Source organism: Streptomyces sp. RLA131, from assembly GCF_056270125.1.
In genome coordinates, this window is the sequence record NZ_JBWDOQ010000002.1 from 4,397,668 (window position 1) to 4,511,138 (window position 113,471).

The window sequence follows — 113,471 nt, forward strand, 5'->3', positions numbered from 1 at the left end:
CGCTGGTCGACGGCATCTCCGCCAGCGGCGGCACCCCCCTGGTCGTCGGGGAGCTGGTACGGAGCGGTGGCGTATCCACCGCCCGGGTGCTGGGTGTCATCCACCTCAAGGACGTCGTCAAGCAGGGCATGCGTGAGCGGTTCGACGAACTGCGCCGCATGGGCATCAAGACCATCATGATCACGGGTGACAACCCGCTGACCGCCAAGGCGATCGCCGAAGAGGCCGGCGTGGACGACTTCCTCGCGGAGGCCACTCCCGAGGACAAGATGGCGCTGATCAAGAAGGAGCAGGCGGGCGGCAAGCTCGTCGCCATGACCGGCGACGGCACCAACGACGCCCCGGCGCTGGCGCAGGCGGATGTCGGCGTGGCCATGAACACCGGTACCTCGGCCGCCAAGGAGGCCGGGAACATGGTGGACCTGGACTCCAACCCGACGAAGCTGATCGAGATCGTGGAGATCGGCAAGCAGCTGCTGATCACACGGGGTGCGTTGACGACCTTCTCGATCGCCAACGACGTCGCGAAGTACTTCGCGATCATCCCCGCGATGTTCGCCACCGCCTACCCGGGCCTGGACAAGCTCAACATCATGGGCCTGCACAGCCCGACCTCGGCGATCTCCTCGGCGATCATCTTCAACGCGCTGATCATCGTCGCCCTGATCCCGCTCGCCCTGCGCGGCGTCCGCTACCGGCCCATGAGCGCCGACAAGCTGCTCAGCCGCAACATTCTGGTCTACGGCCTGGGCGGACTGGTCCTGCCGTTCGTCGGCATCAAGGCGATCGACCTGATCATCCAGTTCATCCCCGGCCTGAGCTGACCGAGAAGACAGAAGGCAATCATCATGTCCAGCCCCCTTTCCACGGTGGTCCGAAACCACCTGGCGGCCCTGCGGATGCTGCTGGTCTTCACCGTGATCACCGGCATTGCCTACCCGCTGCTGGTCACAGGCGTCGCCCAGGCCGCGTTCTCCGACCAGGCCAACGGCTCACTGGTGACCAAAAACGGCAAGACCGTCGGCTCCAGCCTGCTCGGCCAGAACTTCAACCTCCCCAAGAAGAACCCGAACGACGCCGACGAGGTGGCCAAACCCGATCCCAAGTGGTTCCAGCCCCGGCCCTCGGCTGGCGGCTATGACCCAACGGTCTCGGGCGCGTCCAACCTAGGTCCCAACAACACCGACCTGATCAAGACCATCAAGGAACGCAAGGCCGCCGTGGCCGCATTCGACGGAGTCAGCGTCAACGACGTCCCCGCCGACGCCGTCACCGCCTCCGGCTCGGGCCTCGACCCGGCGATCTCGAAGGCGTACGCGGACGAACAGATCGCCCGCGTCGCCAAGACCCGTGGCCTGGACCAGGCCACCGTCAAGAAGCTCGTCGCCGACAACACCCACAGCCGCGTGCTCGGCTTCCTCGGCGAGGAGTACGTGAACGTGGTCGAGCTCAACCTGGCCCTGGCCAACCTCAAGTAACGACGACACATGACCCGCCCCCATCACGCTGCCCGCTCGCCCAGGAACGCCCTGCGCGGGCGGGCAGCGCGGCACTTACGCAAGGAGGGTTCCCGGTGACGCGAACCGTCACAGCGGCGGCAACCGACACCCCGGACGGCGGACGGCCTGGCAACCTCAAGGTCTTCCTCGGGGCGGCGCGCGGGGTCGGCAAGACCTACCGGATGCTGGACGAGGGCCGACGCAGAGCCGCGCGGGGGACCGATGTCGTGGTGGCGTTCGCCGAGTGCCACAAGCGCCGGAACACCGAGGCGATGCTCGACGGCCTGGAGACGGTTCCCCGGGCCGAACGCGAGTACCGGGGCACCGTCTTCACCGAGATGGACCTCGACGCGGTCCTCGCCCGCGCCCCACAGGTGGCCCTCGTCGACGAGCTGCCGCACACCAACATCCCCGGCGGCCGCAATGCCAAGCGCTGGCAGGACATCGACGAGCTGCTCAGGGCCGGCATCGATGTCGTCACCACCGTCAATATCCAGCACCTGGAATCGCTCAACGACGTCGTCCAGAAGATCACCGGCGTCCCGCAACGCGAGACCGTCCCCGACGACATCGTCCGCCGAGCCCACCAGATCGAGCTGGTCGACATGCCCGCCGAGGCCCTGCGTCGCCGCATGGCGCACGGCAACGTCTACGCCCCCGAAAAGGTCGACGCCGCCCTCTCCCACTACTTCCGGGTCGGCAACCTCACCGCGCTGCGCGAACTGGCCCTGCTGTGGGTCGCCGGCCGGGTGGACGAGGCCCTCCAGCGCTACCGCTCGGAGCACAGCATCGCCGGGGTGTGGGAGACCCGGGAGCGGGTCGTGGTGGCCCTGACCGGCGGCCCGGAGGGCAAGACCCTGATCCGGCGGGCGGCCAGGATCGCCGACCGCTCCGCCGGCGGCGACCTGCTCGCCGTCCATGTCGCCCGCAGCGACGGCCTCGCCGACGCGTCGCCCGGCGCCCTGGCCAGACAACGCGCACTCATCGAGAGCCTCGGCGGCACCTATCACTCGGTCGTGGGCGACCACATCCCTACCGCCCTGCTGGACTTCGCCCGCGCCGAGAGCGCCACCCAGCTGGTCATGGGCACCAGCCGCCGCGGACAGGTGATGCGCTTCCTCACCGGACCGGGCGTCGGCGAGATCACCACCGAGCTCTCCGGCGACATCGATGTCCACCGGGTCACCCACGAACGCTCCGGCCGCGGCCGCCTCCTCCCCGCGTCCGCCAACCCCCTGCCACGGTCCCGCCGAGTCGCCGGACCGGTCGCCGGATTCGTCCTCCCCGTCCTGCTGACGACCGTGCTCGCCAACACCCGGGGCCATCTCAACCTCACCAGCGAGGCCCTGCTCTTCCTGCTCACCGTGGTCGGCGTCGCCTGCATCGGCGGCGTGCTCTCCGCCCTGCTGGCCGCGGTCACCGCTTCCTGCCTGCTCATCTACTTCTTCATCCCGCCCATCGACCAGTTCGCCATCGGCGATCCCAACAACGTCCTCGCCCTCGCGGTCTTCGCCGTGGTCGCGGCCACGGTCGCCGCCGTGGTGGACCGGTCCCTGAGGTTGTCCCGGCGGGCGGCGAAAGCCACCACCGAAGCCGAGACGCTCTCCTCCCTGGCCGGCAGCATCCTGCGCGGCGACCAGGCGGTACCGGCGCTGCTGGAGCGTACGAGAGAAGCCTTCGGCATGGAATCCGCCGACCTGGTGGCCCAGGACACCGTGGTCCAGGACACCGGGGACGAGCCTGCCGCCGCTCTCGCCACCGTGACCATCCCCTTGGGACAGGAGAGCCTGCTCGTCCTGCGGGGCCGCACCCTGGCGGCGTCCGAGCGCCGCGTCCTCACCGCCTTCGCCGCCCATGTCGCCGCCGCCCTGGAACGCGCCCGCCTCGCCGAGGCCGCCGCCGAGGTCGAGCCCGTCAAGGCCGCCGACCGGATGCGCACGGCGCTGCTCGCCGCTGTCGGCCACGACCTGCGTACTCCACTGGCCGGGGCCTGGGCCGCCGTCACCAGCCTGCGCAGCCGTGACGTCGATTTTTCCGACGAGGACCGCGACGAACTCCTGGCCACCGCCGAGGAGTCGCTGTCCAAGCTCAACCGCCTGGTCGACAACCTGCTCGACATGAGCCGCCTCCAGGCCGGCGCCCTCACCCTGCACCTGGAGCCCACCGGTCTCGACGACGTACTCCCACTAGCCCTGGACACCCTCCCCGAGACCCCGGTTCGCGTCCTCACGCGGGGGCTCGAGGAGAGCGGCGACGTCGTCGCGGACCCTCCGCTGCTGGAACGGGTCGTCGCGAACCTGGTGGCCAACGCCGTACGGCACACTCCGGACGGCAAGAACGTGCTGATCAGTGCCAGCGCCCACGCCGACCGCATCGAGCTCCGCGTCGTTGACCAGGGCCCCGGCCTGCCGCCGGAGGACCGGGACCGGGTCTTCGAGCCTTTCCAGCGCATGGGCGACACCGACAACACCACCGGCCTGGGCCTCGGTCTCGCCCTCTCCCGCGGCCTCACCGAAGCCATGGGCGGCACCCTCACCCCCGAGGACACCCCCGGCGGCGGCCTGACCATGGTCGTCTCCCTCCCCGCCGCCCCGACCGCCGAGATCACGGAAACCATCGAGACCGCCGAGGAGGGGGCACGGGCATGAGCCGCATCTTGATCATTGACGACGAACCGCAGATGGCGCGGGCACTGAACATCAACCTCAAGGCCCGTCACTACGACGTCGCCACCGCCCCCGATGGCGCCACCGCACTGCAACTGGCCTCCCGCAACCCGCCCGACGCCGTCGTCCTCGACCTCGGTCTGCCCGACATGCCCGGCATCGACGTCATCCACGGCCTGCGGGTCTGGACCCCCCTGCCGATCATCGTGGTCTCCGGCCGAACCGACCTCGCCGCCAAGGTCACGGCCCTCGACGCCGGAGCCGACGACTACCTCACCAAGCCCTTCCTGATGGAGGAATTCCTCGCCCGGCTCAGGGCCGTGCTGCGCCGCCCCCCTGCCCTCGACGAACCGGCAACGGTGAACATCGCGCGCTGGCGGGTCGACCTCACCGCCTACACCGCCGTCCCCCGGTCGGGAAAGGGCCAGGCCCTGCACCTCACCCCCACCGAATGGCGCCTCATCACCCCGCTGCTGCGCAACCCCCGCCGCCTGGTGACCGGCCGCCAGCTCCTACAGGCCGTATGGGGCCCCGGGCACGAGCACAGCACCAACTACCTGCGCGTCTACATCGCCACGCTGCGCCGCAAGTTCGAACCGGACCCTCCAAACCCCCGCCATCTGATCACCGAACCCGGCATCGGCTACCGCTTCGAACCGTGAGCCGTGAGCCGTGAACCGTGAGCCCGGTCTTAACGACATCCTGATCCCGGGCCCGGAACCCCTGTCGAGTCCTTGACACTGCGCGACGGCTGGGCTGGGACAGACTGACCGGACAGCCCACGCACCCCCTGTTCCCCCTGTACCGCGAGGTTCTCCATGACGTTCGGCCTGGCCCGCCGCGAAGTGCGGCCGAAAGTTCCACTACGTCCCGGTGAGGGCGACAAACACCACCTGACCAGCATCGAGGGGCTCGCTGCGCTGTCGCTGGACGCGCTCAGCTCGGTCGCGTATGGCCCCGAATCGATCGTCCTCGTCCTGGTGGCCGCCGGCACCGGCGCGCTCACCGCGACACTGCCGATCACCCTGGTCATCACCGCCCTGCTCGTGGTGCTGGTCATCTCCTACGGCCAGGTGATCGCCGTACACCCGGACGGCGGCGGAGCCTACGCGGTGGCCAAGAAGGACCTCGGGCCACGCAGCAGCCTGCTGGCCGCGGCCAGCCTGGTCGTCGACTACGTCCTCACGGTCGCCGTCAGCCTGGCCGCCGGCGCGGCAGCCCTCGCCTCGGCCTTCCCCGCCCTCGGGTCGCACCTGCTCGCCGTCTGTCTGGCCGGACTCGCCCTGCTCACCGCGGTGAACCTGCGTGGCATCACCGAGAGCGCCCGGGCGCTCATGCTCCCGACCGTGCTGTTCATCGTGAGCATCCTCGGCATCATCGTCATCGGGCTGCTGCGCTCCCACCCCGCGGCCGTCGTCGGCACCGCCCAACCCGTGCACGGCACGGAGGCGCTGGGCATCCTGCTGATCCTCAAGGCGTTCTCGGCCGGCTGCTCCGCCCTGACCGGCGTCGAGGCCATCGCCAACGGCGTACCGACCTTCCGCGAACCGCGCGTCAAGCGCGCCCAGCGCACCGAGCTGATGCTGGGCGCACTGCTCGGCCTGATGCTGGTCGGCCTCGCGGTCCTGATCCGCCGCGACCACGTAGCCCCGCGCGGCGGCGTCACCGTCCTGGCCCAGCTCACCGCCGGATCGTACGGAACCGGCTGGGCCTTCTACGCCACCAACATCGTTGTCACCCTCGTCCTGCTCTTCGCCGCCAACACCAGCTTCGGCGGCCTCCCCGTCCTGATGAGTCTGCTGGCCCGCGACCACCGCCTGCCCCACCTGTTCGGGCTCCGCGCGGAACGCCCGGTGTACCGCTACGGCGTGGTCGCCCTGGCCCTGCTGTCCGCCGTGCTGCTCATCGCCGTCGAGGCCGACACCCAGAAGCTGATCCCGCTGTTCGCCATCGGCGTCTTCATCGGCTTCAGCATCAGCCAGATCGGACTCGTACGGCACTGGGCGACCCAGCGCCCGCCCGGCTGGCTGCGCCGCGCGACCGTCAACGGCATCGGCGCCCTGCTGACCACCCTGGCCGGACTGGTCCTGCTCACCACCAAATTCCTCGAAGGCGCCTGGGTGGTCGTCGTCGCGGTGCCGCTGCTGATGCTGCTCTTCGCCCGCGTCCAGCGCTACTACACCGCCGTCGGCGCCGAACTCGGCCTCGGCCGGATCCCGCCCCCGCCACAACGCGGCACCGCCAGCCTGGTCATCGTCCCCATCGGCGAGGTCAGCAAGCTCGCCCAGCACGCCCTCACCGCCGCCCTCGCCCTCGGCGACGAGGTCGTCGCCGTCGCCGTACACGCCGACCCCGACAAGGCCCAGGCCCTGCGGGAGACCTGGGACCGCTGGAACCCCGGCGTGCGTCTGGACATCATCGACAGCCCGCACCGCTCCCTGGTGGAGCCCGTCGTCGAATACGTCCAGCAGGCGGCGGCCGGCGGCCGGCAGATCGCCGTCCTCATCCCCGAGGTCGAGCCCAAGCACCGCCGCTACGAGATCCTCCAGAACCAGCGCGGCATCCTCCTGGCCACCGTCCTGCGCGCCCGCACCGACGTCGCCGTCTGCATGCTGCCGTACCGGCTCAAGCTCTGAGTCTGGCACTTCGGCGGCCGTCCGCTGCTGCCGAAGGCCGTCCGTCAGACCACATGGTCCTGTACCGGCACGGCTGGTCGGGGAAAACCTGGACGACCTACAGGCGCATACCCGCCGTCACAGCAGACGCGAACGGTTCAGTCCCGGCGGATCGTATCCTCCCGTCTCGGCGACCGGCTCGACTCGTGGGCCGCCATGTTCTGTCGCGCGTGTCTGCCGACGTAGCCACGGGTGCCTCGGCGGTGTGCTGGTCCTGGATGACTGCGGCCGATCTACCTGCCCCGCTCGCCGACGAGCAGTGCGCCGTGCCGGTGTCTTCGGGGTGACGCTGGCCTGCCAGGGCTACTCATCCGCCTCATTCGGCCATGGTTTTCATCGAACTGAACCACGAGTGCAAGTTTTTGTAGATCAACTAAAGCTTGGGTGTATGATCTGAGTCCAGGTGTAGGAGTGGATGGGAGTGGTGCGTGGACAGCTCTATGCCGGCCTGGGGCCGCAGACGCTTCGGAGACGACGCCGCAGCGATTCAAGGGGCGGTGTGGGAGGCGCTGAAGGACACCGAGGAGGCGACTCTGGACGTGCAGGCGGTGGCTCGCTCGAACAAGCGGTTCGCAGCTGGCGGCGCTCGCATGACGAACCAGTTCGAGCGACTCGTGGAACGCATCGTCGACCTGGGCATCGAAGGCACCGAAGTCGTCAAGACCGGCACTTGGTACGATCTGGCTCTTGTCCATAACACCCTCCTGTATCCCGTGCGCGCCGAAGTGGACGGTGATGAACCCGACGATCAGTGGCCGCTGAAGCAGGTCTCTCACCTGGTCCAGGAGCTGTTCGCAGCTACGGACTCCTCGTCCCGTCGGTGGGTCGAGGACACCCTGTCCGGTCTGGAAATGCCAGAGCTGGAGCTGCGCCCGTCCTTGGCGGAACTGGCCAGCCGGGATCCGCATCCGCGTCTGGTGCTGATCGTCTTCGAGATGGACTCGTCAGGCCTCAAGCGCGTCTGGTGGGGCCAGGCAGATCTGCTGGACGGCACGGGGACTCTGCGCTGGGTGACCGAGCGTTCGCTGCTTACCGGCCCGCTCGGCACCCCCCTGTTCCTGGCGGGTTCCGGTATCGAGGATGATCGCTTCGACTCCGGTGCTCTGCCGGAGGTTCCGATGGCTGGTCGCAGTGACGCGGAACGCAAGCAGGACGTACCGCCGAAGACCGAGAAGGCCGACGAGATCGAGGATGACGCTGCTGAGAGTGATGAAAGCTGACCATCCAACGCTCCCCGGGCTTGGCCTGGACGAGACTTCACCGAAAGCCGTCTGGGATGGGTTCTACGCGCCCCGGCTCACACAAGCCCGCCATCTGGCGGGGATGACGAAGAAAGAGGTGGCGCAGAAGATCGGAGTCTCGCCAGCGGCCATAGGACAGTACGAGACGGGCAGCAACAAGCCACGGCCCGAACTGATCCCTCGTCTGGCGGACGTACTGAACGTGCCCGCACAGTTCTTCCTGGCAGGGCGGCCCATGGGCGAGCTGGACACCGCCATGGCCCACTTCCGAGCGTTGCGCTCCACGAGCGGGGCGCAGCGCAATAAGGCCCTCGGTTTCACTGGCCAGGTCTGGGAGCTGACCTACGCGCTCGAAAAGCGCGTGCAGCTCCCTCTCGTGGATCTGCCGGGGTTCGCTGGTGGGGAAGTCCACCCAGGCGTCGACCTGCCGGCGGAACCGGCGGCAGCCGCACGTGAACTGCGCCGGTACTGGGGGCTGGGCAAGGGCCCCGCTCGTCACCTGGTCAGACAGATGGAGGCGCATGGCATCGTTGTCGTCTCCCCACCCGAAGCTGACGAGGGCACGGTCAAGATCGATGCCTTCGCCGCCTCCGGCCTGCCTCGACCGCTCGTTGTTCTGACTCCCAACCGTGCTGACGATGTGTACCGGCACCGCTTCAGCGCCGCCCACGAACTGGGACACCTGGTCCTGCATACCGAGTCGACCGGCGACAGCCAGCAGGAAAGAGAGGCTGATGCGTTCGCGGCCGAGTTCCTCACCCCTCGTGCGAGCATCCTGCCGCTGCTTCCCCGGCGAATGAACCTTGCCCAACTCGCTGATCTTTCGCGGACTTGGGGTGTATCGGTGAAGTCGCTGATCTACCGCTGCCGCGAACTCGGCCTCATCTCAGATGCCACGGCCAGCCGGGCGTACAAGCGGTTGCACGCTCTCGCGGAACAACCAGGCTTCCGCCCCGAGCCGGTTACCGGATTCCCCGGCGAGCAGCCGGTGATGCTCCGGCAAGCCTTCGAACTTGCCGAAAGGGAGCAGGGGCTAACCATCCGAGAACTTGCGCACCAGTTGGCATGGAAGCCAGTCCGGGCACGAGAACTGCTTGGTATGCCGGATAACCGACCAGTTCTCCGACTCGTCTGAGCTGGTTGCAGAGGAGGGCGGGTCTCGGCGCAGAGCTGAGGCTCGCCCTCAGTTCTGCGATAGATCTCCAGGTCTGGTCCTAACAGCGACATCTCCCGGCACCGGACTGGCTATCCGATGGCCAGTTGGCAGAAGCCGTTGCGGACAGCGGTGAGCGGGCCGCGGTCGCGACTGTAGTAGAGCTTGTTGGTCAGGAGGACGGCCCAGCGGTTCTGCTTGGGGGAGATCCACAGGGCAGTGCCCGTGAAGCCGTAGTGGACGTAGATGCCGTCGCCCGGGTCGGTGCTTGCGGCGGGGTGCCAGAAGAGGCCGCGGGCGGGGGCGAGGTCGCCAGTGTGGATCTGGAGGGATTCTTCGACCCAGGCAGGGCCAAAGCCGGATGGGGTTGGCCTGGTGGTGGGGCCCAGAAGGTAGCGGGCGAAGCGGATGAAGTCGCGGAGAGTAGAGAAGGTGCCGGCGATGCCGCAGACGCCGCCGAGGAGGCGTGCGGAGAAGTCGTGGGCGGTGCCTTTGAGGTGCTGGCCCGTGCCGTCGTCGTACTCGGTGGGGGCGCAGCGGGTGGCCTGGTCGGCGGGGAGGGGGGCGAAGCGCGTTTCGGTCATGCCGAGGGGTTGCCAGATGCGGGTGGTGGCGAGCTGGTTGAGGGACAGGCCAGTGAGGTGTTCGGCGAGGTAGCCGAGGATGAGGGCGGCGCGGTCGGTGTATTCGACGGCTTGGCCGGGTGGACGGTGACCTCGCCCAGGGGGTACGCGGCGAGGTTGGGGATGAGGGTGGCGAGCTTGTCAGCGAGGGTCAGAGTGCCGTCTTCCCAGAGGGTGCCGATGACGGACCAGACGGCGAGGATCTTGGTGAGGCTGGCGATGTCGAAGACTGTGTTGAGCTGCATCGGCTGGGTCGGGTCGGCCGGGTCCAGGAGCCCGCAGGTTCCGCTGTGGTGGGTGCCGTCGGCGTCTCCGAGGGCCCAGACGGCTCCGGGGTAGATCTTCTGGTCGACGCCTTCGAGCAGTAGCTGCTCGATGCGGTCGGAGGTGGCACTCATGGTCTCCCTGTTCGCCGTCGTCTCCCGTCCGTCAGGGTAGCGACCGCGCTGTGTCGCGGCGGGGCAAGGCACAGCCGGAGGGGACAACTATCTGGCCGCCGAGGACGGTCCGCGCTGTGGGCCCACGTCTGCATGGCTACTCTCCGAGGATTGTCTCCCGCGCTGCTCGTGCCCAGATGGCTTGCTGGCGTGTGGTGAAGCCCATGCGATTCCAGTGGAAGATGACATGTCGGGCCAGGATGCTGCGTGTTCCTATGCCAAGTCGCCCTTCGCGTCCTGCTTGGCCGAGGGCCTGGCCACCCTGCTTCATCGTGTCAGTCCATGCGGCAAGGGGCGCCAGAGGCGTGCTGGCCGCGAGGGAGGCGGCCGCGGTGTCGATCGTCAGGAGCGTGCGGAGCGAGCCGGTCATGGCGGTCACGCGTTCTGTCGGAACGTCTTCCGGTAGGGGCCTTGCTGCTGCGACGCGTGCCCACACGTCGCCTTGTTCGCTCCATTCCTGGCCGGCGGCGCGTAGGAAGAGGCTGATGACGAGGAGCGAGGTCGCTTTGGGATCGAGGAGTCCGCTGCGGTTTGTGCCCGTGCGCTGCAAGTAATCGAGCGCGCCGACGCTGTCCGCGTGGAACAGCTCGTGGGCGATGCCCATGCCGTCCGGGCCGCCGAACGCCGTCGTCTCGGGCTCGTACGGTGATGGCAACCAGGTCTTGACGACGCCCCGTGAGATCGCGCCGTCGAGGGCCTCGGCCATCGGCTTTGGCATGCCTTCGGCCATCGTTCGCGGACCGGGAGTGAGGCGGAGGCGCCAGCAGGGGTACTTACGGACGAACCACCAGGACTCGACGCTCCCGCTGTCCTCTGCCTGTCGCAGGGGCTGCAGGAGGTAGGTGAGGAAGACGCGTTCGGCGTTCGGGTAGTCGGCGAATTCGATGTTTGCCTGCTGCCAGCCGGAGGGGTCGGGCCGTGCGTGGAGTGTGGCGCGTCCCGCGTCGCGGTACAGCTCGACGGCTTCCGCAAGGCGTACGGGAGAGGTGTGCACCCGGCGAGCGGCCTCCGTGATCGGCGTGCCGGTGAGGACGGCCAGGATGGCCTGCTCGGTGGCGCTGCTGTCCAGGTCCATCAGGTCTCTTCTCCGGGCGTGGTCAGACGAGGAGCAGGCAGGCGTCCCAGTCGTTGGCAGGCGCCGTGCCCGCTTCGGCGTCCTGGAAGGCGAGGACCGCTCCGGCCGTGCCTTCGAGGAATCCGGTCTCTGTCGGGGGCCCTGCGGTGAGGAAGCGTTCGCGGAGTTGCGTGAGGTGGTTGGTGAAGGTGTCGGGTTTGTCGGCGTCTTCGGCGATGCGTTGGACGACGCGGAGCAGGCCGCCGACGCCGTGGCACAGGCCGCGGTCGGTGAGCTGGTCGAGTTGGAGGGGGTCGGCCAGGCAGTACAGGAGTGCCCGTTCGGCCATGCGCTTACGGTGGGCGTCTCCGAGGGCCAGTGCAGCGAGCTGCTGGGCACGGGCGAGGCCGGGGGTGCCATAGCACCAGGACGGCGCCTCCGGGTGCGTGGGGATCGAGGTGGTCTTGGTGACCCAGGGCGGCCAGCGGGTTCCGCGGTGGTCGCTGTGGCGTATCCGGTCCAGCCAGCGGCAGATCCGTAGCATCGCCTCCTGGTGGCCGGGCACGGTGATGCCGCGCAGTTTGGCGAGCGCGAGCAGGGCCAGGGGACCGGTGATGCCGTGGGCCAGGCCGGCGTTGGCGTGGCCGCCGGGGGTGGGTGCGTCGAGGTTCACCGGGCTGTGCCGCACCCACCATCCTGGGAGCGTCTGTCCGTTGGGCTGGGGCAGCGGCTCGGTCAACCGCACCAGGTAGTTCAGGACCCTTTTCAGCTCTGCGCTTTCCGGGGTGCGGCGTAGGAGGAGTGCGCCGAGGCCGGTCAGGCCGCGCAGCAGGTCGTACTCGGCGAAGGTGGTCGGCTCGCCGCTTTCGATGCGGGCGTGGGCGGCGTCCAGACGGCGGCGGGTGTGTGCGGCCACGATGCGGTCGAGGGCGTGCAGGGCGCCTGCGTACCGGCCGGTGTCGGCGGCGGCCAGGTGCAGGACGTACGCCATCGCGGGTGCGCCGAGGAACAGGCTCGCCTCGCCTGTATCGATCAAGGGGCCGATGGCGGCGAGTTGGCGGTGGACCGCCTGCCACGATCCGGTGCATCGGTGGGCGCGTTCGATGTGGAGCAGGGCGGTCCCGAGGGGACCGTGGGCCAGGGACTGCCGCATGGCGGCATCCGTATCGAGGAGCGGCGGGGCGGCCGTCACCGCGGTGCTCCTTCGGCGCGTGCGGTCCAGGACAGGGCGGCGGCACGGGCCAGGCGGCGGCAGATGGCTTCGCCGTCGGGGTCGATGCCGGCGGCCCGGTTGTGGTGCATGTGCAGCAAGGACGGCAGGACCGTGGCTGGGTCTGCGCCGTGGTCGGTGAGTGCGGTCCGGTAGGTGTGCAGGGTGTCGCGGCGGTGGGCCCAGGCGGCGGCGACCTGCTCGCCTCCGGGCAGGGAGCGCAGGGCGGAGAGGCCGCTGTCCAGGGAGGACAGACGTACGGCCTGCGCTTGGACGTCGCGTGGCGGTGCCGTGCCCTCGGCCTTGAGTAGGTGCTCGACCAGCCAGCGGCGTCCGGTTGCTGGGCTGCCGGTGAAGGCGGCGGCGATGTCCACGTAACTGGCCGCGATCACGGCCGGACACAAGTGGGTCGGAGGGCCGAGTGTCATCTGGGCGGTGGCGGCGGTGGAGTCGGCGGCGAAGTACTGTTCCGCGGCTTCCAGCAGGTGGCCGGTACCGTAGCGGCCGGTCTCGGGCTCGTCGGTGTCCCACTGGATGTGGCTGACCAGTCCGGCGTTGCGGAGTCCCGCCGCCCACGCCCCGACTTGCTGCGCGGTGCCGCCGAAGGCGTGCGGCCCTGGCAGCCGGAGACGTAGGCGGAGATGGGTTTCGGTGTCGCGGTACCGCGTGAACCACCACTGGGGTGTGCTGCCTTCCCATTCCTGGAACAGGGCGGGCAGACGCGCGGTCAGGATTTCGGGGACGCGCTGGGGGTGGCAGTAGACCTTGAGGTACGCCCACGGGGATGTGCCGGGCAGGCGCCGGTGGTCGCGGCGTATGACCGCCGATGGCCAGTTGCCGTGGGCCACTGGCGGCAAGGTGGAGACGAACGGCATGGTGATTTCGTGCGTGCGTCCCAGCCAGCCATACGCGTCTTCCTCGGGCGCGTGGTGCAGGGTTACCGTGCCGGTGCGCTTCAGCTCCATGCGGAGCAGTTGCAGATGGGTGGGGTTGTCGAGGCCGAGCCGGAGGCGCTGGTCGTCGGAGCCGATGAAGACGGCGGAGGATACGCCGTAGCGGCAGCGCCAGTTGGTGAAGTCCCGCAGCCAGCCAGGCCCGTCCTCGTGGCCGATGTCGCGCGGCCGGAGTCGCCAGCAGGCGGGCGAGAGGATCGTGCGGCCGACGCGGACTTCGGGCAGGAACGGCAGCCGGGCGGCGGCGCCCCAGACGAAGGGGGCCAGCACGGCGGTGTGCGAGCGGTGCACCTCGGTGACAAAGCGGACCAGGGGGTTGGTGGCGTTGGTGAGTTCGACGGCGTTCATCACCGACGGCTCGATCAGCTTGCCCGTGGACAGTGAGGCCAGGTAGAGGCGCTGGGAGTCCGCGGTCACGGCGAGGTCGTCCAGGTCGAGGGTGGCGGCAGGGTGGTGCTCGCCCAGCGCGAGCAGGTGCGGCACGACGGCGGGGGCACGGCTGACGTTCTGGGTGCGCAGGCGGAGCGGCGGGGCGGAGACCTGCGCGCGCTCCGCGTTGTCGGTGAGGGTGGGCAGGGCGGCGTATGCGGCCGTCATGCGGTCGCGGTCGGGCTGCTCCAGCATCTCCAGGAACCGGCCGGTCGTGGTGCCGGCTGACTGGGAAAGGCCCGCGATGCTCAGTGCGAATTGGCTTTGTTGCAGGGCGTCCAGGGAGGTGGCGAACACGGTGAAGCACAGTTCGACGTGGGCGGGGCCCCGGGTGACGTCACCGGCATTGAGGTCGGCAAGGTCCTCTTCCGTCAGGACGATCTCTCGGACGTGGTTCGCGGCAGCGTCCTGGGCGAGGGCGAGGAGGTGTTCGTCCCGGCGACTGGTGGCCTGGACGGGACGTTTGAGGACGGAGCCGCGGTAGCCGGCCGGGAAGCCAAGACCGATGTCGGAATCGGTGAGATCGCCGAGCGGCACCAGGGCGCCCATGCTGTAGCGCTCCAGGAAGCGGGCGCGGTAGTCCTGCCAGGCCGGAGGCCCGGCCGGGTACGGCGTGATCCGGGCCATGACCTCCAGAGCCCGTTCTGCTTCCTCGGCGACGGCGGCGGGCAGGACGACATCGCAGTCGGGCCGCAGATTCACCACCAGAGTGCGCCCGGCCACGCCGGTCATGGCCGTCATCCGCCGGGTGGCCTCCGCGCGGAAGGTCCGCTGCTCAGCGACGGGGGCAGAGCCGTGCCGGAGAAGAAGCTGCTGGATCTGCCGGAGCTGCGCGAGGGTAGCTGCCACTGAGGGGACGGTCTGGGCGTCGGCGGCGTCGAGCTGGGCCACGACGTGCCCCAGAGCATCGTCGGTGGTCATGGGCGCACGCAGGCTGGTGATCAGGATCCGGTGTGCGACGAGGCCGTGCACCATGGCCTCGATCACGGCGGCAGGGGCGTCGGGGTAGTCGATGCGCAGTTTGGACACGATGTCCTCGACCGTGATCGCGGAGCGAGCGATCTCAAGGACCGTCTCGACTGCGCGGGTGCGCCGCAGGGTGACCTCGGCAGGACCGTCCTTGCCCGGCTGATGCGGTACGACGACTGTGCCGCCTCGGACGAAGCAGGTGGAGTCGGCGATCACGGGCAGGCGCCGCAGCAGATCGGGATTCTGCTCCAGGGTGGTGACGATCCCGGCGAGCCACTCGGCGTCCGCTCGGGTGAAAGCCCGATGCCTGGTGCCCCAGTGGGCTTGGGCCTGGGGTCCGAGGCGTACGGGCGCGGGGCCGGCGAACAGGCCGAACGGCGTGGCGCGGTGCTGCATCCGCAGCAGGTAGCGCACCAGGGAGATGACGGTGTGCCGGACTGTCCGGGGTCGCTGTGCATGTCCGTCCAGCACGCCCTGCACGGCCTCGACCAGCAGGGGGCTGGCGATCTCGATCGCCGCCGCTGTGGCGTCGTCTGCCCAGACCTTGCCGATCCACGCTTGCCAGCGTTCCACGTCGTCAGAGGTGTTGCCGTCCAGGTCCGGACAGGGAGGCAGTTGGGCCGTCAGCGGCCGTGCGGCGGCTCTGATCAGAGCCGCGTCAACGGCGTGGTACATCGCAGTGCCTCCTTCGTCGCCTCGGTTTCGGTGGGGTGGGGCCGGGCGGAGGAATCCGGCCCGGCCCCACAGGTGGGTCAGCCGCCGATGCAGGTGCTGTTGGAGCAGGCGGACTGGCAGGTCGAGCCGCAGCCGTCGCCGGTGTCGTTCAGCAGCCCGGCCACGACCGGGGCGGACGCGATGATCTCGATGTTGAGGTCGAAGTCCGAGTCGGAGCCGGCCGCGAAGTCCGTGGCGGCCTTGAGCGTGATGCTGCCCTGCGGTGCCATCTCGATGTCCTCCTGTGCAGGTGGTGGGATGTGCCTTACTGCCCGGTCCACAGCGCTCTCGGCGCTACGGCCAGGTGATCAGGACCCGCGTGTGCGGCCGGTCGACAATGCGGCCCGCGGGAAGCTGCTCGTCCGGCGTGCCCGCCGGGTGGATCTCGACCTGGGCCCGGTCGCCGCGGTGTTCGCGGTCCCAGACCTGGATCTCCTCGACCAGCCGTTCGGCGACTTTCTGGCCCTGCGGACCGTGGCCGATGGCACCGAGCTCGAACCGCTCCGGGTCGTCGGTGCGGCGTACCGTGCGGTAGGCGAAGCTGTCCCCGTCGACGAGCGTGGGCACGCCGAGCGGCGACACGGATGCGATCAGGCCGCGCTCGCGGGCGGCAGGTGTCCCAGCCATCAGCGGCAGGTTGTCCAGCGCGGTCGCAAGCCATAGATCCAGGTGCTCGTTCGACTCGTTGCCGGCGAGCGTCACCCTTGACCAGGCTTCGACGCGGGGGCTGCGCAGGGCGGCCCGCAGCCCGTCGACGTCCGGATCCGGGTGCCCGTCCAGGCGCAGGCCGACCTCCTCGCCCTTGATGTCGTGGAGCAGGACAAGGCGGACGCGGTTCTCCCCGGCGCCCTGCATCGGCACGAAGCCGCACAGCTCGACGCTGTCACTCACGAGGCGTTCGCCGTGCCTGACGAGCGAGACGGTGCGGGTCATACCGCGCATCCGCAGCGGCACGACGAGCCGACCGCCTTCGACGAGCTGCTCGACCCAGGCCGGTGGGATGTCGGCAGCCTGCACAGTAACCACGATGCGGTCATACGGGGCGTGCTCGGTCATGCCGTACTCGCCGTCGGCGGTGACGACCAGCACCCGCCGGTCATATCCGGTTTCCGCCAGGAACCGTTCGGCGCACGCGGTGACGTCGCGGTCGATGTCCACAGTGACGACCAGGCCCTGCGGGCCGACGATCTCAGCGAGGTAGGCGGCGTTGACACCGCCGGAGCCGATCTCCAGCACCCGCGTTCCTGGCTGGACGTCCGCCTGCTCGATCTGCATGGCCTGGATGCGGCCGGCAGACACCGAGCTGATGGCCACCCCGTCAGCGTCCTTCTTGGTGATCGCGGCGTATTCCGCCTGGTACGCCTTGCCCATATCCTCGCCGGGACTGGCCAGGTGCCGGGGAATCCGGCGGAACGCAGCTACGACGTGCGGGCTCCGGGCGGCACCCAGTTCGATCAGTTCCTCGACCATCGCGTCGCGCAACTGCTGTTCGGACATGGGGGACTTCGAGCTGTCAGTCGTCATGTCAGGGACGATATTCACGGACTTTCTCCTTCTCAGCGGTGCGCGCCCAACGGTGGCGTCAGATCAGAACGAGGCCCGCCGCGCACGGCCACGGGTTGTCGCTCCCTTGGGTGCGCGACGGGGTAGTGCCGGCCTGCCCGCTGTCAGGGCCCAGGCCCACCGCCCCCAGAGAGGCGGCGTGGTGCACTGTCCCCGGCAACCCGAGGTAGGGGGCCCGGGCGGCCGGGGACAGCGGTCTATGCGGCGACTGTCGCGACAGCAGGTGAGCGCGCTCACCGGGGTGGCGTCAGATTTCATGCGGCCCTCCTGAGGGGGAGGGGCAGAGTGGCCCAGACGGTTGTGCCGCCCTGGCCATTGGTCCGCCACCCGCAGTCCTCGGCGAGCGCGCGGACGATCAGCAGCCCCCGGCCGTCTTCGTCCTCGTCTTCGGGCTCGCGGTGGGTCGGCTCCTCCCTGGTGCCGTCGGTGACCTCCAGCAGGGCGAGACCGTCCTGTGCGACCAGCAGTACGCCTACGCCGATCCCCGATCCGTGCCGGATTGCGTTGCCGACGAGTTCACTGACGATCAACTCCATGTCCTCGGCCAGCTCCGCCACACCCCAGTCCCTTAACGCGCCTCGCAGCGCGCGGCGTACGCGGGCGACGAGGGCGGGGTCCGCAGCGATGTGCAGGCACATCGGCCGCAGGCCAGGGCTGGGAGGCGTGGCAGTCATGACGTCAGGTCAACTCCGGTGCATCGGCGTGCTGGTGGATACGTAGAGCGAACCGCGATCGGGGCATGCTGGGTATGGGGTCGAGGGCTTCGGAGTGGTCAAAGTGGTCAAAGATCATTGGTGATTACGGCCGCTGAGCAGGGTGGTTTCCGGCTGTTCCCCTGAAGGGCGTCGGCGTCGGCGGCTACGTTGGCCTGCACGGCGCGGCAACGGGGCATACCGCCAGGACAGCTCGGCAAAAGTGGTCAAAGATCGTTCGGCGTTTCGGGGGTGCCGCATGGCGCGTGAGCGAAATGAGCGGCTCGCCGCGCTCCTGGAGGAAGCTGGCTGGTCACGGGCCCAGGCCGCAAGTGCGTTCAACCGGGTCGCGCAGGAAAGCAAGCTGCTGGAGTTCGCGAGCATCGGCCGCTCCCACATCAGCATGTGGGTGGGCGGGACGAAGCCCTCGGGAGCAGCGCCCCTAATCTTGAGCCAGGCACTGTCCCGTCGTCTGAAGCGCGGTGTGACACCGGACGATCTCGGGTTCGCAGTTCCCGAAGCAGCAGCGCAGTGGGCGCTGGAATGGCGCGTGGATCCACTGATCGCGCTGACCGACCTGGGGAGAACGGACTTGGACGCGGACCGCAGGAGCCTGCTGGCCGGCGCGGTGTACTCGGTGGCCTCGCTCGCGCTGCCCGGCGAGGAGTGGTGGACCGCAATGGCCGAGACGCCGCAGCCATCAGCATCGCGTCACCGGCAGCACGTCGGGCGCGGTGATGTGGCCACCGTCCAGGAGCTCACCGTGGCCTTCTCCCGGATGGATCAGCAGCGTGGCGGCGGCCACGGCCGCAAAGCCCTGGTCCAGTACCTGCAATCGGATGTCGCGGCCTTCTTGCGTGGGACGTTCCCCAACGAGCAGGTGCGGCGCGACATGTTCTCCGCAGCCGGCGAGCTGGCCTACCTCTCGGGCTGGATGGCGTTCGACAACGCAGAACACGCCATCGCGCAGCGCTACTTCGTCTTGGCCGTGAAACTGGCCGCCCGCGCCGGCAACCCGCCCCTGACCGGCCACGTCCTGCGCGCCATGGCCCACCAGGCCATCGACCTCGGGTTTTACGAGCAGGCCCTCGACTTGTCGACGGCATCCATAGCGGGCCAGCGCTACGCGACGGCCACGCCCCGCGAACGCGCCCTGCTCGGCGTCGTACACGCCCGCGGCCTGGCGGCGAACGGGCGGAAGCAGGCGGCGGCGAAGGCACTGATCAGAGCTGAGGACGACCTCGCCTCGGCCAGCGAGGGCATCGTCGAGCCGAACCGTACGTTCTTCTTCGCCGAGGCGTCCCTCGCGCACGAGACCGCCTGCACCCTGCGGGACTGCGGAGACCGCCAAGGCGCCATCCGCCAGTTCCGGCACAGCGTCCGCACCCGCCGAGCCGACTTCCGCCGCACGCACGCGGTGACACTCGGCTACCTCGGCGCGACACAGATCGCCGGCGGCAGCGTGGAGGAAGCGTGCGCCACCTGGAGTGGCGTACTGGACGCCACGGAAGAGGGCATCTACTCAGGCCGGGCCCGGCAGGCGGTCGTCGACATGCGCCGGCTGGTCTCCCCGTACCGGCATCGCGGCATCCTAGCCGTCACTGCCCTGGACACTCGGGCCGCCGCGTATCTCGCCCGAGTAGATTGACCCCCGTCGCCACGCAGGTCGAAGGGGAGCGCAGATCGCAATGTCGAAGTCGCTGGAGATCAAGCCCATCGCCACCGTGATCGGTGGACGCACCGAGCCCACCGACGACCACTGGACCGGCACGGCCATCATCCGCCTGAACCCCGACTTCCCCGCCGAGGTCGTCCAGGGCCTGGAGGAGTTCTCCCACCTCCTCGTCGTCTGGCACTTCCACAAGGCCTCCCCCGACGACGTCGCCCTGCACGCCCGCAGCCCCCGCAACAACCCCCAATGGCCAACCACCGGCACCTTCGTCCACCGCAACCACCGCCGGCCCAACCAGCTCGCCCAGTCCTTCCCCCGACTGCTCAAGGTCGACGGCCTGGACCTCCACGTCACCGACCTTGACGCCATCGACGGAAGCCCGGTCTACGACCTCGCCCCGTACTTCCGGGAGATGGGCCCACGCGGCGAGATCCGCGAGCCTGCTTGGCCAAGCGAGATGCTCGCGGACTACTGGGACACCCCACAGAGCTGAGGCCCCGCCGCGAAGTACGGACGAGGCCATCAGCGCTGGGTTCAGCGGCGTCGGCCGGGACCTGCCGCCGGATCAGGGCGGGGCGACGGGACCGGTTCGGCGTGGACAGGCCCTGACGTCCGCGTCATCACCGTTGTGCGGGCCTGCGCGGCGAGGGCCCGGGCACTGGGGGCGGGCCGCTGGGCGAGTCGGTGGATGCGCCAGGTGAGGACTTGTGCGGGCGAGCGGGCGTCGTCCAGGGCTCGCTCGTCCGCGGCTTGCTGGAGGAGGCGTTCGGGGTCGTGGCCTGCGGCTTCGGCGCTGGTCAGGGCAGCGGCGAGTGCCCTCCAGTTGGGGTCGTCGAGGACCTGTTCGGCGTGCGCAGGCACGTAAGCACGTAGGTGCTGGGCGTGGCGTTCGATCGCGTGGGCCGGCGGTGTGCGCTGAGCCAGGATGGCCAGGGGTGCTGCTGCGGCCTGCTGGTAGGCGGTCTGCAGGTGGGCCAAGGTCTGGCGGGTGGCGGCCACTTGTTGGTCGTGGTGTCGGAGGTGGTGCCAGCGGGTGGCGGCGATGACGATGAGGACGGCTGCATCGAGGAACATCGCGAGGCCGGTGCCGTCTGGGGTGGTGGTTTCGCGGAGCATGGCGCGGACGGCGCCGCGTAGGGCGCGGGCGTGGTGGTGTTCGGCGTGGATGCGGGAGCGGGTGGCGCGTTCGAAGGCGGTGGCGGCCTGGCGGAGCTGGGGTCGGACGCCTGTGGGGGCGATGAGGGGGAGGGCGTCGAGGGCTTCGCCGAAGGCGGCGAGGTGGGCCTGGGCGGCTTGGTCGTCGTCTCGGTCGAGGAGGGTGGGGATGCGTTCGGCGGCGGCTGTGGCCTGGTGCCAGGGATCTGGCCTGCGCCGACTGCCGGGTTGCTGGGTGGTGAGCTGGGGTTCGGTGGCGGCCAGGCGTTCGTGGATCTTGGGGTAGGACAGGTCGGGGGCGAGGGTGGAGCCGGAGAACCAGATGGGCCGGCCTGCGGCGTTGATGTCGTCTTCGAGGGCGACCTTGTAGCCGCGTACATCGCCGGAAGGGAAGTGCTGGACCTCGACCAGCACACCCTCGGTCCGGGAGAGGAGGTCGACGAACTCTTCCGGGGTGGTGGCGATGGCGACCATGGTGCGGACGGTGGTGCGCAGGTGTTCGCGCGCGGTGCGCTGGCGGCCGGTGCGGTGGGCTTTCTCGGTCTCAGCGCGGGTGGCGCGATGTGCGGCTGTGCCGTCGCCGGGGTTGAGCTGGGTGAGGCCGTAGTCCTTTTCGATCTTGCGGCATTCGGCCTGGGAGCGATTGAAGTCCCAGGCGCTGCGAGGTTGGCGCAGATCGCCTCGGACGGCGGTGGCCAGGATATGGATGTGGTCGTCGGCGTGACGGACGGCGACCCAGCGGCAGCCGTCCGGGTCGCCTTCGGGCGCGATGCCGGTGGCGTGCAGGACGCGGCGGGCGATGTCGCCCCATTCGGCGTCGGTGAGGTGCCGGTCTTCGGGGGCGGTGCGGACCGAGCAGTGCCAGACGTGTTTCTTGGGGGCGCGGTCGCCGAGTTGGTTGACGCGCAGGTCCAGGGCGCGGGTGAGCTGGGCGATACCGGTGGTGAGGTCGAGGTCTCGGTCGCGTCCGGGGGCGGCGGCGAAGCCGTCCCAGGAGGCGACCAGGTGGGGGTCGATGTGGTCGGGGTTGCGGGTGTCGTAGAGGTAGTGGAGCAGGCCTCGGGTGCGTGAGCCGCGTCGGATGTTGGGGATCATCGGGCTCGCTTGCGTACGAGGGCGTGGGCGGCGTCGTCGATGCGGGTCAGGGTGCGGACCAGGTAGGCGAGGGCCTGGTCGAGTTCGCCGGGGCGGGGCTGGCCGTCGGTGTTGTAGACGCGGGCGATCTGGTTGATGTTGTTGCCGACGCGGGAGACCTGGCTGCGCAGGGCCGTGAGTTCGTCGATCGCCTGGTCCAGCTGGTCGTTGGCGCGGAAGGCGGGCAGGTGGCCGCGTGCGGCGGCCAGGCCGGCGTCGGCGAGGAACCCTGCGGGGAAGACGTTGGCCGCCTTCGCGGCGTCGGTGACTTCGGCCTTCTCCTGCGGTGTGTAGCGGGCGGTGATGCTGTCCTTGCGTTGCTTGGGCTGGTAGGGGCGGCGGCGTGGCCGACGGCCGGGGAAGGCGGGCTCGGGTTCGTGCTCGCCGGGGTGTCCTGCCTGTGGCGCCCCCTGGCGCCGCAGGTCCGGCTGGTTCCCGCGCGCCCTCGTGCGGGAACCAGCCGGCCCCTCGTCCCCCTGGGCGAGGGCATGCGCGGTGGACATCCCATTGGGATGTCCACCGCAGTAGCTTGCTCCGCCAAGGGTGGTGGGGGGATGGGCAGATGGGGCGAGCTGAGGATGGTTCACGGCTGTTCCTTGTGCGGTGGGACGCGCAGACGGGTGGGTTCTGCTGACCTGGCTGGTGATGGGGGTGGCCTTGGACGTTGTAGTGGTTGACGGGTTGGGGTGCCCGGCGAAGTGATGGCCGGTTCTCCGGGCACCCCGTGCGGTTGGCCGGTTCAGTCGGTGTGGGGGTGCGGCCGGGCCGCGTCACCGGGCTGGAGTTGCCGGAGGGCTTCGGCGATGCGCTCGTTGCCCGCCGATAGACCGTGGGCTTCGATGGCGCGGCGGGCCATGGCGCGGGTCAGCGGGCCGGAATCAGGGTGGGCCTGGGCGATGATCTCGGCGAGCTGTTCGATGGTCGCCTCCGCCCGGCGACCGCCCCGTACGGCCTGATCGCGGTGGCCGGAATCACCACCCTCGTGCTGACCAGGGCTGTCGTCGAGGACCACAGGCTCCTGGCTGTCCGTGTGGGGCTCGGCCGCCGCGTGCGGTTCGCTCTTCACGATGGATTCGGCGCATTCGGTAGTCGGCTCGCGGAGAGCGTTCGACAACTCCGGTCGCGTGTCCGTCTGGGTCGCGTCGGGGCGTGCGGCCGGAATCGCTGCTGGCTCGGCCGGAATCATGGACGGAGTTCCGGCCGACGCAATGTCGGTGGGTGTGGGGGGCTCGACGGGTCGGCTGTGGTGGGTGGCGTGGCGGGTGACGAGGATGTGGAGGTGGGTGGCTCCGCCGAGGGCCAGGGGTGCGATGGCGGAGAGGACGGCGACGGTGTGGTTGCCGAGGGTCAGGACGTGGATGCCGGGGGCGTTGAGGCGGACGGCGTGCAGGGCGTTGGCCCACAGGCTGGCGGCGGTGGCGGCGCCGAACAGGGCCCAGACGTAGAGCCTGGCGCCCAGGGACGCCTCGCGCAGGAGGAGGAGTGCGCGGATCCCGTATGCGATGAAGCCGTCTATGACGATCGGGAACAGGAAGCTCAGGGCCGGGGCGGTGTGGATGGCGACGGCGACTTGGCGCAGGGAATTGAAGGACAGGACGAACGCGGAGGTGCCGAGGGCGATGACGATGAGCCGGTCGAACCACAGGGGCCGACGCCATCGGCTCCCACTCAGACTCGGTGTGGTGGACGGCGGGGCGGTGGAGGGCATGCGAACTCCGAAAGCAGGTGGGGCGGCCGAGCGCGGGCAGGGCGGTTCCGCCGCTCGGCGCAGGGACGCGGCGGTGTCCGGGCGAAGGACCCGCGTGGTGCCGGGGTTAACCGCGGCTAAGGGGTGTGACGGGCCGGTTAGGCGGTGGTGTGCCGTCTGCGGTCGGTGCCGGTGAGGGTGACCCGCTCGGTCATCTCCGCGAGGCGGGAGGTGATGCGGTCGCCGAGGCCGGCGCGCAGGTCCCGGATGGGCAGGTTGGTGGTGAGCAGGGTCGGCAGCAATTGCTCGTAGCGGTGGTTGATGAGCCGGCAGGTCAGCTCTTCGGTCCACTCGGATGCCTTGGCCGCGCCGATGTCGTCCAGGACCAGCAGCGGGCAGCGCATCAGGGCCTGCAGGTCGCGTTCGGCGTCGTGGCCTTGGCGGGGGCGCTGGTTGGCGTATAGGTCGGCGGCGGTGGTGGCGTGCCAGCGCAGCCGGACCCCGGCGGTCAGCAGGGCGCGGATCGCGCCGTAGGCCTGGTGTGTCTTGCCGGTGCCGGTGGGCCCGGCCAGCAGGAGCGAGCCGCCCCGGGCGATACCCGAGGTCCCGTCAGGCCCGGGCCGGGCGGCACGGATGAGCTGCTGGATCCACGCTTGGACCTGGGGATGGTCGGCGAGGGCCGCCTGATAGCGGGGCGGGATGCGCACCTCCGCCGCCTGCAGGGCCGCGACGTGCCCACCAGCCGGTGCGACGGGGGCGAGGTGGGCCGACGGGTCGGTGGTGATGCCTCGGGCGGTGAGGATGCCGGACAGGCGGGTGGCCAGGGCTGTGGTGGCGAGGGGCTGTGGGTCGGGCATGGTCACAGCTCCTCGTCGTAGGCGGCCGGGTCCGTGGGGTTGGTCCACGGGGTGTGGCCGTGCACGGTAGCCGAGAATCCCGGCCGCGCTTTTTCGGCGGCCGCGGCGGGTGCGTTCATGACCTCGTTGACCAGGCTGGGCAGCACGCTGGGGCTGAGCCCTTTGGTGCGCAGGCGGTCCAGGGCGGTGCGGATGTGGGCGGGGTCGATGCGTTCGGCGAGGAGTTGGTTGATCTCGCGGCCGAGGTGGCCGAGGAACTTCTCGGGCGGCCGGTGGGCGCACGCGGTGACGTATTCGCGGATGAGCTGCTGGGCCGAGGCGATCTCGGGCGCGGGGGCGCTTGCGCCCCCCGAAGGAACAGATCCTAGGTCCAAGATCCTAGGTCCTAGATCCGGACCCTGAGGGCTCGGTGCGGACTCATAGAGGCCTCGGCGAGTATTCGTCGAATGCTCGTCGTATGCCTTTTGACCTGCTGATTCTTGATTCGATGCATTCTCGCGTTTCTCTCGCGAGCCCTCGGTGAGGACTCCGCGAGGGCTCGGTGACGCCTCAGCGAGCGCTCCGCGAGCCTTCGGCGAGGGCTCCGCGATTCGCTCGCCGTCGTGGACCGGGCAGGCGGGATTACGGGAGGCGCTGGGGCGGTCGATCTTCTGGTGGAGACGCCAGGTGACGAAGTGGAGGTACGCCTTGCTGCCGTCGGCGGTGTAGCGGCAGATGAGCCCCGCGTCGGCGAGCTGCTGCAGGTCGTCCTCGACGTCCATCGCCGTGTGCTCCGGCCGCAGGGGCCAGATCAGCCCGGCGATGATCGCGGCGTGGTCGCGGTGCCGGCCTCGGTCGTCGGCCTGGGTGAGCAGCCCGAAGAAGGTCCGTTCGGCGGACAGGGAGACCGAGGCGAGGGATTCGGAGATGAAGGCTTCGGGCTTGATGGTGCGAATGCGGGCCATGGGTCAGCACCACCCCTCGGCATGGAGGGGTGCGGGGTACGGCCCGTGGGCCGTAGGGTTGGGCATGGAACTTCCTCACCCGGTGGATTAAGGGGACTGCAACCCCGCCACCGTTGATCGTTCAGGGATGGGCGGTCGTAACGTCAGGGAGTCGTATCGGCCTCCGGTGCTCCAACACCGGGGGCCGATTTGTTGTCTGCGCGCGTGGCTGGCTACCACTGGCGGGACGGGAAACAGTACCCGATAGGTGCTCCGTCATGGAGCAGTTGCTCTAGCTATCCGTACAACTCTCCTTCTCGCTGGAGGCGTGCCGGACGCGTTATACACCCGAATCCCCGGTTCGCCCAACCGGGGATTCCCTGGACCATTGATCCTCACGTATCAGCACGTCGGAGGAGTAGTGGTGTGGTGGATTAGGCAACACGGAATGGTGAGCCCGTGGACGGGGCGGTACGGGGTGGCATGAATTTCGGAAGTGACTTGACGCGGCCGGGAACCTCGATCAACATCGCCGTCATGGCTACACGTCCCGTCGAGATCGACGCCACCGGCAAGCAGACCGCCGCCAATATCGAGCGGCTGCGCAGCACGCTGGGCATCAGCCAGCGGCAGCTCGCCGCACGGCTGACCGAGCTGGGCCGGCCTATCCCCGGCACCGCGCTCAGCAAGATCGAGCGCGGCGAGCGGCGGGTGGACGTCGACGACCTGGCGGCGTTCGCGATCGCGCTCGGCGTAGGCCCGGCCACACTGCTGCTGCCGCCGGTGGCCGACGACAGCGAGGTCAAGGTCACCGGCGCGGGCACGGTCACCGCCAAGGCTGCCTGGGACTGGGCCGACGGCGTCAGCCCCCTCCTGCCGCCGCCCGGCGAAGGTGAGGACGAAGGCGCGCTCGCGCACGCGATGCGAGCCCGCCCCGAGGGCAGACGGGCCGATTGCCTGACGGACGCCGACAGCTCCCAGCCCCTGGCGCGGCTCACCAAGACCGAGCTGATCCAGCTCCTGGACAACCTGAAGGATGCGCTGAGCACTTCATGACGAACGTGTCGTACGAGCAGAACCGGCGGAGACGCCAGGCCCTGGCCTGACCCCGCCGTTTGCGGTCTGCGGTGTTGGAGCACCGACGGCCGGACGACCCCTGAACGACGTAACGACCGCCCATCCCTGAACGATCAACCACGGCACGCCCGGAGTTTGCAGCTCCATACCGGCTGCCGGATGAGGACTTTTCCTTGCCCCGAATACCGATTTGCCCTGCCCTCTTCGCCTGCGCCGACGTGGCCGAGGGGGTGATGGACCATGGCTGAGCGCTACCTGTCGCTGCCCGAGGTCGCCGAGCGGCTGGGCACCGGCCCGCGCTTCGCTCGCCGCCTTGTCGAAGAACGCCGCATCGCGTACGCCAAGTTCGGCAAACACGTCCGGATCGCCGAGACCGTGCTGGAGGCCTATATCGAGGCCCGTACCGTCCAGCCGCCCGCAGCCCGCCGCACCCGGTCCAACTACCGGAAGGCGGCCTGATGGCGAAGCGGAAGAGCGCGAAGCGCCGGTTCGGCGCGGTGCGGCAGTACACCTCCGGTCGCTGGACCGCCAGCTACGTGGATCCGACCGGACTGCGCCGCCGAGCACCGGAGACCTTCGAGACGAAGACCGACGCCGACATCTGGCTCTCCCAGATCGAGGCCGACCTCACCCGTGGCGACTGGACGGACCCGGACACCGGCGCGGTGAACTTCGAGGAGTACGCCCTGCGCTGGATCGACGAGCGCAAGCTCGCCGCCACCACCGACGAGCTGTACCGGCGGTTGATGCGCCTCCACCTCCTTCCCACCTTCCGAGGCCTCGACCTCGACGAGATCATGCCGCCCCGCGTCCGGGCCTGGCGGGCTGAACGACTGGAGGCCACCGGCGCGACGACGGTCGCCAAGTCCTACCGCCTGTTGAAGGCGATCATGGAGACGGCGACCGACGACGAGTTGATCCGCCGCAACCCGTGCCGGATCAAGGGCGCGGGCCGGGAGGAGGCCGACGAGCGTCCTGTCGCCACCGTCGAGCAGGTGGACGACGTCGCTGACGCCATGGGCCCACGCTGGCGCCTGATGGTCTACTTCGCCGCGTACGCCAGCCTCCGCCCGGAGGAGCAGGCCGAGCTGCGGCGGACCGACGTGATCCTGCCCGAGGAGCCCGACTCGCGGCAGCGGAGGCAGGACGCCGAACGCGACCCCATCCTCTTGCTGATCACCCGCGCCTCGCCCGAGCTGGCCACCGGCCGCAGGGTTACCGGTGACCCGAAGTCCCGGGCAGGGAAGCGGACCGTCGTCCTGCCCGACTTCCTGCACATCGACGTGAAGCGGCACCTCGACTGGTTCGCGTCCAAGGATCCCGACGGGCTGCTCTTCGTCGGAGAGCGGGGAGCCCCTTTCCGCCGGTCCACGTTCGGACGGAAGTGGCGCAAGGCCCGAGCCAAGGCGGGGCTGCCCGAGGGCTTTCGCTTCTACGACCTGCGCCACACCGGCAACACCCTGGTGACGCAGTCGGGCGGCACGCTCAAGGACGTCATGGTGCGCGCTGGCCAGTCCTCGGAGAAGGCTGCGCTGATCTATCAGCACTCTCCGCTGGCGCGGCAGAAGGAGGTTGCCTCCGGGCTCGACAGCCTCGTACGGGCCGGCCGGGAGGCCGTCGCGGAGAAGCGGAGCGACGAGGGCTCCGACGCGGCGCACCACTCAAGTGGTGCGCGAGTGGTGCGCCGCGCCTGATCCGCGTTCAGGAGGCGTCGGTGAGGTTGCCCCGAGATGGAGGATTACGCCGAGACATTCCATCCAACCTCCCTGGTCAGTAACGGAGTTGGCGGCCACGGCGTGGCCGGGGAACTCGGCGCGGCAGGCGAGAAACCGACGGCTTCCATGTGGTGCAGGTCACAGGAAGGGGGTCTCGTGATTCGAGATGGCATTCGAGTAATTGTTCGACATGGCTGGGAAGGGTGTGCGCTGAGGCTCTATTTGAGCCCCAAGTGGTGCGCAAGTGGTGCGGAGGCCCTAAAGAGGTCTAGACAACAAACAAGCCCCAGGCCTCTGACCTGGGGCTCAAGCGTGGAGCGGGTGACGGGAATCGAACCCGCGCTCTGAGCTTGGGAAGCTCATGTTCTACCATTAAACTACACCCGCGAAGATCGCCGTCAGGCGGTTCATCGTCGCACACTGTACCTCATGGCGGGCCCCGGACGCATGCGTTCAGGGGCCTTCTTGGTGTGGTGAAGCGGGGTGCGGGGAGGGTGGGGCGGGGCGTAGGTTGGGGGTGCTTGCTGGTGCGGGTGGGGGCGGAGTGCCGCGTGTGGGTGGGGTGGTTGATCCCCTAATGTGGCTTTCGTCGTTGGCGTCCCGGGGAGAAGGGGAGCGATGGATCGCACCGTCGTTCGTTGTGCCGAGGGGCACGTGTTCAGCACCACCGCGTTTCCGATGCAGAATCTCGGGGCCGACCGGCTGGGGCCGGGGCGGTTGATCCGGTGTCCGAGGTGTGCGCGGCTGAGGAGCGCGGTGCCGGTGGATGTGCGGGAGTTGCAGAAGTAGCAGCCACGCGGTCCGGGGCGGGTGGATTCGGCTGGGCCGCGTGGTCCGCGTAACCTTCGATGCGTGCTTCTCTCTGACAAGGACATCCGGGCCGAGATCGACAACGGACGGGTGCGGGTGGACCCGTACGAGCCGTCGATGGTGCAGCCGTCGAGTATTGACGTCCGGCTGGACCGGTTCTTCAGGGTGTTCGAGAACCACCGGTATCCGCACATCGATCCCGCGGTCGAGCAGTCCGATCTGACGCGGCTGGTGGAGCCGGAGGGGGATGACGCGTTCATCCTGCATCCGGGTGAGTTCGTGCTGGCGTCGACGTACGAGGTCATCACGCTGCCGGACGATGTCGCGTCGCGGCTGGAGGGGAAGTCGAGCCTGGGGCGGCTGGGGCTGCTGACGCACTCCACGGCGGGGTTCATCGACCCGGGGTTCTCGGGGCATGTGACGCTGGAGCTGTCGAACGTGGCGACGTTGCCGATCAAGCTGTGGCCGGGGATGAAGATCGGGCAGCTGTGTCTGTTCCGGCTGACGTCGGCGGCGGAGTTCCCGTACGGGTCGGACAAGTACGGCTCGCGTTACCAGGGGCAGCGGGGGCCGACGGCGTCGCGGTCGTATCTGAACTTCCACCGGACGCAGGTCTGAGGCATGGGGGCTGACGTGCGGGAGAACCTGACGTACGAGGGCTTCGGGCGGGCCGTGCGCGAGCTGGCGCAGACGATCGCTGACGACGGCTACGAGCCGGACGTGGTGCTGTCGATCGCGCGGGGCGGGGTCTTCGTGGCGGGCGGGCTGGCTTACGCGCTGGACTGCAAGAACATCCACCTGGTGAATGTGGAGTTCTACACGGGGGTCGGGACGACGCTGGAGATGCCGGTGATGCTGGCGCCGGTGCCGAACGCGATCGACTTCTCGCGGAAGAAGGTCCTCATCGCCGACGATGTGGCCGACACCGGCAAGACGCTGAAGCTGGTGCGGGACTTCTGTGTGGATCATGTCGCGGAGGTGCGCAGCGCGGTGATCTACGAGAAGACGCAGTCGCTGGTGAAGTGCGAGTACGTGTGGAAGCGGACCGACGAGTGGATCAACTTCCCGTGGAGTGTCGAGCCGCCGGTGGTGCGGCGGGCGGGGCAGGTGCTGGACTCGTAGGTCCGCGGGAATGCGGGAATGCGGGAATGCGGGAATGCGGGAATGCGGGAATGCGGGATACGTAGATACGTGGGTAAGGGGCGCTCTTCCTTGAGGGCGCCCCTTACACGTGCGGTCAGATGACCGGGAGCTTGAAGAGCACCAGCAGGGCGATGAGCTGGATCGAGGCGGCGCCGAGGGCCTTGGCCCAGGGGAGGTCGTGGGACTTGCTGACCATGGAGGTGAGCAGGGCCGCGCAGGCGAGCCAGGTGATCCAGCCGAGGACCTGGACGAAGCTGTTGGCGCCGCCGAGGAAGATCGCGAAGAGCAGGCGAGGGGCATCGGTGAGGGCGGTGATGAGCATCGCCAGGCCGATGGTGGGGGCCCACGCGCCGTCGCCGCCGAACTGGCGGGCGAGGGCGTTGGTGACCGCGCCGAGCATCAGGCCGGAGAGGATGACCGCGATGGCGGTGCTGAGCATCCAGGGGATGCTGGTGGAGAGGGTGGCGTTGAGTACGTCCTCGCGGGCGGCGTCGAAGCCGAAGACGGCGAGCAGGCCGTAGAGGAACGTGACGATCAGGGCCGGGGCCCAGACCTGGCGGTCGCGCATCTGCCAGAAGGTGGCGGCCGGGCGCAGCACGATGCCGCTGATCAGCTGCTTCCAGGGCAGGCGGGGGCCGGACGGGGGGCCGGTGGTCTGGCCGGCGCGGTAGGTGGCGACGTGGTCCTGGTCGCCGTGGTCCTGGTCGCCGTGCGGGTCGTAGGCGTCCGGGCCACCGTCGATGGAGAAGGCGCGGGTGTGGCCGGGGTTGTCGTCGTACGACGGCGCGGCGGGGCCGTAGCCCGGCTGCGGGGTGCCGAAGTACTCGGGCTCGCCCTCGGAGGCAGCGGGGGTGTAGCCGTACTGCTGCTGCCCGTGGGGGGTGTTCTGCTGTCCGTGTGTGTTCCTGAATCCAGCCACGTCTTCGAAATTACCCGGTCCGGGCGGGCGGGGGGATGGGCCCCCGCCCGCCCGGCGGCATTGCTGCCAAGCTGTGACAGATGACAGATCGTGCCGTGTCTCAGTTGGCGAAGTTGGCGCCCAGGAGGGGCGAGCCGGTGGTGGAGACGCCGAGGGCGCTGGGGGCGAGGCCAACGGCGCCGGTGGTGGTGATCCCGGTGCCGTTGGAGCGCAGGCCGGTGACGGATCCGTTGCCGCTGTTCTCGCCGAGGGCGCCGATGGTGAGGTCGGCGGCGCCGTCGCCGTTGACGTCGTCGAGGTGGACGTCGGAGCCGAAGTAGTCGTAGTCCTCGTTGGAGCCGGGGACGCCGGCGGTGTCCTGGGTGAGGTACTGGATGCCGCTGGTGGTGTCGATGCCGGAGGTGGAGCCGTACAGGACGGTCACGGCGCCGGTGTCGGTGTCGGAGCCGATGTCCTCGGCCCAGGTGCCGACGGCGAGGTCCTGGTAGCCGTCGGCGTTGACGTCACCGAGGACGAGTTCGCCGCCGAAGCCGTCGCCGGTCTCGGAGGAGCCGGGGATGGAGCCGGAGTCCTGGGTGAAGGTGGTGCTGGTGGCCGGGCCGGAGGCGGAGCCGGAGGTGATCTTCACCTTGCCGCCCTTGGAGGCGCCCGGGACACCGCTGTCGGCGTCCCACTCGATACCGATGACGATGTCGCCGTAGCCGTCGCCGTTGACGTCACCGATGGCGGTGATGATGCCGGCGGAGAGCTTGACCGCGTTGGTGGTGCTCAGGCCGGAGGCGGAGCCGGGGAGGTAGTAGTTGGCGTTCCACCCGGCTTCGCTGGTGGTCTCGTAGCCGTTGACGACCAGGTCGGCGCGGCCGTCGTCGTTGACGTCGCCCGCGGTGAGGTTGAGCGGGCCGGCGCTGCCGGAGGCGATGTCGGGCTTGACGGTGTAGCGGCCGCCGGGGGTGCCGCTGCTGTTGATGCCGCCCTTGTAGACGTAGATGGTGCTGACGGTGGAGCCGATGGCCAGGTCGTCGGTGCCGTCGCCGTCGTAGTCGGCGGCGGCCAGCGACTGGCCCCACTTGTCGTGGCTGCCGGCCGCCGGGTCGGCGATGGTGGTGCCGCCGGTGAGGCCGCTCGCGGAGCCCCAGAGCAGGACGACGGTGCCGCCGTCGGTGTCGGATCCGACGTCCTCGTACTTGGCGGAGACGGCGAGGTCGCTGAAACCGTCCTTGTTGAAGTCGCCGATGGCGCTGACCCCGCCGAAGCCGTCGCCGGTCTCGGCGGTGCCGGGGACACCGGAGGTGTTCTGGCTGATGGTCTTGCGCTTGGCGGAGGTGAGGCCGTTCGCGGAGCCGTAGAGCGCGACGATCTGGCCGGCGCCCTTCTTGCCGGAGACGTACGCGCTGCTGGCGGAGATGGCGACATCGGCGTAACCGTCGCCGTTGAAGTCGACCTTGGCGCCGGTGACGGTCGCGGAGGCGGTGCTCGCGGCGACCGCCAGCAGGCTGCCGGTGAGGGCGGCCGCGGCGGTCGTCGCGAGGGTGAGACGTATGCGCTTGTGCATGCTGGTGCTTCTCCTGTGCATGCGGGGGATGCGTGCGGAGCATCCAATGCCGTTTAGGGGTGCCGTTCGGCCGCTTTTGCCCGGAATTCATGAGGGCGTAAGCCGGCGTTGGCGTATCCCAGACCATTGGAAGGGCACAGGGGTTGTACAGGAGAGGCCAAATATTTTTCCGGGGCTACTGGGACAGGGCGGCTCCGAAGCGGGCCTGGGCGGTGGGGGCGGACAGGGCGGCGCCGTCGAAGGTCCATACCGGGGTGCGGGTGAGGACCCAGGCGAAGCCGTTGCCGTAGTTCTCGCCGGGGGCGGTGGCGACCAGGACGCCGCCGATGACGCGCACCGCGCCGCCGAAGAGGTCGGCGGCCTCGGCGGTGCCGGGGACCGAGGCGGTGTTCTGGTTGTACGTCCGCACCGAGGCGGCGGTCAGGCCGCCGGCGGAGCCGCGCAGCAGCCAGACGGCGCCCGCGTCGGCCGTGCCGCCGATGTCCTCGCCGTCGGAGCCCACGGCCAGGTCGGCGTAACCGTCGCCGTTGATGTCGCCGAGGGACAGGGCGGAGCCGAAGCGGTCGCCGAGTTCGGCGGTGCCGGGGACGCCGGGGGAGTCCTGGTTCCAGATCGTGGCGGATCCCGAGGCGCCGCCGGGGCCGTCGGGGCCGCCGTAGAGGACGGCGACATTGCCGGGGGAGTCGTCGTAGCCGTCGTGGTCGATGTAGCTGGGCTCGCCGGTGACCAGGTCGTCGTAGCTGTCGCCGTTGATGTCGCCGGAGGCGCCGGTGGAGCCGCCGGCGACGTCACGGATGTACGTCAGCCCGTCCGGGCCACCGCGCAGGTACGCGGACCAGCCGGACTGCTCGCCGTCGAGGTCGAACTGGATGCCCAGGACGGTGAGGTCGTCGGCGCCGTCGTGGTCGTAGTCGCCGGCGGTGAGGCCGCCGGCCTGGACGGCGCCGGTGTCCGCCGCGGAGCGGGCCGCACGGGCCACGCGGGTGGTGTGGGTGGTGTGGGCGGTGCGGGCGGTGCGGGCGGTGCGGGCCGTCGACCTGGCGGTGGCCGCGGAGAAGGAGTACGTCAGGAGGCTGTCCCCGGAGAGCACGGCGAGCTGCTGGCTGCCCTCGGCGTCGAAGTCACCGGCGGCGAGGGCGAGTCCGTGGCGGTTGCCGGCGGTGGGGGTGTCGTCCTGGAGCCAGGTGCCGGCGCCCGCGAGGCCCGACGCGGAGCCCCACAGCACGGTGACGCCGCCCGCGTCGGCGACGGTCCCGATGTCCTCGCCCGGTACGCCGACGGCCAGGTCGGCGTAGCCGTCGTGGTCGAAGTCGCCGGAGGCGGTCGTGGTGCCGAAGCCGTCCCCGGACTCGGGGGTGCCGGGCACGCCGCTCGAACTCTGGTTGACGACACGGCGGTTGGTGGTCCTGAAGCCGCCGGCGGAGCCGTAGAGCACGGCGACGTAACCCGCCTTGGGCTTGCCGCCCACGGTCGCGGCGGGGGCGGAGACGACGAGATCGGCGTAGCCGTCGCGGTTGAAGTCGTCGTGCGACGCGGCGGGGGCGGCGGCTGCGCCTGCCGGGCCGGTGGCCAGCAGCAGGGACGCCCCGAGGGCCGCGGTGACGGTGGCGGCGACGGTGGCGGTGCGGACAGTCGGACGGATTCTGCGGTTCGTGCGACGCATGGAGCGCTCCAGACGGTGGTGGTGGCGCAGGCCGGGCACCGAGCGCGGGGGTCACGGCAGCGGGCCCGTTCCTCTGCCGTCGTCTGGTTGGACGGAGGAACGGGCCCGAAGGTTGTACGGTTTATGATCTTTTGGAAGGTATTGCGGTCAACTGCGGTGGTGTGGGGGTCTCGTTACTGCTCCGGGTCAGCCGAGTACGGAGCCGAACTTGCGGTCCTTGAAGGTGAAGCCGAAGGCCGGGGCGCTGAACGACAGTGCGCCGGCGGACGAGATCCCGCCGGACGAGCCGCGCAGTACCCAGTCGGCGCCGTCCTCGTAGCCACCGCCGCCCGCGATGCCCTCGCCGGGGCCGGACACGGCCAGGTCGGCCATGCCGTTGCCGTCGAGGTCGGCGAGGGCGAGGCCGCCGCCGAAGTGGTCGCCGGCCTCGTTGGCGCCGGGGATGCCGCTGGTGCCCTGGTGGACGGTCTGGGCACCGGTGGTGGTCAGGCCGTGCGAGGTGCCCTTGAACAGCACGACGTCACCGGCGTAGTTGTGGCCGGGGAGACCCTCGTACGGGGCGCCCACCACCACGTCGGCCCGGCCGTCGCCGGTGACGTCGCCGACGGCGACGGCGGCCGCGAAGCTGTCGGCCTTCTCGTCGCTGCCCGGGACGCCGGGGGTGCCCTGGTGGTACAGGACCCTGGCGCGGGTCGCTCCGGGCCCGGAGGGGCCGCCGTAGCGGACGGTGAAGCTGCCGGAGCCGCCGGAGGGGTCCTCGACGCCGCTCACATAGACGTCGGGGGCGCCGACGACCAGGTCCGCGTACCCGTCGCCGTCCAGGTCGCCGACGGCCAGGTCGGTGGCGAGGTCGGCGACCGAAGTGCCGTTGCCGAGGGCGCCCTTGGGGGTGAGGCCGTCGGCGCTGCCCGCGTACCAGTTCAGGACGCCGCCGCTGCCGTCGTTCGCGGCCAGGTCGTCCCTGCCGTCGCCGTTGAGGTCGCCGGCGACGATGCGGCCGGCGGTGGTGGCGGTGGTCAGGACGCGCGGGGCGGCGGCCGGTCCGGTCCGGGTGAAGCCGCCCTCGTAGAGGAAGAGCCGCTGCCCGCCGCCCGCGGCGAGGTCGGCGGTGCCGTCGCCGTCGAAGTCGCCCACGGCGAGGGTCTTGCCGAGGCCGGAGACGCCGACGCCGGTGTAGTGGAGCGCGATGCCGCCGTACGCCAGGCCCGTGGGGCCGCCCCAGGCGATGGTGACCATGCCGGTACGGGTGCCGCCGATGTCTTCCAGCGGGGTGCCGACGACCAGGTCCGCGTACCCGTCGCCGTCCAGGTCGCCGCTGGTCAGGGCGGTGCCGAAGGCGTCGGAGACCTCGGCGGAGCCGGGTATGCCCGCCGTGTTCTGGCTGAGGACGGTGCGGCGGGTGGTGGCCACGCCGCCCGGGGAGCCGTACAGCGCCAGCACGTTGCCCGCCCGCGCCTTGCCGTCGACGTCGGCCTTGGGGGTGGCGACGGCCAGGTCGCGGTATCCGTCGCCGTTGAAGTCGTACGGCTTCGCCGCCGGGGCCGCCGGGGCCGCGTGCGCGGTGGCGGCCGGCACCGCCAGGCAGGCGGCGGCCATGGCGGCGGTCACGGTGGTGGCGAGAGCGAGGGAGCGTACGCGCACGGTGTCTCCAGATCTCCGGCTTCGGTCTCGGCAACTGCGGCTCGGCAACTGCGGCTCGGCAACTGCGGGTCGGGAACTGCGGCTCGGCGGGCCGCAGGCCCGCAGCTTTGTGACCTGTGTGGCGTACCAAAGGTTGTGCGGGGACGAGCGGCCGGTGAGCGTGACAGCTTCGCCGCCCTCGTCGTCAACTTCCCCCGGTGAACAGGCTGGTGGCGAAGGAGAGCGTGGGCCCGGTGGTGAGGCCGTCGGCGGTACCGGGGAAGACCGCCACCTGGTCGGTGGTGCCGTCCCGGGAGGCCCGTACGACCAGGTCGTCGTGGCCGTCGCCGTCGAGGTCGGCGAAGGCCAGGACCACGCGGTAGCCGGGGCTGTGCCCCGCGCTCTTCTCCGGCGGCAGGGTGAAGGCGGGTACCTGGTGGGCGCGGGCCCCGCCGAGGCCGGTGACCGCGCAGTCGGGGGTGGCCGAGGAGGCCGGGGAGCCGCTGGTGCCGAACGGCCCGCGCAGATAGTGCACCCGGGAGGCGGAGGTGGCGGTCATCATGACCAGGTCCTGGTCGCCGTCGCCGTCGAAGTTCCCGCAGACGACGGGTGACACGAAGCCGATGATGTTCGGGCCGCCGGTGCGGGGCGGGTCGGCGGGCACCCGCAGCGGCACCCGCTTCGTGCCGGGGCCCTCGGGGCCGCCGCGCAGTATCTCGTAGCGGGCGTCCGTGGCGGAGGCGGCGTTGTGGGAGTACTGCGGCGCGGTGATGAGGACCAGGTCGGTGTAGCCGTCGTCGTCCAGGTCGAAGGCCGGGCCGGCGCTGACCCGGGCCGCGGCCGAGGCCGGGGCCGGGGCCGCCGTGGCGCCGGCCGTGGTCGTGCCGGTGCCGGTGGCGGTGCCGGTGCCGGTGTTGGCGGTGGTGGCGGACATGCCCGTGACCAGCTGCCGGGTGGCGGGCCGCAGCCCGTGCGCCGAGCCGTAGACGACGCCGATGCCGGTGGTCTCGCCGCCGATGCCGCCGCTCGCGGGTCGCAACCGGTCGAGGAGCAGGTCGCGGTGGCCGTCGCCGTTGAAGTCGTCGGCGGTGTCGCTGCCGTCGCCGCGCGGTATCTCCTCGGCCGGCGTCGGGCTCGCGGCGGCCGTGGAGGCCGTGGCGCTCGCGGCGTTCGCGCCGGGCGCCGGGCCCGTGCCGCAGCCGGTGAGTAGCAGCGCGGCGGCCGCCGCGTACACGGCGGCCGCGGGCGCCGTACGGACGGAAGTCATCACGGGCATGACGGGTTGGACTCCGGCCGCCCGGAGGTGGTTGTTCCGCGTTACCCAATCGTGCCCGCGAGCCCCTAGCGTTCGGGGCAACGAGTAACCGGAAGGGACCAATTGATGAGTGTCACGGCTGTACGAACCGCCGGGCGCGCCGCGGCCGCCGCTGCCGCCGCCGTGCTGGTCGCGGTGTCGCTGACGGCGTGCGATCCGCTGGGTGCGGTGACGACCGACTCCGACTCCAAGGCCTCGCCGTCCTCGACGGCCTCCGCCACCGGCGGCCCCGAGCTGTCCGACCCCGCTGTCCTCGCCTCGATACCGGCGAAGCTCGGCGCGGACGGCACCACGATCACCGTCGGCGACGCGTCCGCGAAGAACACCGTCCAGGTCTACGAGGATCTGCGCTGCCCGATCTGCAAGAGCTTCGAGACCGCCTCCGGCACCACCCTGGTCGCCCTCGCCAAGTCCGGCAAGGTCAAGATCCAGTACACCCTGGCCTCGTTCCTGGACGGCAACCTCGGCGGCAACGGCTCCAAGCGGGCCGCCAACGCGCTGCGGGCGTCGGTGGAGCAGGGCAAGTTCGTCGCGTACCACGAGGCGCTCTACGCCAACCAGCCCGAGGAGACCAAGGACGGCTTCACCGCCGACTTCCTGCTCTCCATCGCGGACAAGATCGACGGCCTGCGCGGCACGGCCTTCGACGCCGCCGTGAAGAAGGGCACGTACGACAGCTTCGTGCGCAAGTCCGAGAAGGCCTTCGAGAGCAGCGGTGCGGCGGGCACCCCGTATGTGAAGGTCAACGGCAAGGAGGTGGCCGCGGCGGACGCCGCGAAGCTGCACGACCCGGACCAGTTCGCGCAGTTGCTGAAGGACTACGGGGTCAAGTGAGCCCGCGTGGCGGCCCGCCCGCCCGCGCGGGCCGGGCCGGCCGCCACGACGACCTCGGCCGGTGACGACCTCGGCCGGTGACGGCGTCAGCCGGTGACGGCGTCAGCCGGTGACGGGCGCGCCGAGCTCGGGGTAGGCGTCCTCGCCGGTGGCCAGTCCGAGCGTCCCCGCGGCGAAGCCCACGGCGCCGGTCGTGACGATCCCGCCGGCGGAGCCGCGCAGCGAGGTGATGGCCCCGTACCCGCCGTTCTCGCCGGGGGCGCCGACGGCGAGGTCGGCCCGGCCGTCGTGGTTGGTGTCGGAGAGGGCGACCGCCTGGCCGAAGTAGTCCTGGCTCTCGGCGGCGCCCGGGACGCCCGCGGTGTCCTGCTGGAAGCTGTACGAGCGGGAGCCCGAGCCGGCGGCCAGGCCCTCGGCGCTTCCGTGGAGCACGGTGACCGCGCCGGTGTACGTGCCGCGGCCGGCGGTCTCGCCGTTCGCGCCGACGGCGAGGTCGGCATGGCCGTCGCGGTTGATGTCCCCGAGGGCGACGGAGTACCCGAACGCGTCGTACTCCTCGGAGACCCCCGGCACGCCCGGGGTGCTCTGGGTGATGGTGACCGCGGGGCGCGAGCTGTCGACGCCCTTCGCCGAGCCGTACGTCAGGGTGACCTTGCCGCCGGTGACCCCGCCCGGCACCTCGGCGTATTCGTACGGCTGGCCGGTCACGATGTCGTCGTAGCCGTCGCCGTCCACGTCGCCCAGCGCCACCGAGCGGGCGCGGCCCGGCTCGCCGGCGGCGGTGCGTTCGGCGGGGACGCCGGGGGACAGGTACAGGGCGGTTCCGCCGTCGTTCCTGGGGTCGGCGCCCACCACGAGGTCGTCGGTGCCGTCGCCGTTCACGTCACCGGAGGCGAGCGACACGATGCCGGAGGGGGTTTCGGGCAGCGCGGAGGCGTCGAAGGTGCTGATGCCGAAGGACGGGGCCGTTGTGGTGCCGCCGCTGCGGTAGAGCCACACGTCCGTGCCGCCCGCCTCGCTCACCGCGAGGTCGTCGTCACCGTCGCCGTCGAAGTCCCCGGCGGCCAGGGCCATGCCGATGCTCTGCAGAAAGGCGGAGGACGGCTGGCTCAGCACGGTGCCGCCGTGCAGCCCGTTCGTACCGCCCCACAGCACCGTCACCGTGCCCCGGTCCGGCCCGCCGCTGGTGGTGTCCTCCCACGGGCTGCTGACGGCGAGGTCGGTGTAGCCGTCCCGGTCGAAGTCCCCGGCGGCGGTCGCGGAGCCGAAGCCGTCGTAGTCCTCGGAGGCGCCCGGCACACCGCTGGTGCTCTGGCTGATGACCTTGGTCCTCGACGCCTTGGGGCCGGTCGCGGAGCCGTAACCGACGGCCACCGCCCCGGCTCCGTGGTGGCCGCCGATGACCGACCCCGGTGCCGACACGGCGAGGTCGCCGTACCCGTCCCCGTTGAAGTCGGCGGTGGGTTCGGGGACGGCCGCGGTGGCGGTGGCCGCGCTCAGCGGCACCAGGCCGGTGGCGGCGAGTACGACGAGCAGGGCTGTGCCGGGCACGGTTTGTCTGCGCATGGCTGTAAGACGTCCGCGGTGGCCGAAACGTTGTAGGTGAAGGGACGGGCGGCCGTTGCCCCGTGTGGCAACGGCCGCCCGGCGTCGGACGGTGCTCTGGGCGCCGCCGGTCGCCGCGCCGAACTCCGCATGGTCGTACTTCACCGTGATTCCGGCCTTCGTGCCGACCACGTCGGCCCTGCGTGGCCGAAGCGGTCCCCGGTCTTGGCCGTGCCCGGCAGTGCGGTGGTGTGCCGGCTGTACGCCTTGGCGCCGCTGCCGGTCAGTCCGGCGGACGAGCCGCGCAGCAGGACGGCGTCGCCGGCGTACGTCCGCGTGCCGATGGCCTCGCCGTACGCGCCGACCAGCACGTCGACGTAGCCGTCGCCGTTGACGTCGCCGGCCCCACCGGCCGGTGCGGCCGGTCGAAGCCGGAAGGCCGGTTCCCGCCCGGTGAGGGGCGGGAACCGGCCTTCGCGTGCTGCCGTGCTGCCGTGCTGCCGTACTTCGGGATTCGCGCTTCGGGACTGGCGCTTCGCGGGCGCTACTTCACCGGCTCGGGCTCGGCCTCGGAGTCCGCGGCGGCCTCGGCCGCCGGGGTCCTGACCGAGTCCAGCAGCAGCTGCGACACGTCGACGACCTGGAGGTTCTCCTTGGCCTTGCCGTCGTTCTTCCTGCCGTTGACGGAGTCGGACAGCATCACGAGGCAGAACGGGCAGGCGGTGGAGACGATGTCCGGGTTGAGGGACAGCGCCTCGTCCACGCGCTCGTTGTTGATGCGCTTGCCGATCCGCTCCTCCATCCACATGCGCGCGCCGCCGGCGCCGCAGCAGAAACCGCGCTCCTTGTGGCGGTGCATCTCCTCGTTGCGCAGGCCGGGCACCTTGGCGATGATCTCGCGCGGCGGTGTGTAGACCTTGTTGTGGCGGCCCAGGTAGCACGGGTCGTGGTACGTGATGATGCCCTCGACCGGCGTGACCGGGACCAGTTTGCCCTCGTCCACCAGGTGCTGGAGCAGCTGGGTGTGGTGGATGACCTCGTACTCGCCGCCGAGTTGCGGGTACTCGTTGGCGATGGTGTTGAAGCAGTGCGGGCAGGTCGCGACGATCTTCTTCTTGGACTTGGGGAGCCTGGTCGACTCGTCCTCGTCGTCCTCGCCGAAGGCCATGTTCAGCATCGCGACGTTCTCCGCGCCGAGCTGCTGGAACAGGAACTCGTTGCCCATGCGGCGGGCGGAGTCACCGGTGCAGTTCTCCTCGCCGCCCATGATCGCGAACTTCACGCCCGCGATGTTCAGCAGCTCGGCGAAGGCCTTGGTGGTCTTCTTCGCCCGGTCCTCCAGGGAGCCCGCGCAGCCCACCCAGTACAGGTACTCGACCTCGGTGAGGTCCTCGATGTCCTCGCCGACCACCGGGACCTCGAAGTCGACCTCCTTGACCCAGGCCAGGCGCTGCTTCTTGGGCAGGCCCCACGGGTTGCCCTTCTTCTCCAGGTTCTTGAGCATCGTGCCGGCCTCGCTCGGGAACGAGGACTCGATCATCACCTGGTAGCGGCGCATGTCGACGATGTGGTCGATGTGCTCGATGTCCACCGGGCACTGCTCGACGCAGGCGCCGCAGGTGGTGCAGGACCACAGCACGTCCGGGTCGATGACGCCGTTCTCCTCCGCCGTCCCGATCAGCGGCCGCTCGGCCTCCGCGAGGGCCGCCGCCGGCACGCCCGCGAGCTGCTCGGCGGTGGCCTTCTCCTCGCCCTCGGCGTCCTTGCCGCCGCCGGCCAGCAGGTACGGCGCCTTGGCGTGGGCGTGGTCGCGCAGCGACATGATGAGCAGCTTCGGCGACAGCGGCTTGCCGGTGTTCCAGGCCGGGCACTGCGACTGGCAGCGGCCGCACTCGGTGCAGGTCGAGAAGTCGAGGATGCCCTTCCAGGCGAAGTGCTCCACCTGCGAGACACCGAACTGGTCGTCCTCGCCCGGGTCCTCGAAGTTGATCGGCACGCCGCCGCTGGCCATCGGCTGGAGCGCGCCGAGCGCGGTCGCGCCGTCGGCGTTGCGCTTGAACCAGATGTTGGGGAAGGCGAGGAAGCGGTGCCAGGCCACGCCCATGTTGGTGTTCAGCGCGACGGTGATCATCCAGATCAGCGACACGCTGATCTTGATCATCGCGGTGAGGTAGATCAGGTTCTGCAGCGTGGCGACGCCCAGTCCCTTGAAGGCGAGCACCAGCGGGTACGAGACGAAGTAGGCGGCCTCGTAGTGGTCGACGTGCTGAATGGCGCCTTCGAGGCCGCGCAGGGTCAGGATCGCCAGGCCGATGGTGAGGATGACGTACTCGACGAAGTACGCCTGCCAGGCCTTGGAGCCCGCGAACCGGGACTTGCGGCCCGCGCGGGAGGGCAGGCTGAGGAGCCGGATCGCCATCAGGATCACGATGCCGACCACGGTCATCAGGCCGATGAACTCGATGTACAGCTCGAACGGCAGGAAGCCGCCGATGACCGGCAGCGTCCAGTCCGCCTGGAACAGCTGCCCGTAGGCCTGCGCCAGGGTCGGCGGCAGCGTCAGGAAGCCGATCGCCACGAACCAGTGCGCGAAGCCGACGATGCCCCAGCGGTTCATCCGCGTGTGGCCCAGGAACTCCCGGGCCAGCGTGAGGCTGCGCTGCTTGGGGTCGTCCGTCCGGCTGCCGGCCGGTACGGGCTGGCCGAGCTTCACGAAGCGGTAGATCTGCGCGACGGCGCGGCTGATGAGCGCAACGCCGACCGCGGTGAGGACCAGCGACACGATGATCGCGGCGAGTTGCATCAGGGGGCTCCTCGGGACCTGCGAGAGCGGCACATACAAGTTCTTACTAAGCAGTAACTTATCCGGTTCTCACGAGATTACCGCCTTCCGTCGGCCACCTGTAGCCGCCCGGCCGGTGATCTGCGTCGCGCGCACGGCCCGTCCGGTACCCCGAGGATCCGGTAGCACTCCGGGACCACTCCTGACCTGCGCGGCAGACGCTTATGCGCCCCTTACGGGGTAAAAGATTGAGCCGAGTGCGCTCATAGTTTTGACAGCGGCCTGCCGGTGATGCACCCTTGAGTCAGTTCCACTCAAGTCATCGCTGGAGGATTCCAAAATGGCACGTGCGGTCGGCATCGACCTGGGCACGACTAACTCCGTCGTCAGCGTTCTCGAAGGCGGCGAGCCCACCGTCATCACCAACGCAGAGGGCGCCAGGACCACGCCGTCCGTCGTCGCCTTCGCCAAGAACGGCGAGGTGCTCGTCGGCGAGGTCGCGAAGCGCCAGGCGGTCACGAACGTCGACAGGACCGTCCGGTCGGTAAAGCGCCACATGGGCACCGACTGGAAGATCAACGTTGACGGCAAGGACTTCAACCCGCAGCAGATGAGCGCCTTCATCCTGCAGAAGCTGAAGCGCGACGCCGAGGCGTACCTGGGCGAGAAGGTCCAGGACGCGGTCATCACCGTCCCGGCGTACTTCAACGACTCCGAGCGCCAGGCCACCAAGGAGGCCGGTGAGATCGCGGGCCTCAACGTCCTGCGCATCGTCAACGAGCCGACGGCCGCCGCCCTCGCCTACGGCCTCGACAAGGACGACCAGACCATCCTGGTCTTCGACCTCGGTGGCGGCACCTTCGACGTGTCGCTCCTGGAGATCGGTGACGGCGTCGTCGAGGTGAAGGCCACCAACGGTGACAACCACCTCGGTGGTGACGACTGGGACCAGCGGGTCGTCGACTACCTGGTGAAGCAGTTCCACTCCGGCCACGGCGTGGACCTGTCCAAGGACAAGATGGCCCTCCAGCGCCTCCGTGAGGCCGCCGAGAAGGCGAAGATCGAGCTGTCCTCGTCCACCGAGACCTCGATCAACCTGCCCTACATCACGGCCTCCGCCGAGGGTCCGCTGCACCTGGACGAGAAGCTCACCCGCGCCCAGTTCCAGCAGCTCACCTCGGACCTGCTGGACCGCTGCAAGACCCCGTTCCACAACGTCATCAAGGACGCCGGCATCCAGCTGTCCGAGATCGACCACGTGGTCCTGGTCGGCGGCTCGACCCGGATGCCCGCCGTCGCCGAGCTCGTCAAGGAGCTCACCGGCGGCCGTGACGCCAACAAGGGCGTCAACCCGGACGAGGTCGTCGCCATCGGCGCCGCGCTCCAGGCCGGTGTCCTCAAGGGCGAGGTCAAGGACGTACTGCTCCTCGACGTCACCCCGCTGTCCCTGGGTATCGAGACCAAGGGCGGCATCATGACCAAGCTGATCGAGCGCAACACGACCATCCCGACCAAGCGCTCCGAGATCTTCACCACGGCCGAGGACAACCAGCCGTCGGTCCAGATCCAGGTCTACCAGGGCGAGCGCGAGATCGCGGCGTACAACAAGAAGCTCGGCATGTTCGAGCTGACCGGCCTGCCGCCGGCCCCGCGCGGCGTCCCGCAGATCGAGGTCACCTTCGACATCGACGCCAACGGCATCATGCACGTCGGCGCCAAGGACCTCGGCACCGGCAAGGAGCAGCGGATGACCGTCACCGGCGGCTCCGCGCTGCCGAAGGACGACATCGACCGCATGATGCGCGAGGCCGAGCAGTACGCGGACGAGGACCACAAGCGCCGCGAGGCCGCCGAGACCCGCAACCAGGCCGAACAGCTCGTCTACCAGACCGAGAAGTTCATCGCCGACAACGCCGACAAGGTCCCCGGCGACGTCAAGGCCGAGGTCGAGGCCTCGATCGCCGACCTCAAGGAAGCCCTCAAGGGCGAGGACACCTCGGCCATCCGTGAGGCCACCGAGAAGGTCGCCGCCACCAGCCAGAAGCTGGGCCAGGCGCTCTACGCCAACGCCCAGGCCGAGGGCGCGGGCGCGGCCGGTGCCGGTTCGGCCGACGCGGGAGCGCAGCAGGCCGCCGCCGACGACGACGTCGTGGACGCCGAGATCGTCGACGAGGACAAGAAGGACGGTGCCGCGTGACAGAGGAGACCCCGGGCTTCGAGAACAATCCGGAGCCCGACGTCCCCTCTGCCGACGCCGCGGAGACTGTTCAGCAGAACGACGCGGCGCAGGCCGCCGGGCCCGCCGACCAGGCGGGCCCGGCGGCCCCGGCCGGGGACGCAAGTGCCACCGCAGGTCTGACGGCCGCCCTGGACCAGGCCCGCAGCGCGCTCGGCGAGCGCACCGCGGACCTCCAGCGGCTCCAGGCCGAGTACCAGAACTACCGCCGCCGCGTGGACCGGGACCGGATCGCGGTCCGGGAGATCGCCATCGCGAACCTCCTCACCGAACTGCTCCCGGTCCTCGACGACATCGGCCGGGCGCGCGATCACAGCGAGCTGGTCGGCGGCTTCAAGTCCGTCGGCGAGTCGCTGGAGACCGTGGCCGCCAAGCTGGGCCTTCAGCAGTTCGGCAAGGAGGGCGAGCCCTTCGACCCGCTGGTGCACGAGGCCCTGATGCACAGTTACTCACCGGATGTCACACAGACCACCTGCGTGCAGATCCTCCAGCCCGGGTATCGCATCGGTGAACGCACCATCCGCCCCGCGCGGGTCGCGGTCGCCGAGCCCCAGCCGGGCGCGCAGAAGGCAGACGAGACGTCCGAAGAGGAGAACGGTGGCCCCGAACAGGGCTGACGGGCTGTACGTACGGAAGGAGGGACGCCGAGGATGAGCATCAGCAGGGACTTGCTTGAGAAGGACCTCTACAAGGTCCTCGGCGTTCCGAAGGACGCCACCGAAGCCGAGATCAAGAAGGCGTACCGCAAGCTCGCCCGCGAGTTCCACCCGGACGCCAACAAGGGTGACGTCAAGGCCGAGGAGCGCTTCAAGGAGATCTCCGAGGCCAACGACGTCCTGTCGGACACCAAGCGGCGCAAGGAGTACGACGAGGGCCGCGCCCTCTTCGGCAACGGTGGCTTCGGCCGCCCCGGCGCCCCGGGCCCCGGCGGCAACTTCAGCTTCGACCTGGGCGACCTCTTCGGCGGCCAGGCCGGTGGCGCCGGCGGTGCCGGCCAGCCGGGCGGCGGCGGGTTCGGCGGCGGCCTCGGCGATGTCTTCGGCGGCCTGTTCAACCGTGGCCCGGGGCGCGTACAGCCCCGCCGCGGCCAGGACATCGAGACCGAGGTGACGCTCAGCTTCACCGAGGCGGTGGACGGCGCCACGGTGCCGTTGCGGATGTCCAGCCAGGCCCCCTGCAAGGCCTGCGCCGGCACCGGCGACACCAACGGGACGCCCCGGGTCTGCCCCACCTGCGTCGGCACCGGCCAGGTCTCGCGCGGCGGCGGCGGTGGCTTCTCGCTCACCGACCCCTGCGTCGACTGCAAGGGCCGTGGCCTGATCGCGCAGAACCCCTGCGACATCTGCAAGGGCAGCGGCCGGGCCCGTTCCTCGCGCACCATGCAGGTCCGCATCCCGGCCGGCGTCACGGACAGCCAGAAGATCCGGCTCCGCGGCAAGGGCGCCCCCGGCGAGACCGGTGGCCCCTCGGGCGACCTGTATGTGCTCATCCATGTCGACCCGCACCCCGTTTTCGGCCGCAAGGGCGACAACCTCACCGTCACCGTCCCGGTCCTGTTCACCGAGGCCGCGCTCGGCGGTGAGATCCAGGTCCCCACTCTCGGCGGGCCCCCGGTCCGGCTCAAGCTGCCCCCGGGCACCCCCAACGGCCGTACGCTGCGGGCCCGGGGCAAGGGCGCCGTGCGCAAGGACGGCACCCGCGGAGACCTCCTCGTCACCGTCGAGGTCGCCGTGCCGCCCGCGAGCGAGGGCAAGGCGCTGGACGCCCTGGAGGCGTACCGGGAGGCGACCGCGGACCACGATCCGCGCGCAGAGCTGTTCAAGGCCGCGAAGGGAGCGTGACCTCATGAGCATCAACGGCATCGGGGGCGGTATGGGGGGCGGCAGAGGCCGCAACCCGTACGAACTGACGGAGGAGTCCCCGGTCTACGTCATCTCCGTGGCCGCCCAGCTCTCCGGGCTCCATCCCCAGACCCTGCGCCAGTACGACCGCCTCGGTCTGGTCTCCCCCGGCCGCACCGCCGGCCGGGGCCGCCGCTACTCCGCCCGCGACATCCAGCTCCTGCGTGAGGTCCAGCGGCTGTCCCAGGACGAGGGCATCAACCTCGCCGGCATCAAGCGCATCATCGAGCTGGAGAACCAGGTCGCCGCGCTCCAGGCCCGCGTCGCCGAACTCGCCTCCGCGGTCGAGGGCGCGGCGGTGGCCATGCAGCAGCGCGAGGCCCAGGTCCACGCCTCGTACCGGCGGGACCTGGTCCCGTACCAGGACGTGCAGCAGACCAGCGCGCTGGTGGTGTGGCGGCCCAAGCGGCCGACGGAGTAACGCTGCCGGTCAGGCCCGTCGGTCAGGCCCGTCGCCCGTCCAGGGTGGCGGCCCTGACCGCTGTTCCGGTTACGCGACCGGGGGCAGGATCGGGATCGTGCGGTCGCCGGCCGGTGCGGACTCCGTGCCGTCGGCGTGGACGGCGGTCACCCAGTAGTCGTGGGCCTTGCGCGCGGCCGGACTCACTCCCCCGCGGCGGCCGCCAGCTCGAACCAGATGGCCTTGCCCGGCGCGGGGCCGTGTCGGCACACGCCCCAGTCGGTCGCGCACGCGGTCAGGATGGCCAGCCCCCGGCCCGCCTCCTCGTCCCGGGTGGCCAGACGCGCGGCGGGCACGCCCGGTGCCTCGTCGTGCACGAAGACGCGCAGCACGCCGGTGTACTCGGCGAAGACGGTGAGCGGGACCGCGCAGTCGGCGCGACGGCAGGCGTTGACCGCGTTGGTCACCGCCTCCGAGGTCAGCGTCCCGTGCCGTGGGGCGGTTCGTTGTTGACGGTAGGGAAATGTTTTCCCTATCTGCAACCATTTCTCCACTGGTTCGCTCGCAAGGGTGACGGGACAACTGAGCGTTGGACCAACGCCACTTGGGGCGCCAGACTGCCCGCAGGCGCGAGGAGGTAGTGGTGGCACCGAGGAGTCAGCCGAGTGAACGGCAGCGCCGCCTCGGCGCGGAGCTGCGCAAACTGCGTATGCGCGCGGGTCTTTCGGGCGATCAGGCGGCTTTGATCCTGGACGCGGACCGAGCGCGCATCAGCAACATCGAGGCCGGCCGGATCGACGTGTCACGCAACCGTCTGTACAAGTTGCTCCGCGAGTACGACTGCCCTCAGGGACCGCTGTTCGAGGGGCTCATGGAAATGGCCCAGGAGCTCGGCAGGGGCTGGTGGGACGAATACCGTGGCGCGGTTGGGCCCGCCGCCCGTGACCTGGCGGAACTGGAGTCCCGGTCGACGGTCATCCGCATGCACGAGCCGCTCTTCGTGCCGGGCCTGTTGCAGACGGCGGATTACGCCGGCGCCGTGATCGCGGAGGCGGAGGACGACCCGGAAAGAGTCGCCCGGTACGTCGACTTCCGGATTGCCCGGCAGCGGATTCTGACGGGCTCCGCCCCGGTGACGTTCCGCGCGATCATCCATGAGGCGGCGCTCCACACGCGCGTCGGCGGTGCCGGCACGATGCGCAGACAACTGCTGAAGCTCATTGAGGTGTCGCGACTACCCCATGTCGCTGTGCAGGTCTTTCCGTTCGAGGCGGGCGCATATTCCGCGTTCAGCCGTTCGTTCGGCATTTACGGGCGCTCAACGCCGGAGTTGGACACCGTGAACCTGGAGCATCCACTCAGCTCGGTGTTCCTGCGGGATGGCACGGACATCGACGAGTACGCAAGGATGTTTGAGCGGCTGTCCAGGCTGGCGCTTGCTCCTGTCAATCCGGCGGCCGCACCGGAGTCGCATCACTCACGCGACTCGCTGAGTCTGATCCAGCACATCATGTACGGCCTGTAAGGGGAGGCAGATGTCCCGGCTCGTATGGCAGAAGTCCTCGTTCAGCGGCGGCGGCGAGGGAAACTGCGTCGAGGTCGCCACCAGCCCCGACGGGTTGGTCCACATCCGGGAGAGCGACGAGCCGGGGGCGGTCGCGGTGACCACGCCCGCGAAGTGGGCGGCCTTTGTGAAGGGCGTGAAGGCAGGGGAGTTCGACCACTTCGGGGCGTGAGGGCCAGAGTCTGTGGCGATCGAGCGGAGCGAACGCGCTGTCACCGCCGGGGTGCTGGTGACTCCGCCCCAGTACCCGGTCGACCCGGATGCCGCGCCTGAGTCCCACGACTCGCGGGACTCGCGGGTCTGATCCAGCACCTCATGTACAGCTTGTAGAGGGAGTCAGATGTCCCAGCTTGTTTGGCGGAAGTCCTCGTTCAGCACAGGTGCTCAAGGCGAATGCCTCGAAGTGGCCATCAGCCCCGACGGGTTGGTCCACATCCGCGAGAGCGACGAGCCCGGGGCGGTCGCGGTGACCACGCCCGCGAAGTGGGCGGCCTTCGTGAAGGGCGTGAAGGCAGGGGAGTTCGACCACTTCGGGGCGTGAGGGCTCGGGACCGGCGGGGGCCGGTCAGGAGTCCGAGGTGACCGAGCAGAGCGAACTCGCCATCACCGACGGGGTGCTCGTGGCGTCGCCCCAGTCGTAGCTGTCGAACGTACCGGCGAGGGCGCCGCCGTCGGTCACCTCGGTGAGGTTGTCGGCCCAGTACGGGAAGTCCGCGTGCCGGTGCTCGTCCCGCACCTCGGTGGCCGTGCGCTGCTTCGCCGTGTAGTACGTCGGGAACGACGTGTACCGGTCCGGGCATCCGCCCTGCCCGGGGACGGGTGGTTACGGCAGGGCTATGACAATGCGGCAAAACCGGAACCACGCGCACCGATCGTGCCGTAACAATGAAGTCCCGGCGAAGAGCTGGTGCCCTCGGGGGTACCCCCGGCGGGCCTATGCCCGCCCCATCGCCCGCGTCAGGGCGATCTCGATCACCACCCGGTCCGGGTTCTCGCGCGGGGTACGCCGGTACCGCTCCGCGTAGCGCCGTACCGCCTCCGCGACGGCCGCCGGGTCCTCGCTCACCGTCGCGAGCCCCTCCAGGGTGGCCCAGCGGGCGCGGTCGACCTGGCAGACGGCGACCCGGGCCCCGTCCGGTCCCGCCGCGCGGACATGGGCGGCCTTGCGGCTGGCCCGGTTGGTGATGATCCGCGCGAGCCCGGCCCCGGGGTCGTACGTGACACCGACCGGCACGACGTGCGGCGAGCCGTCGGGGCGGTGCGTGGTGAGGGTGCACAGATGGTACTCGCGCCAGAACGCGCGGTAGGAGTCGTCCGGATCGCGAGGATTGATCGGCATGGGGCTACGGTATCCATCCGAAGCTTGAGTGGACTAGACTCAACTTGTCTCAGGTCGTAGGTGGCAGGTCTGAGAAGGTGGCAGAGATCGCAGAAGGAGGGCTACGCCGAAGTGGATGCCGAGCTGACCAACAAGAGCCGGGAAGCGCTCAACGTCGCCAACGCGAGGGCGGTGTCCGACGGGCACCCGGACCTGACCCCCGCGCATCTGCTGCTCGCACTGCTGGAGCAGCCGGAGAACGACAACATCCTCGATCTGCTGGCCGCGGCCGGTGCCCGGCCCGAAGCCGTGCGCGAGGGCGCGGAGGCCCTCGTACGGGCCCAGCCCAGCGTGCGGGGCTCCACCGTGGCCCCGCCGGCGGCCAGCCGGGACCTGCTGATGGTGGTCGCCGACGCGCAGCAGCGAGCCAAGGAGCTCGGGGACGCGTATGTATCCACGGAGCACCTGCTGATCGGGATCGCCGTCAAGGGCGGCCCGGCCGGCGAGCTCCTGACGCAGTACGGTGCGACCGGCAGGAAGCTGCTGGACGCCTTCGAGACCACCCGGGGAGGGCGGCGCGTGAGCACTCAGGACCCCGAGGGGACCTACAAGGCGCTGGAGAAGTACGGCACCGACTTCACCGCGGCCGCCCGGGCGGGCAAGCTCGACCCGGTGATCGGCCGGGACAACGAGATCCGGCGCGTGGTGCAGGTGCTGTCCCGCCGCACCAAGAACAACCCGGTCCTCATCGGTGAGCCGGGCGTCGGCAAGACCGCCGTCGTCGAGGGCCTGGCGCAGCGCATCGTCAAGGGCGACGTGCCCGAGTCGCTGCGCGGCAAGCGCCTGGTCTCGCTGGACCTGGGCGCGATGGTGGCGGGCGCGAAGTACCGGGGCGAGTTCGAGGAGCGGCTCAAGGCCGTGCTCGCCGAGATCAAGGACAGCGACGGCCGGATCATCACCTTCATCGACGAACTGCACACCGTCGTCGGCGCCGGTGCCGGCGGCGACTCCGCGATGGACGCGGGCAACATGCTCAAGCCGATGCTGGCCCGCGGCGAGCTGCGGATGGTCGGCGCGACCACCCTGGACGAGTACCGCGAGCGGATCGAGAAGGACCCGGCGCTGGAGCGCCGCTTCCAGCAGGTGCTGGTCGCCGAGCCGTCCGTCCAGGACACCGTCGCCATCCTGCGCGGGCTCAAGGGCCGGTACGAGGCGCACCACGGCGTGCAGATCGCCGACTCGGCGCTGATCGCGGCCGCCCAGCTCTCCGACCGCTACATCACCTCCCGCTTCCTGCCCGACAAGGCCATCGACCTGGTCGACGAGGCCGCGGCCCGGCTCCAGATGGAGATGGACTCCTCCCCGGTCGAGATCGACGAGCTGCAGCGCGCCGTCGACCGGCTGCGGATGGAGGAGGAATCGCTGCTGGCGTCGGTCTCCGACGGCAAGGACCGCAAGCTGCTGAAGAAGCGCGACCCCGAGCAGGACCTCACCGACGACGGCCGGGAGCGTTTGGAGCGGCTGCGCAGGGACCGCGCCGAGAAGGAGGAGCAGCTGCGCGGGCTGGCCGCCCGCTGGCAGAAGGAGAAGGCCATCCACAACCGGGTCGGCGAGCTGAAGAAGCGGCTCGACGAGCTGGAGACCGAACGCGAGCTGGCCGAGCTCAAGGCCCCGGAGACGGGGGACTGGGTCACCCCCGGCAAGATCCGTACCGAGCTGATCCCGGCCGCCGAGAAGGAACTCCAGGACGCCATCGCGGCCCAGCAGGGGCTGGAGGCCATGGTCGACGAGGAGGTCGGCCCGGACGACATCGCCGACGTCGTCGCCGCCTGGACCGGTATCCCGGCCGGCCGGCTGCTGGAGGGCGAGACGCACAAGCTGCTGCGGATGGAGGAGGAGCTGGGCCGCCGGCTGATCGGCCAGGCCCGGGCCGTACGGTCCGTCTCCGACGCCGTGCGCCGCTCGCGGTCCGGCATCGCCGACCCCGACCGCCCCACCGGTTCCTTCCTCTTCCTCGGCCCGACCGGCGTCGGCAAGACCGAGCTGGCCAAGGCCCTGGCCGACTTCCTCTTCGACGACGAGCGGGCCATGGTCCGTATCGACATGAGCGAGTACGGCGAGAAGCACTCCGTCGCCCGGCTGGTCGGCGCCCCGCCCGGGTACGTCGGCTACGAGGAGGGCGGCCAGCTCACCGAGGCGGTGCGCCGGCGCCCGTACAGCGTGGTGCTGCTCGACGAGGTCGAGAAGGCCCACCCGGAGGTCTTCGACGTACTGCTCCAGGTACTGGACGACGGGCGGCTGACCGACGGGCAGGGCCGGACCGTCGACTTCCGTAACACCATCCTCATCCTCACCTCCAACCTCGGCAGCCACTTCCTGGTCGACCCGGTGCTCAGCGTCGAGGAGAAGCGGGAGAACGTCCTGGAGACCGTCCGGGTGTCCTTCAAGCCCGAGTTCCTCAACCGGCTCGACGACATCGTGGTCTTCTCCGCCCTCGCCAAGGACGAGCTGCGCCGGATCGCGAGGCTGCAGACCGACCGGCTCGCCGCCCGGCTGCGCGACCGCCGACTTACCCTGGAGGTCACGGACGAGGCCTTGGACTGGCTCGCCGACGAGGGCAATGACCCCGCGTACGGCGCCCGGCCGCTGCGCCGCCTCGTCCAGACCGCCATCGGCGACCAGCTCGCCCGCGAGATCCTCTCGGGCGAGGTCCGGGACGGCGACACGGTGCGCGTGGACCGGGCCGGCGACCGGCTGATCGTGGGCACGGCCAAGGCGTTGTGACGCCCGGCCCCCGATGGGGGAGGATGGCGGGTAATCCGTACGAAGGGAACCTCAACGGTGAGCATCGACCCGTCCTCGATTCCGAATTTCGGGGGCCAGCCGGACCCCGATCCGTCCGAGACTGCCGGAAACGTGGTCATCCCCGACCAGGACCTGGTCAAGCAGCTGCTGGAGCAGATGGAGCTCAAGTACGTCGTCGACGACGAGGGTGACCTCGCGGCGCCGTGGGAGGACTTCCGCGCGTACTTCATGTTCCGCGGCGAGGAGGATCAGCAGATCTTCGCGGTCCGCACCTTCTACGACCGTCCGTACACCGTCGATGACAAGCAGCAGCTGCACGAGGTCATCGACGACTGGAACCGCCGCACCCTGTGGCCGAAGGTCTACACGCACACGCACGACGACGGCTCCGTCCGTCTGATCGGCGAGGCCCAGATGCTGATCGGGCTCGGCGTGGGCCTGGAGCACTTCGTCTCCAGCACCGTGAGCTGGGTGCGGGCGTCGATCGAGTTCGACAAGTGGGTCGTCGACACGCTCGGTCTGGAGAAGGACGTGGAGTCCAAGCCCGACGAGGGCGACGACGCCTGACGCCACGGGCCGGGTCGCGGCACCACCGCGACCCGGCCGGCGGGCGTCGTCCGCCTTCGGCTGCGCCGTGCCGCCGCCTACGCGGCGCGCAGCCCCTTGAGCCGGCCCACGGCCTCGGTGAGGACGTCGTCCTGCTTGCAGAAGGCGAAGCGCACGTACGGCGCGCCCGCCTCCTTGTGGTCGTAGAAGACCGCGTTGGGGATCGCGACGACCCCCACCCGCTCCGGCAGCGCCCGGCAGAAGGCGAAGCCGTCGGTCTCGCCGAGCGGCCGGATGTCGGTCGTCACGAAGTACGTGCCCGCCGGCCGGAAGACCGTGAACCCGGCGTCGGCCAGGCCCGCGCTCAGCAGGTCACGCTTGGCCGCCATACCCGCGCGGAAGTCGGCGAAGTACGAGTCCGGCAGGCGCAGCGCCTCGGCGACGGCGTACTGGAAGGGCCCGGAGGCGACGTACGTCAGGAACTGCTTGGCGGCCCGCACGGCGCTGACCAGCCCGGGCGCGGCGGTGATCCAGCCGACCTTCCAGCCGGTGAAGGAGAAGGTCTTGCCGGCCGAGCCGATGGTGACGAGGCGCTCGCGCAGACCGGGGAACTCCCCGGCCAGGGTCGCCAGCGGGGTGTGCTCGCCCTCGAAGACCAGGTGCTCGTAGACCTCGTCGGTGACGACCAGCAGATCGCGCTCGACGGCCAGCTCCGCCACGGCGGCGAGTTCGGCCCGGCTGAGGACGGTCCCGGTCGGGTTGTGCGGGGTGTTGAGCAGGATGAGCCGGGTGCGGTCGGTGACGGCCGCCCGCAGCTCGTCGAGGTCGAGGCAGAAGGCGGCGGTCCCGGCGTCGGGGCGCAGGGTGACCGGGACGCGGACGCCGCCGGCCATGGCGATGCACGCCGCGTACGAGTCGTAGTACGGCTCCAGCGCGATGACCTCGTCGCCGGGCTCCAGCAGGGCGAGCAGGCTGGCCGAGATGGCCTCGGTGGCGCCGGCGGTGACCAGGACCTCGGTGTCGGGGTCGTAGTGGAGTCCGTACCGCCGCCGCTGGTGCTCGGCGACGGCGGTGCGCAGCTCGGGGACGCCGGGGCCGGGCGGGTACTGGTTGCCCCGGCCGTCACGCAGGGCGCGGACGGCGGCCTCGCGGATCTCCTCGGGGCCGTCGGTGTCGGGGAAACCCTGACCCAGGTTGATGGAGCCGGTCCGGACGGCGAGCGCGGACATCTCCGCGAAGATCGTCGTCCCGAAACCCGCCAGACTCCGGTTCAGATACGGCCTATTTCCCATGGCGTCACAGTAAACGATGCCGGGCCGGTGCCGCGGGTCCCCCCGAGGACCGATCGGCGCCGCCGAAGCTCTGGACTTCCTCAACTCTGCTTTGGCCCAGTGAGGGCCGGGGCATGACCGTTCCACGTGCGACACGCACAAAGAAAGGGGGGGTCGGGAGAGATGACCATATTCCTGATCATTTTTGCCGTGGCGGTCGTCGCCCTGCTCGTACGGGCGGCCCGTTCGGGGCGCCGAAGCGGACGGGCCGGGCGCGGCGGGCACCACCCGGGCCGCACCGACGCGGCCGCGGCCAGCTGGTGGGTGGGGGACAGCACCGGCTCGCCGGGCGGCGGAAGCAGTGGTCACCACGGGGGCAGCCACCACGGGGGCGGTCACGGGGACCATCACGGGGGCGGTCATGGGGGCGGTCATGGGGGCGGCCATCACTCGTGCGGGGGCGGGCACTCCTCGTGCGGGGGCGGGCACTCGTCCTGTGGGGGCGGGTCCTCCTGCGGCGGAGGCGGTGGCTGCGGAAGCAGCTGAAATTGCGGCCAGCCCATGCCAATTCGCATATGCGCCCGGCGGGTCAACTCACCCGCCGGGCCGTATAACGCAGAACATCTGAGCCATCGCGTGCTCTTGGGGATGTAAAGCGGCCGGAGATGGGTAAAAGAGCTGAGGGCACCGCGCATTTCATGATTGCGTATTCACCGACCCCGGCGTGGGCACGAGCCGACGGACCATGTCCCAGATGATCCCCCCACAGGCGCGGGTCGGCCCATCACCTCACCCCGGTCACCACGGTCACCACGACACCCTCACCCCGTTGCGTGCTTGCGATGTGCTTGCGGAGCCGACCCATGCTCACCACCCTCCAGACCTCCTACACCGACACAAGCGCCGGGGACCTGGCCTGGTGTCTGGGCAAGGACGCGCTGCCCGCGCTCGCCGTGCTCGACCGAAGCCTCGGCGGCGGCGGTTCTGACCCCGTCGACCCGGCCGACCCCGCCAACCCCGGCGTACAGGTCCAGATGCGGCTGCTCGGCGCCTCCCATCAGGTAATTCTCGACTCGCCGCTGGGCCGTTGCTCGGAGACCGTGGCCTGTATGAAGGGCAGCACCGACCCGCTTCCCTTCGGGGTCGCCAAGCGGGTGGCGGGCTGGGACTACGAGTTCGCCGCCCGTATCGAGACCCTCTCCCGGGGCTCCTTCGCCGGACGCGCCCAGGAGTTGCTGGCCCTGGTCGCCGACCATCCCAACGGCCTGGCGGGCACCTTTCCCGGGGATCCGCACGCCTTCACCGCGATGCTCGTCCAATACGGCGACGACACGGTGCGCTGGCGCACCTGGCATGCCTATCCGCAGGAAAACCGGCTTGTCGCCACGCGTTCGCGGCTCAGCGCAATCCGCTAGCCAGCCGGGCCCCAATCCGCCCCCCGAATGCGCGTATTCAACCCATGTGGGTGAAGAGGCGCTCGACAAACCTGACATAGCGTTCACTCATGATCGACCAGTCGCTTCCGACCCGCAGGCCCCGACTCCCGGTGCCCGCCGGACCGGCCCGGGCACTGGTCCTCAGCGCGGTCTTCGTCTGCGCGGCCTGCGGGCTCGTCTACGAACTGGAACTGGTGGCCCTGGCCTCGTATCTGGTCGGCGACTCCATCACCCAGGCGTCCGTCGTGCTGTCCGTCATGGTGTTCGCCATGGGCGTCGGCTCGCTGCTGGCCAAAAGGCTCAGACTTGTCCCGGCGGCCGGCTTCGCCGCCGTCGAGACCACGCTCGCCCTGGTCGGCGGACTCTCCGTCATGGCCCTGTACGCGGCCTTCGCCTGGCTCGGCCAGTCCCGGCCCGTCATGATCGTCGTGGCCCTCGCCATCGGTGTCCTCATCGGCGCCGAGGTCCCGCTGCTGATGACGCTCATCCAGCGCATCCGCCGCCAGGACGCGGGCGGTGCCGTGGCCGACCTGTTCGCCGCCGACTACGTGGGCGCCCTCGTCGGCGGACTCGCCTTCCCCTTCCTGCTGTTGCCGCTGCTCGGCCAGCTCACCGGCGCCCTCGTCACCGGCGCGGTCAACGCCGTGGCCGGCGGCGTCATCGTGCTGTGGCTGTTCCGCGGCGACCTCAGCCGGCCCGCCCGGCTCCGGGTACTGCTGGCCAACCTGGCCGTACTGGCGCTGCTGGGCTGCGCCGCGCTGGCCTCCGCCCCCTTCGAACAGGCGGCCCGGCAGGCCCTGTACGGGGGCGAGGTGCGGCTCGCCCGGCAGACCCCCGTCCAGGAGATCGTCCTCACCCGGCGGAACTCCGGCGCCCCCGGCCGGCTCTACCTCGACGGCCACCCGCGCTGCCGCTACCAGGAGGCACTCGTCCACCCCGCGATGGCCGGGCCCCGGCGCCGGGTGCTGGTCGTCACCGGCGGCGACGGACTCGCCCTGCGGGAGGCGCTGCGCTACCGCGAGGTGCGGACGGCCACCGTCGTCGACCCCGACGCCGAACTGCTGCGGCTGGCCCGCACCGACCCGGGCCTCGCCGCGCTCAACCGCCACTCCCTGACCGACCCCCGGGTGCGCCTGGTCGCCGCCGACCCCTTCGACTGGCTGCGGCACGAGCCGCCCGCCGGGTACGACGTCATCCTCGCGGACCTGCCCGACCCCCGGCTCTCCCGCGGCGCCAAGCTCTACTCCCAGGAGTTCTTCGGACTGGCCGCCCGCGCCCTGGCCCCCGGTGGCCGGCTCGCCGTCCACGCCGCCCGTGACCTGTGGACGGTCGACGCCACGCTGCGGGCCGCCGGGCTGCACACGGCGCCCTACGCCTTCGCCGGCGGCCGCGGCACCGTCGACCTCGCCTCCCACCGCCCCCTCGCGGCCCCCCGGCTGCCCCCGGACGCCCCGCGCCTGGCCGGCCTGACCCCGGCCGGCCTGCGCGCCGCGGCCCGTACCGCCGCCGCCACGGCGGTACGGGGGCTGCCGCCGTCGACGCTGCTCCGGCCCCGGGTGGACTGAACGCCCCTGCGGTTCCGGTCGGGTGGAAGGAGTCAGGAAAGCGGTCGGGGAAGGCCGCCAGGCAGGCAGGCCGGGGTAAAAGGCCCCCAACCGCGCCCGGGACTATTAGGCTCCGGGGGCATGGACCACGAGGTATTCGTTCCGTTTCCGGCCGAAACCGTTCGGCAGGCCCTCGCCGACCCGGCCAGGGTCGCCAGGTCCGTGCCCGGCCTCCAGCAGGACGCGGGGACCGTGGGCGAGACCGGGCAGCCGGCCGCCGCGGCGGCCGACGGCATCACCGGCCGGCTCCGGCTCCGTATCGGCGGCTCGACGATCACCTACCGGGGAGTGCTGCGCCTCACCGAGAGCGCCGGCCGCTTCGCGGTCGAGGCCGAGGCCACCGAGGCCCGGGGCGACGGCACCGTGAAACTGTCCGTCGACATCGGCCTGGAACCGGCCGAGGACGGCACCCTGCTCACCTTCAGCGGCACCGTCCAGGCCGGCGGCCGGCTCGCCGACTTCGAGCACGACGTGGTCACCGCGGCCGGTCACCGGCTGCTGGACCGCTTCGTCGGCGAACTCACCACCGGCCTGCCGGAGGAAGAAGCCGCCCTCCCCGAAGGGGTGACGGTCCCGGAGAGCGCCGCCGAGCTCGACGCCTTCGACGACACGCCCGAACCGCCCGCCGAGGCGGCACACGCCCGCCGCACGATGATCGGCCGCAGCGCGGAGGAGGTCGACCACGCCCCGCCACGCGGCCGTTACGCCCCCGTACCGCCGCCGGAGTCCGGTTCGGGCGCGGCGACGCTGCGCTGGGCCGCGCCCGCGGCGGTCGCCCTGCTGGCCGGAGCCGTGGTCGTCGGGCGGGTACTCCGGCGCCGGAGGTAGCCCGTGCTCTAGGGTTTGTTCCGTGGGTGACCGAACTCAAGCACTGCGCGCCGGGGGCGCGACGCTGACGATCGTGCCGGAGAACGGCTGCCGCGTCGGCTCGTTCACCGTGGACGGCAACGAACTGCTGCGCCAGGGCGACCACTTCGGTTCCTTCCCGATGGTCCCGTGGTGCGGACGGACAGAGAACGGCCGCTTCCGCAACGGCGGCACGGTCCACCAGATGCCGCAGGACGCCGGCCCGCACGCGATCCACGGCACCGGCCGCACCACCGCCTGGCACGCCGCGCCCGGGGCCACCGAGACCTCCGCGGGCTTCTACTACGACCTGACCGACCCCTGGCCCTACCCCGGCCGGGTCACCCAGCTCTTCGAGCTCACCGAGAACGCCCTGACCCTCACCCTCGGTGTGGAGACCTACGGCGACTCCTTCCCGGCGCAGGCCGGCTGGCACCCGTGGTTCCTGCGCAATCTCGGCCGCGGCGGCCCCGATGTCGTGACGGACTTCGAGCCCGCCTGGCAGGAGGAACGCGGCCCGGACCACCTCCCCACCGGCCGCCGCGTCGAGCCGGGGCCCGGTCCCTGGGACGACTGCTTCGGCATGCCGGACGGCGTCGATGTGACCCTCACCTGGCCGGGTGAACTCAAGCTGCGCGTCACCAGCCCCGCCGAGTGGGTCGTGGTCTACGACGAGCAGCCCGAGGCGGTCTGCGTGGAGCCCCAGTCCGGGCCGCCGAACGGCCTCAACACCCATCCCCGGCTGGTCACCCCCATCGAGCCGCTGGAGGTCCGCACGACCTGGACCTGGGAATCGCTCGGATAGTCTCGTAGCCATGACTGACGCCCGCGAAGCCCTGCTCCAGCAGATCAAGGACAAGGCCGTGGTCCACGGCAAGGTGACCCTCTCCTCCGGCCTGGAGTCCGACTACTACATCGATCTGCGCCGGATCACCCTCGACGGCGACGCCGCCCCGCTGGTGGGCCGGCTCATGCTGGACGCCACCGCCGGCCTCGACTACGACGCCGTGGGCGGGATGACCGCGGGCGCCGACCCGGTCGCGACCGCCATGCTCCACGCCGCCGCCGCGAGCGGCCGCCGCCTGGACGCCTTCTTCGTACGCAAGGCCGCCAAGGCCCACGGCATGCAGCGCCAGGTCGAGGGCCCGGACGTCAAGGGCCGCCGGGTGCTCGCCGTCGACGACACCTCCACCACCGGCGGCTCGCCGCTGGCGGCCGTCGAGGCGCTGCGCGAGGCCGGAGCCGAGGTGGTCGGCGTCGCGGTGATCGTCGAGCGCGGGGCCGCCCCGGCGATCGAGAAGGCCGGGCTGCCCTATTACCGGGTGTTCGGCCTGGACGATCTCGACCTCGGCTGAAACGCGGGCCGAAACGCCACGCGCAGCCCGTTTCACGTGAAACCGGCCATCTGGGAGGATGGCCCCGACGATGACGTCGACCCCAGGTCAGGGTCCCCAGGTCACGAACACCCGCACATCACAAGGAGCGGACAGATGCCCATCGCAACCCCCGAGGTCTACAACGAGATGCTCGACCGGGCGAAGGCAGGCAAGTTCGCCTACCCGGCCATCAATGTCACCTCGACGCAGACCCTGCACGCGGCGCTGCGCGGCTTCGCGGAGGCGGAGAGCGACGGCATCGTCCAGATCTCCACCGGCGGTGCCGAGTTCCTGGGCGGCCAGTACAGCAAGGACATGGTCACCGGCTCGGTGGCGCTCGCCGAGTTCGCCCACATCGTCGCCGAGAAGTACCCGGTCACGGTCGCGCTGCACACCGACCACTGCCCCAAGGACAAGCTGGACGGCTACGTACGCCCGCTGCTGGCGGTCTCGCAGGAGCGCGTCGCCAAGGGCCTCAACCCGCTGTTCCAGTCCCACATGTGGGACGGCTCCGCCGAGACCCTGGACGACAACCTGGCCCTGGCCAAGGAGCTGCTGGCCGAGGCCGTCAAGGCGAAGATCATCCTTGAGGTGGAGATCACCCCCACCGGCGGCGAGGAGGACGGCGTCTCCCACGAGATCAACGACTCCCTCTACACCACCGTCGCCGACGCCGTCCGCACCGCCGAGGCCATCGGCCTGGGCGAGAAGGGCCGCTACCTGCTCGCCGCCTCCTTCGGCAACGTGCACGGCGTCTACAAGCCGGGCAACGTCGTGCTGCGCCCGGAGCTGCTGCGTGACCTCCAGGACGGCATCAGCGCCAAGTACGGCAAGAAGGACCCGTTCGACTTCGTCTTCCACGGCGGCTCCGGCTCCTCCGCGGAGGAGATCGCCACGGCGCTGGAGAACGGTGTCATCAAGATGAACCTCGACACCGACACCCAGTACGCCTTCACCCGTCCGATCGTGGACCACGTGTTCCGCAACTACGACGGCGTCCTGAAGGTCGACGGCGAGGTCGGCAACAAGAAGGTCTACGACCCCCGCAGCTGGGGCAAGTCGGCCGAGGGCGGCATGGCCGCCCGGGTCACCCGTGCCTGCGCCGACCTGCGCTCCACGGGCACCAGGCTGAAGTAGCCGGTACGAAGCAGGCGGTACGCGCAGGCGGTGGACACCGCAGGCAGCAGGTACCAATGGGCCCGGTGGCGCACCATGCGCCGCCGGGCCCCCGCCATACTGGAACCCATGTCCATTCACGAGAACCTCCTCGGGGGCCCGCCCCCGACCAACCTGCCCGACGAGCCCGAGCCGCGCGAGCTGCTCGCCTCCGGCGCCGCCCCGGCCGAGGTCGCCGCGAAGTACCCGGTCTCCAGCCTCGCCTGGGCCCAGCTCGCCGACGACGCCTTCGAGGGCGGCCGGGTCGTGGAGTCGTACGCCTACGCCCGCACCGGCTACCACCGCGGCCTGGACGCCCTGCGCCGCAACGGCTGGAAGGGCCACGGCCCCGTGCCGTGGGAGCACGAGCCCAACCGCGGCTTCCTGCGGGCGCTGCACGCCCTGGCCCGCGCCGCCGGGTCCATCGGCGAGAAGGACGAGTACGAGCGCTGCTCGGCCTTCCTGCGCGACTCCTCGCAGACCGCCGCCGACACCCTCGGCTGAGCCCGTACCGGATCGGGGCACGGCCGGGGCGGAGCTGCCCGGCCTTGCCCCGATCCCATGATTCACGCATGATTCGCGGTGGGCACCGCCGACGCGTCCACCGCGCGCGGGCCCGAGGGGACCGGAGTTCCGCAGCCGACGGGCGCGGGACGGACCGCTACCCGGTAGCGCATTTCTCGACGGAGAACCTGATGTCCCAGCAACCCCACCACGCCCCGAACCTCGACTTCGCGGGCACGACTCCCTATGAGGACTACGTCCAGGCGGATGTCCTCACCCACCTCCAGCACCCGCTCTCGGACGACCCGGGAGAGATGGTCTTCCTGGTCACCACCCAGGTCATGGAGCTGTGGTTCACCGTCATCGTCCATGAGTGGCAGACCGCCGCTGCGGCCCTGCGCCGTGACGACCTGCCGGTGGCGCTGGCCGCACTGCGGCGCAGCACCTACGAACTCGAATCGCTCAACGCGTCGTGGAAGCCGCTCGCCCACCTCACCCCGGCCCAGTTCAACGCCTACCGCAGCGCGCTGGGCGAGGGCTCGGGGTTCCAGTCCGCGATGTACCGGCGGATGGAGTTCCTGCTCGGCGAGAAGTCCGCGTCGATGCTGGTCCCGCACCGGGGCGCGCCGCGCGTCCACGACGAACTGGAGAAGGCCCTCCAGGAACCCGGCCTGTACGACGAGGCGCTGGCCTTCCTCGCCCGGCGCGGCCACGCCGTGCCCGCCGAGGTACTGCAACGGGACATGTCGCGGCGCCACGACGCCGATCCGGGCGTGGAACGGGTCTGGCAGGAGATCTACGCCGGCCCCGACCAGGACGGCGAGGAGGTCCGCCTCGGGGAGGCACTGACCGAGGTCGCCGAACTGGTCTGGCGCTGGCGCAACGACCATCTGGTCGCCACCCGCCGCGCGATGGGCGCCAAGGCAGGCACGGGCGGCTCCGCCGGGGTGGCCTGGCTGGAGAAACGTGCCGCCAAGAACGTCTTCCCCGAGCTGTGGACGGCCCGCAGCCATGTCTGACGAACTCGCCCTCAGGGCCGGGCGGCTCGACGCCGCCGACGAACTCGCCAAAGCCCGCGACCGCTTCGTGCTGGACGACGCCGTCTATCTCGACGGCAACTCCCTGGGCGCGCTGCCCGCCGCCGTCGCCCCGCGCCTGCGGGACGTGGTGACCCGTGAATGGGGCGAGCTGCGCATCCGCTCCTGGGACGAGAGCGGCTGGTGGACCGCCCCCGAGCGGGTCGGTGACCGGATAGCGCCGCTGATCGGGGCCGCGCCGGGTCAGGTCGTGGCCGGTGACTCGACCAGCGTGAACGTCTTCAAGGCGGTCGTCGCCGCGATCCGGATGGCCGGACCCGACCGCGACGAGGTGCTGGTCGACGCCGCCACCTTCCCGACCGACGGCTACATCGCCGAGTCCGCCGCCCGGATGACCGGCCGCACGATACGAGCCGTCCCGGCCGCCGCCATGGCCGCGGAGGCGGGCCCGCGCACCGCCGTCGCGCTGGTCAACCATGTCGACTACCGCACCGGACGGCTGCACGACCTGCCCGGCGTCACCGCCGCCGTGCACGCCGCCGGCGCCCTCGCCGTCTGGGACCTGTGCCACAGCGCGGGCGCGCTCCCGGTCGGCCTGGACGAGCACGGCGTCGACCTGGCCGTCGGCTGCACCTACAAGTACCTCAACGGCGGACCCGGAGCCCCGGCGTATCTCTACGTACGCCGCGAGCACCAGCCCCGCTTCGACTCCCCGCTGCCGGGCTGGAACTCGCACCGGGAGCCCTTCGCCATGCAGACCGCCTACCGGGCGGCCGACGGCAGCGCGCGGGGCCGGGTCGGCACACCCGAGATCCTCTCGCTGCTCGCGCTGGACGCGGCCCTGGACGTCTGGGACGGGGTCGGCATCGGGGCGGTGCGCGCCAAGAGCCTCGCCCTCACCGACTTCTTCCTGGAGTGCGTGGCCGGCTGCGTACCGGCCGGGGTGGTCGAGCCGGTGACCCCGGCGGCCCACGAACAGCGCGGCAGCCAGATCGCGTTGCGCTGCCCGGACGCCGACGAGGTGATGCGGGCGCTGATCGCCCGGGGCGTCGTCGGGGATTTCCGGCCACCGGATATCCTCCGCTTCGGCTTCACCCCGCTCTACACGCGCTACGCCGATGTGCTGCGCGCCGCGCGCACACTCGGATCCGTCCTGGAAGGAATCACGTAAGGCATGCCCAACGAGGAGGAGTCGGCCTTCGCGCACGCGCCCGTCCCACCGGACGCCACCGCCGCGTACGGCGAACACCCGGACCAGGTGGTCGACTTCTACCGGCCGGGCGGGGACCGCAGGGCCCCGCTCGTGGTGCTCTTCCACGGCGGCGCGTGGCGTGCGCCCCACGACAGGGCGCACGTCTCGCCGCTGGCGGCCTTCCTCGCCCGAGGCCACGGCCTCGCCGTCGCGTCGGTGGAGTACCGGCGCGGCGGCGGACCGCCGACGGCGGCCGGCCGCTGGCCCGACACCCTGGACGACGCGGCGGCCGCCGTCGAGGCCGTGCCGGGGCTCGCCGTCACCGCGCTCGGCGAGGACGCCGTGGACCCCCGGCGCATCGTGCTCGCCGGCCACTCCGCCGGCGGCCACCTCGCGCTGTGGGCCGCCGCCCGGCACGTACTGCCCCCGGACTCCCGCTGGCACCGCCCCTCACCTCCCCCGCTGCGTGGCGTGGTCGCACTCGCGCCGATCGCGGACTTCGGGTCCGCGCGGGCGCTGGGTGTGTGCGGCGACGCCGTCGTCGAGTTCCTCGGCGGACCGGAGCCGGAGCACTTCGGGGCACGGCTGCCCCACGCCGATCCCGCCGCGCTGCTGCCCACCGGTATCGCCACCACCATCGTGCACGGTGCCACTGACAGTGACGTCCCGCCGGAGGTCGCCGAGGCCTACGCGACCGCGTCGGCGAAGGAGGGTCAGGAGATACAGTTCACGCTGCTCGACGGCGTCGGGCACTTCGCCCTCATCGACCCCTCGGCGGACGCGGCCGCCGTCGTCGCCGAGGAGATCGCCCAACTCGCCTGGTGATCAGCGGCGTAGTACTTGAGGGGGACGCCGGCACATCATCTCCGCAGCGGACGACGCCGGACGTCCCGCTCCCTACGGTGAGAGCGTGAAAGAGACCAGCAGCCATCCCACAGACCTGCAGAACGAACTCCGCATCGCCCGGTCGGTGTGGGACGGATTCCGGCAGGACCTGATAACCGATGCCTTCGCGCTGCGGCCACTGCCGCTGCTGGCGGCCGACGGCGCCTTCGTCCGCAGGCTCCCGGGCGCCGCGCTGCGCGAGCGGGCCCGCCGGCTGCCGCACCTGATGATCGGGCTGGTGGCCTTCTGGGTACTGGTCCTGGGCGTCAACGAGGGGGACTCCGAGGGCCAGGCCGCGTTCGCCTCGGTGTGCGCGGCGATCCCGATCGTCATGACGCTGTTCCGTCCCGTCGGGGCGTGGTGGCTGTCGGTCGGGGCGACCCTGACCCTGGGCGCCGCCACCGACAGTTCCATGGCGTGGCCCTGGACGGCCGGCGGCGGGGTCGCGTACCTCACCGTGATGGCCGTGGTGGCGGCACGCTCCAGGCCCCGGGTGGCCGCGGAGATGTGGCTGATCACCGTGTTCATCGGGTTCGTCTTCACGCTCTCCAACGGCTGGCGGGACTCCGACAGCGGGGTGATGGTGGTGCTCTCCACCCTCCTGCTGATGGCCGTCTGGACGATCCGCAGCTCCCGTACGACCAAGCGGCAGGCCGCCGTCACCGAGGTCGAGCGCTCCCGGCGCACGGTCCTGGAGGAGCGCACCACCATCGCCCGGGAACTGCACGACGTCGTCGCACACCACATGTCCGTCATCGCCATCCAGGCCGAAGCGGCCCCCTACCGCGTCAGCGATCCACCCGAGGAACTGACCCGCAGCTTCGCGATCATCCGCGAGAACGCCGTCATCGCCCTTACCGAACTGCGCCGCGTGCTCGGTGTCGTACGTGCGGAGGAGTCCTTCGCCGACGCCGGACCGGAGGCGCCGCAGCCCACCCTGGCCGCGCTCGACAGCCTGCTCGCCAATGTGCGCGACGCCGGACTGGACGTCGACAAGGCCGTCACCGGCGCGGTCCGCACCCTCCCGCAGGGCGTCGAGCTCTCCGCCTACCGCATCATCCAGGAGGCCCTCAGCAACGCGCTGCGCCACGCCCCCGGCGCACCCGCCCGCGTCGAGATCTCCTACGTCCCGGTCGGCCTCGGCCTCCGCGTCGTCAACGGCCCGCCCACGGACGCCGTACGGCCCTCGCCCGGCGCCGGGCACGGACTGCTCGGGATGCGCGAGCGCGCCGCGATGCTGGGCGGCGAGGTCACCGCCGAACCCACCGACGAAGGCGGCTACGAGGTCGTCGCCTTCCTGCCCGTGACGACGGACGCCGTATGACGCCCCCGCCCCCGCCCCCGCCCCCGCCCATCCGGGTCCTCATCGTCGACGACCAGATGATGGTCCGTGAGGGCTTCTCGGTCCTGCTCGGCGCCCAGCCCGGCATCGAGGTGGTCGGCGAGGCCGTCGACGGGCGGCACGCCGTGTCCCAGGTCGCCGCGCTGCGCCCCGACGTGGTCCTCATGGACATCCGGATGCCCGAGCTCAACGGCCTCGAAGCCACCCGCGAGATCATCGCCGCCGACGCCTCCGCCAAGGTCCTGGTCCTCACCACCTTCGACCTCGACGAGTACGTCTACCAGGCGCTGCGCGCCGGGGCCTCCGGCTTCCTCCTCAAGGACGCCTCGGCCCGGCAACTCGCCGACGGCGTGCGCATCGTCGCCGCCGGCGAGGCGCTGCTCGCCCCCACCGTCACCAAGCGCCTCATCACCGAGTTCTCCCGCCTCGGCACCCCGCGCCCGCCCTCCCAGGACCGGGTGGGCGACCTGACGGAACGCGAGACCGAGGTGCTGGTGCTGGTCGCCCAGGGGCTGTCCAACGCGGAGATCGCCGCGCACCTGATCGTGGCCGAGTCGACGGTGAAGACCCATGTCAGCCGGGTGCTGGTCAAGCTCGGCCTGCGCGACCGAACCCAGGCGGCGGTCTTCGCCTACGAGAACCGGCTGGTCACCCCCGGTGCCTGACAGGGGTGCGCCTCCTCGGTCCCACTGCCGGGCCGGATACCCTCCGGGAGCATGAGCACTGCAGCGCCTGTCTTCGACCCGTGGTCGCCCGAGTTCGTGGCCAACCCCTACCCGGCCTATGCCGAGCTGCGCGCGGCCGGCCGCGCGCACTGGTTCGAGCCCAGCGGGCAGTGGCTCATCCCGCACTACGAGGACGTGAACGCGCTGCTGCGGGACCGCCGGCTGGGGCGGACGTATCTGCATCGCTTCAGCCACGAGGAGTTCGGCAGAACGGCGCCACCGCCGGAGCACGAGCCCTTCCACACCCTCAACGGCAACGGGCTGCTGGACCTGGAGGCACCGGACCACACCCGTATCCGGCGTCTGGTGTCCAAGGCGTTCACACCCCGGACGGTCGAGCGGCTGACGCCGACGGTGCGGCGGCTGGCCGAGGAGCTGGTGGACGACCTGCTGGCGGACGGCGGCGGCGACCTGATGGCGAAGGTCGCGGAGCCGCTGCCCGTGGCGGTGATCGCGGAGATGCTGGGAATACCGCCGGCGGACCGGCACCTGCTCCGGCCCTGGTCGGCGGACATCGTCGGGATGTTCGAGCTCAACCCCGGCGAGGAGGTGGCGCGGCGCGCGGTGCGGGCGAGCGTGGAGTTCTCCGCGTATCTGCGCGAACTGATCGCCGAGCGCCGCAAGGCACCGGGCGACGACCTGGTCAGCGCGCTGATCGCCGCCCATGACGAGGGCGACCGGCTGAGCGAGCAGGAGATGATCTCGACCTGCGTGCTGCTGCTGAACGCCGGTCACGAGGCGACGGTCAACACCACCGGCAACGGCTGGTGGACGCTCTTCCGCCACCCCGAACAGCTCGAAGCCCTCCGCGCGGCACCCGAGGCGCTGCTGCCCGCCGCCGTCGAGGAACTGATGCGCTTCGACACGCCGCTGCAGATGTTCGAGCGGTGGGTGCTGGACGACATCGAGCTCGGCGGGACGGTCATTCCCCGGGGCAGCGAGGTGGCGCTGATCTTCGGCTCGGCCAACCGCGACCCGGCCCGCTTCGACCGCCCGGACGAACTGCTGCTGGACCGGACGGAGAACCCGCACGTCACCTTCGGCGCCGGCATCCACTTCTGCCTGGGCGCCCCGCTGGCCCGGATCGAACTCGCCGCCTCCTTCGGCACCCTGCTGCGCCGGGCACCGGGCCTGCGGCTGGTCGCCGAGCCGGAGTGGAACCCGGGCTACGTCATCCGCGGCCTGAGCGCGCTGAACGTCACGCTATGAGGTCCCGGCGGCGCAGGGCGGCCAGCCCGGCGCCGCCCAGGGCCGCGGCGAGGAGGGTCAGGAGCAGCAGCGGCCCGGCCGTGACCTCGGCGGAGGGAACCTTGGGCAGGTGGGTGAAGACCGAGAGGTCCATCGCCCAGTGGTTGAGCCCGAGGGCGGGGCCGTAGAGACCGATGGCGAGGGTCAGTGAGGCCACGCTCCAGCTCGCCTTCGCCAGCCTGGGCGTCAGGCCGTGGAGCAGCAGGGCGACCGACGCCACCACCCAGACCGCCGGGAGCTGGACGAGGCCGGCGCCGACGAGCCGTCCGGGCGGGCCGCCTGTGTCGTCGACGGTGGCGCCGTAGCCGAGGCCCATGGTCAGCCCCGCGAGGAGCATCAGCAGAACGGATCCGGCGGCTGCCACGGACAGGTGGCTCGCGGCCCACCGCAACCGGCTGACCCCGGTGCTGAGGACGGGTTCGGCCCGGCCGGAGGTCTCCTCGGTGTGCAGCCGCAGGACCGCCTGCACGGCATAGACCGCGGCGATCATGCCCATGACGCCGATCATCGCGGCGAGGTAGGAGTCCACGAGCCCGGACGCCCCGCCCATGTACCGCATGGTGTCGGCGAGCCGCTGGTTGTCGCGGACGAGGTCGGCCGCGCCGTTGGTGATGGCCCCGAGGGCGGCGCCGCCCACGGCGAAGCCGAGGGCCCAGCCGGCCAGGGAGCCGCGCTGGAGCCGCCAGGCGAGCCCGAAGACGCCGTGCAGCCGGGGCCCGGCCTCCGCGGGACCCGGACGGGAGGGCAGCAGCGAGGCGTCCAGGTCGCGCCGGGCGACCAGGGCGTAGGCCACGGCGACGAGCCCGGCTACCCAGACCACGAACAGCCCGGCCACCCACCAGCGTTCGCCCCCGTACGGCCGCAGGTTCTCCGCCCAGCCCAGGGGCGAGAGCCAGCTCAGGGTGCCGGACCCGGCGTCCCCCGTCGCCCGGAGCAGGAAGGCGAGCGCCAGCACGGCGCCGGCCATGCCCTTGGCGGTCCGGGCGCTCTCCGTCAGCTGGGCGGTGACCGCCGCGACCGCGGCGAACGCGCACCCCGCGCCGGCGAAGGCGAGCCCGAGGGCCAGCGCTCCGGCGGCCCCCTGCCCGAGCAGGGCCAGGGTGACGAGCAGCCCGAGGAGCAGCGAGGCCCCGAAAGCGGTGGTGAGGGCGGCGGTCAGCGGCGCCCGCCGCCCGACCGCGCCGGCGCCGATCAGTTCGAGCCGGCCGGCCTCCTCTTCCTCCCGGGTGTGCCGCACGACGAGCAGCAGAGCCATCAGCCCGGCCAGGGCCGCGCCGAAGGCCAGGGTCCGCCAGGCCGTCAGCCCGCCGGTACCGGTGTCGAAGACCGGGCCGTACAGCGCGCGCAGCGAGCCGTTTCCGGTGGCGCTGGACGCCACGGCGGCCCGCTTCGCCCCGGTGTCGTACAGCTTGCCGAAGGCGGCGGCGGTGGAGGCCACCATCAGAGCGAGCGGCAGCACCCAGGCCGGGATCATGATCCGGTCGCGGCGCAGAGCGAGCAGGGTGAGGATGCCGGTGCCCCTCATCGTGCCTCTCATCGGACCGGTTCTTCCTCGTAGTGCCGCAGGAAGAGCTCCTCCAGTGTCGGAGGTCTGCTGATCAGGCTGCGGACACCCGACTCGCCGAGCTGGCGAAGCACCGCGTCGAGCTTGTCCGTGTCGACCTGGAGCTTCACGCGGCTGCCCGAGACGTCCAGCCCGTGGACGCCGGGCAGCCGGCCGAGCCCGTTCGGCGGGCCGGCGAGCTCGGCGGTGACGGAGGTGCGGGTCAGATGACGCAGCTCGGCCAGGGTGCCGGTCTCCACGGTGCGGCCCTTGCGGATGATGCTGACGCGGTCGCACAGCGCCTCGACCTCGCTGAGGATGTGGCTGGACAGCAGCACCGTCCGCCCCCGGTCGCGCTCACGTACGACGCACTCGCGGAAGACCTCCTCCATGAGCGGGTCGAGCCCGGAGGTCGGCTCGTCCATGATCAGCAGGTCGACGTCGGAGGCGAAGGCGGCGACCAGGGCGACCTTCTGCCGGTTGCCCTTGGAGTAGGCCCGGCCCTTCTTCGTCGGGTCGAGCTCGAAGCGCTCCAGCAGCTCCTTTCTGCGGTTGCCGTCCAGGCCGCCGCGGAGTCGGCCGAGCAGGTCGATGACCTCACCGCCGCTCAGATCGCGCCACAGCGTGACGTCGCCCGGCACATACGCGAGCCGCCGGTGCAGCTCGACAGCGTCCCGCCACGGATCGCCGCCGAGCAGCCGCACCGCGCCCCGGTCGGCACGCAGCAGGCCGAGCAGGACGCGGATCGCCGTGGACTTCCCGGCGCCGTTCGGGCCGAGGAAGCCGTGCACCTCTCCGGTGCGGACCGTCAGGTCCAGGCCGTCCAACGCGTGTGTCCGGCCGAAGGACTTGTGCAGTCCCGCCACACTGATTGCCTCCGTCATGTTTCTGAATGTACGCTACTTTCAGGAAGTTGTGAAGATGGCGAAGAGTGTAAACTCCGATGCGGGCAGGCGCCGCTGGTGGAGCGGGCACCTGCGTCTGATGTGTTCGAACGGAGGCGGTCGTGGAAGCCGAGTCCCTGACGTTCGTCGAGCGGTTCGCCGCCGAGCTCGTCGAAGCCGGCATGCAGCGGATGGCCGCCCGCGTCTTCGCGGCTCTCCTCGCCTCCGACGACGGCGCGCTCAGCTCGGCCGAGCTGGGGGAGCGGCTGCGGATCAGCCCGGCGGCCGTCTCCGGCGCGGTGCGCTATCTCTCCCAGGTCGGCATGGTCTCCCGCGAGCGGGAGCCCGGCTCACGGCGCGAGCGCTACCGGGTCCACAACGACCTCTGGTACGAGTCGATCACCCGCCGCGACCAGGTCCTGCTGCGCTGGCGGAACACCCTGCGCGGCGGTGCCGAGGCCCTGGGCCCCGACACGCCGGCCGGGATGCGGATGGCCGAGACCGCCGCCTTCTTCGAGTTCCTGCACGACGAGATGCTGGGCGTGATGGACCGCTGGCGCGAGCACAAGGCCCGGCAGGGCCCGGCGCTGTGACCGCCGGAGTCCACCGCGTCGTGCGGCCTTCGGCCGCGCCTGCCCGCAACCGCCGGACCGGGGATCCCCGGCGGTAGGTGGCCGGGGGCGCTGATTCTCAGCGCGGCACCGTGAGCCGCCAGGCCGCCGGCTGCAGGGTCCAGGTGCGCGTGCGCACCGGCCCGGTCACCGAGGTGTCCGCCCGGTAGCGGAAGTCGCGCCCCGAGACGGTGACGGTACGGGCCGCCACCGAGACCGGGCCCGCGCCGTTGCGGCCGCGCACCAGCACCTCGGCGAAGCCGGGCTGCTGCGCCGTACGCACCGACACCTCCCGCACCGGCCGGTCGAGATCGGCCAGCAGGACGCCGTCGGCCTCCACGCGCAGCCGCTGCGGATGGCCGGCCGGCACCAGGGACCGCACCAGCGAGCGCGCGGCCAGTTCCACCGGTGTCCACCACTGCCGGGCCGGGGGCGGTACGGCGCCGCACGGGATGCGCAGCGCGCCGACCACGATCCCGCCGCTCTCGTCGACCAGCAGATCCAGCTCCCGTTCCGCCCCGTCCAGCACCGCCCGCGCCGCCGGCACCGCCCCGGACGGCACGCCCAGCGCCCGGGCCAGCGGCAGCGACGCCCGGTGCCCGACCGGCACCAGCGCCACCGGGGCGTCGCCGAGCGCGCGCTCCCGGTGCAGCGTGCGCAGCGCGCGCAGCAGCGCCGCGTCGTCACCGATGACGACCGGCCGCCGCCTTCCCCGGTGGACCAGCGCCCGGTCCACTTCTTCCGCCGTGTCGGGAAGTGCGATCTTTACGGAGGAAGACCCCGCGCACAGGACATCCTTTGCGATTCGCACGGATTCGCCGTCCATGGCACGGGCCGCCGGGTCGATGACCACCAGCAGGGAGTGCCCCCGGCCGGATGCCGGGGGATGTCCCGGTCGCTGAGCCGACACCTTGGTCCTTCCTCAGGTAATATCTCGGTGCAAGAGCCCCTTGCGCCGTCTTGCGCCAGGGGCTTCGTCTATTCCGGGGCACCGGTTCGACGGCTCTGCGCACGTTGGACATGCCCCGCCCGGAAGGGGTGTACGCCTGTGCCCGCACTTGTGCTGCTCGGTGCTCAGTGGGGTGACGAAGGCAAGGGGAAGGCCACCGACCTGCTCGGTGGCTCGGTCGACTATGTAGTGCGTTACCAGGGCGGCAACAACGCCGGCCACACCGTCGTCGTCGGTGACCAGAAGTACGCGCTGCATCTCCTCCCCTCCGGAATCCTGTCGCCGGGGTGCACCCCGGTCATCGGAAACGGTGTCGTCATCGACCCGGCGGTCCTGCTCTCCGAGCTGAGCGGGCTGAACGAGCGCGGCATCGACACGTCCAAGCTCCTGATCAGCGGTAACGCTCACCTGATCACTCCGTATCACCAGACCATCGACAAGGTGACCGAGCGCTTCCTCGGCAAGCGCAAGATCGGGACCACCGGGCGCGGCATCGGCCCCGCCTACGCCGACAAGATCAACCGGGTCGGCATCCGGGTTCAGGACCTCTTCGACGAGTCGATCCTGGTCCAGAAGGTCGACGCCGCACTCAACGACAAGAACCAGGTGCTGGTCAAGCTCTTCAACCGCCGCGCGATCAGCGCCGAGCAGGTCGTCGAGGAGTACCTGGGTTACGCGGAGCAGATCAAGGACTACGTCACCGACACCACCCTGGTCCTCAACCAGGCGCTGGAGCAGGACAAGGTCGTTCTCCTGGAGGGCGGCCAGGGCACCCTGCTCGACGTCGACCACGGCACGTATCCCTTCGTCACCTCGTCCAACCCGACCGCCGGCGGTGCCTGCACCGGCTCCGGCATCGGCCCGACGAAGATCACCCGGGTCATCGGCATCCTCAAGGCCTACACCACCCGTGTCGGTGCCGGCCCGTTCCCGACCGAACTGCTCGACGCGGACGGCGAGGCGCTGCGCAGGATCGGCGGCGAGCGCGGTGTGACCACCGGCCGCGACCGGCGCTGCGGCTGGTTCGACGCGGTCATCGCCCGCTACGCGACCCGGGTCAACGGCCTCACCGACTTCTTCCTCACCAAGCTCGACGTCCTCACCGGCTGGGAGCAGATCCCGGTCTGCGTCGCCTACGAGATCGACGGTGAGCGGTTCGAGGAACTGCCGTTCAGCCAGACCGACTTCCACCACGCCACGCCGGTCTACGAGTACCTGCCGGGCTGGTCCGAGGACATCAGCAAGGCGAAGACCTTCGACGACCTGCCCAAGAACGCGCAGGACTACGTGAAGGCGCTGGAGGAGATGTCCGGCGCGCCGATCTCCGCGATCGGTGTCGGCCCGGGCCGCACCGAGACCATCGAGATCAACTCCTTCCTGTAGGTCCGGCGAGCCGGTAGGTCCGACGAGCCCGCACGGGGCGCCCGGTAAGGGCCGCCCGCCATGGCGCTCGCCCCTTACCCCGACAGACTGTCGGCGTGAGTGGCGAGCGCCATACAGGGTGACGGTGGCCTGCCGACGCGGCGATTCCCTAGCCTGGGGCGTATGACCCTTCCTCACGCTGACCCCGAGACCGGAGCCGCCGTCAAGGCCGCCGACCGCGCCCACGTCTTCCACTCCTGGTCCGCGCAGGAGGTCATCGATCCGCTCGCGGTGGCCGGCGCCGAAGGCTCGTACTTCTGGGACTACGACGGCAAGCGGTACCTCGACTTCTCCAGCGGTCTGGTCTACACCAACATCGGTTACCAGCACCCCAGGGTCGTCGCCGCGATCCAGGAGCAGGCGGGCAGGCTGACCACCTTCGCGCCCGCCTTCGCGATCGAGTCCCGTTCCGAGGCGGCCCGGCTGATCGCCGAGCGCACCCCGGGCGACCTGAACAAGATCTTCTTCACCAACGGCGGCGCCGAGGCCGTGGAGAACGCCATACGCCTGGCCCGGCTGCACACCGGCCGGCACAAGGTGCTGAGCGCCTACCGCTCGTACCACGGCGCCACCTCCACCGCGATCAACCTGACCGGCGACCCGCGCCGCTGGCCGTCCGACCTGGGCGCGGCGGGCGTCGTCCACTTCTGGGCGCCGTTCCTGTACCGCTCGGCGTTCTACTCCGAGACCGAGGAGCAGGAGACCCAGCGCGCGCTCCAGCACCTTGAGGACACCATCGCCTTCGAGGGCCCGGCCACCATCGCCGCGATCATCCTGGAGACCGTCCCCGGCACCGCCGGGATCATGACCCCGCCGCCCGGCTACCTCCAGGGCGTACGCGAGATCTGCGACCGCCACGGCATCATCCTCACCTTCGACGAGGTCATGGCGGGCTTCGGCCGCACCGGCAAGTGGTTCGCCGCCGAGCACTTCGGCGTCACGCCCGACCTGCTGACCTTCGCCAAGGGCGTCAACTCCGGCTACGTACCGCTCGGCGGCGTCGCCATCAGCGAGGAGATCGCGGCCACCTTCGCCACCCGCCCCTACCCCGGCGGTCTGACCTACTCCGGCCACCCGCTGGCCTGCGCCGCCGCCGTCGCCACCATCCACGTGATGGAGGACGAGGGCGTGGTCGACAACGCCGCCCGCGTCGGGGCCGACATCATCGGCCCCGGGCTGCGCGCCATCGCCGACCGCCATCCGAGCGTCGGCGAGGTGCGCGGCCTGGGCATGTTCTGGGCGCTGGAGCTGGTCAAGGACAAGGCGACCCGCGAGCCGCTGGTGCCCTACAACGCGGCGGGCGCCGCCAACGCGCCGATGGCCGAGTTCGCGGCGGCCTGCAAGCGCAGCGGCCTGTGGCCCTTCGTGAACATGAACCGCACGCACGTCGTCCCGGCCTGCAACATCAGCGATGCCGAGGCCAAGGAAGGCCTCGCACTCCTCGACGAGGCCCTGTCGGTCGCGGACGCGCACACCGTGTAAGGCCTTACCGCGTTGTCGCGCCTGTCCCGCTTGTTCTGTCTGTCACTCCGCTGTCTCGCGTAACGCTTTGTCGTGGCCCTCACCTAAGGTTGGCGGGGGCCACGGCCTCGTCACGGATGAGGCGGAGGAGGAACATGCCGGACAGCACACCCGTCAGACGGAGCAGCCTGCGGCAGCAGATCGCCGACGCGCTGCGCGACGAGGTGCTCACCGGCAGACTCCAGGCGGGCCACCACTTCACCGTCAAGGAGATCGCCGAGCTGTACGGGGTCTCCGCCACGCCCGTCCGTGAGGCGCTGGTCGACCTCGCCGCGCAGGGCCTGCTCGACCTGGAGCAGCACCGCGGCTTCCAGGTGCGCCGCTTCACCCTCAGGGACTTCCGGTCGATGCTGGAGGCCCGCACCCTGGTCACCGACGGCATCTTCCGCCGTATCGCCGCCCGCGGCATGCGCGAGGCCGAGCCCACCGCGCTCGCGTCCGTACGCCGCAGGGCCGAGGCCGCGGCCCGCGCCGCGCGCGCCGGGGAACTGGACATCCTCATCGGCCACGACCTGCGCTTCTGGCGCGAGGGCACGGCCCTGGCCGGCAACGCGCATATCGGCGAGTTCCTGGACCGCCTGCGCACGCACACCTGGGTCTACGCGGTGCCCTTATTGCGCAAGGCGCCCTCGCCTGCCGGACTGTGCTGGTCGGACCACGTCGAGCTCACCACGGCCGTCGCCGACCGCGACCCGGACGCCGTCCAGCGCATCATGAACGAGTACAACGAGCACATGCTCGCACTGGTGGACAAGCTCTCCCTCTCCTGACGCACAGCGCACATCCCACTACGCTGTCCCGAACCTGACGACGGACTTGGAGCGTTGCCTGTGGCCTGCGACTTGTGGCTGGTTCCCCTCGTGGATGTGCTCTGTCACAGCCCGGAAAACCCGTTCGCCGAGGAAATCGCCCGCTATGACAAGGCGTTGAGCGAGGCCGGACTGCCTCCGGTGCCCGTCTACAGCTATATGCCGGGACTCTCCGGCGACGTCGCGCCCGTCGCGGGCTTCGACTACGACGCGCTGCACTTCCTCAGGCGCGCGTATCTGCTGCACCTGCAGGGCCTGGAGGTCACCCCGGTCGACGAACTCGGCGGCGACTACGAGCAGTTGCTGGAAATGTTCGAGGCCACGGCCCAGCAGTCGCACCTGGTCTGGCACTACGACCACGCCGGCGGATACGTCCCGCTCGACTTCGCCCAGCCCGTCGTCAGCGACGAACTCCTCGAAGGCGGCGGCCCGCTGGGCTCCTCCCACGGCCTGCTGCGCGAACTGGAGCTGGTCGCCCCGGTCATCGGCATCGATCCCCGCAACCCGCCCCCGCCGCCCGCGCCCCCGGTCCGCGCCACGGACCTGGAGGAGCCGTCGCCGATGCCGTACGGTCCCGCGGACGACAGCCCCTTCGCCCGTGAACGCCACGTCTGGCTGGGCCTGCACGCGGCGGCGACCCGCTCCCTGGGGCAGGGCTCGATGATCGTCTTCAGCTGACCGGTCCGCCGGGACCGGCCACCGCCGGTCCCGGCGGGTCCCCCCTGGGCCCGGCCGGTCCCGGCAGGCGGTCCAGGCAGGTCCCGGCCGGGCCTCGCGTCAGCTCGCGCGCGGCCCCTCGGGGGGCCGCTGGCGCGGCATGTTCGGCCGCCCGCCGGGCAGCAGCGGGAACCGGCCCACGGGCGCGCCGCTCTCGGCCCGCTGTCCCCAGCCTCCGGCCAGTGACTGCGTGCGCAACTGCGGGCTCGCGGCGTGGAAGTCCACCATCCAGTCGGCGGTTTCCGTGCGCACGAGTTCCGACACGTCGTCGCTGAAGCGCCGCAGCACCCCCAGGCACCGCTCGGCCGCCTCGGCGGCCGTGCCCTCGGTGGGACCCAGCACCTCACGCACGGACTCCGACGCCCAGTCGAAGCGCAGCGTGTCGAGCCTGCGTTGTACGGCCTGCGCCGTCGCGACATCGCGCATCCATCCGGCCGACAGGCCGAAGGCCCGGTCCAGGCCCACGCAGATCGCGGCGGCGAGCAGCGCGATCACCGCCCCGCGCAACGGCCCGGTCAGGGCCAGCACGGCGCCGGTGGCGGTGCTCAACGCCGCGCCGAGCCGCAGCGCACGGGCCCAGCGGCGCTTGTGGACCCGGTCCCCGAGATACCAGTCGGCGGTGCGCAGCGCGCCCTCCTCGGCCCACCGGTACAGCTCCTCCAGCCGCTCGGCCGGCTCCCCCCAGTCGCCCAGCGGAAACGGCAGCGCGCGCAGATCCTCCCGTTGCCGCCTCTCGGGGGTCTCCCGGTCCCGCTCCGGATCCCGCTCCCGGTCCCGTGGGGCTTCCTCGGGATACATGTCCGGCTGGCTCACTGCGCGCTCCCTCGCATTCCGGCGGACCTCCCGACCGATCGGCCACCTTCTTACCGCCGAACGGCTGACCGTGCAGGCCCGATCCTGACTTTTCCCTCCGTTCGTGGCCCGTGGTCAGGTATACGCCTATACCTCCGCCACCCGAACGAGTGACCCGTCCTTACGGGGCCCGGTCGCCTCCGCCGCGCTCGGCCACCGCCGGGGTCCACCCGGACGGACCCCGGGGGAGGCCGGTCGTGCGGGTGGTCCGGCCCCGGCCCGGCGGCCCCGGGGCCGGACCAGGGCCGGAGGCCGATACGCTGGGCGCGTGAAGGTCCTTGTCATCGGCGGCGGAGCCCGCGAACACGCCCTGTGCCGTGCCCTGTCCCTCGACCCCGACGTGAGCGCGCTGCACTGCGCGCCCGGCAACGCCGGCATCGCCGACGTGGCGGAGCTGCACGTCGTCGACGCCCTCGACGGCGCCGCGGTGGCCGACCTCGCCGTGCGCCTGGAGGCGGACCTCGTCGTGGTCGGCCCGGAGGCGCCGCTGGTGGCCGGAGTGGCCGACGCGGTGCGCGCACGGGGCGTCGACTGCTTCGGCCCGAGCCGGGAGGCGGCGGCCCTGGAGGGGTCCAAGGCCTTCGCGAAGGACGTGATGGCCGCCGCGGGCGTGCCCACGGCCCGCAGCTATGTGTGCACGACCCCCACCGAGGTGGACCGGGCGCTGGACGCCTTCGGCGCGCCGTACGTCGTCAAGGACGACGGGCTGGCGGCCGGCAAGGGCGTCGTCGTCACCGACGACCTCGAAGCGGCCCGCGCGCACGCCAACGCCTGTGAGCGCGTGGTGATCGAGGAGTTCCTGGACGGCCCGGAGGTCTCGCTCTTCGCGGTGACCGACGGCGAGACCGTCGTACCCCTCCAGCCGGCCCAGGACTTCAAGCGCGCGCTCGACGCCGACCAGGGCCCGAACACCGGCGGTATGGGCGCCTACAGCCCGCTGCCGTGGGCGGACCCGAAGCTGGTGGACGAGGTCGAGCGGACCGTCCTGCAGCCGACCGTGGACGAGCTGCGCCGCCGGGGCACCCCGTTCTCGGGCCTGCTCTACGCGGGGCTGGCGATCACCTCGCGCGGCGTGCGCGTCATCGAGTTCAACGCGCGGTTCGGCGACCCGGAGACCCAGGTCGTGCTGGCCCGGCTCAAGACCCCGCTGGCCGGTCTGCTGCGCGCCTCGGCCAACGGCACCCTCGCGGCCTTCCCCACCCTGCGCTGGAGTGACGGCGCCGCGGTGACCGTCGTGATCGCCTCGCACAACTACCCGGACACCCCCCGGACCGGTGACCCCATCACGGGTCTGGAAGCGGTCGCGGACAAGGACGAGCACGCCTACGTCCTGCACGCGGGCACCAGGCTCGACGCCGAGGGGCGGACCGTCAGCGCGGGCGGCCGTGTCCTGTCGGTCACGGCGACCGGCTCCGGTCTCGGCAAGGCCCGTGAGCGGGCCTACCGGGCGGTGGAGCGGATCACGCTGGACGGCTCCCACCACCGTACGGACATCGCGGCCCTGGCGGCCGCCGCCGCTGCGGCCACGACAGCGGCGGTCACGACGGCCGAGTCGGCCGGCGCTCCGGCCGCCGAAGGGTAACCGATCTTCTGACCGGCTCTGACCAAAGCCACTCCATGGGGTGATGACTGGGCCATATGGATGACTCCGCCCCGCTCCCCAACTAGGGTTCCCGGCAAGTGCACTGCCGCGCTGCGGCAACTGGCCGTACGGACATTGCGGTGTCAGTGGGCGGTGCGACAGTGGGGACATGCACAGGCATGCGGTCGCGTCGGCTGGGTCGGCTGGGGGTGAGCAGCACATTGGCCGGAGAAGCAGGTGAGGGATTCGCGCAGGCCCGCGCGATGTCGGTGCTGCGGATCCGCGGCACCGCGCTGGCGGTCGCCCTGCTGCCCGCAGCCGTGGCGGTCGTCCTGCTCGTGGGCGGAGCGACCGGCCGGATCGCCGGCGACACCTCGCACACCGTCCGCTGGCCGGTGGTCGGGTGTGCCGTGCTCGTGCTGCTGCTCGCGGCTGCCGTCGCGGCCGTGATCGTACGGGCCAGGCCCGCCGTCAGCCCCACCGTGCCGGTGGCCGAGTCCGCCGCGCCCGATCTCTACCGGATGGTCCGGGACCTGGCGGTACGCCTCCAGGTCCCGGCGCCCTCCTCGATAGAGCTGACGCCCGACTGCGACAGCTGGCTGGAGGACCGGACACACCAGTCCCGGTCCCGCCGCCGTCGCACGGCGAAGGGTGCCCCGGACTCCCCGGTCGCGCCGGCCTCCCCCACCGCCCCGGTCCTCGTCATCGGCTCGCCCTTCATGTGGTGGATGCGGGTGGCCGAGCTACGGGCCCTGCTCGCCCCCGTGGTGGCCGGCACCGGCCCCGCCGCGGATCCGGACATAGCCGCGGCCCGTCGCTTCGTACGCGGTCTGGACGCGGCGGTGGCCATCAGCGCCCAGTCCTCGGGCCGGCGCGGCGCACGACGGCTCGTGCGCCCCGCGTACGCCTTCCTCGGGTGGGTCGCCCGGCTGCTGCTGCGCGGCTGCCGGGCGCACGCCGCCGAGATGGAACGGGCGGTGGCCGCCTCGGCGTCCGAGCGGGCGCAGGCGGTCGACTACGGCCTGCGGATCGTGGCCCAGGAACAGGTCGGCCTGGCCTACGCGGGCTGGGACCGGCTGCTGACCAGGGTCGCCCTGCCGGCCTGGCGGATGGGCCGCTGGCCGTCCCGGCTGGACGCCGGCGTGGTGGCCGCGCTGACCGAGCTGTCCCGCCGGGACCGGCTCGCGGAGGGCTTCGAGTCACGGCTCGGCGAGCGCCCGGCCTGCGATCTGCTCGAAGAGCCCGGCACGGTGGACGAGGCCGCCTCGCTGCTCGCCGCCCGGCTCTTCCACGCCGGGCCGCAGCGCCCCGGCCCCGACTGGGCGCCGGTCGGCTGGGACACCTATCCCGAGGAGGTCGTCGACCGGATCTGGCGCAGTGACGCCGCCCGGCTCGTCACCGTGCTGGACGAGGTGGGCGGCCCGGTCGTACGGACCCCGTCCGGCGGACCGGCCGCGGCGGATGTCACCCAGCCCGCGCCGGCCCCGGAGAGACTGCTGATGGGCGTGCACGCCCGGCGCGCCTCGCTGCCGCCCGAGGTGCTGGACGAGCCGGGCCGCGCCACCCTGGCCCGGGTCCTGGACCGCCTCGCCGCCGGCGGCAGCGAGGAGCTGGCCGCCCGGATCACCGGCCATGTCGCCCGCGAGGAGGAGGCGGCCCGCCGTATACCCGGCGCCAAAGACCCCGAGGATCCCGCGGCGCCGGCGGTGTACCAGCTCCTTCCGCCCCGCACGGGCCGGGAACTGCTCACCGACCATGTCACCGCCATGGTCTGCTGCGCGGCGGTGGACACCGCCGGCGCCGCCCCGGGACTCGACTGGCTCGACGGCCCGACCCTGCTGGTCAACGGCGCCCGCAGGGCCGACCTCGCCTGGCCGGTGCTGCGGCTGGTCGAGAACGCCGACCCGGCGCCGCTGCGCTCCTGGCTCGGCGCGGTCGGCGTCCGGCTGGAGAAGCCGGTCCGCCTTGTCTGACGAGGCGTGGAGAACTGACCGAATTTGTGCATCAATTCGCCACGAACAGTAACGGCGTGCGTGCTTTATGTGATGTGCTGGACCCGCAAACGCACCTACACCACCTCGGGGGAGCGGGACGAGGAGGGGAGCGCCGTGGGACCGGAGAGAGTCCGCCGTTGGCAGTCAGGCGCGCTGGCGCACGGGGTCGGCGACCCCTTCGGCCAGGGCCCGGTGCCGTGGCTGCGCGGCACGACCGAGTATCTGGACGAGGAGACCGGCCAGGTCGTCCCCTGGTACGTCGACCTCGCCGTCAGCAGCGGCGAGAGCGTCCCCCGCCCCCGCAAGAGCCCCGGCCCGCGCTCCTCGGACGACGTGAAGCGCCAGATCAAGGGCTTCGCCTCCACGGGCGCGGTGGCCCCCGGCGAGGCCATCGACTTCCGCGTCACCGTCGACCCGCCCCAGCAGTTCGGCATCGACATCTACCGCATCGGCCACTACGGCGGCGACGGCGCCGCCCAGGTCACCACCAGCCCCCGGCTCTCCGGCATCGTCCAGCCGCTGCCGCTGGCCGCCGGCCGCACCATCTCCTGCCACCACTGGTGGCAGTCGTGGCGCCTCCAGGTCCCCTCGTACTGGAAGACCGGGGCCTACGTCGCCGTACTCACCACCGACGACGGTTACCGCAGCCATGTCCCCTTCACCGTCCGCGACCCGGAGGCCGTCGCCGACCTGCTGCTCCTGCTGCCCGACATCACCTGGCAGGCGTACAACCTCTACCCGGAGGACGGCCACACCGGCGCCAGCCTCTATCACGCGTGGGACGACCGGGGCCGGCTGCTCGGCGAGGAGGACGCCGCCGTCACCGTCTCCTTCGACCGCCCCTACGCCGGCGCGGGCCTGCCCCTCCACGTCGGCCACGCCTACGACTTCATCCGCTGGGCCGAGCGCTACGGCTACGACCTCGCCTACGCCGACGCCCGCGATCTGCACGCCGGCCGCGTCGACCCCGGCCGCTACCGGGGCCTGGTCTTCCCCGGCCACGACGAGTACTGGTCGGTGCCCATGCGCCGGGCCGTCGAGGCCGCCCGCGACCAGGGCACTTCGCTGGTCTTCCTCTCCGCCAACACCATGTACTGGCAGGTCGAGCTCGATCCGTCCCCCGCCGGTGAGCCGCACCGCCTGCTCAGCTGCCGCAAGCGCCGCTCCGACCCCCGCGGCCGCACCGCCCTGTGGCGGGACCAGGGCGAGCCCGAGCAGCTGATCCTCGGCATCCAGTACGCCGGCCGGGTCCCGGAGCCGTCGCCCCTGGTCGTCCGCAACGCCGGTCACTGGCTCTGGGAGGCCACCGGCGCCGCCGACGGCGAGGAGATCCCCGGCCTGGTGGCGGGCGAGGCCGACCGCTACTTCCCCCGTACGTCCCTCCCGCCCACCCGGAGCCGCATCCTGCTGGCCCACTCCCCGTACGAGGACACCGCCGGCCGCCCCCGCCACCAGGAGACCTCCCTCTACCAGGCCCCCAGCGGCGCCCTCGTCTTCGCCTCCGGCACCTTCGCGTGGTCGCCCGCGCTGGACCGCCCCGGCCATGTGGACCCGCGTATCCAGCGCGCGACCGCCAACCTCCTGGACCGGATCAGCAAGCGCGGTTAGGCCCTGCTCAGGCGCGGTCGCCGTAGCCGTACGGCCGCCACGGCCGCGCACACGACCAGTGCGGCGGCGAGGACAAGGCCGTAGGGCTGCTGGTCCGGATAGCCGTGCCGTAGTCCGCGCAGGGAATCAAGGATGAGAAGCAGCGTGGTGCCGAGTCCCAGGGGCAGGAAGGCGAGAGCGACCCCCAGGGGCAGCAGCCGCTCCCGATCGGCGCACAGCAGTCCCACGCAGGCGATCATCGCGGGGAACAGCAGATACTGGAGCACCCGGCCGGGAATCACGGTCGAGGAAGCCTGGATGGCCAGGGCCACCAGGAACGCGAGCGCGACGGCCCGCTGCCGCGCCCGCCCCGCGCCGCCGAGCAGATCCGGCGGGGCGGCCACCAGCAGCAGCGACCACGCCGGCCCCGAGGCCAGCCACGCCAGGATCACGGTCCTGTCCGGCCCGCCGACGTGGCGGGAGTACTCCAGGGACTCGGAGTTCAGCAGGGCCACGAAGACCAGCGTCCCGGCCCCCGCCACTGCCGCCAGTGCCCGCGCCGCCGTCCAGCGGCCGAAGAGCGCCGCGCCCATCGCCAGCACCCACACCGCGGCCACCGCGAGGTGGGCCCGGCCGGAGCCGTCTCGGCCGCCAGCCGTCCAGGGAGGCGTGCGGAGGTCAGGCGGGTACGCAGCCGCAGTCCGTGCGCGGCGACGTCGAAGGCCTCGCGCGCGGTGCCGATCCGCCCCGCGCCCGTCGTCGTGTCGGCGAACACCCCGGCGATCTCGTCCTGGCGGTCCCGGCGGTACGCGGCGGGGTACAGCCGCAGTGCGAGCCGCAGCACTCCGGTGATCGGCTCGCTCATGCCATTCCCCCCGCCGTGCGCGGCTGCACCCGGCGGCCCAGCCGCCGTTCGGCTTCGGCCGCCAGTGTCAGCAGCCGTTCGGCCTCGGCCGTGGGTGCGGCCCGGCCGCTGTCCGTCAGGGCGTAGGTGCGCCGGGCTCGGCCGTCCACGATCTCCTCCCGGTCGACGCGGATCAGCCCCTGTCCGAGCAGCCGGTCCAGCGCGCCGTACAGCGTCCCGGTGCGCATGGTGACGCGGCCTTCGGAGATCGCGGAGATTTCCTGGATGAGGGCGTAGCCGTGCCGGGGGCGTCGGCCAGTGCTGTGAGCAGGAGCAGCGTGGGCTCCTGGTCCAGAGGACCGCGCGATCCGGTGCGGCCCTCAGCGGACCCGGCGCGCGCCGGGACGCACGCCGTGCGGGAGAATCGGGAGCTGAACCGCCGACCGGGGAGGACCCATGTCCGGATTCGTCGACAAGCCCGAGCCCGTGCGCGTGCCAGGGCTGGTGCATCTGCACACCGGCAAGGTGCGCGACCTGTACCAGAACGAGGCCGGAGAGCTGGTGATGGTGGCCAGCGACCGGATGTCCGCGTACGACTGGGTGCTGCCCACCGAGATCCCGGACAAGGGCCGGGTGCTCACCCGGTTGTCCCTGTGGTGGTTCGACCAGCTGGCCGACATCGTGCCGCACCACGTCATCTCCACGGAGGTCCCCGAGGGCGCCCCCGCCGACTGGGCGGGCCGCACCACGGTCTGCAGGTCGCTGCGGATGGTGCCGGTGGAGTGTGTCGCCCGGGGCTATCTGACCGGGTCCGGGCTGGCCGAGTACGAGCAGGACCGCACGGTGTGCGGGGTGACCCTTCCGGAGGGGCTGGTCGACGGCTCCGAGCTGCCCGCGCCGATCTTCACCCCGGCGACGAAGGCCGCGGTCGGCGAGCACGACGAGAACGTGCCGTACGAGGAGGTCGCCCGCCAGGTGGGCGCGGACACCGCCGCCCAGCTGCGCCAGGCGACGCTGGCCGTATACGGGCGGGCCCGGGACATCGCGCGCGAGCGGGGCATCATCCTGGCCGACACGAAGTTCGAGTTCGGCTTCGACGGCGAGACGCTCACCATCGCCGACGAGGTGCTGACCCCGGACTCGTCGCGCTTCTGGCCCGCCGACCTCTGGGAGCCGGGGCACCCGCAGCCCTCGTACGACAAGCAGTTCGTGCGCGACTGGCTGACCTCGCCGGCCTCCGGCTGGGACCGCGGGAGCGAGCAGCCGCCGCCCGCGCTGCCCGCCGAGGTGGTCGAGCAGACCCGCGCCAAGTACATCGAGGCCTTCGAAAGGCTGACGGGCACCGCCTGGTGACACACCTGGTGACACACCTGGCGACCCGCCCGGTGAAACGACGAGGGCCCCGGATCGGATGATCCGGGGCCCTCGTACCTGTGGAGCGGACGACGAGGTTCGAACTCGCGACCTCAACCTTGGCAAGGTTGCGCTCTACCAGCTGAGCTACGTCCGCCTGCGGTGTTGCGAGGCCTACTCTAACCGAGCCCCGCGCAGGCGCCAAACCTGATATTGGCCCCTCTTGATCCGCCGGGCCGGGACCGACACGACGAAGGCCCCCGACCGGAATCCGGTCAAGGGCCTTCGTACAAGAGCGGACGACGAGATTCGAACTCGCGACCCTCACCTTGGCAAGGTGATGCTCTACCAACTGAGCCACGTCCGCACGGCGACCACTGTACCTGATCCCATTGAACAGCGGGATCAGGTATGGCAGTCAGAGCGGGTGACAGGAATCGCACACTGCGCCTCCCCCCTGGAAGGGGGGCGCTCTACTACTGAGCTACACCCGCGTGACCTCCGCTGACCTGGCCTTTTCGGCCCTGCCCTCGGCGTGTTCCAAACTGTAGCGGATCACCCGGGGTGCCTGTCCAATCGGCCCGGCCGGCGGCTCAACTGGCGTCGGTGAACGCTTCGTAGACCTTCTTGGGGATGCGGCCGCGCGGCGGCACGTCGAAGCCGTTCGAGCGGGCCCAGGCGCGCACCGCCGCCGGGTCGGGGGCTACCGAGGTGCGCTTGTAGGTCTTGCCGGAGCGGGCGTGCTTGCGCCCCGCCTCGACGTACGGAGAGAGCGCATCGCGCAGTTTGTCCGCATTGACGGTCGAGAGGTCGATCTCGTAGGACTTCCCGTCCAGGCCGAAAGTGATCGTTTCCTCCGCTTCGCCGCCGTCGAGATCGTCGGAGAGGGTGACCACTACGCGCTGCGCCATGGATGGGTCCTTTCGTGCGGAACAGGTTCGCACCTGTGATGACCGTCGATGTTGTATCGAATCCGAGCGGCCCGGGTCAATACTTTTCATTTGTACATCGGGAAACATTGTGACGGGAAGCCCCGAAATATTTCCTCAGCGTGTCCCTGGAGCAATGACCGCCGCCTGATTTCCGCACGCATTTCGACCCATATCTACTCGCGTAGATTTTCGTACGGGGTACGCTGAGGGACGTCTCACGCAACACCACCACCGGGAGTGACCGTGGCACGCGTCGTAGTCGACGTCATGCTCAAGCCGGAGATCCTCGACCCCCAGGGCCAGGCGGTGCAGCGTGCGCTGCCGCGTCTCGGGTTCGAGGGAATCGCAGATGTCCGGCAGGGCAAGCGCTTTGAACTCGAAGTCGAGGGGCCGGTCGACGACGCCGCCCTCGGCCGTATCCGCGAGATGGCCGAGACCTTCCTCGCCAACACCGTGATCGAGGATTTCACCGTGAGGGTCGACTCGTGAGCGACGCACACGAGCTCACCGGGTCGTTGACGACCCCCGACGCGCGCGCTCGCCGAGCGGGCGGAGAACCGAACGGAGAAAAACAGTGACCGCACGTATTGGTGTCGTCACTTTTCCGGGCACCCTCGACGACCGCGACACCCAGCGCGCGGTGCGTCTGGCCGGCGCCGAGCCGGTGGCCCTGTGGCACCGTGACAAGGACCTCAAGCAGGTCGACGCGGTCGTCCTGCCCGGCGGTTTCAGTTACGGCGACTATCTGCGGGCCGGGGCCATTTCGCGCTTCTCGCCGGTGATGGAGACCGTCATCGCGGGCGCGAAGGACGGTCTTCCGGTCCTCGGTATCTGCAACGGTTTCCAGGTGCTGACGGAGAGCCACCTGCTGCCCGGCGCGATGCTGCGCAACAATCACCTGCACTTCATCTGCCGCGACCAGAAGCTGACGGTCGAGAACAACCGGACCGCCTGGACCGCCGATTACGAAGCGGGCCAGGAGATCAGCATCCCGCTGAAGAACATCGACGGCCGGTACACCGCCGACGAACACACCCTTGACGCCCTTGAGGCCGAGGGGCGGGTCGTCTTCCGGTACGCGGACTGGAACCCCAACGGCTCGCTGCGCGACATCGCCGGAATCACCAATGAGGCGGGCAATGTGGTCGGCCTCATGCCCCACCCCGAACACGCCGTCGAGTCGCTGATCGGCACCGGTCGCACCGACGGTCTCGGTTTCTTCACCTCGATCCTGAGGAAGCTGGTCACGTCGTCATGACCCTCGATACCGTCAAGCACGCCACCGAAACCCCCGACACGGATCAGCCGTGGGCCGAACTCGGCCTGAAGCAGGACGAGTACGAGCGCGTCAGGGAAATTCTCGGCCGCCGCCCGACCGGTGCCGAACTCGCCATGTACTCCGTCATGTGGTCCGAGCACTGCTCGTACAAGAGCAGCAAGATCCACCTGAAGCAGTTCGGCGAGAAGGCCCCGCAGAACGACGCGATGCTCGTCGGAATCGGCGAGAACGCGGGCGTCGTGGACGTCGGCCAGGGGTACGCGGTCACCTTCAAGGTCGAGTCGCACAACCACCCCAGCTACATCGAGCCGTACCAGGGCGCGGCCACCGGCGTGGGCGGCATCGTCCGCGACATCCTCGCCATGGGCGCCCGCCCGGTCGCCGTGATGGACCCGCTGCGCTTCGGTGCCGCCGACCACCCCGACACCAAGCGCGTCCTGCCTGGCGTTGTGGCCGGCGTCGGCGGGTACGGCAACTGCCTGGGCCTGCCCAACATCGGCGGCGAGGTCGTCTTCGACTCCTGCTACCAGGGAAACCCGCTGGTCAACGCGCTGTGCGTGGGCGTGATGAAGCACGAGGACATCCACCTCGCCCAGGCCTCCGGCCCCGGTAACAAGGTCGTCCTCTACGGTGCCAGGACCGGCGGCGACGGCATCGGCGGCGTCTCGGTGCTCGCCTCCGAGACCTTCTCCGAAAGCGGCCCCACCAAGCGGCCCGCCGTGCAGGTCGGCGACCCCTTCCAGGAGAAGCTGCTCATCGAGTGCACCCTGGAGATCTTCCGCGAGGACCTCGTCGCCGGCATCCAGGACCTCGGCGGCGCCGGTCTGTCCTGCGCGACGAGCGAGCTGGCGTCCGCCGGCTCCGGTGGCATGCGGGTCGAGCTCGACACCGTGCCGCTGCGTGACGCGACGCTCTCGCCCGAGGAGATCCTCATGAGCGAGTCGCAGGAGCGCATGTGCGCGATCGTGGAGCCGGGCAAGGTCGACCGGTTCATGGAGATCTGCGAGAAGTGGGACGTGATCGCCACCGTCATCGGTGAGGTGACCGACGGCGAGCGGCTGGAGATCTTCTGGCACGGCGAGCAGATCGTGGACGTCCCGCCGCGCACCGTGGCCCACGAGGGCCCGGTCTACGAGCGCCCGTACGCCCGTCCCGCCTGGCAGGACGCGCTCCAGGCCGACGACGCCAACGCGCTCGCCCGCCCGGTCGGCGGCGACGAGCTGCGCGCCTCGGTGCTCGCGCTGGTCTCCTCCCCGAACCAGGCCTCCAAGGCGTGGATCACCGACCAGTACGACCGCTTCGTCCAGGGCAACACGGTGCTGGCGCAGCCCGAGGACTCGGGCATCGTCCGGATCGACCCCGACACCAACCTCGGTGTCGCCGTCGCCACGGACGGCAACGGGCGCTACACCAAGCTCGACCCGTACACCGGGGCGCAGCTCGCGCTGGCCGAGGCGTACCGCAACGTGGCGACCACCGGCGCCAAGCCGCTGGCCGTCTCCGACTGCCTCAACTTCGGCTCCCCCGAGGACCCGGCGGCCATGTGGCAGTTCGCCGAGGCCTGCCGGGGGCTGGCCGACGGCTGTCTGGTGCTGGGCACGCCGGTGACGGGCGGCAATGTGTCGCTCTACAACCAGACGGGCGACGTGGCCATCCACCCCACGCCGGTCGTCGCGGTGCTGGGTGTCATCGACGACGTCACGCGGCGTACGCCGATGGCCTTCTCCGACGAGGGCCATCTGCTGTACCTGCTCGGCGACACCAAGGAGGAACTGGGCGGTTCCGCCTGGTCGCAGGTGGCCCACGGGCACCTCGGCGGGCTGCCGCCGGCCGTCGACCTGGAGCGGGAGAAGCTGCTCGCCGAGATCCTGATCTCCGCGTCGCGCGACGGCATGGTCGACGCCGCGCACGACCTTTCGGACGGCGGGCTCGTGCAGGCGGTCGTCGAATCCTGCCTGCGCGGCGGGCAGGGCGCCCGGCTCGTGGTCCCTGAGGACCTCGATCCGTTCGTCTTCCTGTTCAGCGAGTCCGCCGGGCGCGCGGTCGTCGCCGTCCCGCGCAGCGAGGAGCTCCGGTTCACCGACATGTGCGGTGCGCGTGGCCTGCCGGCCACCCGTATCGGTGTCGTGGACGGCGACTCCGTCGAGGTGCAGGGGCAGTTCACCCTGCCGCTGGCCGAGCTGCGCGAGGCGCACGAGGGGACCATCCCGGCGCTGCTGGCCTGAGGCCGCCCGCCGCACCTCGACCGCACCTCGACCGCGTCTCACCGCACCTCACCGCACGTCCCGCACACCCCTCGCGCCCCACCGGGCACGGGGGGTGTGCGCGTCCTGGCGATCACGGAGACCACCTTCTCGTTAACAGGAGTGGAACCACACGCCACAGGAGGGGGCCTCATACTCCAGGCGTGGGTGATGGCATGGGCGATGGCATGGCTGATGGCGCGGGGAAGAGGGGCGGCCCAGGCGTGAGCGATGGCGAGGGAACAGAGCTGCCGGCGTGGTGGACGCGCGACGCCATGCGGTGGGCGGCGTGCCGGCCCGGGGCGTGGGCGTGGCCCGGGTGGGCGGTGGCGGCGTTGCTGGGCGCGGCGGCCGTGGCGGTGGCCGTGGAGCCCCGGGAGTGGGGCGCCGGGCACGCGGCCCTGGTCGCGGCGCAGCTCTACTGGCTGTTCCGGCTGCCCGAACTCACCCTGGTAGCGGCCCCGTCGACCGCGGTCTGGCTGATCTGGACGGAGCCCCCGACGGCGTACGTGGCGTTGGTGGCCGCCCTGGCGTTCGGCTGGGCCGTGGCCCGGCACCGGCTGAGGGCCCGGCGCCGTCAGCGGCTGCTCGCCGCGAACGCCGCGCAGGGCACCCGCCTCGCCCTTCCGCGCCCGGTGCCCCCGCTGCGCAGGGGGGCGGTACGGATCGGGGCCGGCGTGCCGCTGGCGGTGCCGGCGATCTGGTTCCCGCCGCTGGGCCTGGTGGCGCTGACGGTCGTCGTGGAGGGCGCCCTGGCCCGGTACCGCGCGGCCGGGCTGCGCAGGCGTCCGGTGCCGGTGCTCACGGCGCTGGCCCGGGAGGACGAGGACGGCCGGCTGTGGGTCTACGCGGCGGACGACACGGCGGGCCGTCGGCCGCTGTTCTCGTGCCCGGTGTCGCCGGAGCCGGAGAGCGAGGACGAACGCGCCGCACCGCCCGCCGAGGGCACCAGACTGCGCCGGGTGGTGCTCTTCGGCGCGCCCTGTGAGCGCGGGGAGTTGCTGCTGCTCCGCGCCGACCTGGAGGACGGCCCGCTGGTCGACCGTGCGGCCGGTCCTGTCCGGCCGGCCGGATGAGACCGTGAGCCGGTTCGCCGGGCGGGCGCCGGCGGTATCACCCCCGGCCGCCGCGGCCGTGGAACGGGCCCGGCGGGCCTTCGGTCCCGTGGAGAACGGGCTGCGCGACCGCGCGCCGCGGTGATTGGCTAAGGTCCGGACGGGCCCGCCGGGTCCTGCCATCCCGTTCAGACCTGAAAGGCCCACGGACCATGAGCTACGAGTACAAGGTCGTCAACTTCCGCGAATCGCTGATCGGCGACGCCCTCGACAGCGACAAGCTGGAGAAGGTCCTCAACAAGCAGGCCGAGGACGGCTGGCAGCTCAAGGCCATCACCGCCGCCGACGTCAAGGGCCGGATCGGCCCCGGCGCCGTCGAGGGTCTGCTGCTGACCTTCGAGCGCGCCACCGCCTGACCTGCCCCGGTACCGGCCCCGCGGGGCCGCGTACGCTCGGCCCCATGCCGCCGCGTAAGTACGACCCAGCCAGGACCCGTGCCGCTCTGGTCGCGCAGGTCGGGCATGTGCTGGACGCGGCCCGGGGGTTGGACGCGGACGCTCTCGCCGGGCCGTCCGGGCTGCCGAACTGGGATGTGCACCATCTGCTGGTGCACATCGCCCGGCAGATCGAGGCCGTGCCCCGGGTGCTCGCCGAACCGGCGCCCGCCGGGGTCAGGGCCGGGCTCGGCCTGTCGGCCTGGGCCCGGGCGACGGCCGGTATCGCCGACCGGCTGGACCAGGACACCCGGGAGGCGGCCGCCGCGACCGGGCGGGCCGCCGCCCGGCTGGAGGAGGCCGCCGAGCGGCTCACCGCCGCCCTGGACCGGACCGGCGGGGAGCCGGACCGGCTGATCCGGATCACGCCGGGCACCATGAGGTTCACGGACTTCCTGGTCACCCGGCTCGTCGAACTCGTCGTCCACAGTGACGACCTGGCCGCCGCCACCGGCACCGCCGTCCCCCTCGACAAGCAGGCGGTGGCCGCCGTCGTACGCCTGCTCGCCGACGCCCTCGCCGACCAGGCGCCCGGCAACTCGGTCGAGCTCCGGGTGCCGCCCTACGCCGCCGTGCAGTGCGTGGCCGGCCCCCGGCACACCCGGGGCACCCCGCCCAACGTCGTGGAGACCGATCCGCTGACCTGGCTCCGCCTCGCCACCGGCCGTACGAGCTGGGCCGTGGCCCTGGAGGCCGCCACGGTCACCGCGAGCGGCGAGCGTGCCGCCCTGGGCTCCCATCTGCCGGTGCTGGGCTGACCGCCGGGTGCCCGCCGGGTGCCCGCCGACCGACCGCCGACCGGCCGCAGGCCGTCACGCCGCGGGGCCCGCGCAGTGAACGTCACACGGCCAGGTCCCGCATGGGGTTACGCGCATAGACCGGGGGAATCCGGGCGTCCCTCGTTCGGACGAAGCCGGAACCTGCCCTAGACTCGGTCACGTGCCACGTGGTGACGGACGACTGAACCATGACCTGCTCCCCGGCGAGAAGGGCCCCCAGGACGCTTGCGGCGTCTTCGGTGTCTGGGCCCCCGGCGAAGAGGTCGCCAAACTCACCTATTTCGGGCTGTATGCGCTGCAGCACCGTGGACAGGAGTCCGCGGGCATCGCGGTGAGCAACGGCTCACAGATCCTCGTTTTCAAGGACATGGGCCTGGTGTCCCAGGTCTTCGACGAGACTTCCCTCGGCTCGCTCCAGGGCCATATCGCCGTGGGCCACGCCCGCTACTCGACGACCGGCGCGTCGGTCTGGGAGAACGCCCAGCCCACCTTCCGCGCCACCGCCAACGGCTCCATCGCGCTCGGCCACAACGGCAACCTGGTCAACACCGCCGAACTCGCCGAGATGGTCGCGGCCCTCCCGCAGGGCAACGGCCGGGCCACCAGGGTCGCGGCGACCAACGACACCGACCTGGTCACCGCCCTGCTCGCGGGGCAGGTGGACGAGGACGGCAAGCCGCTGACCGTCGAGCAGGCGGCAGCCAGCGTGCTGCCCAAGGTCATGGGTGCCTTCAGCCTGGTGTTCATGGACGAGCACACCCTCTATGCCGCCCGCGACCCGCAGGGCATCCGCCCGCTGGTCCTCGGCCGGCTGGAGCGCGGCTGGGTGGTGGCCTCGGAGTCGGCCGCCCTGGACATCGTCGGCGCCAGCTTCATCCGGGAGATCGAGCCCGGCGAGTTGGTCGCGATCGACGAGAACGGCCTGCGCGCGTCACGGTTCGCCGAGGCCCGCCCCAAGGGCTGTGTCTTCGAGTACGTCTACCTCGCCCGCCCCGACACCGACATCGCGGGCCGCAACGTCTACCTCTCCCGGGTGGAGATGGGACGCCGGCTCGCCAAGGAAGCCCCGGTCGACGCCGACCTGGTGATACCGACACCGGAGTCCGGCACGCCGGCCGCCGTCGGCTACGCCGAGGCCAGCGGGATCCCGTACGGATCCGGCCTGGTCAAGAACAGCTACGTCGGCCGGACCTTCATCCAGCCGAGCCAGACCATCCGGCAGCTCGGGATCCGGCTCAAGCTGAACCCGCTCAAGGAGGTCATCCGGGGCAAGCGCCTGGTGGTCGTGGACGACTCGATCGTCCGTGGCAACACCCAGCGCGCGCTGGTCCGGATGCTGCGCGAGGCCGGGGCGGCGGAGGTCCACATCCGGATCTCGTCCCCGCCGATCAAGTGGCCCTGCTTCTTCGGCATAGACTTCGCGACCCGCGCCGAGCTGATCGCCAACGGCCTCACGGTCGACGAGATCGGCAAGTCGCTGGGCGCCGACTCACTGGCGTACATCTCCCTCGACGCGATGGTCGAGGCGACCACGATCGCCAAGCCGGATCTGTGCCGTGCCTGCTTCGACGGCGAGTACCCGATGGACCTGCCGGACCCGGAGCTGCTGGGCAAGCACCTCCTGGAGACCGAGCTGGCCGGCGGCCCCGACGCCGCTGACGCCCTGCGCCGCCCGTAAACACACCTGAAGCAACCTGAGGACCAGCACCCCATGTCCGAGACCCCTGGTGCCAGCTACGCCGCAGCCGGCGTGGACATCGAAGCGGGCGACCGTGCCGTCGAGCTGATGAAGGAGTGGGTGCGCAAGGCCACCCGCCCCGAGGTCGTCGGCGGGCTCGGCGGCTTCGCCGGCCTGTTCGACGCCTCCGCGCTCAAGCGCTACGAGCGGCCGCTGCTGGCCTCCGCCACGGACGGGGTCGGTACCAAGGTCGACATCGCCCGGAAGATGGGCGTGTACGACACCATCGGCCACGACCTGGTCGGCATGGTCGTCGACGACCTCGTGGTCTGCGGCGCCGAACCGCTCTTCATGACCGACTACATCTGCGTCGGCAAGGTCCACCCCGAGCGGGTCGCCGCCATCGTCAAGGGCATCGCGGAGGGCTGCGTGCTGGCCGGCTGCGCCCTGGTGGGCGGCGAGACGGCCGAGCACCCCGGGCTGCTGGGCGCCGACGAGTTCGACGTGGCCGGAGCCGGTACGGGCGTGGTGGAGGCCGACGCGGTGCTCGGCGCGGATCGTATCCGTAAGGGTGACGTGGTGATCGCCATGGCGTCCTCCGGACTTCACTCCAACGGGTACTCGCTGGTCCGTCATGTGCTCTTCGACCGGGCCGGCTGGGCCCTGGACCGCGATGTCCCCGAGTTCGGCCGCACCCTCGGCGAGGAGCTGCTGGAGCCCACCCGCATCTACTCCCTGGACTGCCTCGCCCTCACCCGGACGACGCAGGTCCACGCCTTCTCGCACGTCACCGGCGGCGGGCTGGCCGCCAACCTGGCCCGGGTGATCCCGGACCACCTGCACGCCGACGTGGACCGCTCGACCTGGACGCCGGGCGCGGTCTTCTCCACCGTGGGCGAACTGGGCGGGGTCGACCGGCTGGAGCTGGAGAAGACCCTGAACATGGGCGTCGGCATGATCGCCGTCGTCCCCCAGGAATCGGTGGACGTGGCGCTGACGGTCCTGGCGGACCGGGGCGTCGACGCGTGGGTGGCGGGCGGGATCACCGAGCGCGGCGACTACGCGGACGGCGCGCTGCTGAGCGGTGACTACGCGAGCTGAGGCCGCGCGGCGACCGGGCCGCACGCCAGGGCCCGCGACATCGCCCAGCGGTGCGGGCGGCTAAATCAGCAAGGGCGGAAAAGGCAGCACGAAACCCGGTCCGGGGCGGAGCCCGGACCGGGTCAGTGGAAATGCTGTTGCGTCAAGCGCGACGGCGTTGCGCGGACGGCTCGGACTCATCGTCCTCTTCGTCCTCGTCGTCGTTGTAGAGCGCCGCGTACTGAGCGTACGGGTCGTCGTCATGCTCATCGTCGTCCTCGACAGGCTCCGGATTGACGTTCACCGGCTGTGTCGACGATGCGCCCAGCTCGTTGGCCAGACGTGACAAGTCGGTTCCGCCGCTGTTGTACTTCAGCTGGCGGGCGACCTTTGTCTGCTTGGCCTTGGCCCGGCCGCGCCCCATGGCTCGACCCCCTTAACGGCGGGGCTCGACGGCCCCGAGTCTTGACACGCGTTCACGATAGGGAACGAACTCTCGGGGGAGAGTCCGGTCCGTAGGCCTTCAACGGTACCTGCTTCCGACGCCGCACGGTACGTCGCCCGCACGACGCGCGTCGGAGCGGGTGCCCTTCGGGCCCCTTCCTTGCTGGTCAGTCGTGATTTTACCTTCTTCTGTCGCGGTCTTGGCCCCGGGGCGTGGTAACGGGCTGATTCCTCTTTTTTTTCCGCCCCCGGCGCCGCCTCGGCCGGCCGCTCCCCGGCCGCCCCCTGCCCTGTCGTGACCGGGCCCCGCGCCGGGCAGAGCCCTTGCGGCGCCCGGCCTATCCCGCCGTCGGGCGCAGCCAGCGCTCCGCGGGCGTGCGGTCGGCGATCCGCTGTTCGGCGAGCCGGTCGGCGGCCGCGGCCGGGGGAATGCCGTCGGCGGCGGCCCGCTCGAAGATGGCGAGGGTGGTGTCGAAGATCTTGGTGGCCTTGGCCTTGGCGCGTTCGAAGTCGAAGCCGTGGAGTTCGTCGGCGACCTGGATCACACCGCCGGCGTTGACGACGTAGTCGGGCGCGTAGAGCACCCCGCGTTCGGCGAGGTCCTTCTCGACGCCGGGGTGCGCCAGCTGGTTGTTGGCGGCCCCGCAGACGACGGTGGCGGTCAGGGCGGGGACGGTGGTGTCGTCGAGGGCGCCGCCCAGGGCGCAGGGCGCGTACACGTCGAGCGGGGTGCGGATCAGCACGTCGGAGTCGACGACGGCGCCGACCCGCGGATGGCGGGAGCGGATCCGCTCCACGGCCTCGGCCCGGACGTCGGTCACGACGACCTCGGCGCCGTCCTTCAGCAGGTGCTCGACGAGGTGGTGGCCGACCTTGCCGACGCCGGCGATGCCGACCCGGCGGCCGCGCAGCGTGGGGTCGCCCCATTTCACCTGGGCGGCGGCCCGCATGCCCTGGAAGACGCCCCAGGCGGTCAGCACGGAGGAGTCGCCGGCGCCGCCGTTGTCGGGGGAGCGGCCGGTGGTCCAGCGGTTCGTACGGGCGACGACGTCCATGTCGGCGACGTAGGTGCCGACATCGCAGGCGGTGACGTAGCGGCCGCCCAGCGAGGCCACGAAGCGGCCGTAGGCGAGCAGCAGTTCCTCGGACTTGTCCGTGTCCGGGTCGCCGATGATGACGGCCTTGCCGCCGCCGTGGTCGAGCCCGGCGAGGGCGTTCTTGTACGACATGCCGCGGGAGAGGTTCAGCGCGTCCTCGACGGCTGCCTCGTCGCTCGCGTACGGGAAGAAGCGGGTACCGCCGAGGCCGGGGCCCAGGGCGGTGGAGTGGAGCGCGATGACGGCCTTGAGGCCGCTGTCACGGTCCTGGCAGAGCACGACCTGTTCGTGGCCGCCCTGCTCCGATCGGAACAGGCGTGCGATCACGCCGTCGGTCTGACGTACGTCGGTCACTGTGGTGACTCCCGAAGTCCATAGGTCGCCCTCCGTGCGGGTGGGGAGGGCCGGTTGGCAGAAGAGTAGAGCCACCTGCTCACGGACATGCTCCCAGTGTCGTGGATCACTCCCGGCGGGGGAAGCGTCGTGGGACGATGCGAGGACAGGGCAGAGCGTGCCGTTTTGAGGGAGCGGGTGTGGGCGTGTCGACGGTGCTGGTCCCGTACGCCGCGTATCTGCGGGTGTACGAGCCGCTGGCGGCCTTCCCGGAGCCCGAGCGCACCCACTGGTACCGGTATGCCACCTCGGGCACCGAGCGGACCGCACAGGACGAGCTGCGCCAGTCGCTGGCCGATCTGCTGCCGGTGCCGCCGGTCGCCGTGCCGGTCCACGAGAGCCGGGACGCCTTCGTCGCGGTCGTGGACGGCGTGACGCATGTCTGCCCCTGGCGGACCCGGCTGCGCGGCTGGCTGGCCCTGGAGGAGCTGACCGAGCAGTTCCCGGTCTCCGTGCTGGACGCGCTGCTGCCGCCCGTCGTCCGGTTGCAGGCCGAGGCGGACCACGAGAGCTGGCGCTCCCGGAACCCCGACGCGCGTCCCTGGATCCGCTCGGCGACCTGGCATGTGCCGGTGCGCTGGTTCGCCCTGTTCGACGACTCCGAGCGGGTGTACGAGCCCGCCGGGGACGGGGAGTCCAAGCAGCCGGTGCTGCGCTACCGGACCCCCATGGTCCAGGCCCGGCGGCGGACCGCCCGGGGGCTGCGGGTGCTGAAGGATTCACTCGAAGAGGGCCCCCTGATCGACGGCCTGGTCGATGTCGGGCGCTGGCTGGAGGAGTTCCACCCGCGCTCGCTGGTCGAACTCGACTACGGCGGACTGGTGCACGCCATCCCGGAGCCGGTGCTCGCGGAGGACCGTTCCGCCGCCGATGTGGCGGAGGCGCTGACCGCGTTGCGGGAGGACGACCAGGGCGCGGCCGGCGAGGCGTACGAGAGGCTCACGGACCGCTGGCGAGGGGTTCGCGAACTCCAGTACGCGAGTTGACGGACCGTCGAATGGTCAGGACCAAGGTCCTGAGTCGGATATCTTTGGCCCAAGGGTGACGAAGAGCACGTTTAACAGTCTTGCCGGAACACCCACCTCTCGTGACAATATGGGGCAAGGGGTCCAGAAGGCCCCCTGTGTCCTTGTATGTACGGCTTGTCCCGGTCTTGTGGTTTGTCTTGAGGGTGCGAATGTGACCCCTGGGATCGCTGTGACTGATCGTCACTCTGGAGTGACTGTCCGTTATGACATGGTCCTTGGGGGTCTACCGAGGTTCGCCACCTGAGAGCGCAAATCCGTCGGTTTGGCCGACACGGCTGGACAGATGGTGTAGTTGTAGTGCCGAGGACAAGCCGTTCGTCCTATTACCGACTCGACCCGTGTCCGCCATTTCGGGCAACGCGGGTCAAGGTGCAGAATTTAGAGGAAAGAACCGTGTTGGTTCGGTTCTCTCGAGGAGGCCGCTCATGACCGCTCGCACCCCTGATGCCGAGCCGCTGCTGACCCCCGCTGAGGTTGCCACGATGTTCCGCGTGGACCCGAAGACGGTCACGCGCTGGGCCAAGGCTGGCAAGCTCACGTCCATCCGCACGCTCGGCGGCCACCGCCGTTACCGCGAAGCGGAGGTCCGCGCACTTCTGGCGGGCATTCCGCAGCAGCGCAGCGAGGCCTGACCTGCAGTAACGGGCGTTCCGCCGGGGCCCCCACCCCGTAGGACCGCCCGCTCCACCGGGTTCCCTGCCCCCATCAGGGAAGCCCAACGGATGCGTTGATCGCACCGGACTCCGCCGGGTCCGGTGCGATCTTTTTTTGTGCCCGGGACCACTTCCTGTGGGTTTCCTGTGTTCTCACCATCAGTGTGCAATTGCACATATTAAATTGACGGTCCCCCAGGAGGCCCCGTCTTCCCCTGCCGCCGGAACTTATCGCGTGACACCCGTCACACATGGGGCTCTTGTCCCTGCTGAGGCTCATACGGTAGTGCAACTTCCGGTGCCAGCAGGGTCAGTCGCAGTATCCGGTGGCACACCGCGCAGTGCCGCCGCGGATGCGGCGCCCTCCGGGCGGTCAGCGCCGCCAGGTGCGCGCGCAGCAGCGCCCTCGCCTCGCGCCGTGAGTCCTGCCGCTGTTCCTGCCGCGGGTCCGTCCGCGGCGCCGTCTGCGGGTCCATCCGCCAGGCGTACCACGCGAAGAGGCCCGGATCCAGGGGATCCGGGCCTCTTCGCGTGTGCTGCTACTTCTTCACTGCGGTCCTGACGGGATTTGAACCCGCGGCCTCCACCTTGACAGGGTGGCGAGCACTCCAAACTGCTCCACAGGACCAGGTTTTGCGGCCGGACTTTCTCTTGGCTGCGAGAGAGACTGTACAGCAGGTCAGGGGGTGGACGCGAACCCGTTGCCGCCGCCCCTCCGGGCGGGGCGGCGGTCGGCCCCAGTCGGCCACGGTCGGCCCGGTCGGCCCGGTCAGCCCCAAGCCTCGTCGAGTGCTTTGAAGATGCGCTTGTCGGAGACGGGGTGCGCGGTGCCGAGGGCGTGGGCGAAGTAGCTGACGCGCAGTTCCTCGATCATCCACCGGATGTCGCGGACGGCGGGCGGGACCGGCCGCCCGGCCGGCTGGGCGGCCAGCAGATCGGCGTACTCGGCCTGGATCTCGCGGACCTTCTCCATCCGGGTGGTGTCGCGCTGGGCGTTGGTCGGCATCTGCTGGAGACGGCGGTCGAGGCCGACGAGGTACCGCAGCAGGTCCGGGAGGCGCCGCAGGCCGGTGGCGGCGACGAAGCCGGGGTGGACGAGGCCCGTCAGCTGCTCCTTGGCGTCGCCGAGGTTGGCGACCAGGGTGAGGCTCGTGGTGGCCTTCAGACGGCGTTCGCAGGCCTGCCAGGCGGCGAGGACCTGCCGTACGCGGGCGATGGTCTGGATGGTGAGCTCGACGAGTTCGGCGCGGACGGAGTCGTAGAGCTTGCGGAAGGACTCCTCGTCCCAGGCCGGGCCGCCGTGGTCGGCGATGAGCTTGTCGGCGGCGGCGGTGACGCAGTCGTCGAAGAGCGCGGCCACCGAGCCGTGCGGGTTGCGGGACAGGGCGAGCTTGTCCTGGTTGCTGAGCCGGTCGGTGGCGAACTTGGCCGGGTTGGTCGGCACGTTGAGCAGGATCAGCCGCCGGGTGCCGCGCCACATGGCCTCGGCCTGCTCCGCCTCGGTGTCGAAGAGCCGTACGGCGACCGACTCGCCCTCGTCGACCAGCGCCGGGTAGGCCTTGACCGGCTGGCCGGCCCGCCGGGTCTCGAAGGTGCGGGCGAGGGTGCCGACCGTCCACTGCTTCAGGCCCGTGCGCTGCTCCACAGGGGAGTCCGTGGCCTGTTCGAAGGCCTCGGAGATGACGGCCTGGGTCCTGGGCCGCAGGCGCAGGCGCAGCGCGTCCAGGTCCTTGTCCTCGGCGAGCTTGTGCTTGCGCTCGTCGATGACCCGGAAGGTGATCTTCAGATGGTCCGGGACCCGGCCGAGGTCGAAGTCCTCGGCCGTCACCGGGACGCCCACCATCCGTTGCAGTTCACGCGCCAGCGTGTCCGGCAGCGGGCTCTGCACGGGCACCACACGGTCCAGGAAGGCCCTGGCGTAGTTCGGCGCGGGTACGTAGTGCCGCCGGACCGGCTTGGGCAGGGAACGGATCAGCTCCGTCACCACCTCGGCCCGCAGGCCCGGGATCTGCCAGTCGAAGCCCTCGGCCGAGACCTGGTTGAGCACCTGGAGCGGGATGTGGACGGTGACGCCGTCCGCGTCCGAACCGGGCTCGAACTGGTACGTCACCCGGAACTTGAGCCGGCCCTGCCGCCACGAGTCCGGGTAGTCGTCCTTGGTGACGGCCTCGGCGCTCTCGTTGATCAGCATGGAGTGCTCGAAGTTGAGCAGCTCCGGCTCCTCACGGCGCCGGTGCTTCCACCAGGAGTCGAAGTGCGCCCCCGACACGACGTGTTCGGGGATCAGCCGGTCGTAGAAGTCGAAGAGCGTCTCGTCGTCGACCAGGATGTCGCGGCGCCGGGCCCGGTGCTCCAGGTCCTCCACCTCGGCGAGCAGCTTGCGGTTGTCGTGGAAGAACTGGTGGTGGGTCCGCCAGTCGCCCTCGACCAGGGCATGCCGGACGAACAGCTCACGGCTGGTCTCGGCGTCGATCCGCCCGTAGTTGACCTTGCGCTGCGCGACGAGCGGGACGCCGTAGAGCGTCACCCGCTCATAGGCCATGACGGCGGCCATCTTCTGTTCCCAGTGCGGCTCGCTGTAGGTGCGCTTCACCAGGTGCTGGGCCAGCGGCTCGACCCACTCGGGCTCGATTCTGGCGTTGACCCGGGCCCACAGCCGGGAGGTCTCCACCAGCTCGGCCGACATGATCCAGCGCGGCGGCTTCTTGAACAGGGACGAGCCCGGGAAGATCGCGAACTTCGCGTTGCGCGCGCCGATGAACTCGTTGTTCTTCTCCGGGTCCTTCAGACCGAGGTGGGAGAGCAGGCCGGCGAGCAGGGACGTGTGCACAGCCTGTGGAGGAGCCGCGTCATGGCTCTCGGCGATGTGGATGCCCATGGTCTTGGCGACCGTGCGGAGCTGGCTGTAGATGTCCTGCCACTCGCGGATCCGCAGGTAGTTCAGGAACTCGGTACGGCACATGCGGCGGAAGGCGGAGGAGGACAGCGTCTTCTGCTGCTCGCGTACGTAGTTCCAGAGATTGAGCAGCGCGAGGAAGTCGCTGGTCTCGTCGGCGAAGCGGCGGTGCTTCTCGTCGGCGGCCTGCTGCTTGTCCGAGGGCCGCTCGCGCGGGTCCTGGATGGACAGCGCGGCGGCGATGACCATCACCTCGCGCACGCAGCTGTTGCGGTCGGACTCCAGCACCATGCGGGCCAGGCGCGGGTCGACGGGCAGCTGGGAGAGCTTGCGCCCGGTGTCCGTGAGCCGCTTCTTGGGGTCCTTCTGGGTGGGGTCGAGCGCGCCGAGCTCTTCGAGGAGCTGGATGCCGTCCTTGATGTTGCGGCTGTCCGGCGGGTCGAGGAAGGGGAAGCGGGAGATGTCACCGAGCCCGGCGGCGGTCATCTGGAGGATGACGGAGGCCAGGTTCGTACGGAGGATCTCGGGGTCGGTGAACTCCGGGCGGGACTCGAAGTCCTCCTCGCTGTACAGCCGGACGCAGATGCCGTCCGAGGTACGCCCGCAACGGCCCTTGCGCTGGTTGGCGCTGGCCTGGCTGACCGGCTCGATGGGGAGGCGCTGCACCTTGGTGCGGTGGCTGTAGCGGGAGATGCGGGCGGTGCCGGGGTCGATCACGTACCGGATGCCGGGGACGGTCAGCGAGGTCTCGGCGACATTGGTGGCCAGGACGATACGGCGGCCGGTGTGCCGCTGGAACACGCGGTGCTGCTCGGCGGAGGAGAGCCTCGCGTAGAGCGGAAGGACCTCGGTGAAGCGGAGCTGCTTCTTGTTGAGGGCGTCCGCCGTGTCGCGGATCTCGCGCTCGCCGGAGAGGAAGACCAGGATGTCGCCGGGGCCGGCCGACTGGAGCTCGTCGACGGCGTCGCAGATCGCGGTGATCTGGTCGCGGTCGCCCTCGTCGTTCTCCGGGTCCTCGGCCAGCAGCGGCCGGTAGCGGACCTCCACCGGATACGTACGCCCGCTGACCTCGACGATCGGCGCGTCGCCGAAGTGCCGGGAGAAGCGCTCCGGGTCGATGGTCGCCGAGGTGATGACGACCTTGAGGTCGGGGCGGCGGGGGAGCAGCTGGGCGAGATAGCCCAGGATGAAGTCGATGTTGAGGCTGCGCTCGTGGGCCTCGTCGATGATGATCGTGTCGTACTGGCGCAGCTCGCGGTCGGTCTGGATCTCGGCGAGCATGATGCCGTCGGTCATCAGCTTCACCAGCGTGCGGTCGCCGACCTGGTCGGTGAAGCGGACCTTCCAGCCGACGGCCTCGCCCAGCGGAGTGTTGAGCTCCTCGGCGACGCGCTCGGCCACCGTACGGGCCGCGATCCGGCGGGGCTGGGTGTGGCCGATCAGGCCCCGCACGCCGCGCCCCAGCTCCAGGCAGATCTTGGGGATCTGGGTGGTCTTGCCGGAACCGGTCTCGCCGGCGACGATCACGACCTGGTGGTCGCGGATCGCGGCGAGGATGTCGTCCTTCTTCTGACTGACCGGCAGCTGCTCCGGATAGCTGATCGCGGGTATGGCGGCGCGCCGCCGCTCGACCCGGGCCTCGGCGCGGTCGATCTCACCGCCCAGCTCGGCGAGCACGGCGGCCCGTGCCTCGGGCTTGCGGATGCGGCGGGCGCCTTCGAGGCGGCGGCCGAGCTGCTGCGCGTCGCGCAGGGTCAGTTCGGCGAGCCGGGAACCGAGGTCGGTGAGACTGGGCGCGGCATCGCCGCGGGGGTGCGTAGACATACCGCCGTCCAGGATCGCATCCTGCGCGGTGATCGAGCCAATGTGTTTCGCGTCGCGGAACGACTCAGGGCCCGTCCGGAGACGGGCCCTGAGTCGTGCGGTGGCTGGGGCCGGGGTCGAACCGGCGACCTACCGCTTTTCAGGCGGTCGCTCGTACCAACTGAGCTACCCAGCCGCAGCGGTCCTGACGGGATTTGAACCCGCGGCCTCCACCTTGACAGGGTGGCGAGCACTCCAAACTGCTCCACAGGACCTTGCTGTACTGCTTTCACTGCTCTGCTGCGCTTGCGCTGCGAGCACTAGTCTCGCACACGGTCCCGCATGCTCCCAACGGGATTCCGGCCTGCCCGATCGGTGTCTTCCCGATCGTGATGTGCCATCTCCGATGTCGCTCGATGAGCGTATCAGAGCTGATGTGGTGCCCCGGACACGCGACATCTCCATGATCTTCGGCGGCCTGCCCGTGCCGCGCCCGCGCGGTGCCCGTGACGCGCCCTTGCCGCGCCCGTGCGGTGCTCGTGGCGTGCGCCCGTGCCGCGGTGGCCGCGGGGGGAACCGCCCGCCCACCTGTCGGTAACCGTGAGGCATGGGGGCTGTGAATAAAACCGAAAGGTTGGTTTCATTGTTCCTGACGCAGTGTCTACACCCCAGGAAAACAGGGATGACGAAACAACAGGAGCGTGCGGTGCGTACGCGTACGGCCTTGGTCCGATCAGCCTCAGAGGCGTTCCAGCGGAGGGGGTATGCCCATGCGACGGTGGCGGAGATCGCCGCGGGTGCCGGGGTGAGCAGCGGTGCCCTGCACTTCCACTTCGAGAACAAGGGGGCCATCGCCGCCGCCGTGGTCGAGGCCGCGGCGGACGGGCTGTACGAGGCGGCCTGCGAGGTGCGTGCCTATGTCGCCTCGCCGCTCCAGGTCCTGGTGGACCTCACCCATGCCTTCGCGGTGCTCTTCCGCACGGACGCGGTGGTGAGAGCCGGGTTCCGGCTCAGCGGGGAGGGTGGCGACGCGGGTGGCCGGCGGCTGCGGGACGAGTGGCACGACTGTCTGGGGGAGCTGTTGCGCCGGGCGGAGGCCGAAGGTCAGCTGACCGAGGGGCTGCCGCCGGAGTCGGGCGTGAAGTTCGTGTCGATGTCGACGGCGGGTATCGAGTTTCTCGGCCGCGGCCGGTCCGACTGGCTCTCCCAGGAGGTCGTCACCGAGTTCTGGCGGGTCGCGCTGCGGGCGCTGGCGGCGCCCGCAGCGCTGGGTTCGCTGCGGCCGCAGGGGAGCTCGGCGGTGGTGCTGGCGGGGTCGAGAGGCGTGGAGTAGTTCGATCCGAACCACTTGCGGTCACTGACAGACCATTGACAAACCGACGACGCGGTTTGTTATTCTCTTACCCGTACCGAGAGTTGTGCTGGCGTGACTACTCATCGAGAAACGGGAGCCGGTTATGGAACCGCTGCAGTGCCCCTACGTCATCGACCCGTCAGGCAGTGACATCCAGGGTGAGGCGGCCCGGCTGCGCGGACAGGGGCCGGCTGTGCCGGTCGTGCTGCCCGGCGGGGTGCGCGCCTGGTCCGTGGCCGGGGCGGCGGCGGCCAAGCAGGTGATGGCCGACCCCCGGGTGTCCAAGGACCCGGTGCGGCACTGGCCGGCCTGGAACAGTGGCGAGGTGTCCACGGACTGGCCGCTGGCCATGTTCGTCTCGATCCGCAGCATGTTCACCGCTTACGGCGCCGAGCACTCCCGGCTGCGGAAGCTGGTGTCGGGTGCCTTCACCGCCCGCCGCACGGCCGCCCTGCGCCCGGCGGTCGAGCGGGCGGCCGCGGAGCTGCTGGACCAGCTGGACCAGACGGCCGCCCGGGAGCCCGGACGCCCCTTCGATCTGCGCGCCGAGTACGCCGGGCCGCTGCCGGCCCGGGTGATCTGCGAGCTGTTCGGGGTTCCGGTGGCCGCGCGGGCCGGGTTGTGCGCGGTCTTCGACGAGCTCTTCGACACCTCGGCGGACACCGCCGCGGTGCGGGCCGCCGCCGGCCGGCTCTACGCGATCCTCGCCGAGGTCGTGGCCGGCAAGCGGGAGACCCCCGGTGACGACCTGACCAGCGGTCTGCTCGCCGCCCAGCGTGAGGCGGCGGAGTCCGACGCGCCGCTGGAGGAGCAGGAACTGCTGGACACCCTGGTCCATCTGCTCTCCGCCGGATACGAGACGACGGTGAATCTGATCGATCACGCCGTGCACGCCCTGCTCACCCACCCCGACCAGCTCGACCTGGTGCTCAGCGGGCGGGCCGAGTGGGCCGACGTGGTCGAGGAGACGCTGCGCTGGCAGCCCGCGGCGGCCAGTTACATGCTGCGTTACGCGGTCGAGGACCTCGACCTCGGCGGCGCCGTGGTGCCGCGCGGCGAGGCGATCGTGGTCAACTCCGCCGGTGTGGGTCGCGATCCCGAGGTGCACGGCCCGGACGCGGACCGCTTCGACATCACCCGGCCGACCCGGCGCGGCCATCTGTCCTTCGGCCACGGCGTGCACCACTGCCCCGGCGCCCCGCTGGCCAGGATGGAGGCGGTCATCGCGCTGTCCGCCCTGTTCGGCCGTTTCCCCGGGCTGTCGCTCGCGACGGCTGAGGGCCTGCGCCCGTTGCCGTCCTTCATCTCCAACGGTCACCGCGAACTTCCGCTGCGGGCGGCATGAGCCGCCGCCCGCAGCGGAAGGGGGTCTCGCGCGGAGCCGGGTCAGCCCCGGATGGGGAAGCCCTCGACCACGCAGCGGAAGGTCAGGCTGTCCCGCTGGACACCCACGATCTCCACCGCGGTCGCGGCCTCGGTGCGCGGGACCGTGGCATGGGCCTCGATCCAGCAGGTGCTGTCGTACTCCACGTAGCGGCTCGCCGACATGGTGACCGCCGTGGGATTGAAGTGCGGCGCGCCGGCGAAGGAGTACGCGGCCTGGTGCGCCGCCTCCAGCAGGACCAGGCCGGGCGCGTGGTCGACATGGTGGTCGATGAGCGCCGGGTGACCGGTGTCGCCGCGCAGCTTCCAGCGGCGCGGCCGGTCGGCGGGGGCGAGCACCACCTCGTTCTCGGCGATCCGGCCGACGGCGGGCGGGGGCACCGGGGCGCCGCGCTCGCCGGGGTGGGCGGTCAGGTGGTCGCCGCGCAGCCGGCCGTAGACCTGGGGCGAGACCCAGGAGAAGACCGAGTCGCTGGTGGCGAAGGCGCTGCCGCGCTGCCGCATCACCGTCTCCACCCGCAGGCTGCGCCTGCCCTGCCAGGTGTACGAGGTGTCGACCTGCACCGGGTCGGTGGCGGTGGTGCGGTGGTGCGGGTCGGTGGTGTAGGTCAGCTCGTTCATCAGGAACTTGTCCGAGACCGGCACGTCGAAGGCGGCGTGGGCGAGGGTCAGGCCCACCTGCCGGATGGTCTGGGCGATGAGCATGTGGTGGTGGGCGCTGCCCTGGGTCGGCGTGAAGAAGCGGTGGCCGGCGGACCAGTCCACCCGGACCGAGAAGTCCATGGTGCCGCGTCTGGTCCAGCCGGTTATCAGTACGTCCCGTTGCTGGGCGCGATGGGCGAAGCGGGCCGGCGGGGCGTCGTGCGTGGGCTGCGGGATGACAGCGGCGGAGTGGTGGTGCCGGCTGGGCAGAGTGACGGATCGCATGTGGGTCCCCTCAGAAAGCAGCGACGACGCGAGTTCGCGAGGCTCTTCCTCACAGCGAGAAAGATACGGACTGATCGGTTTGTTTTACAAGGGGGTAGCTAGGGGTTCGTAGGGGGTGGAGGTCAACTTCCCAATTGGATCAACGGATGGTTAGATACGGGTCATCCGGTTTTCTTGTAGGGGGGGTTCTGGAACATCACGTCTGGGAGGTATGTATGGGGCGCCAGGTGCGGGCCATTCGCACGCGAGGTGCGGTCCTGGAAGCCGCGGCGGGAGTCTTCGCCGATCACGGTTACGAGGCGGCGACGATCACCGAGATCCTTGATCGCGCCGGAGTGACGAAGGGCGCTCTCTACTTCCACTTCTCGTCCAAGGAGGATCTGGCGCGCGGGGTGCTGGAGCACGCCGTGACCGATCCGCTGCCCGAGCAGCCGGTCAAGCTCCAGGAACTCGTCGACATGGGGCTGGTGCTCGCACACCGGCTGCCGCGCGAACCACTGCTGCGGGCCTCGGCCCGGCTGGCGGCGGACCAGGGCATGCGGGACTTCTTCGGCAGCCCCTGGACGGACTGGGTCAACGTGACCTCGGCCCTGCTCGACGAGGCCAAGGAGCGCGGCGAGGCGCTGCCGTACATCGACCCCGTCGCGACGGCCGAGACCCTGGTCGGTTCGTTCACCGGCATCCAGCTGCTGTCGCAGTCGATGGCGGAGATGGCCGACCTGGAACTGCGGGTGTCGCGGATGTACGCGCTGTACCTGCCGGCCATCGCCACCCCGGCGACCCTGGGTCAGCTGGACACCTCGTCGACCCGCGGCGCGAGGGTCTTCGCCGCGCTGAGCAGCACCCCGGCGGCCTGACCGGCCGCCGCTCAGGACAACACCAGCACACCAGCACACCAGCACGGGCACGGCAGCACAGGTGATCGGCAAGGGTACGGACGACACGACACCAAGGGGCGGACATGGGCATGCTCATGGGCAGGACGGCGCTGGTCACCGGGGCCGGCCGGGGTATCGGGCGAGGTGTGGCGGAGCGGCTGGCGCGCGAGGGCGCGCTGGTCGCGGTCCACTACGGGAGCAGTGAGGCGGCGGCGCTCGACACGGTCGCCGCCATCCGGCAGGCGGGCGGACGGGCCTTCCCGGTCCGGGCGGAACTCACCGCGCCGGACGCGGCCGAGTCGCTGTACGCGGCGTTCGACGTCGCACTCGCGCAGCAGGACACGCAGCAGGACACGCAGCAGGACACGCAGCAGGGCGACAGCGGGCCGGGCCTCGACATCCTCGTCAACAACGCGGCCATCGGGCCGGTGGCCGAGATCAGCGAGGTGACGCCGGAACACTTCGACGAGCTGTTCACGGTCAACGCCAAGGCACCCTTCTTCATCATCCAGCACGGGCTGAAGCGGCTGCGCGACGGCGGCCGCATCGTCAACATCTCCTCGGCGGTGACCCGTACCGCCTTCCCCGAGGCGATCGCCTACTCGATGAGCAAGGGCGCCCTGGACGTGCTCACCCTCGCCCTCGCCAAGCAGCTCGGGCCGCGCGGCATCACCGTCAACACCGTGGCCCCCGGCTTCGTCGAGACCGACATGAACGCGCCGCTGCGCCAGACCCCCGAGGGACGGGCCCATCTGGCGTCGTACTCGGTCTTCAACCGGATCGGGCAGCCCGCCGACATCGCGGACGTGGTCGCCTTCCTCGCCTCCGACGAGGGGCGCTGGCTCACCGGTCAGTGGGTCGGCGCGACCGGTGGGGCCGCGCTGTGAGGATCACCGGCACGACCCGGCTCTACGCGGTGCTCGGTGACCCGGTGGCGCAGGTCCAGGCCCCGGCGATGGTCAACCCGCTGCTCGACGCCCTCGGCCGGGACGCCGTACTGGTGCCCGTGCACGCCCCGGCGGACCGGTTCGCCGAGGTGGTCACCGGGCTGCAGGCGATCGGCAATCTGGACGGGCTGCTGGTGACCGTGCCGCACAAGGCGTCGGTGCGCCGTTTCGCGGACCGGCTCAGCCCCGCCGTGGAGGTCTCCGGCTCCGCCAACGCCCTGCGGCGCGAGGCCGACGGCCGCTGGCACGCCGACAACTTCGACGGCGCCGGGTTCGTCGCCGGACTCAAGGCCGCCGGGCACCGGCCCGCCGGGGCCCGGGTCGCCTTGGTCGGGGCCGGCGGCGCGGGCTGCGCCATCGCTCCGGCGCTGCTGGCGGAGGGGGTGGAGCAGCTGCTGCTCTGCGACCTCGACCCGGCCCGTACGCGGGCGCTCGCCGCCCGGCTGGAGAGCCGCTGGCCCGGGCGTACCGTCCCCGGGGTCCGGCCGGAGACGGCCGGCGCCGGCATCGTGGTCAACGCCACGCCGCTGGGGCTGCGCGCCACCGACCCGCTGCCGTTCGATCCGGCGGAGCTCGCGCCGGGCACGCTGGTCGCCGACATCATCATGAAGCCGCGGGAGACCGCGCTGCTGCGGGCGGCGGCGGCGCGCGGCCTGCCGGTCCACCACGGTGCTCCCATGCTGGAGAGCCAACTGCGGCTGTACCGGGAGTACTTCCGGCTGGAGGAGCGGCCGTGAGCAGCCGGTTACCGTCAGGTGGGCGGGCAGTTGGCGCCCCGAACCTAGCCTGACGGCATGCAGCCGACCATCGCAATGCGGACATCCGTCATCCCTCCGAGTCCGGGTCCTCACACAGCGCGGATCGCCGAAGCGCTGGCTCGGCCCGCTGCCCAGCAACCGCAGTGGCCCGACCCGGTGGCGGCGCTCAGCGCCGTGGCCACACTGGAAACCCTGCCCCCGCTCGTGGTGCCGCAGGAGGTCGATCTCCTGCAGGAGCGGCTGTCGGAAGTCGCGCAGGGTCGGGCCTTCCTGCTCCAGGGCGGCGACTGCGCCGAGACGTTCGCCGGGAACACCGAGTCGCATGTGCGCGCCAACCTGCGGACGCTGGTGCAGATGGCGGTGGTGCTCACGTACGCCGCCAGCATGCCGGTGGTCAAGGTCGGCAGGTTCGCCGGCCAGTACGCCAAGCCGCGCTCGAACAGCACGGACTCGCTGGGTCTGCCGGTCTACCGGGGCGACATCGTCAACGGCTTCGACCCGCGCCCCGAGGCGCGGGTGCCGGACCCGGCGCGGATGCTCCAGGCGTACGCGCACTCCGGCGCGGCGCTCAACCTGGCCCGCGCGTACGCGGTCTCCGGCTTCGCCGATCTGCGCCGGGTGCACGAGTGGAACCGCGACTTCCTGCGGACCTCGCCGGTCGGCGCCCGTTACGAGACGATCGCCACCGAGATCGACCGGGGCCTGGACTTCATGTCCGCCTGCCGCGTCGATCACCGCGCCCTGCACAGCACGGAGTTGTGGGCCAGTCACGAGGCGCTGCTGCTGGACTACGAGCGCGGTCTGCTGCGTGTCGTACCGCACCAGGAGCAGCAGCGGGACGGCGGCAGCGGCGGCGACGGCGGGCCGAAGCTGTACGGCCTGTCCTCGCACTTCCTGTGGATCGGCGAGCGCACCCGGGACCTGGACGGCGCGCACATCGCGCTGGCCGCGCAGCTCGCCAACCCCATCGGTCTGAAGATCGGGCCGACCACCACGCCCGAGCAGGCGGTGGAGTACGTCGAGCGGCTGGACCCGCACAACGTGCCCGGACGGCTCACCCTCATCAGCCGGATGGGCAGCGGCCGGATCCGTGACGTGCTGCCGCCGATCGTGGAGAAGGTCACCGCCAGCGGCCATCAGGTGGTCTGGCAGTGCGACCCGATGCACGGCAACACCCAGGAGGCGGCCAGCGGTTACAAAACCCGCCCCTTCGACCGGATCACCGACGAGGTCGAGGGTTTCTTCCAGGTCCACCAGGGGCTCGGTACGCACCCCGGTGGCCTGCACATCGAACTGACCGGAGACGACGTCACCGAGTGCGTGGGCGGTGCCCAGGCCATCGACGACTCCGGGCTCGCCGAGCGGTACGAGACGTACTGCGATCCCCGGCTCAACCCCCAGCAGTCGATGGAACTCGTGTTCCTCGTGGCCGAGATGCTGCGCGCCTGAACGGGGCCCGGCCGGGGACTCAGGCAACCGCTCACCCGTCAACACCCCATCAATGGAGGAAGATCCCCATGGGTAGCTCGCCCGCCGCGTCGGCGTCGCGCTGGCTGTCCCTCGCAGTTCTCTGCGCGGGACAGCTCATGATCATTCTTGATCAGAACATCGTCAATGTCGCTCTACCCGCGGTCCAGACCGATCTTGGTGTTTCGCCCGCCAACCTGGTCTGGATCGTCAACGCCTATGTGATTCCCTTCGGCGGCCTGCTGCTGCTGGCCGGCCGGCTCGGTGATCTGCTGGGCCGCAAGCGGGTGTTCGCCACCGGCCTCACCCTGTTCACCCTCGCCTCGCTGGTCTGCGGGCTGGCCGACGGCGAGGGGATGCTGATCGCCGCCCGCTTCGTCCAGGGCATCGGCGGTGCCGTCACGGCGGCCGGCATTCTCGGCATGATCGTCACGCTCTTCCCCGAGCCCGGGGACCAGGCCAAGGCCATCGGCGCGTTCAGCTTCGCCTCGGCCGGCGGCGGGGCCATCGGCCCGCTGGTCGGCGGCCTGCTGACCGACGCCGTCGACTGGAGCTGGATCTTCTTCATCAACATCCCGATCGGCCTGGTGGTGGTCACCCTGGCGCTGCGCACCCTGCGCGACGACCGCGGTCCCGGCCTCGGCTCGCAGGCCGACTTCGCGGGCGCGGCCCTGGTCACCGGCGGCCTGATGCTGCTCGTCTACACGATCGTCGGCATCGACGGCAACGGCTGGGGCTCGGCCCACACGCTGGGCTTCGCGGCCCTGTCCGTCGCGCTGCTCGCCGCCTTCCTGGTCCGGGAGGCCAAGGCCAGGACGCCGCTGCTGCCGCTGCGGCTGTTCCGCTCCCGCAACGTGTCCGGCGCCAACGTCATCCAGCTGCTGATGATCGGCGCGATGTTCGCCTTCCTGTACTTCGGCACCCTCTACCTCCAGCGGGTGCTGGGCTACGACGCGCTCCAGACCGGTCTGGGATTCGTCCCGGTCGCCGTGGCCATCGCCGGTGTCTCGCTGGGCCTGTCGGCCAGGCTCGTCACCCGGTTCGGTCCGAAGGCGGTCCTCACCACCGGCCTGGTGCTGATCGGTGCGGGCTTCGTGCTCTTCGCGCGGATCCCGGCCGACGGCAACTACCTGGCCGACTTCCTGCCGGCCAACATCCTGCTGGGCGTCGGCTTCGGCTCGGCCATGCCCGCGCTGATGATGCTGGGCCTGTCGGGGGCGACTCCGGAGGACTCCGGCGTCATCTCCGGTCTGTTCAACACCTCCCAGCAGATCGGCGGCGCGGTCGGCCTGGCGCTGCTCAACACCATCGCCACCGCTCACGCCGGCTCCGACCCGACCCCCGCCGACCTGGCCTCCGGCTACCGGCTGGCCTTCACCGTCGCCGTCGGCTTCATCGCCGGCGCGGTGCTGCTGGCCGTCGCGGTGCTGCGCCGGGCGGACACCGGCCAGGGCGGGGCCGAGGCCGCGGAGGCCGCCGAGGCCGCCGAGGAGCCGGCCGGAGTACCCGCCGCGACGGTGCTGTAGGAGCCTCGGGCTCCAAGGCGCTTCCGGCAGCGGAAGGGGGGCGGTGCGCGATGCGCACCGCCCCCCTTGGTGTGCCGGGCGGGTCAGCTGCCGATGCTGCGCGGGTGGCGGAAGAAGTTGTCCGGGTCGTAGGCCTGCTTGATGCCGACCAGCCGCTCGTAGTGGCCGCCGTAGTACTTGGTCTGCCAGTCGGTCAGCTCGCTGCTGGTGAAGTTCACGTACGCGCCGCTGCACATCGGGTCCAGGACCCGGCCGCCGTTGCCCGCCCAGGTGGCCGCCAGCGCGCTGTCGGAGCCGGACGGGGAGGCGGGCAGCTGGTTGACGTACCCCAGTACGTACTGCGCGTCGCGGTGCCAGAAGGCCGAGGAGTCACGGTTGATCCGGCCCAGCTTGCCGCCCAGGGCCATGCAGTGCAGCACCCGGGTGTGGCCGGCCGCCCGGTCCGACTCGAAGGCGCTGATCACCGAGCCGATCTCGGCCGGGCTCATCACCCGGTCGAAGAAGCGGTAGCTCTCGCGCTGGAAGCCGGTACGGGCCAGCGCGGCATCGGGGTTGGTACCCACCCGCTGGCACTGCTGGGCGGTGAGCTGGTCGCAGTGGTACGTCAGCTTCATCGCCTCGGCGTACGTCACATCGGAGACCGTGCCGGACTGCGGTGCCGCGCCGGCCAGCGAGGCGAGCTCGGCCAGCGCCGTCTCCAGCTCCTCCCGCGGGCCGAGGTAGGCGCCGGTGATCATGGCCAGCGGCTTGGTGCCGGGCGCGGCGTCGGGCAGCAGCAGCACGAACTGGCCGGCCAGGCTGTCCGCGCCGTCCCGCATCCAGCGCTGCCACGCGCCGAAGAGGTCCACGGCGTGGTCGTAGTCCCACCACTGCTGGTACCAGACCATCCGGGGCTGGTCGACCGGCCGCACCTCGTAGTCCACGACGACACCGAGATTGCCACCGCCGCCACCGCGCAGCCCCCACAGCAGGTCGGGGTCGGAGTTCCGGTCCGTCCGGACGATCCGGCCGTCGGCGAGCACGACGGTGGCGGCGGCCACCCGGTCGCTGCCGGTGCCGAACTTCCGCGTCTGGTAGCCGATCCCGCCGCCCTGGAAGAAGCCGCCGGGGCAGACCGTGGGGCAGGTGCCGGTGGCTATCTGCTTGCCGTACGGCTCCAGGGTGTTGATCGCGGTGATGGACTGGGCGCCCGGGCCCAGACTGACCCGGGAGCCGTTGACGGTGGCGTGCCGGATCCGGGACACGTCGATGACCAGGCCCTCACCGGTCGACCAACCCGAGTAGTTGTGGCCGCCGCTGCGGGTGCGCACCGGCAGGCCCTCGCCGTGCGCGAAGCGGATCACCCTGGAGACGTCCTGGGCGGTCTCGCAGTAGGCGATGGCCTGCGGGCTGACGGCGTCGTACTGCATCAGCTGCAGCTGCTTGGCGAGGTCGTAGCCGCTGTCGGTGGGCAGCAGCAGGTCGCCCCGCAGGGTGCCGCGCAGCGTCTCGTACGCGGTGGCCGGTACATCGGCGGCGGCGCCGAACGACCGCGCGGGGTTGAATCCGGACAGCACGCCCACGGCTGCGGCGGCGCCGCCCGTGCGCATGAATCCACGTCGGTTGAGCATGGTTTTCCCTCCCCATTCCCCGCCGGCCGGCGGGGATCCAAAACATGACGGAAGGAAAGCTATGGGAAGAGTTGGAAGTCCCGGAGAATTGCCGGGGAACCGGCCGGCAATCAGCTGGGAATCACCCGGGAATTTCCGGCGGTGCGATGACTCCCGCACTGCCGGTGATGATGAAGAGAGCCGCTCTGACCTGCCAGGAGGCTAGCATTCCGGAAGTGGCTGCGTCTTGTTCATTCGTCAAGTACGCCTGTCCGAGGGGGATATTAGGGGGGTGGTCCGGGCGGTGACAGCGGGAAATGCTGCGGATATGGTGCGGTTGTTCTCCTGTCGCTTTTCCGAAGATCCCCGCAGATCAACGAAGCTCTCAGAAAGGTCGATCCCCTATGCTCGACATTGAGGCGTACGCCGCGCACCTGGGCCTGACCGG

Annotated in this window: 100 protein-coding genes, 7 tRNA genes and 2 pseudogenes (2 of these 109 only partly in view); 64 read left to right on the forward strand and 45 right to left on the reverse strand. The window is 70.9% G+C overall.

Annotated elements, in window-relative coordinates:
• The 7 genes from kdpB to RWE79_RS20985 form a co-directional block, all read left to right on the forward strand.
• A protein-coding gene (gene kdpB / locus RWE79_RS20955) for a potassium-transporting ATPase subunit KdpB (RefSeq protein ID WP_475941600.1) crosses the window boundary here: on the forward strand, positions 1-824 show its end. Its footprint begins 1,318 nt before the window's first position; the window shows 824 of its 2,142 coding nt (coding positions 1,319-2,142); the start codon falls outside the window, past its left edge; it ends in the stop codon at positions 822-824.
• A gap of 24 nt (positions 825-848) precedes the next feature.
• Positions 849-1,478, forward strand: coding sequence for a potassium-transporting ATPase subunit KdpC (gene kdpC, locus RWE79_RS20960; protein ID WP_475941601.1), 630 nt, complete (start codon positions 849-851; stop codon positions 1,476-1,478).
• A gap of 203 nt (positions 1,479-1,681) precedes the next feature.
• Complete coding sequence (locus RWE79_RS20965) at positions 1,682-4,147, forward strand: ATP-binding protein (protein WP_475945974.1); 2,466 nt, start codon at positions 1,682-1,684, stop codon at positions 4,145-4,147.
• Positions 4,144-4,827 (forward strand): response regulator, encoded by a 684-nt coding sequence (locus RWE79_RS20970; RefSeq protein ID WP_475941602.1) that lies wholly within the window; start codon positions 4,144-4,146, stop codon positions 4,825-4,827. Before RWE79_RS20965 ends, RWE79_RS20970 begins: the two co-directional genes overlap by 4 nt.
• A gap of 156 nt (positions 4,828-4,983) precedes the next feature.
• Complete coding sequence (locus RWE79_RS20975; RefSeq protein WP_475941603.1) at positions 4,984-6,801, forward strand: APC family permease; 1,818 nt, start codon at positions 4,984-4,986, stop codon at positions 6,799-6,801.
• Between the two features lie 467 nt (positions 6,802-7,268).
• Positions 7,269-8,060 (forward strand): hypothetical protein, encoded by a 792-nt coding sequence (locus RWE79_RS20980; RefSeq protein ID WP_475941604.1) that lies wholly within the window; start codon positions 7,269-7,271, stop codon positions 8,058-8,060.
• On the forward strand, positions 8,032-9,216 hold the full coding sequence (locus RWE79_RS20985) for a helix-turn-helix domain-containing protein (protein ID WP_475941605.1): 1,185 nt from the start codon (positions 8,032-8,034) through the stop codon (positions 9,214-9,216). The genes RWE79_RS20980 and RWE79_RS20985 overlap by 29 nt, the downstream gene beginning before the upstream one ends.
• Positions 9,217-9,326: 110 nt before the next feature.
• Here the strand turns inward: RWE79_RS20985 and RWE79_RS20990 are convergent.
• The 7 genes and pseudogenes from RWE79_RS20990 to RWE79_RS21020 form a co-directional block, all read right to left on the reverse strand.
• Positions 9,327-10,255: pseudogene (locus tag RWE79_RS20990) on the reverse strand (serine hydrolase domain-containing protein).
• 136 nt (positions 10,256-10,391) lie between these two features.
• Positions 10,392-11,369, reverse strand: a complete 978-nt coding sequence (locus RWE79_RS20995; RefSeq protein ID WP_475941606.1) for a thiopeptide-type bacteriocin biosynthesis protein — start codon at positions 11,367-11,369, stop codon at positions 10,392-10,394.
• 22 nt (positions 11,370-11,391) lie between these two features.
• Complete coding sequence (locus RWE79_RS21000; protein WP_475941607.1) at positions 11,392-12,540, reverse strand: lanthionine synthetase C family protein; 1,149 nt, start codon at positions 12,538-12,540, stop codon at positions 11,392-11,394.
• Positions 12,537-15,584, reverse strand: coding sequence for a lantibiotic dehydratase (locus RWE79_RS21005; protein WP_475941608.1), 3,048 nt, complete (start codon positions 15,582-15,584; stop codon positions 12,537-12,539). The genes RWE79_RS21000 and RWE79_RS21005 overlap by 4 nt, the downstream gene beginning before the upstream one ends.
• A gap of 77 nt (positions 15,585-15,661) precedes the next feature.
• Positions 15,662-15,853 (reverse strand): FxLD family lanthipeptide, encoded by a 192-nt coding sequence (locus RWE79_RS21010; RefSeq protein ID WP_384627860.1) that lies wholly within the window; start codon positions 15,851-15,853, stop codon positions 15,662-15,664.
• A 64-nt stretch (positions 15,854-15,917) separates the two neighbouring features.
• Positions 15,918-17,147: a methyltransferase, FxLD system gene (gene fxlM / locus RWE79_RS21015; protein WP_475941609.1), complete on the reverse strand. Its 1,230-nt coding sequence runs from the start codon at positions 17,145-17,147 to the stop codon at positions 15,918-15,920.
• A 293-nt stretch (positions 17,148-17,440) separates the two neighbouring features.
• Complete coding sequence (locus tag RWE79_RS21020; protein ID WP_475941610.1) at positions 17,441-17,860, reverse strand: ATP-binding protein; 420 nt, start codon at positions 17,858-17,860, stop codon at positions 17,441-17,443.
• A 241-nt stretch (positions 17,861-18,101) separates the two neighbouring features.
• Between RWE79_RS21020 and RWE79_RS21025 the strand changes: the two genes are divergently transcribed.
• Both RWE79_RS21025 and RWE79_RS21030 read left to right on the forward strand, forming a co-directional pair.
• A complete protein-coding gene (locus RWE79_RS21025) occupies positions 18,102-19,526 on the forward strand; it encodes a Tat pathway signal protein (RefSeq protein ID WP_475941611.1) in 1,425 nt (474 codons plus the stop codon).
• Positions 19,527-19,566: 40 nt separating this feature from the next.
• A complete protein-coding gene (locus RWE79_RS21030) occupies positions 19,567-20,043 on the forward strand; it encodes an SAM-dependent methyltransferase (RefSeq protein WP_475941612.1) in 477 nt (158 codons plus the stop codon).
• 41 nt (positions 20,044-20,084) lie between these two features.
• On the opposite strand, the gene RWE79_RS21035 is transcribed toward RWE79_RS21030, so the two are convergent.
• The 5 genes from RWE79_RS21035 to RWE79_RS21055 all read right to left on the reverse strand — a co-directional run bounded on the left by RWE79_RS21035 (position 20,085) and on the right by RWE79_RS21055 (position 25,327).
• Positions 20,085-21,800, reverse strand: a complete 1,716-nt coding sequence (locus RWE79_RS21035; RefSeq protein WP_475941613.1) for a relaxase/mobilization nuclease domain-containing protein — start codon at positions 21,798-21,800, stop codon at positions 20,085-20,087.
• Positions 21,797-22,342, reverse strand: a complete 546-nt coding sequence (gene mobC, locus RWE79_RS21040) for a plasmid mobilization relaxosome protein MobC (RefSeq protein ID WP_475941614.1) — start codon at positions 22,340-22,342, stop codon at positions 21,797-21,799. The genes RWE79_RS21035 and mobC overlap by 4 nt, the downstream gene beginning before the upstream one ends.
• A gap of 236 nt (positions 22,343-22,578) precedes the next feature.
• Positions 22,579-23,547, reverse strand: coding sequence for a DUF2637 domain-containing protein (locus RWE79_RS21045; RefSeq protein ID WP_475941615.1), 969 nt, complete (start codon positions 23,545-23,547; stop codon positions 22,579-22,581).
• 137 nt (positions 23,548-23,684) lie between these two features.
• Positions 23,685-24,383, reverse strand: a complete 699-nt coding sequence (locus tag RWE79_RS21050) for an ATP-binding protein (protein WP_475941616.1) — start codon at positions 24,381-24,383, stop codon at positions 23,685-23,687.
• A 2-nt stretch (positions 24,384-24,385) separates the two neighbouring features.
• On the reverse strand, positions 24,386-25,327 hold the full coding sequence (locus RWE79_RS21055) for a hypothetical protein (protein ID WP_475941617.1): 942 nt from the start codon (positions 25,325-25,327) through the stop codon (positions 24,386-24,388).
• A 516-nt stretch (positions 25,328-25,843) separates the two neighbouring features.
• Between RWE79_RS21055 and RWE79_RS21060 the strand changes: the two genes are divergently transcribed.
• The 3 genes from RWE79_RS21060 to RWE79_RS21070 all read left to right on the forward strand — a co-directional run bounded on the left by RWE79_RS21060 (position 25,844) and on the right by RWE79_RS21070 (position 28,077).
• Positions 25,844-26,362 carry a helix-turn-helix domain-containing protein gene (locus RWE79_RS21060; RefSeq protein ID WP_475941618.1) on the forward strand — a complete coding sequence of 173 codons (519 nt, stop codon included), beginning with the start codon at positions 25,844-25,846 and terminating at the stop codon, positions 26,360-26,362.
• A 261-nt stretch (positions 26,363-26,623) separates the two neighbouring features.
• Entirely contained in the window at positions 26,624-26,842 is a 219-nt protein-coding gene (locus RWE79_RS21065) for a helix-turn-helix domain-containing protein (protein ID WP_475941619.1), read from the forward strand.
• Positions 26,842-28,077, forward strand: coding sequence for a tyrosine-type recombinase/integrase (locus RWE79_RS21070; RefSeq protein ID WP_475941620.1), 1,236 nt, complete (start codon positions 26,842-26,844; stop codon positions 28,075-28,077). Before RWE79_RS21065 ends, RWE79_RS21070 begins: the two co-directional genes overlap by 1 nt.
• 334 nt (positions 28,078-28,411) lie before the next feature.
• Here RWE79_RS21070 and RWE79_RS21075 read toward each other — a convergent pair.
• A tRNA-Gly gene (locus RWE79_RS21075) sits at positions 28,412-28,485 on the reverse strand.
• A 465-nt stretch (positions 28,486-28,950) separates the two neighbouring features.
• On the opposite strand from RWE79_RS21075, the gene dcd reads away from it, so the two are divergent.
• Together dcd and RWE79_RS21085 are read left to right on the forward strand one after the other, a co-directional pair.
• Positions 28,951-29,526, forward strand: coding sequence for a dCTP deaminase (gene dcd, locus RWE79_RS21080; protein ID WP_475941621.1), 576 nt, complete (start codon positions 28,951-28,953; stop codon positions 29,524-29,526).
• A gap of 3 nt (positions 29,527-29,529) precedes the next feature.
• Positions 29,530-30,030 (forward strand): phosphoribosyltransferase, encoded by a 501-nt coding sequence (locus RWE79_RS21085; RefSeq protein ID WP_475941622.1) that lies wholly within the window; start codon positions 29,530-29,532, stop codon positions 30,028-30,030.
• A 115-nt stretch (positions 30,031-30,145) separates the two neighbouring features.
• On the opposite strand, the gene RWE79_RS21090 is transcribed toward RWE79_RS21085, so the two are convergent.
• From RWE79_RS21090 to RWE79_RS21110, 5 genes are all read right to left on the reverse strand, one after another.
• Complete coding sequence (locus RWE79_RS21090) at positions 30,146-30,970, reverse strand: Yip1 family protein (RefSeq protein WP_475941623.1); 825 nt, start codon at positions 30,968-30,970, stop codon at positions 30,146-30,148.
• 100 nt (positions 30,971-31,070) lie between these two features.
• Positions 31,071-32,522 carry a hypothetical protein gene (locus RWE79_RS21095; protein WP_475941624.1) on the reverse strand — a complete coding sequence of 484 codons (1,452 nt, stop codon included), beginning with the start codon at positions 32,520-32,522 and terminating at the stop codon, positions 31,071-31,073.
• Between the two features lie 175 nt (positions 32,523-32,697).
• Complete coding sequence (locus RWE79_RS21100) at positions 32,698-34,185, reverse strand: FG-GAP repeat protein (RefSeq protein ID WP_475941625.1); 1,488 nt, start codon at positions 34,183-34,185, stop codon at positions 32,698-32,700.
• 186 nt (positions 34,186-34,371) lie between these two features.
• Complete coding sequence (locus RWE79_RS21105) at positions 34,372-35,826, reverse strand: FG-GAP-like repeat-containing protein (protein WP_475941626.1); 1,455 nt, start codon at positions 35,824-35,826, stop codon at positions 34,372-34,374.
• A 184-nt stretch (positions 35,827-36,010) separates the two neighbouring features.
• Positions 36,011-37,081, reverse strand: coding sequence for a hypothetical protein (locus tag RWE79_RS21110; RefSeq protein ID WP_475941627.1), 1,071 nt, complete (start codon positions 37,079-37,081; stop codon positions 36,011-36,013).
• Between the two features lie 105 nt (positions 37,082-37,186).
• On the opposite strand from RWE79_RS21110, the gene RWE79_RS21115 reads away from it, so the two are divergent.
• Positions 37,187-37,954 carry a DsbA family protein gene (locus RWE79_RS21115; RefSeq protein WP_475941628.1) on the forward strand — a complete coding sequence of 256 codons (768 nt, stop codon included), beginning with the start codon at positions 37,187-37,189 and terminating at the stop codon, positions 37,952-37,954.
• Positions 37,955-38,056: 102 nt separating this feature from the next.
• Here RWE79_RS21115 and RWE79_RS21120 read toward each other — a convergent pair whose 3' ends face one another.
• The 3 genes from RWE79_RS21120 to RWE79_RS21130 form a co-directional block, all read right to left on the reverse strand.
• Positions 38,057-39,520, reverse strand: coding sequence for an FG-GAP-like repeat-containing protein (locus tag RWE79_RS21120; RefSeq protein ID WP_475941629.1), 1,464 nt, complete (start codon positions 39,518-39,520; stop codon positions 38,057-38,059).
• A gap of 140 nt (positions 39,521-39,660) precedes the next feature.
• Entirely contained in the window at positions 39,661-39,870 is a 210-nt protein-coding gene (locus tag RWE79_RS21125) for a hypothetical protein (protein WP_475941630.1), read from the reverse strand.
• Between the two features lie 173 nt (positions 39,871-40,043).
• Positions 40,044-42,302, reverse strand: a complete 2,259-nt coding sequence (locus RWE79_RS21130; RefSeq protein WP_475941631.1) for a (Fe-S)-binding protein — start codon at positions 42,300-42,302, stop codon at positions 40,044-40,046.
• 319 nt (positions 42,303-42,621) lie between these two features.
• Between RWE79_RS21130 and dnaK the strand changes: the two genes are divergently transcribed.
• Genes dnaK through RWE79_RS21150 form a run of 4 tightly spaced genes read left to right on the forward strand, consistent with a single transcriptional unit; the run spans position 42,622 to position 46,839 of the window.
• Positions 42,622-44,478: a molecular chaperone DnaK gene (dnaK, locus tag RWE79_RS21135; RefSeq protein ID WP_475941632.1), complete on the forward strand. Its 1,857-nt coding sequence runs from the start codon at positions 42,622-42,624 to the stop codon at positions 44,476-44,478.
• Positions 44,475-45,134: a nucleotide exchange factor GrpE gene (grpE, locus tag RWE79_RS21140; RefSeq protein ID WP_475941633.1), complete on the forward strand. Its 660-nt coding sequence runs from the start codon at positions 44,475-44,477 to the stop codon at positions 45,132-45,134. The genes dnaK and grpE overlap by 4 nt, the downstream gene beginning before the upstream one ends.
• Positions 45,135-45,167: 33 nt before the next feature.
• Entirely contained in the window at positions 45,168-46,358 is a 1,191-nt protein-coding gene (gene dnaJ, locus RWE79_RS21145; RefSeq protein ID WP_475941634.1) for a molecular chaperone DnaJ, read from the forward strand.
• Between the two features lie 4 nt (positions 46,359-46,362).
• The gene (locus RWE79_RS21150) at positions 46,363-46,839 is read left to right on the forward strand and encodes a heat shock protein transcriptional repressor HspR (RefSeq protein WP_475941635.1); all 477 of its coding nucleotides are present in this window, start codon (positions 46,363-46,365) and stop codon (positions 46,837-46,839) included.
• A 182-nt stretch (positions 46,840-47,021) separates the two neighbouring features.
• Here the strand turns inward: RWE79_RS21150 and RWE79_RS21155 are convergent, their stop codons facing one another.
• On the reverse strand, positions 47,022-47,285 hold the full coding sequence (locus RWE79_RS21155; RefSeq protein WP_475941636.1) for an ATP-binding protein: 264 nt from the start codon (positions 47,283-47,285) through the stop codon (positions 47,022-47,024).
• A gap of 176 nt (positions 47,286-47,461) precedes the next feature.
• Between RWE79_RS21155 and RWE79_RS21160 the strand changes: the two genes are divergently transcribed.
• The 3 genes from RWE79_RS21160 (at position 47,462) to RWE79_RS21170 (ending at position 48,923) form a co-directional block, all read left to right on the forward strand.
• Positions 47,462-48,343 (forward strand): helix-turn-helix domain-containing protein, encoded by an 882-nt coding sequence (locus tag RWE79_RS21160; protein WP_475941637.1) that lies wholly within the window; start codon positions 47,462-47,464, stop codon positions 48,341-48,343.
• Positions 48,344-48,353: 10 nt separating this feature from the next.
• Entirely contained in the window at positions 48,354-48,554 is a 201-nt protein-coding gene (locus tag RWE79_RS21165; RefSeq protein ID WP_475941638.1) for a DUF397 domain-containing protein, read from the forward strand.
• 168 nt (positions 48,555-48,722) lie between these two features.
• Entirely contained in the window at positions 48,723-48,923 is a 201-nt protein-coding gene (locus tag RWE79_RS21170; RefSeq protein WP_475941639.1) for a DUF397 domain-containing protein, read from the forward strand.
• Positions 48,924-48,947: 24 nt separating this feature from the next.
• Here RWE79_RS21170 and RWE79_RS21175 read toward each other — a convergent pair whose 3' ends face one another.
• Positions 48,948-49,118, reverse strand: a complete 171-nt coding sequence (locus tag RWE79_RS21175) for a hypothetical protein (protein WP_475941640.1) — start codon at positions 49,116-49,118, stop codon at positions 48,948-48,950.
• A 198-nt stretch (positions 49,119-49,316) separates the two neighbouring features.
• The gene (locus tag RWE79_RS21180) at positions 49,317-49,721 is read right to left on the reverse strand and encodes a pyridoxamine 5'-phosphate oxidase family protein (protein WP_475941641.1); all 405 of its coding nucleotides are present in this window, start codon (positions 49,719-49,721) and stop codon (positions 49,317-49,319) included.
• 111 nt (positions 49,722-49,832) lie between these two features.
• Here RWE79_RS21180 and RWE79_RS21185 point away from each other — a divergent pair, with 111 nt between their 5' ends.
• Entirely contained in the window at positions 49,833-52,484 is a 2,652-nt protein-coding gene (locus RWE79_RS21185) for an ATP-dependent Clp protease ATP-binding subunit (RefSeq protein ID WP_475941642.1), read from the forward strand.
• Positions 52,485-52,541: 57 nt separating this feature from the next.
• A complete protein-coding gene (locus RWE79_RS21190) occupies positions 52,542-53,072 on the forward strand; it encodes a YbjN domain-containing protein (RefSeq protein ID WP_475941643.1) in 531 nt (176 codons plus the stop codon).
• 77 nt (positions 53,073-53,149) lie between these two features.
• Here the strand turns inward: RWE79_RS21190 and RWE79_RS21195 are convergent, their stop codons facing one another.
• Positions 53,150-54,343 (reverse strand): pyridoxal phosphate-dependent aminotransferase, encoded by a 1,194-nt coding sequence (locus RWE79_RS21195; protein ID WP_475941644.1) that lies wholly within the window; start codon positions 54,341-54,343, stop codon positions 53,150-53,152.
• Between the two features lie 842 nt (positions 54,344-55,185).
• Here RWE79_RS21195 and RWE79_RS21200 point away from each other — a divergent pair.
• The 13 genes from RWE79_RS21200 to RWE79_RS21260 all read left to right on the forward strand — a co-directional run bounded on the left by RWE79_RS21200 (position 55,186) and on the right by RWE79_RS21260 (position 67,633).
• Entirely contained in the window at positions 55,186-55,737 is a 552-nt protein-coding gene (locus RWE79_RS21200) for a DUF2617 family protein (RefSeq protein WP_475941645.1), read from the forward strand.
• A gap of 89 nt (positions 55,738-55,826) precedes the next feature.
• Positions 55,827-57,323, forward strand: coding sequence for a polyamine aminopropyltransferase (locus RWE79_RS21205; RefSeq protein WP_475941646.1), 1,497 nt, complete (start codon positions 55,827-55,829; stop codon positions 57,321-57,323).
• Between the two features lie 120 nt (positions 57,324-57,443).
• Positions 57,444-58,190, forward strand: a complete 747-nt coding sequence (locus RWE79_RS21210; RefSeq protein ID WP_475941647.1) for an SRPBCC family protein — start codon at positions 57,444-57,446, stop codon at positions 58,188-58,190.
• Between the two features lie 22 nt (positions 58,191-58,212).
• A complete protein-coding gene (locus RWE79_RS21215) occupies positions 58,213-59,013 on the forward strand; it encodes an aldose epimerase family protein (protein ID WP_475941648.1) in 801 nt (266 codons plus the stop codon).
• Positions 59,014-59,023: 10 nt separating this feature from the next.
• Positions 59,024-59,563 carry an orotate phosphoribosyltransferase gene (gene pyrE / locus RWE79_RS21220; RefSeq protein ID WP_475941649.1) on the forward strand — a complete coding sequence of 180 codons (540 nt, stop codon included), beginning with the start codon at positions 59,024-59,026 and terminating at the stop codon, positions 59,561-59,563.
• 135 nt (positions 59,564-59,698) lie between these two features.
• The gene (fbaA, locus tag RWE79_RS21225; protein ID WP_475941650.1) at positions 59,699-60,721 is read left to right on the forward strand and encodes a class II fructose-bisphosphate aldolase; all 1,023 of its coding nucleotides are present in this window, start codon (positions 59,699-59,701) and stop codon (positions 60,719-60,721) included.
• Between the two features lie 108 nt (positions 60,722-60,829).
• The gene (locus RWE79_RS21230; protein ID WP_475941651.1) at positions 60,830-61,243 is read left to right on the forward strand and encodes a DUF3151 domain-containing protein; all 414 of its coding nucleotides are present in this window, start codon (positions 60,830-60,832) and stop codon (positions 61,241-61,243) included.
• A 191-nt stretch (positions 61,244-61,434) separates the two neighbouring features.
• Complete coding sequence (locus tag RWE79_RS21235; RefSeq protein WP_475941652.1) at positions 61,435-62,262, forward strand: tryptophan 2,3-dioxygenase family protein; 828 nt, start codon at positions 61,435-61,437, stop codon at positions 62,260-62,262.
• Positions 62,255-63,451: a kynureninase gene (gene kynU / locus RWE79_RS21240; protein WP_475941653.1), complete on the forward strand. Its 1,197-nt coding sequence runs from the start codon at positions 62,255-62,257 to the stop codon at positions 63,449-63,451. Before RWE79_RS21235 ends, kynU begins: the two co-directional genes overlap by 8 nt.
• Positions 63,452-63,454: 3 nt before the next feature.
• Complete coding sequence (locus RWE79_RS21245) at positions 63,455-64,297, forward strand: alpha/beta hydrolase family protein (protein ID WP_475941654.1); 843 nt, start codon at positions 63,455-63,457, stop codon at positions 64,295-64,297.
• 85 nt (positions 64,298-64,382) lie between these two features.
• A complete protein-coding gene (locus RWE79_RS21250) occupies positions 64,383-65,681 on the forward strand; it encodes a sensor histidine kinase (protein ID WP_475941655.1) in 1,299 nt (432 codons plus the stop codon).
• Positions 65,678-66,364: a response regulator gene (locus tag RWE79_RS21255; RefSeq protein ID WP_475941656.1), complete on the forward strand. Its 687-nt coding sequence runs from the start codon at positions 65,678-65,680 to the stop codon at positions 66,362-66,364. The genes RWE79_RS21250 and RWE79_RS21255 overlap by 4 nt, the downstream gene beginning before the upstream one ends.
• Before the next feature lie 51 nt (positions 66,365-66,415).
• Positions 66,416-67,633, forward strand: coding sequence for a cytochrome P450 (locus tag RWE79_RS21260; protein ID WP_475941657.1), 1,218 nt, complete (start codon positions 66,416-66,418; stop codon positions 67,631-67,633).
• Here RWE79_RS21260 and RWE79_RS21265 read toward each other — a convergent pair.
• Both RWE79_RS21265 and RWE79_RS21270 read right to left on the reverse strand, forming a co-directional pair.
• A complete protein-coding gene (locus RWE79_RS21265) occupies positions 67,623-69,209 on the reverse strand; it encodes an ABC transporter permease (RefSeq protein ID WP_475941658.1) in 1,587 nt (528 codons plus the stop codon). The genes RWE79_RS21260 and RWE79_RS21265 overlap by 11 nt on opposite strands.
• Positions 69,206-70,099 carry an ABC transporter ATP-binding protein gene (locus RWE79_RS21270; protein ID WP_475941659.1) on the reverse strand — a complete coding sequence of 298 codons (894 nt, stop codon included), beginning with the start codon at positions 70,097-70,099 and terminating at the stop codon, positions 69,206-69,208. The genes RWE79_RS21265 and RWE79_RS21270 overlap by 4 nt, the downstream gene beginning before the upstream one ends.
• A gap of 182 nt (positions 70,100-70,281) precedes the next feature.
• Between RWE79_RS21270 and RWE79_RS21275 the strand changes: the two genes are divergently transcribed.
• Entirely contained in the window at positions 70,282-70,692 is a 411-nt protein-coding gene (locus tag RWE79_RS21275) for a GbsR/MarR family transcriptional regulator (RefSeq protein WP_475945976.1), read from the forward strand.
• Positions 70,693-70,789: 97 nt separating this feature from the next.
• On the opposite strand, the gene RWE79_RS21280 is transcribed toward RWE79_RS21275, so the two are convergent.
• The gene (locus RWE79_RS21280; protein ID WP_475945978.1) at positions 70,790-71,536 is read right to left on the reverse strand and encodes a serine/threonine-protein kinase; all 747 of its coding nucleotides are present in this window, start codon (positions 71,534-71,536) and stop codon (positions 70,790-70,792) included.
• Between the two features lie 222 nt (positions 71,537-71,758).
• Here RWE79_RS21280 and RWE79_RS21285 point away from each other — a divergent pair, with 222 nt between their 5' ends.
• The 4 genes from RWE79_RS21285 (at position 71,759) to RWE79_RS21300 (ending at position 76,089) form a co-directional block, all read left to right on the forward strand.
• Entirely contained in the window at positions 71,759-73,042 is a 1,284-nt protein-coding gene (locus RWE79_RS21285; RefSeq protein ID WP_475941660.1) for an adenylosuccinate synthase, read from the forward strand.
• A gap of 162 nt (positions 73,043-73,204) precedes the next feature.
• On the forward strand, positions 73,205-74,563 hold the full coding sequence (locus RWE79_RS21290) for an aminotransferase class III-fold pyridoxal phosphate-dependent enzyme (protein ID WP_475941661.1): 1,359 nt from the start codon (positions 73,205-73,207) through the stop codon (positions 74,561-74,563).
• Positions 74,564-74,697: 134 nt separating this feature from the next.
• Positions 74,698-75,372, forward strand: a complete 675-nt coding sequence (locus RWE79_RS21295; protein ID WP_475941662.1) for a GntR family transcriptional regulator — start codon at positions 74,698-74,700, stop codon at positions 75,370-75,372.
• A 60-nt stretch (positions 75,373-75,432) separates the two neighbouring features.
• Positions 75,433-76,089: a hypothetical protein gene (locus RWE79_RS21300; RefSeq protein ID WP_475941663.1), complete on the forward strand. Its 657-nt coding sequence runs from the start codon at positions 75,433-75,435 to the stop codon at positions 76,087-76,089.
• 99 nt (positions 76,090-76,188) lie between these two features.
• On the opposite strand, the gene RWE79_RS21305 is transcribed toward RWE79_RS21300, so the two are convergent.
• Positions 76,189-76,941, reverse strand: a complete 753-nt coding sequence (locus tag RWE79_RS21305) for an SLATT domain-containing protein (RefSeq protein WP_475941664.1) — start codon at positions 76,939-76,941, stop codon at positions 76,189-76,191.
• Positions 76,942-77,248: 307 nt separating this feature from the next.
• On the opposite strand from RWE79_RS21305, the gene purD reads away from it, so the two are divergent.
• The 3 genes from purD to RWE79_RS21320 all read left to right on the forward strand — a co-directional run bounded on the left by purD (position 77,249) and on the right by RWE79_RS21320 (position 82,164).
• The gene (purD, locus tag RWE79_RS21310) at positions 77,249-78,562 is read left to right on the forward strand and encodes a phosphoribosylamine--glycine ligase (protein ID WP_475941665.1); all 1,314 of its coding nucleotides are present in this window, start codon (positions 77,249-77,251) and stop codon (positions 78,560-78,562) included.
• 263 nt (positions 78,563-78,825) lie between these two features.
• Positions 78,826-80,535: a hypothetical protein gene (locus RWE79_RS21315; protein ID WP_475945980.1), complete on the forward strand. Its 1,710-nt coding sequence runs from the start codon at positions 78,826-78,828 to the stop codon at positions 80,533-80,535.
• Between the two features lie 135 nt (positions 80,536-80,670).
• Positions 80,671-82,164, forward strand: coding sequence for a N,N-dimethylformamidase beta subunit family domain-containing protein (locus RWE79_RS21320; RefSeq protein WP_475945982.1), 1,494 nt, complete (start codon positions 80,671-80,673; stop codon positions 82,162-82,164).
• On the opposite strand, the gene RWE79_RS21325 is transcribed toward RWE79_RS21320, so the two are convergent.
• The 3 genes and pseudogenes from RWE79_RS21325 to RWE79_RS21335 all read right to left on the reverse strand — a co-directional run bounded on the left by RWE79_RS21325 (position 82,161) and on the right by RWE79_RS21335 (position 83,342).
• Positions 82,161-82,736: a hypothetical protein gene (locus RWE79_RS21325; protein ID WP_475941666.1), complete on the reverse strand. Its 576-nt coding sequence runs from the start codon at positions 82,734-82,736 to the stop codon at positions 82,161-82,163. The genes RWE79_RS21320 and RWE79_RS21325 overlap by 4 nt on opposite strands.
• Positions 82,646-83,008, reverse strand: coding sequence for a hypothetical protein (locus tag RWE79_RS21330; RefSeq protein WP_475941667.1), 363 nt, complete (start codon positions 83,006-83,008; stop codon positions 82,646-82,648). Before RWE79_RS21330 ends, RWE79_RS21325 begins: the two co-directional genes overlap by 91 nt.
• Positions 83,005-83,342, reverse strand: a pseudogene (locus tag RWE79_RS21335) (PadR family transcriptional regulator). Before RWE79_RS21335 ends, RWE79_RS21330 begins: the two are co-directional and overlap by 4 nt.
• Before the next feature lie 101 nt (positions 83,343-83,443).
• On the opposite strand from RWE79_RS21335, the gene RWE79_RS21340 reads away from it, so the two are divergent.
• Entirely contained in the window at positions 83,444-84,340 is an 897-nt protein-coding gene (locus tag RWE79_RS21340; protein ID WP_475941668.1) for a phosphoribosylaminoimidazolesuccinocarboxamide synthase, read from the forward strand.
• An 81-nt stretch (positions 84,341-84,421) separates the two neighbouring features.
• Here RWE79_RS21340 and RWE79_RS21345 read toward each other — a convergent pair.
• The 4 genes from RWE79_RS21345 to RWE79_RS21360 form a co-directional block, all read right to left on the reverse strand.
• Positions 84,422-84,497, reverse strand: a tRNA-Gly gene (locus RWE79_RS21345).
• A 137-nt stretch (positions 84,498-84,634) separates the two neighbouring features.
• Positions 84,635-84,707: transfer RNA gene (locus tag RWE79_RS21350), tRNA-Gly, on the reverse strand.
• 55 nt (positions 84,708-84,762) lie between these two features.
• Positions 84,763-84,834: transfer RNA gene (locus RWE79_RS21355), tRNA-Gly, on the reverse strand.
• 99 nt (positions 84,835-84,933) lie between these two features.
• Complete coding sequence (locus RWE79_RS21360) at positions 84,934-85,251, reverse strand: histone-like nucleoid-structuring protein Lsr2 (protein WP_475941669.1); 318 nt, start codon at positions 85,249-85,251, stop codon at positions 84,934-84,936.
• 264 nt (positions 85,252-85,515) lie between these two features.
• On the opposite strand from RWE79_RS21360, the gene purS reads away from it, so the two are divergent.
• The 8 genes from purS (at position 85,516) to purM (ending at position 93,901) form a co-directional block, all read left to right on the forward strand.
• Positions 85,516-85,761, forward strand: a complete 246-nt coding sequence (gene purS / locus RWE79_RS21365) for a phosphoribosylformylglycinamidine synthase subunit PurS (RefSeq protein ID WP_475941670.1) — start codon at positions 85,516-85,518, stop codon at positions 85,759-85,761.
• A gap of 85 nt (positions 85,762-85,846) precedes the next feature.
• Positions 85,847-86,530, forward strand: coding sequence for a phosphoribosylformylglycinamidine synthase subunit PurQ (gene purQ / locus RWE79_RS21370; RefSeq protein ID WP_475941671.1), 684 nt, complete (start codon positions 85,847-85,849; stop codon positions 86,528-86,530).
• The gene (gene purL, locus RWE79_RS21375) at positions 86,527-88,776 is read left to right on the forward strand and encodes a phosphoribosylformylglycinamidine synthase subunit PurL (RefSeq protein ID WP_475941672.1); all 2,250 of its coding nucleotides are present in this window, start codon (positions 86,527-86,529) and stop codon (positions 88,774-88,776) included. The genes purQ and purL overlap by 4 nt, the downstream gene beginning before the upstream one ends.
• 242 nt (positions 88,777-89,018) lie before the next feature.
• Entirely contained in the window at positions 89,019-89,870 is an 852-nt protein-coding gene (locus tag RWE79_RS21380) for a hypothetical protein (protein WP_475941673.1), read from the forward strand.
• Positions 89,871-90,061: 191 nt separating this feature from the next.
• On the forward strand, positions 90,062-90,265 hold the full coding sequence (locus tag RWE79_RS21385) for a DUF4177 domain-containing protein (RefSeq protein WP_475941674.1): 204 nt from the start codon (positions 90,062-90,064) through the stop codon (positions 90,263-90,265).
• Positions 90,266-90,309: 44 nt separating this feature from the next.
• Entirely contained in the window at positions 90,310-91,101 is a 792-nt protein-coding gene (locus RWE79_RS21390) for a sterol carrier family protein (protein WP_475941675.1), read from the forward strand.
• 181 nt (positions 91,102-91,282) lie between these two features.
• The gene (purF, locus tag RWE79_RS21395) at positions 91,283-92,800 is read left to right on the forward strand and encodes an amidophosphoribosyltransferase (RefSeq protein ID WP_475941676.1); all 1,518 of its coding nucleotides are present in this window, start codon (positions 91,283-91,285) and stop codon (positions 92,798-92,800) included.
• Positions 92,801-92,833: 33 nt separating this feature from the next.
• Entirely contained in the window at positions 92,834-93,901 is a 1,068-nt protein-coding gene (gene purM / locus RWE79_RS21400) for a phosphoribosylformylglycinamidine cyclo-ligase (protein ID WP_475941677.1), read from the forward strand.
• A 142-nt stretch (positions 93,902-94,043) separates the two neighbouring features.
• Here the strand turns inward: purM and RWE79_RS21405 are convergent, their stop codons facing one another.
• Positions 94,044-94,304 (reverse strand): DUF3073 domain-containing protein, encoded by a 261-nt coding sequence (locus RWE79_RS21405; protein WP_475941678.1) that lies wholly within the window; start codon positions 94,302-94,304, stop codon positions 94,044-94,046.
• Positions 94,305-94,662: 358 nt separating this feature from the next.
• Positions 94,663-95,775, reverse strand: coding sequence for a Leu/Phe/Val dehydrogenase (locus RWE79_RS21410; protein ID WP_475941679.1), 1,113 nt, complete (start codon positions 95,773-95,775; stop codon positions 94,663-94,665).
• Between the two features lie 179 nt (positions 95,776-95,954).
• Here RWE79_RS21410 and RWE79_RS21415 point away from each other — a divergent pair, with 179 nt between their 5' ends.
• Entirely contained in the window at positions 95,955-96,800 is an 846-nt protein-coding gene (locus RWE79_RS21415) for a DUF8083 family protein (RefSeq protein WP_475941680.1), read from the forward strand.
• Between the two features lie 467 nt (positions 96,801-97,267).
• The gene (gene bldC / locus RWE79_RS21420) at positions 97,268-97,474 is read left to right on the forward strand and encodes a developmental transcriptional regulator BldC (protein ID WP_003949541.1); all 207 of its coding nucleotides are present in this window, start codon (positions 97,268-97,270) and stop codon (positions 97,472-97,474) included.
• Between the two features lie 266 nt (positions 97,475-97,740).
• Here bldC and RWE79_RS21425 read toward each other — a convergent pair whose 3' ends face one another.
• From RWE79_RS21425 to RWE79_RS21445, 5 genes are all read right to left on the reverse strand, one after another.
• Positions 97,741-97,971: a DUF6274 family protein gene (locus RWE79_RS21425; RefSeq protein ID WP_475941681.1), complete on the reverse strand. Its 231-nt coding sequence runs from the start codon at positions 97,969-97,971 to the stop codon at positions 97,741-97,743.
• Between the two features lie 77 nt (positions 97,972-98,048).
• Positions 98,049-98,123 (reverse strand) — tRNA-Asp (locus RWE79_RS21430).
• Positions 98,124-98,264: 141 nt separating this feature from the next.
• Positions 98,265-102,215 (reverse strand): ATP-dependent RNA helicase HrpA, encoded by a 3,951-nt coding sequence (gene hrpA, locus RWE79_RS21435; RefSeq protein WP_475941682.1) that lies wholly within the window; start codon positions 102,213-102,215, stop codon positions 98,265-98,267.
• A 101-nt stretch (positions 102,216-102,316) separates the two neighbouring features.
• Positions 102,317-102,390: transfer RNA gene (locus RWE79_RS21440), tRNA-Phe, on the reverse strand.
• A gap of 4 nt (positions 102,391-102,394) precedes the next feature.
• Positions 102,395-102,469, reverse strand: a tRNA-Asp gene (locus tag RWE79_RS21445).
• Between the two features lie 407 nt (positions 102,470-102,876).
• On the opposite strand from RWE79_RS21445, the gene RWE79_RS21450 reads away from it, so the two are divergent.
• Complete coding sequence (locus tag RWE79_RS21450) at positions 102,877-103,527, forward strand: ScbR family autoregulator-binding transcription factor (RefSeq protein ID WP_475941683.1); 651 nt, start codon at positions 102,877-102,879, stop codon at positions 103,525-103,527.
• 124 nt (positions 103,528-103,651) lie between these two features.
• The gene (locus RWE79_RS21455; protein WP_475941684.1) at positions 103,652-104,893 is read left to right on the forward strand and encodes a cytochrome P450 family protein; all 1,242 of its coding nucleotides are present in this window, start codon (positions 103,652-103,654) and stop codon (positions 104,891-104,893) included.
• 41 nt (positions 104,894-104,934) lie between these two features.
• Here RWE79_RS21455 and RWE79_RS21460 read toward each other — a convergent pair whose 3' ends face one another.
• Positions 104,935-105,858, reverse strand: a complete 924-nt coding sequence (locus RWE79_RS21460; protein WP_475941685.1) for a ScbA/BarX family gamma-butyrolactone biosynthesis protein — start codon at positions 105,856-105,858, stop codon at positions 104,935-104,937.
• A 215-nt stretch (positions 105,859-106,073) separates the two neighbouring features.
• Between RWE79_RS21460 and RWE79_RS21465 the strand changes: the two genes are divergently transcribed.
• The 5 genes from RWE79_RS21465 (at position 106,074) to RWE79_RS21485 (ending at position 111,434) form a co-directional block, all read left to right on the forward strand.
• Positions 106,074-106,715 (forward strand): ScbR family autoregulator-binding transcription factor, encoded by a 642-nt coding sequence (locus RWE79_RS21465; RefSeq protein ID WP_475941686.1) that lies wholly within the window; start codon positions 106,074-106,076, stop codon positions 106,713-106,715.
• A gap of 104 nt (positions 106,716-106,819) precedes the next feature.
• Positions 106,820-107,623 (forward strand): SDR family oxidoreductase, encoded by an 804-nt coding sequence (locus RWE79_RS21470; protein ID WP_475941687.1) that lies wholly within the window; start codon positions 106,820-106,822, stop codon positions 107,621-107,623.
• Positions 107,620-108,420: a shikimate dehydrogenase family protein gene (locus RWE79_RS21475; protein ID WP_475941688.1), complete on the forward strand. Its 801-nt coding sequence runs from the start codon at positions 107,620-107,622 to the stop codon at positions 108,418-108,420. Before RWE79_RS21470 ends, RWE79_RS21475 begins: the two co-directional genes overlap by 4 nt.
• 57 nt (positions 108,421-108,477) lie before the next feature.
• Positions 108,478-109,890, forward strand: coding sequence for a class II 3-deoxy-7-phosphoheptulonate synthase (locus tag RWE79_RS21480; protein ID WP_475941689.1), 1,413 nt, complete (start codon positions 108,478-108,480; stop codon positions 109,888-109,890).
• A gap of 68 nt (positions 109,891-109,958) precedes the next feature.
• On the forward strand, positions 109,959-111,434 hold the full coding sequence (locus RWE79_RS21485; protein WP_475941690.1) for an MFS transporter: 1,476 nt from the start codon (positions 109,959-109,961) through the stop codon (positions 111,432-111,434).
• Positions 111,435-111,517: 83 nt separating this feature from the next.
• Here the strand turns inward: RWE79_RS21485 and RWE79_RS21490 are convergent, their stop codons facing one another.
• Entirely contained in the window at positions 111,518-113,044 is a 1,527-nt protein-coding gene (locus RWE79_RS21490; protein WP_475941691.1) for an FAD-binding oxidoreductase, read from the reverse strand.
• A gap of 383 nt (positions 113,045-113,427) precedes the next feature.
• On the opposite strand from RWE79_RS21490, the gene RWE79_RS21495 reads away from it, so the two are divergent.
• On the forward strand, positions 113,428-113,471 hold the beginning of the coding sequence (locus RWE79_RS21495; RefSeq protein ID WP_475941692.1) for an arylamine N-acetyltransferase family protein. 745 nt of this gene lie beyond the right edge of the window; the window shows 44 of its 789 coding nt (coding positions 1-44); the start codon lies at positions 113,428-113,430; the stop codon falls past the right edge of the window.

What these genes read in the sequence shown, in the direction of transcription:
- RWE79_RS21110 (WP_475941627.1), bottom strand. Translation starts at nt 37,081, where the DNA reads ATGCCCGTGATGACTTCCGTCCGTACGGCGCCCGCGGCCGCCGTGTAC.
- dnaK (WP_475941632.1), top strand. Translation starts at nt 42,622, where the DNA reads ATGGCACGTGCGGTCGGCATCGACCTGGGCACGACTAACTCCGTCGTC.
- RWE79_RS21295 (WP_475941662.1), top strand. Translation starts at nt 74,698, where the DNA reads ATGCCGGACAGCACACCCGTCAGACGGAGCAGCCTGCGGCAGCAGATC.
- dnaJ (WP_475941634.1), top strand. Translation starts at nt 45,168, where the DNA reads ATGAGCATCAGCAGGGACTTGCTTGAGAAGGACCTCTACAAGGTCCTC.
- RWE79_RS21450 (WP_475941683.1), top strand. Translation starts at nt 102,877, where the DNA reads ATGACGAAACAACAGGAGCGTGCGGTGCGTACGCGTACGGCCTTGGTC.
- RWE79_RS21210 (WP_475941647.1), top strand. Translation starts at nt 57,444, where the DNA reads ATGGACCACGAGGTATTCGTTCCGTTTCCGGCCGAAACCGTTCGGCAG.
- RWE79_RS21290 (WP_475941661.1), top strand. Translation starts at nt 73,205, where the DNA reads ATGACCCTTCCTCACGCTGACCCCGAGACCGGAGCCGCCGTCAAGGCC.
- RWE79_RS21055 (WP_475941617.1), bottom strand. Translation starts at nt 25,327, where the DNA reads ATGGCCCGCATTCGCACCATCAAGCCCGAAGCCTTCATCTCCGAATCC.
- RWE79_RS21195 (WP_475941644.1), bottom strand. Translation starts at nt 54,343, where the DNA reads ATGGGAAATAGGCCGTATCTGAACCGGAGTCTGGCGGGTTTCGGGACG.
- RWE79_RS21020 (WP_475941610.1), bottom strand. Translation starts at nt 17,860, where the DNA reads ATGACTGCCACGCCTCCCAGCCCTGGCCTGCGGCCGATGTGCCTGCAC.
- RWE79_RS21330 (WP_475941667.1), bottom strand. Translation starts at nt 83,008, where the DNA reads ATGAGCGAGCCGATCACCGGAGTGCTGCGGCTCGCACTGCGGCTGTAC.
- RWE79_RS20985 (WP_475941605.1), top strand. Translation starts at nt 8,032, where the DNA reads ATGACGCTGCTGAGAGTGATGAAAGCTGACCATCCAACGCTCCCCGGG.
- RWE79_RS21065 (WP_475941619.1), top strand. Translation starts at nt 26,624, where the DNA reads ATGGCTGAGCGCTACCTGTCGCTGCCCGAGGTCGCCGAGCGGCTGGGC.
- RWE79_RS21130 (WP_475941631.1), bottom strand. Translation starts at nt 42,302, where the DNA reads ATGCAACTCGCCGCGATCATCGTGTCGCTGGTCCTCACCGCGGTCGGC.
- RWE79_RS21120 (WP_475941629.1), bottom strand. Translation starts at nt 39,520, where the DNA reads ATGCGCAGACAAACCGTGCCCGGCACAGCCCTGCTCGTCGTACTCGCC.
- RWE79_RS21205 (WP_475941646.1), top strand. Translation starts at nt 55,827, where the DNA reads ATGATCGACCAGTCGCTTCCGACCCGCAGGCCCCGACTCCCGGTGCCC.
- RWE79_RS21030 (WP_475941612.1), top strand. Translation starts at nt 19,567, where the DNA reads ATGTCGAAGTCGCTGGAGATCAAGCCCATCGCCACCGTGATCGGTGGA.
- RWE79_RS20965 (WP_475945974.1), top strand. Translation starts at nt 1,682, where the DNA reads ATGCTGGACGAGGGCCGACGCAGAGCCGCGCGGGGGACCGATGTCGTG.
- RWE79_RS21455 (WP_475941684.1), top strand. Translation starts at nt 103,652, where the DNA reads ATGGAACCGCTGCAGTGCCCCTACGTCATCGACCCGTCAGGCAGTGAC.
- RWE79_RS21050 (WP_475941616.1), bottom strand. Translation starts at nt 24,383, where the DNA reads ATGCCCGACCCACAGCCCCTCGCCACCACAGCCCTGGCCACCCGCCTG.
- hrpA (WP_475941682.1), bottom strand. Translation starts at nt 102,215, where the DNA reads ATGTCTACGCACCCCCGCGGCGATGCCGCGCCCAGTCTCACCGACCTC.
- RWE79_RS21005 (WP_475941608.1), bottom strand. Translation starts at nt 15,584, where the DNA reads ATGTACCACGCCGTTGACGCGGCTCTGATCAGAGCCGCCGCACGGCCG.
- RWE79_RS21010 (WP_384627860.1), bottom strand. Translation starts at nt 15,853, where the DNA reads ATGGCACCGCAGGGCAGCATCACGCTCAAGGCCGCCACGGACTTCGCG.
- RWE79_RS21095 (WP_475941624.1), bottom strand. Translation starts at nt 32,522, where the DNA reads ATGCACAAGCGCATACGTCTCACCCTCGCGACGACCGCCGCGGCCGCC.
- RWE79_RS21470 (WP_475941687.1), top strand. Translation starts at nt 106,820, where the DNA reads ATGGGCATGCTCATGGGCAGGACGGCGCTGGTCACCGGGGCCGGCCGG.
- RWE79_RS21255 (WP_475941656.1), top strand. Translation starts at nt 65,678, where the DNA reads ATGACGCCCCCGCCCCCGCCCCCGCCCCCGCCCATCCGGGTCCTCATC.
- bldC (WP_003949541.1), top strand. Translation starts at nt 97,268, where the DNA reads ATGACCGCTCGCACCCCTGATGCCGAGCCGCTGCTGACCCCCGCTGAG.
- RWE79_RS21060 (WP_475941618.1), top strand. Translation starts at nt 25,844, where the DNA reads ATGGCTACACGTCCCGTCGAGATCGACGCCACCGGCAAGCAGACCGCC.
- RWE79_RS20970 (WP_475941602.1), top strand. Translation starts at nt 4,144, where the DNA reads ATGAGCCGCATCTTGATCATTGACGACGAACCGCAGATGGCGCGGGCA.
- RWE79_RS21390 (WP_475941675.1), top strand. Translation starts at nt 90,310, where the DNA reads ATGCCGCCGCGTAAGTACGACCCAGCCAGGACCCGTGCCGCTCTGGTC.
- RWE79_RS21180 (WP_475941641.1), bottom strand. Translation starts at nt 49,721, where the DNA reads ATGCCGATCAATCCTCGCGATCCGGACGACTCCTACCGCGCGTTCTGG.
- RWE79_RS21315 (WP_475945980.1), top strand. Translation starts at nt 78,826, where the DNA reads ATGTCGGTGCTGCGGATCCGCGGCACCGCGCTGGCGGTCGCCCTGCTG.
- RWE79_RS21480 (WP_475941689.1), top strand. Translation starts at nt 108,478, where the DNA reads ATGCAGCCGACCATCGCAATGCGGACATCCGTCATCCCTCCGAGTCCG.
- RWE79_RS21085 (WP_475941622.1), top strand. Translation starts at nt 29,530, where the DNA reads ATGGGGGCTGACGTGCGGGAGAACCTGACGTACGAGGGCTTCGGGCGG.
- RWE79_RS21425 (WP_475941681.1), bottom strand. Translation starts at nt 97,971, where the DNA reads ATGGACCCGCAGACGGCGCCGCGGACGGACCCGCGGCAGGAACAGCGG.
- RWE79_RS21385 (WP_475941674.1), top strand. Translation starts at nt 90,062, where the DNA reads ATGAGCTACGAGTACAAGGTCGTCAACTTCCGCGAATCGCTGATCGGC.
- RWE79_RS21405 (WP_475941678.1), bottom strand. Translation starts at nt 94,304, where the DNA reads ATGGGGCGCGGCCGGGCCAAGGCCAAGCAGACAAAGGTCGCCCGCCAG.
- RWE79_RS21460 (WP_475941685.1), bottom strand. Translation starts at nt 105,858, where the DNA reads ATGCGATCCGTCACTCTGCCCAGCCGGCACCACCACTCCGCCGCTGTC.
- RWE79_RS21340 (WP_475941668.1), top strand. Translation starts at nt 83,444, where the DNA reads ATGTCCGGATTCGTCGACAAGCCCGAGCCCGTGCGCGTGCCAGGGCTG.
- kynU (WP_475941653.1), top strand. Translation starts at nt 62,255, where the DNA reads ATGTCTGACGAACTCGCCCTCAGGGCCGGGCGGCTCGACGCCGCCGAC.
- RWE79_RS21485 (WP_475941690.1), top strand. Translation starts at nt 109,959, where the DNA reads ATGGGTAGCTCGCCCGCCGCGTCGGCGTCGCGCTGGCTGTCCCTCGCA.
- purM (WP_475941677.1), top strand. Translation starts at nt 92,834, where the DNA reads ATGTCCGAGACCCCTGGTGCCAGCTACGCCGCAGCCGGCGTGGACATC.
- purL (WP_475941672.1), top strand. Translation starts at nt 86,527, where the DNA reads ATGACCCTCGATACCGTCAAGCACGCCACCGAAACCCCCGACACGGAT.
- RWE79_RS20995 (WP_475941606.1), bottom strand. Translation starts at nt 11,369, where the DNA reads ATGGACCTGGACAGCAGCGCCACCGAGCAGGCCATCCTGGCCGTCCTC.
- RWE79_RS21265 (WP_475941658.1), bottom strand. Translation starts at nt 69,209, where the DNA reads ATGAGAGGCACGATGAGGGGCACCGGCATCCTCACCCTGCTCGCTCTG.
- fxlM (WP_475941609.1), bottom strand. Translation starts at nt 17,147, where the DNA reads ATGACGACTGACAGCTCGAAGTCCCCCATGTCCGAACAGCAGTTGCGC.
- RWE79_RS21465 (WP_475941686.1), top strand. Translation starts at nt 106,074, where the DNA reads ATGGGGCGCCAGGTGCGGGCCATTCGCACGCGAGGTGCGGTCCTGGAA.
- RWE79_RS21325 (WP_475941666.1), bottom strand. Translation starts at nt 82,736, where the DNA reads ATGGGCGCGGCGCTCTTCGGCCGCTGGACGGCGGCGCGGGCACTGGCG.
- RWE79_RS21275 (WP_475945976.1), top strand. Translation starts at nt 70,282, where the DNA reads ATGCAGCGGATGGCCGCCCGCGTCTTCGCGGCTCTCCTCGCCTCCGAC.
- mobC (WP_475941614.1), bottom strand. Translation starts at nt 22,342, where the DNA reads ATGTCCACCGCGCATGCCCTCGCCCAGGGGGACGAGGGGCCGGCTGGT.
- RWE79_RS21200 (WP_475941645.1), top strand. Translation starts at nt 55,186, where the DNA reads ATGCTCACCACCCTCCAGACCTCCTACACCGACACAAGCGCCGGGGAC.
- RWE79_RS21230 (WP_475941651.1), top strand. Translation starts at nt 60,830, where the DNA reads ATGTCCATTCACGAGAACCTCCTCGGGGGCCCGCCCCCGACCAACCTG.
- RWE79_RS21490 (WP_475941691.1), bottom strand. Translation starts at nt 113,044, where the DNA reads ATGCTCAACCGACGTGGATTCATGCGCACGGGCGGCGCCGCCGCAGCC.
- RWE79_RS21270 (WP_475941659.1), bottom strand. Translation starts at nt 70,099, where the DNA reads ATGACGGAGGCAATCAGTGTGGCGGGACTGCACAAGTCCTTCGGCCGG.
- RWE79_RS21100 (WP_475941625.1), bottom strand. Translation starts at nt 34,185, where the DNA reads ATGCGTCGCACGAACCGCAGAATCCGTCCGACTGTCCGCACCGCCACC.
- pyrE (WP_475941649.1), top strand. Translation starts at nt 59,024, where the DNA reads ATGACTGACGCCCGCGAAGCCCTGCTCCAGCAGATCAAGGACAAGGCC.
- RWE79_RS21070 (WP_475941620.1), top strand. Translation starts at nt 26,842, where the DNA reads ATGGCGAAGCGGAAGAGCGCGAAGCGCCGGTTCGGCGCGGTGCGGCAG.
- RWE79_RS21280 (WP_475945978.1), bottom strand. Translation starts at nt 71,536, where the DNA reads ATGGACGGCGAATCCGTGCGAATCGCAAAGGATGTCCTGTGCGCGGGG.
- fbaA (WP_475941650.1), top strand. Translation starts at nt 59,699, where the DNA reads ATGCCCATCGCAACCCCCGAGGTCTACAACGAGATGCTCGACCGGGCG.
- RWE79_RS21115 (WP_475941628.1), top strand. Translation starts at nt 37,187, where the DNA reads ATGAGTGTCACGGCTGTACGAACCGCCGGGCGCGCCGCGGCCGCCGCT.
- kdpC (WP_475941601.1), top strand. Translation starts at nt 849, where the DNA reads ATGTCCAGCCCCCTTTCCACGGTGGTCCGAAACCACCTGGCGGCCCTG.
- RWE79_RS21170 (WP_475941639.1), top strand. Translation starts at nt 48,723, where the DNA reads ATGTCCCAGCTTGTTTGGCGGAAGTCCTCGTTCAGCACAGGTGCTCAA.
- RWE79_RS21045 (WP_475941615.1), bottom strand. Translation starts at nt 23,547, where the DNA reads ATGCCCTCCACCGCCCCGCCGTCCACCACACCGAGTCTGAGTGGGAGC.
- RWE79_RS21150 (WP_475941635.1), top strand. Translation starts at nt 46,363, where the DNA reads ATGAGCATCAACGGCATCGGGGGCGGTATGGGGGGCGGCAGAGGCCGC.
- RWE79_RS21165 (WP_475941638.1), top strand. Translation starts at nt 48,354, where the DNA reads ATGTCCCGGCTCGTATGGCAGAAGTCCTCGTTCAGCGGCGGCGGCGAG.
- RWE79_RS20975 (WP_475941603.1), top strand. Translation starts at nt 4,984, where the DNA reads ATGACGTTCGGCCTGGCCCGCCGCGAAGTGCGGCCGAAAGTTCCACTA.
- RWE79_RS21260 (WP_475941657.1), top strand. Translation starts at nt 66,416, where the DNA reads ATGAGCACTGCAGCGCCTGTCTTCGACCCGTGGTCGCCCGAGTTCGTG.
- RWE79_RS21235 (WP_475941652.1), top strand. Translation starts at nt 61,435, where the DNA reads ATGTCCCAGCAACCCCACCACGCCCCGAACCTCGACTTCGCGGGCACG.
- RWE79_RS21360 (WP_475941669.1), bottom strand. Translation starts at nt 85,251, where the DNA reads ATGGCGCAGCGCGTAGTGGTCACCCTCTCCGACGATCTCGACGGCGGC.
- RWE79_RS21035 (WP_475941613.1), bottom strand. Translation starts at nt 21,800, where the DNA reads ATGATCCCCAACATCCGACGCGGCTCACGCACCCGAGGCCTGCTCCAC.
- RWE79_RS21245 (WP_475941654.1), top strand. Translation starts at nt 63,455, where the DNA reads ATGCCCAACGAGGAGGAGTCGGCCTTCGCGCACGCGCCCGTCCCACCG.